At 68.2% G+C, this 83,056-nt stretch carries 69 protein-coding genes (1 of these 69 running past the window's edge); 48 read left to right on the forward strand and 21 right to left on the reverse strand.

Annotated features, from left to right (window positions below; all coding sequences use genetic code 11):
• The 5 genes from OXU32_02470 to OXU32_02490 form a co-directional block, all read left to right on the forward strand.
• Positions 1-1,420 carry the 3' portion of a PIG-L family deacetylase gene (locus OXU32_02470; GenBank protein MDE0072832.1) on the forward strand. Its footprint begins 1,331 nt before the window's first position, so the window shows 1,420 of its 2,751 coding nt (coding positions 1,332-2,751); its start codon lies beyond the left edge, outside the window; it ends in the stop codon at positions 1,418-1,420.
• Positions 1,417-1,920, forward strand: coding sequence for a hypothetical protein (locus OXU32_02475; protein ID MDE0072833.1), 504 nt, complete (start codon positions 1,417-1,419; stop codon positions 1,918-1,920). Before OXU32_02470 ends, OXU32_02475 begins: the two co-directional genes overlap by 4 nt.
• Before the next feature lie 251 nt (positions 1,921-2,171).
• A complete protein-coding gene (locus tag OXU32_02480; GenBank protein ID MDE0072834.1) occupies positions 2,172-2,528 on the forward strand; it encodes a DoxX family protein in 357 nt (118 codons plus the stop codon).
• A gap of 63 nt (positions 2,529-2,591) precedes the next feature.
• The gene (locus OXU32_02485) at positions 2,592-2,927 is read left to right on the forward strand and encodes a DoxX family protein (protein MDE0072835.1); all 336 of its coding nucleotides are present in this window, start codon (positions 2,592-2,594) and stop codon (positions 2,925-2,927) included.
• Between the two features lie 150 nt (positions 2,928-3,077).
• The gene (locus OXU32_02490) at positions 3,078-5,609 is read left to right on the forward strand and encodes an FAD-dependent oxidoreductase (protein ID MDE0072836.1); all 2,532 of its coding nucleotides are present in this window, start codon (positions 3,078-3,080) and stop codon (positions 5,607-5,609) included.
• Positions 5,610-5,664: 55 nt separating this feature from the next.
• Here OXU32_02490 and OXU32_02495 read toward each other — a convergent pair whose 3' ends face one another.
• On the reverse strand, positions 5,665-6,969 hold the full coding sequence (locus tag OXU32_02495) for an aminomethyl transferase family protein (protein ID MDE0072837.1): 1,305 nt from the start codon (positions 6,967-6,969) through the stop codon (positions 5,665-5,667).
• A gap of 66 nt (positions 6,970-7,035) precedes the next feature.
• Between OXU32_02495 and OXU32_02500 the strand changes: the two genes are divergently transcribed.
• The 3 genes from OXU32_02500 to OXU32_02510 all read left to right on the forward strand — a co-directional run bounded on the left by OXU32_02500 (position 7,036) and on the right by OXU32_02510 (position 11,189).
• Entirely contained in the window at positions 7,036-7,527 is a 492-nt protein-coding gene (locus tag OXU32_02500) for a putative toxin-antitoxin system toxin component, PIN family (protein ID MDE0072838.1), read from the forward strand.
• A gap of 12 nt (positions 7,528-7,539) precedes the next feature.
• A complete protein-coding gene (locus OXU32_02505) occupies positions 7,540-9,681 on the forward strand; it encodes an Ig-like domain-containing protein (GenBank protein MDE0072839.1) in 2,142 nt (713 codons plus the stop codon).
• 221 nt (positions 9,682-9,902) lie between these two features.
• The gene (locus OXU32_02510; GenBank protein MDE0072840.1) at positions 9,903-11,189 is read left to right on the forward strand and encodes a DUF4143 domain-containing protein; all 1,287 of its coding nucleotides are present in this window, start codon (positions 9,903-9,905) and stop codon (positions 11,187-11,189) included.
• A gap of 46 nt (positions 11,190-11,235) precedes the next feature.
• Here OXU32_02510 and OXU32_02515 read toward each other — a convergent pair whose 3' ends face one another.
• Together OXU32_02515 and OXU32_02520 are read right to left on the reverse strand one after the other, a co-directional pair.
• Positions 11,236-12,237: a TauD/TfdA family dioxygenase gene (locus tag OXU32_02515; protein ID MDE0072841.1), complete on the reverse strand. Its 1,002-nt coding sequence runs from the start codon at positions 12,235-12,237 to the stop codon at positions 11,236-11,238.
• Positions 12,238-12,384: 147 nt separating this feature from the next.
• The gene (locus OXU32_02520; protein ID MDE0072842.1) at positions 12,385-13,659 is read right to left on the reverse strand and encodes a N(4)-(beta-N-acetylglucosaminyl)-L-asparaginase; all 1,275 of its coding nucleotides are present in this window, start codon (positions 13,657-13,659) and stop codon (positions 12,385-12,387) included.
• A gap of 113 nt (positions 13,660-13,772) precedes the next feature.
• On the opposite strand from OXU32_02520, the gene OXU32_02525 reads away from it, so the two are divergent.
• The 8 genes from OXU32_02525 (at position 13,773) to OXU32_02560 (ending at position 18,274) form a co-directional block, all read left to right on the forward strand.
• Entirely contained in the window at positions 13,773-14,072 is a 300-nt protein-coding gene (locus tag OXU32_02525; protein MDE0072843.1) for a metal-sulfur cluster assembly factor, read from the forward strand.
• 89 nt (positions 14,073-14,161) lie between these two features.
• On the forward strand, positions 14,162-15,097 hold the full coding sequence (locus OXU32_02530) for a phenylacetate-CoA oxygenase subunit PaaI (GenBank protein ID MDE0072844.1): 936 nt from the start codon (positions 14,162-14,164) through the stop codon (positions 15,095-15,097).
• A 65-nt stretch (positions 15,098-15,162) separates the two neighbouring features.
• Positions 15,163-15,489 carry a metal-sulfur cluster assembly factor gene (locus tag OXU32_02535; GenBank protein MDE0072845.1) on the forward strand — a complete coding sequence of 109 codons (327 nt, stop codon included), beginning with the start codon at positions 15,163-15,165 and terminating at the stop codon, positions 15,487-15,489.
• 20 nt (positions 15,490-15,509) lie between these two features.
• Positions 15,510-15,758, forward strand: coding sequence for a hypothetical protein (locus OXU32_02540; GenBank protein MDE0072846.1), 249 nt, complete (start codon positions 15,510-15,512; stop codon positions 15,756-15,758).
• Entirely contained in the window at positions 15,755-16,534 is a 780-nt protein-coding gene (locus OXU32_02545) for a phenylacetate-CoA oxygenase subunit PaaI (GenBank protein ID MDE0072847.1), read from the forward strand. Before OXU32_02540 ends, OXU32_02545 begins: the two co-directional genes overlap by 4 nt.
• Positions 16,531-16,731, forward strand: coding sequence for a hypothetical protein (locus OXU32_02550; protein MDE0072848.1), 201 nt, complete (start codon positions 16,531-16,533; stop codon positions 16,729-16,731). The genes OXU32_02545 and OXU32_02550 overlap by 4 nt, the downstream gene beginning before the upstream one ends.
• 71 nt (positions 16,732-16,802) lie before the next feature.
• On the forward strand, positions 16,803-17,480 hold the full coding sequence (locus tag OXU32_02555) for a hypothetical protein (protein ID MDE0072849.1): 678 nt from the start codon (positions 16,803-16,805) through the stop codon (positions 17,478-17,480).
• Positions 17,480-18,274 carry an isoprenylcysteine carboxylmethyltransferase family protein gene (locus OXU32_02560; GenBank protein ID MDE0072850.1) on the forward strand — a complete coding sequence of 265 codons (795 nt, stop codon included), beginning with the start codon at positions 17,480-17,482 and terminating at the stop codon, positions 18,272-18,274. The genes OXU32_02555 and OXU32_02560 overlap by 1 nt, the downstream gene beginning before the upstream one ends.
• Before the next feature lie 40 nt (positions 18,275-18,314).
• Here OXU32_02560 and OXU32_02565 read toward each other — a convergent pair whose 3' ends face one another.
• Positions 18,315-18,593: a hypothetical protein gene (locus OXU32_02565; protein ID MDE0072851.1), complete on the reverse strand. Its 279-nt coding sequence runs from the start codon at positions 18,591-18,593 to the stop codon at positions 18,315-18,317.
• Between the two features lie 149 nt (positions 18,594-18,742).
• Here OXU32_02565 and OXU32_02570 point away from each other — a divergent pair, with 149 nt between their 5' ends.
• The 5 genes from OXU32_02570 to OXU32_02590 are packed head-to-tail and all read left to right on the forward strand — an operon-like array spanning position 18,743 to position 27,006.
• Entirely contained in the window at positions 18,743-20,203 is a 1,461-nt protein-coding gene (locus OXU32_02570; GenBank protein ID MDE0072852.1) for an aminotransferase class V-fold PLP-dependent enzyme, read from the forward strand.
• Positions 20,191-20,883 (forward strand): CPBP family intramembrane metalloprotease, encoded by a 693-nt coding sequence (locus OXU32_02575; protein ID MDE0072853.1) that lies wholly within the window; start codon positions 20,191-20,193, stop codon positions 20,881-20,883. Before OXU32_02570 ends, OXU32_02575 begins: the two co-directional genes overlap by 13 nt.
• Positions 20,874-21,293, forward strand: a complete 420-nt coding sequence (locus tag OXU32_02580) for a hypothetical protein (GenBank protein ID MDE0072854.1) — start codon at positions 20,874-20,876, stop codon at positions 21,291-21,293. Before OXU32_02575 ends, OXU32_02580 begins: the two co-directional genes overlap by 10 nt.
• Positions 21,294-21,331: 38 nt before the next feature.
• Entirely contained in the window at positions 21,332-23,827 is a 2,496-nt protein-coding gene (gene gyrA, locus OXU32_02585) for a DNA gyrase subunit A (protein MDE0072855.1), read from the forward strand.
• Positions 23,824-27,006 (forward strand): M66 family metalloprotease, encoded by a 3,183-nt coding sequence (locus OXU32_02590; GenBank protein ID MDE0072856.1) that lies wholly within the window; start codon positions 23,824-23,826, stop codon positions 27,004-27,006. The genes gyrA and OXU32_02590 overlap by 4 nt, the downstream gene beginning before the upstream one ends.
• Before the next feature lie 44 nt (positions 27,007-27,050).
• Here OXU32_02590 and OXU32_02595 read toward each other — a convergent pair whose 3' ends face one another.
• Entirely contained in the window at positions 27,051-27,512 is a 462-nt protein-coding gene (locus OXU32_02595) for a DUF1854 domain-containing protein (GenBank protein ID MDE0072857.1), read from the reverse strand.
• A gap of 3 nt (positions 27,513-27,515) precedes the next feature.
• On the reverse strand, positions 27,516-29,861 hold the full coding sequence (locus OXU32_02600) for an ABC transporter ATP-binding protein (protein ID MDE0072858.1): 2,346 nt from the start codon (positions 29,859-29,861) through the stop codon (positions 27,516-27,518).
• A 567-nt stretch (positions 29,862-30,428) separates the two neighbouring features.
• Here OXU32_02600 and OXU32_02605 point away from each other — a divergent pair.
• Both OXU32_02605 and OXU32_02610 read left to right on the forward strand, forming a co-directional pair.
• Positions 30,429-32,426, forward strand: coding sequence for a cytochrome P450 (locus tag OXU32_02605; GenBank protein ID MDE0072859.1), 1,998 nt, complete (start codon positions 30,429-30,431; stop codon positions 32,424-32,426).
• A 6-nt stretch (positions 32,427-32,432) separates the two neighbouring features.
• Positions 32,433-33,641 carry an acyltransferase family protein gene (locus OXU32_02610; protein ID MDE0072860.1) on the forward strand — a complete coding sequence of 403 codons (1,209 nt, stop codon included), beginning with the start codon at positions 32,433-32,435 and terminating at the stop codon, positions 33,639-33,641.
• A gap of 19 nt (positions 33,642-33,660) precedes the next feature.
• On the opposite strand, the gene OXU32_02615 is transcribed toward OXU32_02610, so the two are convergent.
• The 3 genes from OXU32_02615 to OXU32_02625 are packed head-to-tail and all read right to left on the reverse strand — an operon-like array spanning position 33,661 to position 35,602.
• Positions 33,661-34,338 carry a radical SAM protein gene (locus OXU32_02615; protein ID MDE0072861.1) on the reverse strand — a complete coding sequence of 226 codons (678 nt, stop codon included), beginning with the start codon at positions 34,336-34,338 and terminating at the stop codon, positions 33,661-33,663.
• Entirely contained in the window at positions 34,335-34,721 is a 387-nt protein-coding gene (locus OXU32_02620; protein ID MDE0072862.1) for a hypothetical protein, read from the reverse strand. The genes OXU32_02615 and OXU32_02620 overlap by 4 nt, the downstream gene beginning before the upstream one ends.
• Positions 34,718-35,602, reverse strand: coding sequence for a site-specific DNA-methyltransferase (locus OXU32_02625; GenBank protein MDE0072863.1), 885 nt, complete (start codon positions 35,600-35,602; stop codon positions 34,718-34,720). Before OXU32_02625 ends, OXU32_02620 begins: the two co-directional genes overlap by 4 nt.
• 454 nt (positions 35,603-36,056) lie before the next feature.
• Here OXU32_02625 and OXU32_02630 point away from each other — a divergent pair, with 454 nt between their 5' ends.
• From OXU32_02630 to queG, 4 genes are all read left to right on the forward strand, one after another.
• Positions 36,057-37,193 carry a Fic family protein gene (locus OXU32_02630; GenBank protein MDE0072864.1) on the forward strand — a complete coding sequence of 379 codons (1,137 nt, stop codon included), beginning with the start codon at positions 36,057-36,059 and terminating at the stop codon, positions 37,191-37,193.
• On the forward strand, positions 37,190-38,215 hold the full coding sequence (locus OXU32_02635) for a zinc-binding dehydrogenase (protein ID MDE0072865.1): 1,026 nt from the start codon (positions 37,190-37,192) through the stop codon (positions 38,213-38,215). Before OXU32_02630 ends, OXU32_02635 begins: the two co-directional genes overlap by 4 nt.
• 76 nt (positions 38,216-38,291) lie before the next feature.
• Entirely contained in the window at positions 38,292-38,618 is a 327-nt protein-coding gene (locus OXU32_02640) for a nucleotide pyrophosphohydrolase (GenBank protein ID MDE0072866.1), read from the forward strand.
• Positions 38,615-39,841: a tRNA epoxyqueuosine(34) reductase QueG gene (gene queG, locus OXU32_02645; protein ID MDE0072867.1), complete on the forward strand. Its 1,227-nt coding sequence runs from the start codon at positions 38,615-38,617 to the stop codon at positions 39,839-39,841. The genes OXU32_02640 and queG overlap by 4 nt, the downstream gene beginning before the upstream one ends.
• On the opposite strand, the gene OXU32_02650 is transcribed toward queG, so the two are convergent.
• The 4 genes from OXU32_02650 to OXU32_02665 form a co-directional block, all read right to left on the reverse strand.
• A complete protein-coding gene (locus tag OXU32_02650) occupies positions 39,820-40,335 on the reverse strand; it encodes a hypothetical protein (protein MDE0072868.1) in 516 nt (171 codons plus the stop codon). The two genes, queG and OXU32_02650, sit on opposite strands and share 22 nt — an antisense overlap.
• Before the next feature lie 111 nt (positions 40,336-40,446).
• The gene (locus OXU32_02655) at positions 40,447-42,216 is read right to left on the reverse strand and encodes an ankyrin repeat domain-containing protein (protein MDE0072869.1); all 1,770 of its coding nucleotides are present in this window, start codon (positions 42,214-42,216) and stop codon (positions 40,447-40,449) included.
• Positions 42,217-42,238: 22 nt separating this feature from the next.
• Positions 42,239-43,627 (reverse strand): DUF1552 domain-containing protein, encoded by a 1,389-nt coding sequence (locus OXU32_02660; GenBank protein MDE0072870.1) that lies wholly within the window; start codon positions 43,625-43,627, stop codon positions 42,239-42,241.
• Positions 43,628-43,694: 67 nt separating this feature from the next.
• The gene (locus OXU32_02665) at positions 43,695-46,148 is read right to left on the reverse strand and encodes a DUF1592 domain-containing protein (protein MDE0072871.1); all 2,454 of its coding nucleotides are present in this window, start codon (positions 46,146-46,148) and stop codon (positions 43,695-43,697) included.
• A 216-nt stretch (positions 46,149-46,364) separates the two neighbouring features.
• Between OXU32_02665 and OXU32_02670 the strand changes: the two genes are divergently transcribed.
• Entirely contained in the window at positions 46,365-46,925 is a 561-nt protein-coding gene (locus tag OXU32_02670; GenBank protein ID MDE0072872.1) for a disulfide bond formation protein B, read from the forward strand.
• Here the strand turns inward: OXU32_02670 and OXU32_02675 are convergent, their stop codons facing one another.
• Positions 46,926-48,080 (reverse strand): NAD-dependent epimerase/dehydratase family protein, encoded by a 1,155-nt coding sequence (locus tag OXU32_02675; GenBank protein ID MDE0072873.1) that lies wholly within the window; start codon positions 48,078-48,080, stop codon positions 46,926-46,928.
• A gap of 161 nt (positions 48,081-48,241) precedes the next feature.
• Here OXU32_02675 and OXU32_02680 point away from each other — a divergent pair, with 161 nt between their 5' ends.
• The 3 genes from OXU32_02680 to OXU32_02690 all read left to right on the forward strand — a co-directional run bounded on the left by OXU32_02680 (position 48,242) and on the right by OXU32_02690 (position 55,441).
• The gene (locus OXU32_02680; protein MDE0072874.1) at positions 48,242-50,023 is read left to right on the forward strand and encodes an MFS transporter; all 1,782 of its coding nucleotides are present in this window, start codon (positions 48,242-48,244) and stop codon (positions 50,021-50,023) included.
• Positions 50,020-52,560, forward strand: coding sequence for a CehA/McbA family metallohydrolase (locus tag OXU32_02685; protein ID MDE0072875.1), 2,541 nt, complete (start codon positions 50,020-50,022; stop codon positions 52,558-52,560). The genes OXU32_02680 and OXU32_02685 overlap by 4 nt, the downstream gene beginning before the upstream one ends.
• 145 nt (positions 52,561-52,705) lie before the next feature.
• Positions 52,706-55,441, forward strand: coding sequence for a TonB-dependent receptor (locus OXU32_02690; protein MDE0072876.1), 2,736 nt, complete (start codon positions 52,706-52,708; stop codon positions 55,439-55,441).
• Positions 55,442-55,456: 15 nt separating this feature from the next.
• On the opposite strand, the gene OXU32_02695 is transcribed toward OXU32_02690, so the two are convergent.
• Positions 55,457-56,113: a hypothetical protein gene (locus tag OXU32_02695; GenBank protein MDE0072877.1), complete on the reverse strand. Its 657-nt coding sequence runs from the start codon at positions 56,111-56,113 to the stop codon at positions 55,457-55,459.
• Positions 56,114-56,321: 208 nt separating this feature from the next.
• On the opposite strand from OXU32_02695, the gene OXU32_02700 reads away from it, so the two are divergent.
• Positions 56,322-56,792: a hypothetical protein gene (locus OXU32_02700; protein MDE0072878.1), complete on the forward strand. Its 471-nt coding sequence runs from the start codon at positions 56,322-56,324 to the stop codon at positions 56,790-56,792.
• 13 nt (positions 56,793-56,805) lie between these two features.
• Here the strand turns inward: OXU32_02700 and OXU32_02705 are convergent, their stop codons facing one another.
• Positions 56,806-57,366 carry a RidA family protein gene (locus tag OXU32_02705; GenBank protein ID MDE0072879.1) on the reverse strand — a complete coding sequence of 187 codons (561 nt, stop codon included), beginning with the start codon at positions 57,364-57,366 and terminating at the stop codon, positions 56,806-56,808.
• A 2-nt stretch (positions 57,367-57,368) separates the two neighbouring features.
• Positions 57,369-58,490, reverse strand: coding sequence for a serine hydrolase (locus OXU32_02710; protein MDE0072880.1), 1,122 nt, complete (start codon positions 58,488-58,490; stop codon positions 57,369-57,371).
• Between OXU32_02710 and OXU32_02715 the strand changes: the two genes are divergently transcribed.
• The gene (locus tag OXU32_02715; protein MDE0072881.1) at positions 58,489-58,749 is read left to right on the forward strand and encodes a DUF167 family protein; all 261 of its coding nucleotides are present in this window, start codon (positions 58,489-58,491) and stop codon (positions 58,747-58,749) included. The two genes, OXU32_02710 and OXU32_02715, sit on opposite strands and share 2 nt — an antisense overlap.
• Here the strand turns inward: OXU32_02715 and OXU32_02720 are convergent.
• Positions 58,742-59,992, reverse strand: a complete 1,251-nt coding sequence (locus tag OXU32_02720; GenBank protein ID MDE0072882.1) for an acetamidase/formamidase family protein — start codon at positions 59,990-59,992, stop codon at positions 58,742-58,744. The genes OXU32_02715 and OXU32_02720 overlap by 8 nt on opposite strands.
• A 154-nt stretch (positions 59,993-60,146) precedes the next feature.
• Here OXU32_02720 and OXU32_02725 point away from each other — a divergent pair, with 154 nt between their 5' ends.
• The gene (locus OXU32_02725; GenBank protein ID MDE0072883.1) at positions 60,147-61,052 is read left to right on the forward strand and encodes a sulfite exporter TauE/SafE family protein; all 906 of its coding nucleotides are present in this window, start codon (positions 60,147-60,149) and stop codon (positions 61,050-61,052) included.
• A 1-nt stretch (position 61,053) separates the two neighbouring features.
• On the opposite strand, the gene OXU32_02730 is transcribed toward OXU32_02725, so the two are convergent.
• Positions 61,054-62,151: a DUF3179 domain-containing protein gene (locus tag OXU32_02730; protein ID MDE0072884.1), complete on the reverse strand. Its 1,098-nt coding sequence runs from the start codon at positions 62,149-62,151 to the stop codon at positions 61,054-61,056.
• Positions 62,152-62,295: 144 nt separating this feature from the next.
• Between OXU32_02730 and OXU32_02735 the strand changes: the two genes are divergently transcribed.
• The 13 genes from OXU32_02735 to OXU32_02795 all read left to right on the forward strand — a co-directional run bounded on the left by OXU32_02735 (position 62,296) and on the right by OXU32_02795 (position 79,414).
• On the forward strand, positions 62,296-63,333 hold the full coding sequence (locus OXU32_02735; GenBank protein MDE0072885.1) for a nucleoside recognition protein: 1,038 nt from the start codon (positions 62,296-62,298) through the stop codon (positions 63,331-63,333).
• 1 nt (position 63,334) lies between these two features.
• On the forward strand, positions 63,335-63,877 hold the full coding sequence (locus OXU32_02740; GenBank protein ID MDE0072886.1) for a spore maturation protein: 543 nt from the start codon (positions 63,335-63,337) through the stop codon (positions 63,875-63,877).
• A 28-nt stretch (positions 63,878-63,905) separates the two neighbouring features.
• Entirely contained in the window at positions 63,906-67,301 is a 3,396-nt protein-coding gene (locus OXU32_02745; protein ID MDE0072887.1) for a CPBP family intramembrane metalloprotease, read from the forward strand.
• A 37-nt stretch (positions 67,302-67,338) separates the two neighbouring features.
• Positions 67,339-68,817: a UDP-N-acetylmuramate:L-alanyl-gamma-D-glutamyl-meso-diaminopimelate ligase gene (gene mpl / locus OXU32_02750; protein MDE0072888.1), complete on the forward strand. Its 1,479-nt coding sequence runs from the start codon at positions 67,339-67,341 to the stop codon at positions 68,815-68,817.
• Positions 68,814-69,752, forward strand: a complete 939-nt coding sequence (locus tag OXU32_02755) for an LD-carboxypeptidase (GenBank protein ID MDE0072889.1) — start codon at positions 68,814-68,816, stop codon at positions 69,750-69,752. The genes mpl and OXU32_02755 overlap by 4 nt, the downstream gene beginning before the upstream one ends.
• A gap of 104 nt (positions 69,753-69,856) precedes the next feature.
• Positions 69,857-72,454, forward strand: coding sequence for a putative Ig domain-containing protein (locus tag OXU32_02760; protein ID MDE0072890.1), 2,598 nt, complete (start codon positions 69,857-69,859; stop codon positions 72,452-72,454).
• Between the two features lie 240 nt (positions 72,455-72,694).
• Positions 72,695-73,933, forward strand: a complete 1,239-nt coding sequence (locus OXU32_02765) for a dipeptidase (GenBank protein ID MDE0072891.1) — start codon at positions 72,695-72,697, stop codon at positions 73,931-73,933.
• Between the two features lie 95 nt (positions 73,934-74,028).
• On the forward strand, positions 74,029-74,592 hold the full coding sequence (locus tag OXU32_02770; protein ID MDE0072892.1) for a hypothetical protein: 564 nt from the start codon (positions 74,029-74,031) through the stop codon (positions 74,590-74,592).
• Between the two features lie 4 nt (positions 74,593-74,596).
• Complete coding sequence (locus OXU32_02775; GenBank protein ID MDE0072893.1) at positions 74,597-75,508, forward strand: hypothetical protein; 912 nt, start codon at positions 74,597-74,599, stop codon at positions 75,506-75,508.
• A gap of 50 nt (positions 75,509-75,558) precedes the next feature.
• Positions 75,559-76,026, forward strand: coding sequence for a hypothetical protein (locus OXU32_02780; GenBank protein ID MDE0072894.1), 468 nt, complete (start codon positions 75,559-75,561; stop codon positions 76,024-76,026).
• A 44-nt stretch (positions 76,027-76,070) separates the two neighbouring features.
• Positions 76,071-77,426 carry a M20/M25/M40 family metallo-hydrolase gene (locus OXU32_02785; protein ID MDE0072895.1) on the forward strand — a complete coding sequence of 452 codons (1,356 nt, stop codon included), beginning with the start codon at positions 76,071-76,073 and terminating at the stop codon, positions 77,424-77,426.
• An 8-nt stretch (positions 77,427-77,434) separates the two neighbouring features.
• Entirely contained in the window at positions 77,435-78,025 is a 591-nt protein-coding gene (locus OXU32_02790; protein MDE0072896.1) for a VanZ family protein, read from the forward strand.
• Between the two features lie 78 nt (positions 78,026-78,103).
• Positions 78,104-79,414 carry a branched-chain amino acid ABC transporter substrate-binding protein gene (locus OXU32_02795; GenBank protein MDE0072897.1) on the forward strand — a complete coding sequence of 437 codons (1,311 nt, stop codon included), beginning with the start codon at positions 78,104-78,106 and terminating at the stop codon, positions 79,412-79,414.
• A gap of 103 nt (positions 79,415-79,517) precedes the next feature.
• Here OXU32_02795 and OXU32_02800 read toward each other — a convergent pair whose 3' ends face one another.
• On the reverse strand, positions 79,518-79,757 hold the full coding sequence (locus OXU32_02800) for a hypothetical protein (protein ID MDE0072898.1): 240 nt from the start codon (positions 79,755-79,757) through the stop codon (positions 79,518-79,520).
• A gap of 620 nt (positions 79,758-80,377) precedes the next feature.
• Here OXU32_02800 and OXU32_02805 point away from each other — a divergent pair.
• On the forward strand, positions 80,378-81,019 hold the full coding sequence (locus tag OXU32_02805; GenBank protein MDE0072899.1) for a BRCT domain-containing protein: 642 nt from the start codon (positions 80,378-80,380) through the stop codon (positions 81,017-81,019).
• 549 nt (positions 81,020-81,568) lie between these two features.
• On the opposite strand, the gene OXU32_02810 is transcribed toward OXU32_02805, so the two are convergent.
• Positions 81,569-81,778, reverse strand: coding sequence for a hypothetical protein (locus tag OXU32_02810; protein MDE0072900.1), 210 nt, complete (start codon positions 81,776-81,778; stop codon positions 81,569-81,571).
• Between the last annotated feature and the right edge of the window lie 1,278 nt (positions 81,779-83,056).

An 83,056-nucleotide genomic window follows, 5' to 3' on the forward strand; every position in this document is an offset into this window, starting at 1 on the left:
CCGCCGGACCTCGCTGACGACGGTTTCCGGAACCTCGGAAACGCTCGCGCCGGGCGAGATCCGCCGCTGGGTATTCCGCGTGGACGTGCCCGCGGACGCCGACCCCTCTCGCCGCTACTACCTGAGTGAGCCCCGGGAGGGCGACATCTACGCCTGGCCGGACGACTGGCAGTTGCGCGGCCTGCCCCACGATCCCCCCGTGGTGACCGGCGGCGCGCGCTTCGAGCTGGTCATGGACGGCGGCCCGACCGGTTCGCCCACCCGCATGGCCCTAGCCAGCGACGACGCAGCGCGCTACTACGGGGTCGACCCCGCCCAGGGCGAGTTCACCGAGCCGCTGCTGGTGGTGCCCGCCGTGTCGGTGACGGTCGCGCCCGCACAGATGGTATGGCCGCTCGGCGACACGGGCGCGCGCACCGTCAGCATCCGCGTCCGCAACGAGGCAGAGGAGGGTGTCACCGGTGAACTCGCCCTGGAGGGAGCGGGGTGGTCGGTCGCGCCCGCCTCCGTCCCGGTCGAACTCGCCTCACCCGGCACCGAGCGCACCTACACGCTCACCGTGGCCCCCGAGGCGGGCCGGGGCGTCGGCCGCGACCGGCTGACCGCCATGGTGCGCGCCGCCGACGGCCGCGCCTGGAGCGAGCGCGTCGAACTCATCGACTACCCGCACATCGAGCGGGCGGCCCAGTTCCACCCGGCGGAGCTGCGCACCTCCATCTTCCCCGTCACACTGCCCGAGGGCCGGCGTGTCGGATACATCATGGGCACGGGGGATTCCGGCCCCGAGGCCCTCGCCTCCCTCGGGTTCGAGGTGGAGCTGCTGGGGCCGGCCGATGTGCTCGCCGGCGACTTTGCGCGCTTCGACGTCCTCGTGCTGGGCGTGCGCGCCTACGAGGCCCGCGATGACCTGGCGGCCGCCAACGAGGCGGTCCTCGACTTCGCACGCGCCGGGGGCACCGTGGTGACCCAGTACAACCAGTACGCCTTTCCGGCGAGCGGCCACGCGCCCTATCCGGTAACGATCTCGCGGCCGCACGACCGCATCACCGACGAGAACGCCGCCGTCACCTTCCTGCATCCCGCGGCCCCGGTGCTGAACGCCCCCAACCAAATCAGCGATGCCGACTTCGAGGGCTGGAGGCAGGAGCGCGGCCTCTACATGCTGAACACCTGGGACCCGGCCTTCACTCCCGTGCTCTCCATGGCCGATCCAGGCGAGGCCCCCAAGGAGGGCTCTCTTTTGATCGCTCCTCTCGGAGAAGGCGTGTACATCTACACCGGACTCGCCCTCTTCCGGCAGTTCGGCGACGGCGTCCCGGGCGCGTATCGCCTGTTCGCCAACCTGGTCTCCCTCGACGGCCCGACCTGGCGACAGTACATAACGCCCGTCCCGGACGCGGACGGGGGCGGCGCCCGATGAGCGCGCCGCGTTCCGGAGGATTCGCCCTGGCGGGGTTCCTGCTGGCCACCGCCGCCATGCTGGCCTCCCCGATCCCGACGCACGCCCAGACTCCGGTCTGGTCGGCAACGCTCACCGTGGCTCGAACGAATGCCGCGGACGCGGTCGGCTATTGCCGGGGTGCCGCCAACTGCAGCGGGGAAACCGCGCACTACGGCGAGCTGAGCGAACCGGGCTTCTCGATCGGAGAGACGGGCTATACCGTCACCAGCATCCGCTGGGGAGCCGGCGGGGAGGGCTACATCCACCTCACGCTGGACCTGGCCCTGTCCGACGAGGATATGGCATCACTCGTTCTCCAGCTCGATGATACCAGCCTCAGCCTGGCAGAGGCCCGAGTAAACGAGCCTGCGGAACATGACTTCACCGCCAACTACACCTGGGACGGCAGCGGGTCTGTTCCGGATGAGGCGACCTCGGTCAGCGTGAGTCTAAGCAGGGGTCCCGCGCCCATCCGCTAGCAGGGTCCGCGCGGCTCACCGCCAAGCCTTACGTAACGTCAGGGTTCCGGGGGAGCAGCCGCTAACAGTCCCCGGATGCATCGCCGCTCGAGGACCGGGGGGTGTCCACGGGCCGCTCGATGGCGCCCACCGGCACCGTGTCCCCGACACCGCTCAGACCGTACTTTCCCAGGATCCGAAGCAGGTGACCTCAAAGGGGTTCACCGAGTCCGTTCCGGGGAAGGATGCCCTCAACCGGTCGGGAGGAACGCATGCCAACCAGGCACCCAGCGGCAAGGGACGTCCCGGAACAAGTGATTCCGACCGTGTCGGTGCTCCTGGCGCTGGTGTTTCTGATGACGGGCACCATGAAGCTCATCGGGGGGTGGTGGGACCGGTTCGAGGTGTGGGGCTACCCCGTCTGGTTCTTCTACGTCGTCGGTGTTACGGAGACGGCGGCGGGCCTCGCGCTGATGCGGAGGAGGACGCGGCTGTACGGGGCACTGGCCATCATGGCCGTCATGGCTGGCGCGCTCTTCACGCTGCTGCGGGCCGGCGACACCGACCGCATTGCCATTCCCGCTCTGGCGCTCGTGCTCGCGGTCACCGTGGCCAACTATTCGAGGTAGCCGTAGCTTCGTCGCTTACACGGACACTCCGGTCGTCCCACACTCGCAACGCAAGGAGCAGAAATGGCGGACAAGGGAAGCAGGGGGATTACGATCGTATCGGTGCTGCTGGCGTTGCTCTTCCTGCTGAACGGCGGCATGAAGCTGGCCGGGATGATGGTCGACCAGTTCGCGATGTGGGGATACTCCGGCTGGTTCCAGTACCTGATCGGCATCGCCGAGGCGGCCGCCGGCGTGGGCTTCCTGATGAAGAAGACGCGCTTCCTCGCCGCTGTGGCCATGGTCCCGGTCATGCTCGGGGCGATCTACACGCTGGTCACGAACGGTCAGACGGGGCAGGCCGTGGTCCCGCTGGTCGCACTCCTGCTCTGCCTGCTCGTGGCGAAGAATTCGCGGTAGGACCGCGATGCACCCTCGCGGAGCCGGGCTGCGGATCCCGTTTCCGGTTCTCAGCGCATTCCGGATGACCGTCGGCGAGGGAGTCGCCCGATAACCCGACGGGATGGCTCGCGCGATACGGCGGGCACCCGCGCGAGGGCGAAAACTGCCATGAGCGAACGACGCACCGGGCCGTCCCGAGCCAACGTCGCGGTCATCGGGGCCGGCATCGTCGGCAATTGCCTGGTCGAGCATCTGGCGAAGCTCGGCTGGGACGACCTCGTGCTGATCGAGAAGGGTCCGCTTCCCAACCCCGGCGGGTCCACCGGGCATGCGTCCAATTTCATCTTCCCGACCGATCACGGGCGCGAGATCGCGCTGATCACCCTCGAGAGCCAGCGCCAGTACGAGGCGCTCGGCGTCAACACGACCTGCGGGGGGATCGAGGTCGCGCGAACCGAGGAGCGCATGGAGGAGTTGCGCCGGCGCATGACCTCGGCGCGGGTGTGGGGCATCGAGAGCGAGCTGCTGTCGCCAGCCGGAGTCGTCGCCAAGGTCCCGTTCGTCAACCCGGATGTCATTCTCGGTGGCTTCTACACCCCGGGCGTCTCCGTCGTCGACTCGGTCGGGGCGGGCACGATCATGCGGGAACGGGCGCTGGCCAGGGGCGTGCTTACGGTCCTGGACGAGACCGAGGTGATCGGCCTCGAGGTTGAGCCGGTGCCGTTCGGACGCCCGCGCATTCGGGCGGTCGCGACGACTCGGGGAACGATCGAAGTCGACCACGCGATCATCGCCTGCGGCGTCTGGAGCCCGCGCATCGCCGCGATGGCCGGCGCCACGATTCCGCTGACGCCGGCGGTGCACCAGATGGCCGATTTCGGCCCGGTCGAACTCCTGCTCGGAACCGGCAACGAGATCGGCTACCCCATCGTGCGCGACATGGACTCGTTCATGTACGAGCGCCAGAGCGACGGGGCGATGGAGGTGGGCTCGTACGCGCATCGTCCCATCCTGATGCACCCGAACGACATTCCCTCCGTCGCCGAGGCGGAGCGCTCTCCCACCGAGCTGCCCTTTACGCCCGCGGACTTCGCGCCGCAGCTCGAGCACGCGCGCGAGATCATGGGCGAGCTGTTGGCGGGCACCGGGATGCAGTACGCCGTCAACGGCCTGCTCTCGCTCACCCCCGATACCCAGCAATTGCTGGGCGAGACCGCCGAGGTGGCCAACCTCTGGTCTGCGGCGGCCGTGTGGGTGCGGGAAGGCCCCGGCTCGGCGCGGCTGGTCGCGGAGTGGATGACCCACGGCTACCCGCGTCTTCTCGATCCGCACGAGTCGGACGTCACCCGCTTCCAGCCGCACGAGCGCACGGTCCATCACGTTCGAGCACGCTGCGGCGAGCACTTCCGCAAGACGTACGGGATCGTGCATCCGCGCGAGCAGTGGGAGTCGGCGCGCGGGATCAACCGGTCCCCGTTCCACCCTCGGACCGAGGCGCTGGGTGCCGAGTACTTCGAAGCGCGTGGATGGGAGCGCCCGCAGTGGTACGCTTCGAACGAAGATCTGGTGGAGCGCTACGATGTCCCGGACCGCCCACACGAGTGGGACCGGCGCTGGTGGTCTCCGATCATCAACGCGGAGCACCTGCACCTGCGCGAGAGGGTGGGCCTGATCGATCTGGGCGCGTTCCAGATCTTCGACGTGTCCGGGCCCGGCGCGCTCCGGTACCTGGAGACGATGACGGTCAACGCGTGCGACCGTCCGGTCGGCAGCTCGATCTATACGCCGCTCCTGACGCCGGACGGAGGCTTCCGCGCCGATCTCACCATCCAGCGGCTGGCTGATGACCGGTTTCGCATCGTCACCGGCGTCCTGGACGGAGCGCGCGACGCGTTCTGGTTCCGCAGGCATCTGCCCGCGGACGGGTCGGTGCAGTTCGAAGACCGGTCGTCCGCGATAACCACCCTCGGGGTGTGGGGACCGGCCGCGCAGGCCTTGCTCTCGAGCATCGCGGACCGCGGCCTGAGCCAGGACGAGCTCCCCTACGGCACGGTGCGGGACGCGCTCATCGACGGGATTCCCGCCACCTTGCTGCGCATCTCCTATGTGGGCGAGAGCGGCTGGGAGATCTACACGCGCACGGAGCACGGCCTGGCGCTCTGGGACGTGATTTGGGGCGCGGGCCGAGACTTCGATGCGAGGCCGGTGGGCATCGGCGTCTACGGCACCACGGCACGCATGGAGAAGGGCTACCAGTTGATGGGCGCTGAGCTAACGTCGGAGTACTCACCGGTCGAGGCCGGGCTGGCTCGCCGCCAGGTCAAGCAGGCGGACTTCATCGGCAAGGCGGCCTATCTGAAGGCCCGCGAACGGGGTCCGGCGGCGAAGATCTGCACGCTCACCATGGACGACCACACGAGCGCATCCGGCCTCGCGCGCTTCCCGACGGGGGGCAACGAGCCGGTTCTGACGCTCGATGGGGACCGCATCGTCGACGCGCTGGGCAGGGAGTCCCGCGTGACCTCCGCCGGAATGGGGCCGACCGTGGGGAAATACCTGCTGATGGCCTACCTGCCGGCCGAACTCGCCCGCGTCGGCGAGCGGCTGCAGGTGATGTACATGAACGAGTGTTTCCCGGTCACGGTGGCTGCGGTCGGCACGTCGTTATTCGATCCGTCCGGAAGCCGGATGAGGGCGTAGCCGCCCGCACGAATCCGCGGGCCACGAAATCGCCGCATCCTTCCCGCGTGCGCCTCTACTTCACGGCATCCTCGCCCCGCGCGTGCGCCACTTCGCGCGCACTGGGGGTGGCCGAGGGCCGGAACGGAACCTCGCACACCCGGGCTCGATCGGGCTTGCCCGCCTCGCTCGCGTACTCGTCCGGCAGCCAGACCGTGAGTTCCGTCCCGACGGCGGACATCCCGACGGGCACGTAACCCAGCGCGATGTTGCATCCCAGCTCGGGCGCGTGCCAGGGCGAGGTCAGGTATCCGATCGGGTCGCCCGCATCCGCGCCGGACACCAGCCAGAAATCGGGCGCGTAGTCGTCGATGGGCCTGCCGCCCATCCTCATCCCCACCAGCGTCATGGCAAACGGCGGCCGGCCGGCCTCGATCTCTGCCCGCATCCGCTCCAGCGCCGCCCGGCCGATGTAGTCGCCCTCCTTCTCGCGCGGCACCTGGTATCCCAGGTTGCACTGGAACGGAACGGTCTCGTGGTCCATGTCCTGTCCCCACGACAGGATGCCCGCCTGAATCCGGCGCTGATGGCCGGGGGCGATCACCATGAGCTGGTGCGCCTCGCCCGCGTCGAGCACCGCGTGCCACAGCCTCTCGGCGTGCAGCGTCGCGTCGCGCAGGTAGATCTCGTACCCCTTCTCCCCCGAGAATCCCGACTGCGAGATCACCACCGAACACCCTGCGATCTCCGCTTCCATGAGCCCGTAGTAGGGGATTTCGCGGATGCCGTCGCCCACCAGATCGGCCATGAGCGCCAACGACTTCGGCCCTTGGATCTGCAGCGGACACACGTCGATCTCGTCGATCTCGACGTCCATCCTCATCCCCACATTGGCGCCCTGGAGCCAGAACAGCAGGTCGGAGTCGGCGAGGGAGAACCAGAACTCATCGTCCGACAGGCGCAGCAGCACCGGGTCGTTGAGGATGCCGCCCCGCTCGTTGCACAGGATGACGTACTTGCCGTGCATCGGTTCGATGCGGGTGGCGTCGCGCGTGATGACGTAGTCGGTGAATCGCTCGGCGTCCGGTCCCTTCACCCGGATCTGGCGTTCCACGGCGACATTCCAGAGCGTGACGTGTTGCGTCAGCGCTTCGTGTTCGGCCGCCGCGCCGCCGTCCTCCGGCCGCACGTAGCCGCGCGGGTGGTAGATGCGGTTGTAGGTTGTTGCGCGCCAGCAGCCCGCATCGTGGGACAGGTGCCAGTACGGCGACTTCCGCACGCGGGTGGAAATGAGCAGCTCCACGGGGGTCCGGCCGCTCTGGCGAAGGTTGATGGGTACGATGCGATCGGACTGATCGACGGAAACAGGATGGCTGACCATGGGTGTCCGGGATTCCGGGTTGACGGGATGGCGTACGGTCCCCAAAAGTCCGTCATGAGCGACTTGGTGACAACCGGGGCCGGCGGCGTGAGGGTCGTCGTGGATACCAGCGTCTTCCTGCCGGGTGTGTTTTTCGGCGGCCCGCCCCGCGACGTGCTGGCGGCGTGGCGAGCCGGGCAATTCGAGGTGGTGGTGTCCCCCGAGGTCCTTCGGGAATACGTTCGGGTCGGCGAACGGTTGTCGGCGCGGTTTCCCGGCGCGGATTTCGAACGCGTCCTGGAGATGATCGCGGCCAACGCCACGCTGGTGTCGGCGCCTCCCTTGCCCGAAGCTGTGTGCGAGGACTCCGACGACGACAAGTTTCTCGCGTGTGCGGTGGCCGCCGGAGCCGGGTACGTGGTGAGCAGCGACAAGGCGCTCCTTGCAACTTCTCCCTATCGGAACGTGAAGGTCATTCGTTCGCGTGATTTCCTGGACATGCTCCGAGTCACGGCCGCTCCGGCGCAGGATGACCGCGACGCCGCGGCTCGACTGGACCACCGGCATCCCGCCGGCTGACGAGGCAACGCCATGACACGCGCATCGCTCGGCGCAGCAGTCCGTCTGGGGCTGACGGTTGCGGTGGCGGGGTGTGCGCTGGAGTTCGACCCGCCGAGCCCGGCGTCCATTGTGGTGTCGCCCGGGTCAGCCACATTCACCTTTCTCGGCGAGTCGAGGACGTTCACCGCGACCATCCTGGATGAAGACGGGAGCGCTATGGAGGGGACGGTATCCTGGACGACGGATGCCCCCGCCGTCCTCAGCGTGAACTCCTCCGGGGTGGTCACGGCCCTTGCGAACGGAGCCGGCACGGTCAGGGCCGTCTTCGAAGCAGTCAGCGGGACGGCCGCGGTTACGGTCAACCAGACGCCGACCACCTTGGAGCGGGTTGGCGGCGACGCACAGACGGGTAGTCCGGGCGGGCCCCTGGTCGAGCCGCTCGTCGGCCGCCTTCTGGACGCGGGCCAGAGGCCGGTCGCGGGCGTGGCTGTGTCCTTCTCACCCGCGCCAGGGAGCGGCTCCGTCACTCCCGCCGCAGCCACGACCGACCCGGCGGGCGAGGCGCAGACGCTCTGGACGCTGGGCGACGGTGCCGGCGTCCAATCGGTGATCGCGTCCGTGGCCGAAGGTCCCAACGCGGTGTTTACTGCCATGGCCGAGCCACCCCACGCCATGCTCATTCACTCCGGTGACGGGCAGGTGGCCCGGACGCGACGAGAAACCGAAGAACCCGTGCGGGTACGGGTGATCTCCCGGTCGGGTGCCGGGCTGAGCGGGGTCACCGTCACCTTCGAGGTCACGGCCGGGGGCGGCTCGGTGCCGTCGTCCAGTGCCGTGACCGATGCCGAGGGGATCGCCTCCGCAGGCCCATGGACGATGGGTGACCCCGGGCCGCAGGAATTGCGCGCCACCGCCCCCGGGGTGAACCGGGTCATCTTCCGCGCCACCGCCCTGGCCGCGCCGGTTGCCGAACTCGTAGCCGTGGAGGGTGACGGGCAGCGGACGGAAATCGTGCTCCCCGTGCCCGTTGCGCCCCGCGTTCGAGCGGAGGATGCCGACGGCAACCCGGTGTCGGATACCAGGGTCACCTTCTCCCCGAGCGGTGACAGCCGGGTCGTCCCGGAGGAGGCGACGACCGACTCGGCCGGGTTCGCGGCGGTCGACAGATGGTTCCTCGGCAGGACCCCCGGAACCACCTACACGCTCACCGCGAGCGTAGCCAACGCGGACGGCACGTCGGCCACGGCAACCTTCAGCGCGGAGGCGACGCCGGCGGTCTACGACATCGAACTAGAGCACGTCACCTCGTCGCTGCTCACGGCCTCGCAGCGCGCGGCCTTCGAGGAGGCCGAACGGTTCTGGGAGAGCGCGATCACCGGCAACCTCACCCGGACCAGCCCGCTGTCCAGGTCCTCCCTCGTCAACTGCCTCACGGCAAACCAAATGTCCGGAGACGTCCCCGGCGACCGGGTGGTCGACGATCTGCTGATCTACGTCGAAATCAAGGAGATCGACGGGCGCTCGGGCATCTTCGGAGGCGCCGGGCCCTGCCAGCTCCGCGAGGACAACTCGCTGCCCGCGGTCGGGGTGATGTTCTTCGACATCGCCGACCTGGACAGCATGGAGGCCAACGAGCAACTGGAGGAAACCATCGTCCATGAGATGGCGCATGTGATCGGGTTCGGAACCCTGTGGTCGCACCTGGGCCTCCTGCAGGACTCGGCCCGGGCCGACCGAAACGCGAATACGCACTTCACCGGCGCCGCGGCAAAGGCGGCCTTCGACGAGATCCGCGGCAACAACTACACGGACAGCGATCTCGTGCCGGTGCAGCACCAGGGCGGCAAGGGCGTGTGGAACGGACACTGGCGCGAGCTGGTCTTCCGTTCCGAGCTGATGACCCCCTTCCCCGACCGCGGCCCCAATCCGATGAGCGTGGTCAGCCTCGCGTCATTCGTGGACATCGGATACCCGGAGGTCGACTACAGCGTCGCGGATGAATACGTGCTGCCGCCCCCGCAGTACGCGGCGCAGGCGGCGGCGGGGGTCGAAGCGCCGCGGAGGGCTCGCCGGCACACCATCGACTTCGGCAGGGAGATCCTGGTGATGCCGCTTATGGTCGTGGACCGCGACGGCAATGTGGTGCGGTACCTGAGGTCTCCGGAGCGCTGATCGCGTTCTCCTGGCTTCAGGGGTTCAATCGCGAAAAAGCGGACAGGGAACGCCTGACCCGGAAACCCCGTCGCCCTGTTGCGATTCTGTCTCTGGTGCCGATGCATTTTTGTTTATCATGCGATTGCAATAATGTTGTGCCTGACGTTGCAAACGTGTTTATGTCCTGCTAATCTTCTTCGTCGCTGCCGGTTACAACTCGCTCTCAAGGAGCCTTCAGCATGGGACCGCGCCTGTCGGTTGGAGTTGAAGCCGAGCGGTACGCACCGCGTGTGGCCGACGAGGAGTTGGAGCAGTGCCTTGCTGCGGCAGGAGCGGTTCTCATCGAAGGCCCGCGAGCCTGCGGCAAGACGGCAACCGCTCATCAGATGGCCGCAAGCGAAGTCCTCCTCGATGTCGACCAGGCGGCGCAGGACATGATCGCGGTCAATCCGAGGCTCGTGCTCGAAGGAGCAACCCCACGCCTGATCGACGAGTGGCAAACTGCGCCCGTGATCTGGAACCATGTGCGCCGGGTTGTGGACGAGCGTCCCGGCAAGGGCCACTTCATCCTCACCGGATCGGCCGTTCCTCCCGACGAGAGCACGCGGCACACCGGTGCCGGCCGAATCGTGCGTCTGCGGCTGCGCCCCATGTCGCTCTTCGAGCTCGGAAACAGCACCGGTCTGGTGTCGCTGAAAGATGTGCTCCACGGAGACCCGGTAAGGAGCCCAAGCATCGATCTGTCCGTGCAGAACCTCGCTGAACTGATCTGCGTTGGCGGCTGGCCAGGACATCTGGGCTCCTCCCCCTTGGATGCCATCCGCGTCAACCGCAGCTACGTCAACGACATCTGCCGTGCCGATCTGCGGCGGGTCGACGGGGTGCGGCGAGATCCGGCGAGAGTTCTCCGGTTCTTTCAGTCGCTGGCTCGCAACGTGGCAACGCCGGCTTCGCTCGCAACCATCGCGCGTGACGTTGTCGGGCCCGATCCGGGCTCCATGACCGGGCACACCGCCCGTGCATACCTCACAAGCCTCGAACGCCTCATGGTTGTGGAAGACCAACCGCCCTGGGGGCCCCATCTGCGCTCTCGTTCCCGGTTGCGCGTTGCCCCGAAGCGTCACTTCGTGGATCCATCCATCGCCGTGGCCGCGCTGGATGCGGGACCGGAGTCGCTGCTCCACGATTTCGCCTGGTTCGGTCTGCTCTTCGAGTCGATGGTGATCCGCGACCTTCGGGTGTATGCCCAGGCCATGGGAGGGAGGGTGTACCACTACCGTGACAATACGGGTCTCGAGGTGGATGCCATCGTTGACGCCGGCCCCGGCCGCTGGATGGCCTTCGAGATCAAGCTCGGCCTCAGCCGGATCGACGAAGCGGCGCGGTCACTCCTGAAGTTCGCTGATCGGGTCGACACGAGCCGGTGTGGCGAGCCCGCCGCGCTGGGCGTCATCGTCGAACGCGGATACGGGTACGTGCGTCCGGACGGAGTGAGCGTAATCCCGCTGGCGGCGCTTGGGCCCTAGAGCTTCACTCCCCCGCCGATGAGCGCGGCACGATCCAGCCCTTCCCTCACCCCTCCGCCTCCAGCGGCGCGTAGGGCTTCGTCCCGGGCACCATGATCCCGCCTCGCTTCGTGCCGAGGGCGATGTTTCCGTAGCGCTCCGCGTAGGCCGGCGGAAGCTCGCGCCCGTCGCTCGCGGACAGCCAGAGCCGCAGCAGGTGCCGCCTGCGCTCGGGCTCGGGATGGTCCTCGTACCCGGTGCGGGAATGGACGATCTGGTGGTTGTGCACGAACTGCATGTCGCCGGGCCGGAGTTCCATGTCGAGGCGGATGTCCTGGCGGGCCGCCAGGTCTTCGAACAGGTCCATGGCCTCGGTCTGCGCGCGTGACACCGGCGGCACCCCCTCGTGGCGTTGGGCGCCATCGAAGAAATCGCGGGCGTAATACGTCGTAATACAGCCGGCGTGATGGTTGAAGACGGGCATCCGGTACCAGGGGCCCTTGCCTTTGGGGATTTCGCCCTTGCGGTCGATATGGATCGGGCGCGAAAGCAGCTCAGCCAGGTCGGGCCGCCGTCGGCGCATTTCGCTGTAGATGGTGGCGGAACTGGAGATGCTGCTCAGCCCGCCCTCCTTCGCCGGGCGCACGCAGAAGAGCCCGACGAGGTCGCAGGAGTCGGTGTGGAAGCGATGGCGCGCGCGCGTCGCGTAGAGGCGGTGCTCGGGGTTGTGGGGGTCGTGGCCGATGTCCTTCACATGGCCGAGCAGATGCCCCTTGGCATTCTGGGAGATGGCTTCCCCGAGGTGCGTGCCGATCCCCCAGAAGGCGGTCGCCATCTGCCGCATCGACCGGCCCTTCACCGGCAGGCCCCGCATGAGCACGAACCCGCGCCCGCGCAGCAGCTCCTCGCGGATGCGCGCAAGTTCGGGCGCCAGGCCCGGCAGGAGGAAGTCGTCCCGCGTGATGCCGGCGATGTCGAGGCCCTTGCGCTCCACTCTCCCCACGGCGAGGTGGATCTCGCGGATCTCTCCCTCCGTGAGGTGGCGGATCCAACTCCCGGATCCGCTCATCTCGGATCCATACCAGACGTCGGAGCCTCGCACCCCGGCAGCGGGCCTGCCGTGGGATGATGCCGTCGGATCTGTCATCTGTGTAATCTCGTGCGCAAAAACCAAAGGTGGATTACATACCGCGGACGGAACCGGGAACCGGACCCCTCAGTCCGCCGGCGAGCCCTCCAGCAGCCCCTCCAGCGGCAGCTCGCGCGCACCGTTCTCGTCGCATACGGCGTACGTGACTTGGCCGGATGCGTACATCGACACGCCCGCGTACTCCGCCCTTTTGTTGAGCGCGAAGAAGCGCACGTTGAAGTTGGGCTCGCCGCGCGAGTTGAGGAGACGCTCCTCCACGGTGTTCGCGCGAATCCGTTCGAGCGCCGCCATCCTCGCGTCCAGCGGATGCATGCCGTCCCTCATCCTCTCGACGATGAGGAAGGAGCACAGGTTGAACAGGTTGGCCTCGCCCCGGCCGGTCGAGCCCGCGGCGCCGATGTCGCCGTCCACGTAGAGCCCGGCGCCCAGGATGGGAGAGTCGCCCGCGCGTCCGGGAATCTTCCAGGACAGCCCGCTGGTGGTGGTCACCCCGCAGATGTCCCCGCCCGGCCCGATGCCGTCGCAGTTGATGGTGCCCCAGAAGCTGTTTTCGTCGATGAGGCCCTCGCGCACCATGTCCAGACCGGCTTGGTAGCCCGCGTAGTGGTGGTCCCGCAGGGCAGCCCGGGCGCGTGCGAGTTCCTCCGGGCCGGCTGCGCCTGCCGCTGCCTCACGGCTTCCCGCACCAGCGCCATTCATCGCGCCGGCGTCGAGACCGGCTCCGCTGCCCGTACCGCCCGGGCGCCCCCTGCGCGGATCGGGGAAGTGGCCGGGGTCGATGCGCCGCTTCCATTCCAGCCACAGCTCGCGGGAGCGGTCGGTGTTGAGGTCGTCCTCGATCTCGAAGCCCATCATGCGGGCGAATTCCTGCGCGCCCGCGCCCACCAGCAGGTGGTGGTCGGTGTATTCCATGACCGCCTTGGCCACCAGCGAGGGGGTGCGCACGCCTTCGAGCCCCGCCACGCCTCCGGCCTGCTTCTTCGGCCCGTGCATGCAGCAGGCGTCCAGTTGCACCACCCCGTTCGCGTTGGGGAGGCCGCCGTAGCCGATCCCGGTTTCGGTGGGGTCGAGTTCGGGGATGTTCACCCCCGCGACCAGGGCGTCCAGCACGTCTGCGCCCTCGACGATCATCCGGAACGCCCGTTCCACCGCGCTCTCCGGACCGCCGTTGGTGAAGCGGATGCCGCTGGTGTCGGAGATCACCACCGGGGAGACCGACTGGGGGGTGTACACCGTGGGCGCCCCATCCAGGGTGCTCGGTCCAGCGCCGTCCAGGGTGCGCGGCACGGCGCCGGCCACGCCCGCGGCGGCGGCGGTCTTGACGAAGTCGCGACGTTTCATCTTCAGGAATCCGGCGAAGGGTTCGACGGGCCGGCCACGGGCACGTTCGCGCCCGCAGCCGGCGAACTGCGAAAGTATGGACAGGCCCTCTCGGGCCAAGCAAGTTTCAGCACATGAAGATCAGCGAGAAAGCGGTTCGCAAGGCGTTGCGCACGGTGAAGGATCCCGAGCTGCACCTGGATCTGGTGGTGCTCGGGCTGGTGTATGACATCGAGATCGAGGACGCGAACGTCCAGGTGCGCATCTCACTCACCACACCGATGTGCCCCGCCGCGCCACAGATCGTGGAGGATGCGCGCGCCGCGGTAGCGGGCGTGGAGGGCGTCGAGAACGCCGAGGTGCAACTGACCTTCGATCCTCCCTGGACCCCGGAGCGCATCAGCCCCCTCATCCGCTCCTCGCTGGGGCTCTGACGAAGACCGCCCGGCGGAGGCACGGTCCGCGCGCGGGGGGTCGCGGACGGATTCGCCGACGCCGATGACCTCGGAAAGGACGGGTGGCCGTGCCCTTCACTGAAGAAGAAATCAAGGCCCGGGTGCAGAAGGGCTACATCGTGGAATCTCCCGAGGAGATGACCGAGGGCTACAGGAAGGCGCTCGCCATCCAGCTCACGGTCCAGGCCGACACCGAACTGATGAGCGCGCCTTCCTACTGGATGGCCGCGCGCCACGCGCCCTCCGCCAACACCCAGGTGAGCGCGCACGCCATCATCCAGGACGAACTGGCGCACGCCAACATCGCCTATCGCCTGCTGGAGGACATGGGCATCTCCAAGCAGAAGCTGGTCTACGAGCGGGAGCCGCACGAGTTCAAGCACCCCTACGGCTTCGACCAGCCCCTCGACAACTGGGCGGACCTGGTGGTGGCCAATGGCTTCTTCGACCGCGCCGGCATCTGCCTGCTCTCGGACGTGCACCGCAACACTTCCTACGGGCCGCTCAAGCGGGCGCTGGTGAAGGTGGACATGGAGGAGACCTTCCACCTGCGACACGGGGAGGTGTGGATGCGGCGGCTGGCCCGGGCCGGCGGCGCGGCCAAGGAGATTCTTCAGCGGTCGGTCGACTGGATGTTCCCGATGACCGTGGAGTGGTTCGGCCTGCCCGACGACCGCAAGCGCCACAGCGGCCAGCTCGAGTACAGGCTGAAGGGGCTCACCAACGACCAGTTGCGGCAGCTTTGGATGTCGTCCACGGTGCCCCTGTGCGAGCGGCTGGGCCTCGACGTCCCGGCGCATTTCGACGAGGCCTCGCAGTCGTACGTGCTCGACTATCCCTTCCCGTGCCAGTACGACGCGAGCGAGAAGCGCTGGCTCTTCGAGGAGGGGACAATCACGTGGGGCCAGGTCTTCGAGCGCTGGAAGGGGCGCGGCCCGATGAACGAGATCTACGTCGAGTCGATCCGGCGCTCGCGCGGCCAGGTGAGCTCGTGGCTGAACTGAGCGTCGGGCTGCCGCTGCATGTGGCCTCGCACATGAGCGGCGGGCGCGACCTGTGGTCCGAGCCCCTGTCGGAGCGGCCCCATGATCCGGAGGCGGCCGTATGGCGCGCGCTCGGCGAGGTGCTCGACCCGGAGCTTCCCGTGAGCGTGACCGACCTGGGGCTGATCTACGGGGTGCGGGTGGACGGCGAGCGGGTCGAGGTTCGCCTGACTTTCACCGCCACGGCGTGCCCGTGCATGGAATTCATCGAGGAGGACGTGCGCGACCGGCTGCTCGCTGAGCCCTGGATTGCGGCGGTGGAGATCGAACAGGTATGGGATCCGCCCTGGACGAGCGCCCGCATCAGCCCCGCGGGACGGCGCGCGCTCCGGGGTGCCGGGGTGAGCGCCTGAGGGCGCCGGCGGAGGGCACCATGGAGGAAGCCGTCTACGATGTATTCGCGCGCAAGCAGAGGAGCGAGCCGCTCCGCCACATAGGCTACGTGGACGCCCCCGACGATGCCCTGGCGCGCGTCTACGCCTGGAAGACCTACGACGAGGAGAACTGGTTCGAGATGTGCGTCGTGCGCCGTGCCCACATCATCCCGGTGAACCGGATCGACGGCCCGTATGCGGCGCGCGCGACAGGCCGGCTCGGGCGCCGCGCCGGGGAGCTGGGGTGAACGCCCGGGACTTTTCCCCCGAAGTCCGGGAAGCGCTCCAGAGGCTCGTCCTGTCGTTCGCCGACACAAAGCGCCTGCTCGGCATCCGCTACAGCGACTGGCTGCTGGGGGCCCCCTCCATCGAGAGCGGCATCGCGACCGCCTCCATGTCGCAGGACGAGTGGGGCCATGCGCGCCTCCTCTACGCGATGCTCAAGGACTTCGGCGTCGACCCCGTGGAGGTCGAGCATTCCCGCCCGCCCGCCGAGTATTGCTCGGCGTCCTGCCTGGACGAGCCCTTTGCCGACTGGGCCGCGGTCGTCGCCGGCATCGTGGTGGTGGATGGGACCCTTTCGCTGGCGCTGGAGGGATTTGCGAGGGGCGCCTACGACGCGGCCCGCCGGCGCATCCCCAAGATGCTCGCGGAGGAAGCGTTCCACCGCGATTTCGGACAAGCCTGGATGCGCCGCATCAGCGAGGGCTCCGAGGAAGGACGGGAGCTTCTGGCCGCCGCCGTCGAGTCGATGCTGCCCGACGCGGTCACGTGCCTCCTGCCCGGCGACGACGAAGCCGAGCTGCTCGCCGGGGCGGGAGTGACGGGCCAACCGGGCGATGCGCGCGCCAGGCTGGCGCGGAGGCTGGCGGAGCCCCTGTCGGCGCTGGGCATGGTGCCCGCCACCGATCCGCCGCTCCCCGGCGACTGGATCGCCAGCCGCCGCCGCCCGGCCGGTGAGCCTGCCGGAGACGCTGTCGAGCGCGCCCGTGGGGACCGCAACCGCGCGTTGTTCGTCGAATGAGCGCCGACGAGGTCGCGGCCGGCGCCACGACCGGCCTTCCCGCGTCCCCCAGATGCCCGTTCTGCGACCGCACCGAGACCCGGCTGGTCAATCCGTTCGGCAGCCAGCTCTCGGTGGCAACCTACTGGTGCGACCGCTGCCGCACCGCGTTCGAGCACATCAAGTGGGCGGGGGCAGATTCCCCGCTTGTCCCCTGAAGCATACCGGCGGCTCGCGGGTACGCATCCAGACAACCTTGACACCACCACTTCCCATCCAGACGAGACTCATGGTGAAGTTTTCCACATCGCATCGCGGCGCCCTCGGCGCGGCGCTCGCCATGGTCCTTTTTGCCGCTTGCTCGGCCTCGTCGGCCCTGCCTCCCTCCCGCGGCCTGATCACTCTCTCGGGCGCGCGCGTCCCTCCCGATCCCGCGCGCATGGACTCCATCGACATCTGGCTTCGCCCGCAGCTGGACAACATCCGGGAGGATCCCACCTTTCTCATTATCACCGACTTCCACGACGGACCCGTCATGCCCTGGGAGAACTTCGTCATGGAAGGTGACACTGCCCGCGGCGGCCTGGACGGAACCATCGCCGACGCGCGGCCCGTGTACCTGGTATACGCGCACCTGCACCTCATGCACCGGATGGAACGGCTGGATGAGTGGCTTCCGGATGCGGTAGGGCTCGATGGGTACGAACTCGAGCGGGCGATCGTGGCCCGCACCGCGGACGTCTGGTTCTACGGTCGATCGCTGTACGGCTGGGCTCCCTATCTGCCCCTGGATGAACTGCTCTTCTCCAGCGAGAACGGTTATCTGGACGCCTATCTGCTGACCGCGCGCGCGGAGGAGTTCGCCATGGAGCGGGACGCCTGGCTGGACGAGAGCGCCGGGGCGCAGGAGGCATACCGTACCTGGTTCCGGAGCGCCTTCGAGACCAACCCGCCCGGCTTGCGCTGATGCCGGACCGCGACCCGCCGGCTCCGCACACGGGAGCGCGGGGTCGCGAATCTCCCGATGCGGGGCTGGTCGAGGAATGGGCCCGGACCGGGAACTGGCTCTTTCGCTGGCGCAGCTATCTGCCGCTGCTCGTCCTGGCCGCTCTCGCCGCCCTGAGCTTCGCCTTCCCACCCGGCACTGCCGGCCAACTGGACGGCTGGGAGCTGACGGGAATGCTGGTGGCCGTAGCGGGGCTGGTGCTGCGCACCTGGACCGTGGGGCATGCGCCGGCCGGGACTTCAGGCCGGGGAACCCGCAAGCTCGAAGCCACCGCGCTGAGCACCGAGGGGATGTACTCGGTGGTGCGCCATCCCCTATACCTGGGGAACCTCCTGATCTGGGCGGGCGTGGCCACGACCACGGGCAGTCTCGCCGCCGTGGCGGTCACCATTCTCGTGTTCTGGAGCTACAACGGGCGCATCATGCTCGCCGAGGAGCGCTTCCTGCAGGCACGTTTCGGCTCCGACTTCACCCGCTGGGCGGCGCGCACGCCCGCGCTATTGCCGGCTCCGCGGCTCTGGCGGCCGTACCGGCTGCCGTTCTCGCTGCTGTTCGCGCTCGGGCGGGACCACGCCGCCCTGTACGCCTGGGTGGCTGCGACCACTGCGCTGGAAGTCGCGGAGACGCTGGGCGCAGGGAACGGTCTCGATCTGGCGCCCTTCTGGGGGATCTACTTCGGAGCCGGCACGGTGGTGTATGTCGTGCTCTGGCGGCTCAAGAAGGACTCGACGCTGCTCGATGTGGAGGGCAGGTAGACGGCGCCGGTCGGGGAGAGGCGATGGTCGCGATTCGTCCTCACGACGGTGTGAGCAGCCACTTGATCGACACCGGATCGGTACCCGAGGCGTCTTCCCGCACGTGGACGTCGACGCGGCCCGTATCGGCGAGGCGGCGGTTGGTGACCCTGCCTCCGAACGCTGCGAACCCTGTCACCGTGACGCTGCGCCGGGTTCCGTCGGGAGCCGTGGCGGTGAGCCGCGAACCCCGGAGGTCGCGCACCCGGGGCGGCGGGCCGTCCTGCAGCTGGAGCCGCAGAATGCGGCCGCCATGGGGCGCGTCCAAGGCGTCGATCACTCGAAAGACCGGGGTTTGCCGTACACCGCTTGCGGCCATGCTACCTTGGGAGGTTGGAGTCTGCCGCCGTGACCCGGCGAGGGTCCCGGGGCGATGGAGAAACAAACTGGAAACCCGGTATCTGCGCGTCAATGCCGGAAGGAGGAGAGGTGACCGGGCCCGGACCCGAACACGCGCGCGCCGAAGCGGGCGCGCTGCAACTGGACGCCGACCTGATGCGCCGCCTGGGATACGAGATGGTGGACCGGGTGGTGGCCCGCTGGACCGGCCTCCGCGAAGACCGCGCCTGGGGCACCGCCGACCGGGCGTACACGGAAGCCCGTCTTCGCGAGGCGGCTCCCGAGACCGGCCGCGATCCGGACGAGGTCATCGACCGGGTTCTGCGCGACGTCCTTCCCTACGCGGGGCGCATCGATCATCCCCGCTTTTTCGCCTTCATTCCCTCCTCGCCCACCTGGCCGAGCTTCCTGGCGCACATGCTCACCGGCGGCTTCAACGTCTTCCAGGGCACGTGGCTGGAATCGGCGGGTCCCAGCCAGGTGGAGCTGGTGGTGCTCGACTGGTTCCGCGAATGGCTGGGCATGCCGGAGACCGCGGGGGGTGTGTTCACCAGCGGGGGCTCGGCCGCGACCCTGAACGCCATGGTGGCCGCGCGCCACGCGGCGGGCGACGGCGAGCGGCTGATGCTGTACGAGGGCGATCAGTGCCACGCGTCCGTGGAACGGGCCGCGCGCATCTGCGGCTTCCGCGCGGACAACCTGCGCCGCGTGCCCACCGACGACCGTTACCGGCTCGATGTCGAGGTGCTGGAGCACATGATCCGCTACGACCGGGCCGAGGGAAGAACGCCCTTCATGGTGTCCGCCAACGCGGGAGCCACCAACACGGGGGCCATCGATCCGCTGGACGCCATCGCCGATCTGTGCGAGCGCGAGGGCCTCTGGTTCCACATCGACGGGGCCTACGGCGGCTTCGCGGTCCTCGACGAAGCCGCGCGGCGGAGCCTCAAGGGCATCGAACGTGCCGACAGTGTGGTTCTGGATCCGCACAAGTGGTTTTTCCAGCCCTATGAGACGGGGTGCCTGATGGTGCGCGACCCGGCGCTGCTGCGCGATGCCTTCCGGATCATGCCCGAGTACCTGCAGGACACGGACATGAGCCTGGAGCACGTGAACTTCGCCGACCGCGGACTCCAGTTGAGCCGCTCCTTCCGGGCGCTGCGGGTGTGGATGTCGGTCCAGATCCTGGGGCTGGAGGAGTTCCGAGTCGTCATCGGACGTGCGCTCGAGCTGGCGCGCAGGGCGGAGGCCTGGATCCGGGGACGCGCGCGCCTGGAGCTGCTCAGCCCGGCCAGCCTGGGCGTGGTCTGCTACCGCTTTCGACCGCCCGGCATGGATGCGCCGGCGCTGGATTCGCTCAACCGCGAGATCCAGGACGAGATCGTCGAGAGCGGTTTCGCGATGATCTCCTCGACGCGGCTTCAGGGCGCCTACTCGCTGCGCCTTTGCATCCTCAACTACCGGAGCACCTGGCAGGACGTGCGCGCCACCCTCGAGCGCGTGGAAGAGATCGGACAGCGGCGCGTGAGGGCGGCGGCGTGCACCTCGTAGACCAGATCCTGCTGGCGGTGCTGCTCGTCCTCGCTCCCATCAACGGCGTCGCGCAACTGTGGCTTGCCAGGAAGAACCAGGAGCTTGCGCGCATTCCCGTGTACGTGAGTTCCGGGATCTTCATCTTCGTCCTGGGAGCGGCCAGCGCGATCGTCGGGGTGACCGGCGTCGGACTGCCCGCCCTGGGGCTGGCGCCGCTCGACCCCTTCGCGTTCGTGGCGTGGACGGCCGCGATCGCCGCGGCGGTCCTGGGGATCATGATGCTGTTCACGTGGATCGCCCGTGCCGCCGGGCTGCGCGACTCGCCCTTCCTGGCCCGGCTGCTTCCACGCACCCGCCGCGAGAGGGCGTACTTCGCGGGCCTTTCCTTCGTTGCCGGGACGGGCGAAGAGATCGCCTACCGGGGGTACGCCATGTCGGCGCTGGGGGCGATGTCGGTGGGCCCGTGGATGGCCGCGGCGGTCACCTCGGCGGCGTTCGGGTTGTTACATTCCTACCAGGGTGCGCGGGGTATCGTGACGACCGGGGTGGCCGGGTTCGCCTTCGCCGCGTCGTTCATTCTGACCGGGAGCATCTGGCCCGCGATGGCCGCGCACATCACGATCGATCTGGTCGCCGGGCTGGTTCTCGGCGAGAGGCTGCTCACCCATCGAGACGGAGGAACCGAGGCGTGCGCGTAGACCTCGCTTTGCTGGCGGACGCCGCCACGGTGGACAGCGCCGGCAAGCTGAACATCCTGGGCATCTTCGATTCGATCACCTCCACGCGGTTTCCGGCCAAGCACGGCCTCATCTCCCTGGTGCTGCGCTTCTCGGCGGGGCTGGCGCAGGCCGGGGAACACGCCATCAGGATTCGGTTGCGCGGGCCGTCGGGGGAGGACGTCCTGCGCCTGGACGGCAAGGTCAAGTTCGGGCCCGGCCCGGCGAGTGATGGCGGACAACTGAAGATTCCCCACATCCTGAACATGGACGGGATCGTCTTCAGGACCCCGGGACGTTACGCCTTCGATGTCGACCTCGACGGCGAGCATCAGGTGTCGCTGCCGCTGCGGGTGGTTTCGTCCGCATTCGCGGCGGCCGCCGAAGCCTGAGCGCCGCACGTTTTCAGGTCCCCGGCCGAGGAGTAGTCATGATGCAGATAGCCCGGTCGAGGGAACGCATTCTTCCGCGTCCCATCGAGCAGGAGATGCGGGAGTCGTTCCTCGACTACTCGATGAGCGTCATCGTCCAGCGGGCGCTGCCGGATGTGCGCGACGGGCTCAAGCCGGTGCACCGGCGCATCCTCTTCGCCATGCACGAGCTGGGGCTGGCCCCGGAGCGGAGCTACAAGAAGAGCGCCACCGTGGTCGGGGACGTGCTGGGCAAGTACCACCCGCACGGGGACAGCGCCGTCTACGACGCCCTGGTGCGCATGGTGCAGGATTTCTCGCTGCGTTATCCGCTGGTGGACGGTCAGGGCAACTTCGGTTCCATCGACGGGGATCCGGCGGCGGCGTACCGGTACACCGAGGCGCGCCTCTCGCGGGTGGCCGCCGATCTTCTGACCGACATCGCCCGGGACACCGTCGACTGGACGCCCAACTTCGACGACCGCCTGCAGGAGCCGGTCGTGGTGCCCTCGCGGCTCCCCAACCTGCTGATGAACGGCAGCGCCGGGATCGCGGTGGGGATGAGCACGAACGTGCCGCCGCACAACCTCGGGGAGCTGGTTGCGGCGATCAGGAAGCTGACGGACGATGAGGAGCCGACGCTGGACGAGCTGATGGAGGTCATTCCCGGGCCGGATTTTCCGACCGGCGGCTTCATCGTCGGGCGCAAGGGCATCCGGGAGATGTACCGCACCGGCCGGGGACGCATCGTCATGCGGGCGCGCGTGGTGCGCGAGAAGATCCGCGGCGGAAGGGAGCAGCTGGTGATTGCCGAGCTGCCCTACGCCACCTCGAAGTCCAAGATCATCGCCCAGATCGCGGGGCTGTCGCGCAAGGGTTCGCTGTCCGAGGTGTCCAACCTGCGCGACGAATCCGACCGCGACGGCGTCCGCCTGGTCATCGAGCTGAAGCGCGGCGCCGATGCCGGCACGGTGCTGAAGCGGCTTTTCCGGCGCACCGGCCTGCAATCCACCTTCGGCGCCATTATGCTGGCGCTGGACCGGGGCGAGCCGCGCGAGTTCACCCTGAAGGAAATGCTGGAGCGCTTCCGCGATCACCGCGTGGAGGTCATCCGGCGACGGTCGCAGCATGAGCTGGCCAAGGCGGAAGACCGCGCGCACGTCGTCGAGGGCATGCTGCGCGCCCTCGATTTCATCGATGAGGTGATCGCGATCATCCGCTCATCGGAGGATCGCGCGCAGGCGGCGGAGCGGCTGCAGGACGAGCTGGATCTCTCCGAGCGGCAGGCCGGCGCCATACTGGACATGCAGTTGGCGCGCCTGACCTCGCTCGAGCGCCAGAAGCTGGAGGACGAGCTTGTCGGGCTGCGAAAGACCATCCGCCGGCTCCGCCACATCCTGTCGAGCGAGTACCGGCAGCTCCAGGTGATGCTGGAGGAGCTGGAGGAGGGGGTGCGGAAGTTCGGCGACGCGCGCCGCACGACCATTCTGGACAGAAAGGCCGCCTCGAAGGAGACCGTGGAGGCCGCGGAGGCGGACGAGGATGTGGTGGTCACCGTCAGCCACCAGGGGTTCGTGAAGCGCATGCCCGTGCACCTGTACCGCCGCCGGCTGGCGAGCGGGAAGCTGCTCGCGGGGATGGCGCGCTACCCGGACGATTACATAGAGCGCCTCTTCGTGGCGCGCACCCAGGGGTGGATCCTCGCGTTCACGGAAGGCGGCCATGTCCACTTCCTGAGCGTGGCCGACGTTCCCGAGAGCGGGCTGGCGTCGCGCGGGCAGTCCCTGTATGCCCTGACGGAGGGCAATCGGGCGGATCCGTTCACGGCGCTGCTGCAGGTCGACAGCCTGACCGCGGACGGGCACGTGGTGTTCGTGACCGAGCGGGGCACGGTGAAGCGGACGCGCCTGTCGGAGTTCTCGAACCCGCGGGCGGTCGGGCTGGCCGCCTCCCGGGTGCGGCCGGGCGACCGCATCGTCACGGTGATGCTCTCCGAGGGCGGTGCCGACGTCATGCTGGCGACGCGCAACGGGCGTGCGATCCGTTTCGCCGAGGGGCAGGTGCCGGTCGTGGGTCGGACCGCGTTCGGGGTGAAGGGCATCCGGCTGCGCGGCGACGACCTGGTGGTGTCCGCTCTCCTGATCCGCCGGGAAGGCACGGTGCTGGCCGTGTCCGACCAGGGGTGGGGCCGGCGCACGGACGTGAGCGACTACCCGCGGCAGAAGCGCGGCGGCCTGGGCGTGGTCCTGCCTCCGCCCGGCGACCGCCAGGGAAGCTTGATCGGCGCGATCGAGGTCCTCGACCAGGACGCGGTCATGCTGGTGACGGCGGCGGGTCGCATCACCCAGGTGGTGGCGGGGGACGTGCCGGTCACCGGGAAGGGCGCGCGCGGCAGGCCGCTGGCCGAGGTGGAAGTGGGCGACCGCGTGGTCCGGCTGACCCGCACCCAGGGGGGTGGGGGGTCACCGGAGAAGACGGCACGAGAGGAGACGGCGCCGCTCTTCGCCGGCTCATGACACGACGGAGATCACGCGTCTGGGTGCTGGGCTTCTGCACCGCCCTGCTGGCCGTTTGCTCGGACGACCCGGCGCCGACCGCTCCGACCTCTACTCCTCCGCCTTCTCCGCCCGAGCAGACCGATACGGCCGACCGGGCCGCGCTCATCGCCTTCTACAACGCGACGGGCGGACCGCAGTGGCATGAGCAGAGGAACTGGAACACCACCGAGAGCATCAGCAACTGGCACGGGGTATTGACCAATCCGGCCGGCTTCGTCACCGAGCTGTCGCTCCCGGGCAACAACCTGTCGGGAACGCTCCCGCCCGTCCTCGGAGACCTCGCGCACCTGAGATGGCTGGTGCTGGACGAAAACGAGTTGACGGGTCCGGTGCCGCCTGAACTCGCAGATCTGGCGCATCTGGAGTGGCTGGTCCTTAACGACAACGAGCTGACGGGTCCGGTCCCTCCTGAACTGGGGGATCTGGCCCAACTGGAATGGCTGATCCTGAGCGACAACGAGCTGACGGGTCCGGTCCCCGCCGATTTGGGAAAGCTGAGCCGGTTGACCATTCTCGATCTGACCGACAACAGCTTCGACGGGACGATTCCGGCGGGACTCGGTGCACTGTCGCGCCTCGACTCCTTGGAGCTTGGCAACAACGAGCTGTCCGGCCCGATTCCGGCCGAGTTGGGCGACCTGGATTCTCTGCGGAGGCTGCGCCTGTCGTACAATCAACTCTCGGGTGCCATGCCGCCGGAACTTGGCAAGCTGACGAGGCTCACGTACCTGAGCGTCGCCCGCAACCAACTGTCCGGCCCGATTCCGGCGGAACTGGCGAGTCTTGGTGCGATTGAATTTCTGTCGGTTTCGCGTAACAGACTTACAGGCCCGATCCCGCGCGAATTGGGAGGTCTGGCCGGGCTGGAATGGCTGCATCTCTACGACAACGAGTTCACCGGTCAAGTCCCGGTCTCGCTGGGAGACCTGTCGGAACTGGTGTTGCTCTGGATTCACGAAAACCGGCTTTCCGGTCCCCTTCCCGAGGCATTGGGCAACCTCACAGCGCTGCGTTGGCTGCGCGTTGATGAGAACCACGATGTGACCGGCTTATTGCCACGGAGCCTGCTCGACCTGGAGTTCCTGTGGGAGTTGTCGTACGGAGCGACCGACCTGTGCGCTCAGGTCGACGACAAGTTCCAGGAGTGGCTGCGCAAGATTCCGGAGGGAAACAGGACAGATTGCGATGCCGCGCAGGTCGATCGACTCGCGCTCATCAGCCTGCACGATGTGACCGGCGGCCCGTCTTGGGCGAACCGGGCGGCGTGGGGGACGGACGCTCCCCTGCAAGAATGGCACGGCGTGGCCACCGAGGACGAACGTGTCGTGGGGGTGGCGCTGCCCGCCAACGGATTGTCCGGTCCGCTGCCTTCAGAGATCGTCAACCTTACTGAACTCAGGGTGGTCGACCTGACTGAAAACGACCTGTCCGGCGCGCTTCCGAGCCCCATCGCCACGTTGCAGGGACTGACCGAGCTCCGCCTGGGCCGGAATTCGGGGCTGCAGGGCGCGCTGCCGTTCGCCCTCCGGCAGCTGGAGCGCGTGCGCGTGCTGCTCCACGATGGCACCGGCCTGTGCGCGTCTCCTTCACCAGGCTTTCAGGCATGGTACACCGCAATTGAGGAGACGGCAGGCGCCACCTGCGACAACCCGGATCAGGTCACGGTGTCCCTGCCGATGGTCTATCTCACCCAATCGGTCCAAACGCCCTCTCGGAGCGTGCGTCTGGTCGCCAACCGGGACGCGCTGTTGAGGGCATTCATCACGGCCAGGGAACCGAGAGGTTTTTTCGAGCCCGAGGTCGTGGCGGTATTCACGGCCTCGGACGGGAGCGAGGTTCATCGCGCGGCCATGACGCGCGATGGCAACCAGATCCCCGCAGAGGCGAAAGAGGGCGATCTTGAGCTGTCCTACAACGCCGTGATTCCCGCCGAGGTCATCGTCCCGGGCGTCGAGATGGTCGTCGAGGTCGATCCTGACGGAACTCTGCCCATCACCGCCGAAAGCGAAACCCGTTTCCCGGACGAGGGCTCCGAGTCGCTGAGCGTGGTGGAAGTGCCTCCGATACAGCTCACTCTGGTTCCGGTCATGGAGATCGCGGAGCCCGACACGTCGGTTCTGGATTGGGTGCGCGCCATCACCGCCGAGAGCCCCGAACTGGGCTTGCTGAGGCAAGCGTTCCCATTCTCCGACTTCACCGTCCATCGGCGCGCACCCCATTACACGTCTCTGGACCTCACCACTTCATCCGGGCAAGTCAGGCTCCTGAGCGAGCTCGACGCGCTACGAGCATTGAGAGGCAGCACGGAGTACTACTATGGGGTCGCGGCAAGCGTGAACGGTTTCGTCCGGGGTCGCGGTCAGCTACCGGGGTGGGTAGGCATGGGCGAGGCCAGCCCCTTTACCCTGGCACACGAAGTCGGACACAATCTCTCGCTCGAGCACGCACCATGCGGCGGTCCCAGCGGCGTCGATCCGGCGTTCCCCTACCCGGACGGAAGCATCGGCGTTTGGGGATACGACTTCCGCAATGGATCAACGGTGCCTCCCGACCGCGGCAAGGACGTCATGACCTACTGCCAGACGTTGCCATGGCTCAGCGACTACCATTTCGAGAAGGTGATCGACCATCGCGCAGAGTTGGCGGGGGATGCCGCCAGCGTCGCGGCGGCAGCATCGATCCGGAATTCGGGCATGCTGGTGCTGTGGGGTGGGCTCGTCGATGACGAGTTGTGGATCGATCCGGTGTTCTCGATGCATGCAGCAGCAAGGCTTCCCAAGGCGCCGGGTCCGTACCGCATTCGCGGAACCGACTCGGACGGTCAGGCACTGTTCTCACTGGACTTCACGCCCACCGAGGACGGCCACGGCGGCAGGCACTTCTTCTTCACGGTGCCGATCGAGCCCGGTTGGGAGAACTCGCTCGACCGCATCACGCTGACGGGGCCGGAAGGCGGGGCGTACCTGGACCAGACCGACGAGCGCCGTATTACCGTGGTCACCGAGCACGGGACGGGTCGCATTCGAGCAATCCTGCGGGACTGGGACGGGGCGCTGCCGGACGTGCTCAGGAACGCATCCGACCTGGAAGTGAGCATGACCCGCGGACCCAAGGAGGCGGTGCGGCTGCGGAGGTGACGGGACGGCTGGCGGCCGCGCCGCCGCCCCCGCCCCCTCATCCACTACTCCACGTACGCCCACAGCCACTCCCGGCTCTCGCGATCCAGCGCGCGGGTGTCGCGCACGTGGTAGAGGTCGCCCGAGACGTCCCGGATCAGGAAGCTCGAATCTGACAGCTGACGGGGCCAGTCGTCGCGCCTGGTCTGAAAGGAGCGCGGACCCTGGCGCGTCTCGACCCGCCAGTACCGGATCTCCACTTCGTCGTCCACCGCGTGAATGCGCGTCACCTCCAGCACGAAGCCGGCCGCCGCGAGCGCGTCTTCGAGGGCCGCGCGCGATCCCGGGTCGAGCTTGCGGAGGTCGCGCACCAGGGCAACCTCGTCCTCCTCGGCATCCCGCAGCGAGACGAACCGCCCCGGCTCCGACCAGGGAAAGCACCGGTGCACCTTCACGCGGACCTCGCGGTCTCCGGTCCGCGCCCATAGCTGTCCGTCGATGTGTCGCTCCAACCGCAGGCCTTGCATGTCTCAATCCTCCCGTCGTCGTGGACGCTGCAGTTCCAACTGCATCTCGTGCAGACGGCGATAGATGCCGTCCGGGTGCGCCAGCAGCTCCTCGTGCGTGCCGGCTTCCGCCAGCCTGCCGTCCTTCATCACGAAGAGGCGCGATGCCCGGTGCAGGGTGGACAGCCGGTGCGCGATCGCGAACACGGTGCGCCCGGCCACCAGCCGGTCCAGCGCCTCCTGAATCTTCCGCTCCGTCTCCGTGTCCACGGCACTGGTGGCCTCGTCCAGAATGAGGATGCGCGGGTCGTGCAGGATCGCCCGCGCGATCGACACCCGCTGCCTCTCTCCGCCGGAAAGCGTCTGTCCGCGTTCTCCCACCACGGTGTCGTAGCCGTGCGGCAAGCGGCAGATGAAGTCGTGCGCGTTGGCGGCCATTCCCGCTTCGATCACCCGCTCCAGATCCGCCTCCGGATGTCCGTAGCGGATGTTCTCGACGACGGTGCCGTGGAACAGGTACGGGTCCTGGAGCACCATGCCCATCTGGCGGCGGTAGTGCCCGATCTCGAGTGACCTGATGTCGACGCCGTCGATGCGGATGCTCCCGCCCGTGGTGTCGTGGAAGCGCGCGATCAGGTTGACGACCGTCGTCTTCCCGCCTCCGGACGGCCCCACCAACCCGATCATCTCGCCGAGCTCGACGTCGAAGCTCACCCCGCGCAGGACCTGCCGTACGCCGTCGTACCCGAACGTCACCGAATCGAAGGACACGCGGCCCGCGAGCGGTTCCAGGCGCACCGGCCGCGGCTGCTCAACGATCTCCGGTTCGGTGTCGAGCACCTCGAAGACGCGGTGCGCCGAGCTTGTCGCGCGGTTCATGGTGCGCGCCATCTGGCCGATGATCTCCACCGGCCCGATGAACATGGTGGTGTAGAGCAGGAACGAGACGAAGGTCCCAGCCGACAGGCCGGGGTCCGCGCCTGGCCCCTCGAGCAGCCGCGGCAGAGCGAAGGCCCACACGGCCACCGTGGTCCCGTGCACCGCAAGCATCAGCCCCGGCCAGAAGGTCGTCCACATTCGGTGGATACGGTTGTACTCCTCCGTAACGCTCGCATTGCGCCGGTCGAAGCGCCGCGTCTCGCGCGCCTCCTGGTTGAAGGTCTTCACCACGCGCATGCCGGGGATCGTGTCCGAGAGGATGTCGGTCACGCCGGACCACTTGCGCCACGCGCGCATGAACAGGCGCTGGATGCGTTCGCCGTGCAGGTAGATGGCCCAGCAGAAAACCGGAACCGGCGCCGTCATCACCAGCCCGAGCTTCCAGTCCAGGGTCAGCAGCACGATGCCGAGTCCCGTCAGCATCACCAGCGACAGCGACACGTCGACCACTCCGAAGGCCAGGAATTCCCATAGCCGGTCGGTGTCCGAACTCACGCGCGTAATGATGCTTCCGGTCTTCTTGCGCATGTAGAAGGACATGGAGAGCCGCTGGAGATGCTCGTACAACTCGGTGCGCAGGTCACGCGCGACCCACTCGCCCAGCACAGAGAGCATGCGCAGCCGCACGAGGGCGCCCACCTGGCGCACGACGTAGACCAGCGCCATCGCTCCCACCGCGACCCATGCCGCCAGCGCGCCCCGGGAGACATCCAGCGTGCCGTCCTGCACCGGCTGGATGACATCGTCCAACAGGTATCCGGCGAGGTAGGGCGGGATCAGGCTCACCAGGGTGATCAATCCCGCCGCCGCCAGCCCGGCGGTTACCTCCTTTCGGTACGGCCGCAGGTAGCCGAGCAACCTCCAGATCACGGCTACGCGAGAGCCCGCGACGATGGCCTGGGCTTCGCGGATCGGTCCCGCCACGCTCTCGGCGTAGGTTTCGTCCGGGGCCGCCGACTCGATGCGTCTGCCGCGCAACCGCTCCTCGACGACGAAGCGCAGATTCTCCATCGCGCGCCGCTGCCTGTGCGTGTAGCGCACCGTGGCGAGCGGCGGCTCGTCCGGCTCGGCCAGAAAGGACAACACGGTGCCGGAGAGGCCCGGTGATTCGCTGACCGCCTTGATCGCGGAGCGTGGAACGCTGTGTATCTCCCATTCTCCAGGCGCACTCTCGTCGGGAGTGTCGTGACCTGCGGTCCCCCGCCGCGCTACCGCCAGGTGCTCCGGTCCCAGGGCGACCCAGGTCTCCGCCAAGCGGAGCCCGGGGTCCAGGTCGGCCAGGGCGTAGAGCTGCACCGGTGCACCGCTCCACGCCGCCTCGATGGCGTCCCTCGCCCCGGCGGGCATTCTCGCTGGCTGGTTGGTGTACCGGGTGACGATTTCGCGGTCCATTCCCCCGCCGCGCCTCTTCATCTCCTCGCTCTGTCGCATTCTCTCTCACTCCGCAAAAGAAAACGGCCCATCGAGTCCGCCGTGGAAGCGGACCCGATGGGCCGGACTTTTCTGGGAAAGCCCCTGGCTCTGTTAGGGTTCAGCCTCCCTGGGCGGGTCGCCCCCGGCGACGCGCGCGACCGCGCGGCCTGCGGGCACGACGATCCGGAAACGCGCCGGAACGGGACGCACTCGCGCCCTCCGGGCCCGGATCGGATGGAACTGAAGGATTCTCATAAGCCGGTCGATGATAGGGGGAAGCCGTGCAGTGGCCCCTGTACGCACCGCCGATGCATCGGGTTTCAGGTTTCCTTCGCGGACCTGCGGCCCGTCCGGCGAGTGGAGTCCGGGCCTTCAACGCCCCCGGTCACCCTTGCAGCCGGTTTGACGATTACGGTATTCTCGTGCTCCCAAGCCGGTGGATCGCTGTCTGATTGCAGGAGCTGATCCATCCGTGACATAATCGGCGCGCTTTCGGCGCGGAAGAAGGCGCCAAGCCACGAAGCCGCGCAGAGCAGTTGACATGAAATCGAGACCTTCGGCTCCCACTGCGAGACGGAGCACACCATGCTGAGGTTCGCGGAGGAAATCCTCGTTCTCGTCCTTGACGAGGAGCGGGGGGATCTGGCCCCCAACCTGCCCGCGCGCTCCCTCGACCTGGCGCTCGCGGGCGCAGTGCTGATGGATCTCGCGCTCGAGGACCGCATCGACACGGATCTCGAGCGCCTGATGCTCGTGGACCCCACGCCTTTCGGCGACGATATCCTCGATCCGGCGCTCGCCGAGATCGCAAAGGACGGTCAATCGCGCGACACGGCCTATTGGCTCGATCGGATCGCCGGGCGCGGGGACCGGATCCGCCGCGCCGCGCTGGCCCGCCTGATCGAGCGCGGCATCCTGAGATCCGAGGCGCACGGGCTCCTGTCCCTCGTCCCGTCGGTATCGCGGTCGCGGCGCTATCCCACTGTTGACGGGCAGTCGGTCGAAGAAGCAAGACTGCGGATCATGCGCGTGCTGTTCACCGACGACGTCCCGGATCCGCGGGACATCGCCATGATCGCGCTGGCCAACGCCTGCGGCGTATTTCGCACCATTCTGACATCGGAGGAGCGGGCGCAGGTCCGGGATCGCATCGATCTGCTGAAGAATCTGGACCTGATCGGCCGGACGATGAGCCTTGCGATCGAAGGGCTCGAGGCGCCGGACGATGCGCCTCCGAAGCCCCGGCGCCCGAAGGAGATCCCGGTGGTGCCGGGCCTTCCGCTGCTGGGCAACGGCTTGGCCATGCGGAGGGGACTCGTGGCCTTCCTCGCCCGCCAGTACCGTGAGCTGGGCCCGATCTTCAGAATACGCGCTCCGGGCCGCCGGTTCGTGTGCATCGCGGGGCCGAAAGCGGCCAATTTCCTGACCTCGCACGGGAAGACCGTGTTCCGGTCGCTCGAGCCTATGGCGAACTTCCACAACCAGATGGGTTCGTCGCGCTCGATCCTGACCATGGACGGGATCGATCACGTCACCACGCGGAAGGCCCAGGCCAGGGGATACGCGGTCCGGATCCTTAAGGACCGGTCGCAGGAAGTCGTCGACATCACCCGCGACGAGATCGGCAAGTGGCCGGTGGGGGAGCCGTTCGAGGCGTTACCGGCGTTCCAGAACGTGATCGGCGAGCAAATGGGCCACATGATGGCGGACTATTCGCCGCAGGGCTACACGCACGACCTGTCCACGCTCCTGGGCGGGCTGCTGCTGAGCGCCGCGACGATTCCACACGTCATGAGACTCCCCCGATTCCGTCGTGCCCGCGAGCGAGGCCGCGAGCTGGCCCGGGCGGTGCTCGCACACAAGCGCAGGGAGGGTCCGCGCAGAACGACGCCGGATTTCCTCGACCTGATGCTCGAGCTGCGCGCCGCGGATCCCCAGCTGCTTCCGGAGACCAACCTGCCCCTGACGGTGCTCGCGCCCTACATGGTCGGGCTGGACACCACGGCGAGCACCTGTTCGTTCATGATCTACAACGTGCTGAAGCGGCCGCAGCTCATGGAGCGCATGACCGCCGAGGCGGACGCCCTGTTCGAGCAGGGCCCCGTGAGCGGTGAGGCCCTGAAGGGGCTCGATGTCTCGCGCCGGGTGGCGATGGAGACCCTGCGGCTGCATCCGGTCTCGCCCGCCGTGCTTCGCACCACCGCCAACTCATTCGAGTTCGCCGGGCACAGGGTAGCCGCGGGCACCCAGGTCATGGTCGGCACGGCGGTCGGGCACACGCTGGAAGAGTATTTCCCCGACCCGGAACGCTTCGACATCGACCGCTATACGCCGGCTCGCGGCGAACACCGGCAGCGCGGCGCCTACGCCCCCTTCGGGGCCGGCAACCACCGGTGTCTCGGCAGTGGTCTCGTCCCGGTTCAACTCGTTCTCATCATGGCCACGATACTGAGGGAGCTCGTACTGGAGCCGCTCGCGCCCGACTTTGCACTGCGCGTGAGGTCGTTCCCGACCATGCAGCCGGTGGGCTTCAAGATCCGCGTCCTCGGGCGGCGGACACACGACGTCGCGATTACGGCGTAGATCCTGGTGACTGGCGCGCGGCCACAGGTCAGCCTTCCCCGATATCACTCCCTCGACCGGCTGCGTGCATCCATGATGATGCTCGGGCTGGTCCGCCACACCGCAGTGAGCTACGTGCCCACGGTCTTCTTCGAATGGCCGTACCGGGATGCGCAGGCCGATATGCTCGCCTACTGGGTGGTCGTCTTCATCCGCGTGTTCCACCTGCCCGTTTTCTTCGCGATTGCGGGCTTCTTCGCCGCGTACCTGGTCGAGACGCGCGGAACCCGGGAGTTCCTGCGGCAGCGCTGGAGCCGGATCGGGGTGCCGTTCCTGGTGGCATGGCCCGTCGTGGCGGTCACGATGTTCGTCATCGTGCCGTTCGCGGCCCAGTTCAGTTCAACCCCGCCGAACGCCGCCTACAGCCTCTCGGAGCTGACCTCGGCCAGGGCGTTGGAACATCTGTTCATGCACCTGTGGTTCCTCTACGACCTGATGATCCTGTACGTGGCCGCGAGCGCGCTGCGTCCCGTCGCAGCCCGGATTCCCGCCGGTGTGCGTGCCCGGGCGATGGACTTCTTCGAGCGCCGGGTGCACCGGGGAGGCATCGCGGTGCTGGTTCTGGTCACGGGCCTCATCCTGTACCGGATGGAGTCGTGGGCCATCGACTACTACGCCGGCCCGTTCCCACCCCCGCGCCTGCTGGCCCTGTACGGCCTGTTCTTCGGATTCGGGTGGATGCTGCTGCGCCGGCGCGAGACCCTGGAGGGCTTCAGGCGTCCCGCGTGGGTTTTCCTGGCTGCCGGAACGCTGTGCTTCTTCGTCTACCGGCATTCCCTCGAAATCGGCTGCACCCTCGTGTCTGAAAGGACGTGCACGGGGTCGGGCGGCGGGTCGGACGTCGAGCATCATCTGCGGGCGGTCGTCTTTCTCGCGCTTTCCATGTGGCTCATGGCGTATGGACTGATCGGACTCTTCCTGCGCTACATGGACCGGCCGAGCCCGCGCTGGCGGTACATGGCGGACGCCTCGTACTGGATCTACATCGTCCACGTGCCGTTCGTCATGCTGCTGCCGCTTCTCCTGGCGAGCGTGCCCCTTCCGGGGATCGTGAAGCTCGCGCTGGTCTCGGTCGCGGCAACCGCCCTGATCCTCGTGACCTACCACTACTTCGTACGGCCGACGTTCATCGGGAAGCAGTTGAACGGGCGCCGCTATCCGCGAGGGGTGACATGACGGGATTCACCTTGCCACCTCAAACCCCCTTCGCGTCCGGCCCCCAGATGTGCTTGTGCAGTTGAGTCTGGAAGCGCACCGGCAATCCATCCTCCAGAATCCAGCCGGCGAGTGCCTCGAGATCGGTTTCTTCCCACACTGATGACACCAGCAGCGCGTTGAGCGATCCGTCCCGGACGCGGTCCGCAAGGCCCCGCTCGGAGATGACGTCCCGAGCCCACTCATAGTCGGCGCGATCCCCGACCACGAACTTCACTTCGTCCCGCGCGGTCAGGTGGTCGAGGTTCGACCACAGGTTGCGCGCAACCTCGCCCGATCCCGGGCACTTGAGGTCCATGATCTTGTGCGCGCGCGGATCGAGCGGCCCGACGTCGATGGCTCCGGACGTCTCCACCAGCACGGTGAACCCCGCTTCCAGCAGGCGGTCCACCAGGGTGTAGGCGCCCGCCTGGGCGAGCGGCTCGCCGCCCGTGAGTTCGACCAGGTCGCACCCGTGCGCGTCCACCGCAGCGAGGATTGCGTCGAACGACATGCGCTCCCCCCCGCTGAACGCATAGGCCGTGTCGCACCAGACGCAGCGCAGCGGGCAGCCGGTCAGGCGCACGAAGGTGCAGGGCATCCCGGCCCAGCTCGATTCCCCCTGGATCGAGTGGAAGATCTCGGTCACGCGGAGCGACTCTCGTCCGGAGGCGTTCATTCCGATCCGAACGAGTATGGGTCGGGCCGCGGCTCACCACCGGCCTGCTCGCCTCGGCCCTCGATCCCGTCGTCGAGCAGCGACTTCACCCGGTCCAGCGACAGCTCGCGCAGGCTTCCCTCGGCGGCGGCGCGTCCCTTCTCGCGGCACAGCACCGGCGTCTGCACGTGTCCGATCACGCCGAGCCCGGTGGCCGCCCAGCGCGGAAACACCAGGTAGCCGACGTAGGGCGCGCGCAGGTCCGGCGTCTGCTCCACCTCGAGCGACACGGTGTACGGGTGGCCATCCGCACCCTCGAAAGCCGGCGGCCGGTCGTGCGTATCCAGGTAACCGCCCAGGGTCGCGTCTGGCACGCCGTGGACGTCGTCGGGCTCGTGGCTCATGAGACCCTGCCGGTCCGCGAGCCTGGCCTCGGTCCGGGAATGCGCGGGTCGACGCCCTCCCACCGAATCCCCGGCACCTCCGCAAACCTCTTCGCCATCACCTCCATTGCCTCCGGGTTGTTGTCCACGAGGATGAACCTGCGTCCCAGTTCGTGCGCCGCCATCCCCGTGGTCCCGCTCCCCGCGAAGAAGTCGAGCACCAGGTCCCCCGGGCGGGATGAGGCCGTGACGATGCGCCTGAGGATGCCCAGCGGCTTCTGGGTGGGATACCCGGTCCGCTCGGCGCCGCTGGTGGGCACGATGGTGTGCCACCAGGTGTCGGTGGGCAGCTTTCCGCGCGCGGCCTTCTCGGGTCCCACCAGCCCCGGAGCCATGTACGGGATTCTCTCGATCGCGTCCACGTTGAAGACGTAGTCCGAAAGGTCCTTGACGTAGAACAGGATGTTGTCGTGCTTCGCCGGCCAGCGCGTTTTCGGCCGCGCGCCAAAGTCATACGCCCAGATGATCTCGTTCAGGAGATTGTCCGGCCCGAACAGCTCGTCCAGCAGGAAGCGGCAGCGGTGCACTTCCCGGTAGTCGATGTGGAAATACAGTGACCCGTGCGGGGCCAGGACGCGGTACGCCTCGACCAGTCTCGGCTCGAGAAAGGCGAGGTAGTCGTCGAAGCTGTCGCGGAACCGCCTCGTGCCAAGGGACTCGGTGCTGTAGCGTTCGCCCTTGAAGCCCGTGCGATCTCCGTTCGGGGATCGTGTCGTCCTGAGGCGCGTGTGCCGCTGGACCCTGCCGGTATTGAAGGGCGGATCGACGTAGATGAGGTCGGCCAGCCCGTCCGGCAGGCCGCGGAGCACCTCGAGGTTGTCTCCGAAGACGATCCGGTTCAAGTCTTCTTCCAGGTTTGCGGTCCCGGCTCCAGGTTCGGCGATCCCGTCCGAGAGCCCGTCATTCACACCCGCAAACTAGGACTGACCGGCAGGGGATCAAGCCATGGTGTCCATGGCGTCGGTAGAGCCGGCACCAGGCGGGCCAGCGCCGGTTCGATGCCGGGCAACCGCATTCTTCCTGCACGGCCCCGGCGTGAGCGGGCGAGCTGATGGGTCGTTGACGATCACGGATGATCGACAAAGCTCCTTGGCGATCATCTTCTCGCAGAAGTGATCGACAACAGGGCTTGACGATCACGGATGATCGACAAATCTTCTTGACGATCATATTCTCGTTCTCGTGATCGCCAAATCTTCTTGACGATCACGGATGATCGACAAACGCGCGCCTTCACCGCTGGCACCCTCCGGGTATCGTGTTGGAGATGGCCTTGGCGAAGGAGGAAGATACCCGATGGCTCCGGTTCAATACCATGAGGGGAGGTTCCCGCCCGATGGGCGACTGGACTGGCCTCGATTGGTTCCGTTGATCGGTCCGGCATCAGCTGCGGTGGCGAGATACGACGGAATGCTTTCCGGGGTTCCGAACCCGCGAATCCTTCTTGCGCCCCTGTCGAGGCGGGAAGCCGAGCGCTCGTCGCGGATCGAAGGGACCCAGGCCACGATCGGCGAGGTGCTGGAGTTCGAAGCCGGAGGCAAGGCGAGTTCTCCCGCTCGTCGTGACGACATCCTGGAGGTGATCCAGTACCGAATGGCGATGGAGCACGCCGAAGGCATGATGGATGAGCTGCCCCTCTCGCAGCGAGTCATTCGCGAGTCGCACAGCGTGCTCCTGTCCCGCGGCAGAGGAAGGTATCGATCACCCGGCGCCTACAGGCGAAACCAGAACTTCATTGGACCGGCCGGTTGCTCCATCGAGGATGCTACGTTCGTTCCCATCGGTGCGCACAAGCTTCTCGACGCCATGGCCGCCTGGGAGCGATATATGCACCAAGACCATCCAGACCGCCTGATCCAGCTCGCCATCCTGCATGCCGAGTTTGAGGCAATTCACCCATTCCATGACGGCAATGGCCGCGTGGGACGTATGCTCGTCCCGCTGTTCATGTGGCAGATGGGGTTGATTCGTCAGCCGGCGTTCTTCATCAGTCCCTACCTGGAAGCCAATCGCGAAGCCTACTACGAAGGGCTGTTGTCGGTTTCCCGCGATGACGACTGGACCGGTTGGTGCAGGTTCTTCCTGCACGCCGTGCTAATCCAGGCGGAGGACAATCTGGCCAGGGCTCAGGCCATTCTCGATCTTCATGAAGAGATGAAGAGCCGAGTGCCGGATGTAACCCGTACGCTGTATGCGGTCGAAGTTCTGGATTGGATGTTCGAGCGACCAATCTTCTCCAGCGTGCAGCTCGCCCGTGAAACCGCGCTCTCTCCGCCAACGGCACGAAGAATCCTGCAGCGCCTGTGTGACGCCGAGATACTCAAGGAAGCCATTCCAGCACGAGGCCGTCGACCTGGGATCTTCGTGTTTCCCAGCCTCATGCGTGTCGCGGAGGGTGGCGAGCCCACGAACCCTGGGGAATCGAACGCATGAAAGCCGCGCTGTTCCACGAATACGGCGGCCCCGAGGTCGTGCGCATCGAGGAGGTGCCCGATCCGGCTCCCGGCCCCGGCGAGGTACGGATCGCCGTGCGGGCGGCCGCGATGAACCACCTCGATCTGTGGGTGCGCCGCGGTCTGCCCATCGATATCGCGATGCCGCACATCGGGGGGTCGGACATCGCGGGCGTGGTGGACGCGGTCGGTCCGGGCGCCGGGCACGTTCCGGTCGGTGCGCGGGTGGTGGTTGATCCCTCGCTGGACTACGACTGGTACGACGGGAGCGCGCCCGGGCAGAGCCTGCCGTCCCGTGAACTCCGGATCATCGGTGAGCACACGCCGGGTGGCTTCGCCGAGTACGCGGTGGTTCCGGCCGCCAACGTGGTCGAGGTCCCGCCGGATGTCCCATTCGAAGCCGCTGCTGCGGCCAGCTTGGTCGGGGTGACCGCGTGGCACGCGGTGGTGGTGCGCGGCCGGGTGCGTCCCGGCGAGCGGGTGCTGGTGACCGGCGCATCGGGCGGCGTGTCCACCATGGCCGTGCAGATGGCGCGCCACGCCGGCGCGGTCGTGTACGCGGTCACCAGCGGTGCCGACAACGTCGCCCGCGTCCGCGAGCTGGGGGCCGACGTCGTCTACGACCGACTGGAGGTCGATTACGGACGCGCGCTCTGGAAGGACACCGGCAGGCAGGGCGTCGACCTCATCGTGGACTCGGTAGGTGCGGCCACCTGGAAGTCGAATCTGCGCGCCCTGCGCCAGAGCGGCCGCCTGGTCTGCTACGGAGCTACCACCGGCCCCGTCGGCGAGACCAGCCTTCCCCTCCTCTTCTGGAAGAAGGCGTCGATTCTCGGCAGCACCATGGGCACGCCCGCCGACTACCGCAGGGCGATGCAGCTTGTCTTCGACGGCGTCATCCGCGCCCCCATCGACGACATCCTCCCGCTCGAGCGGGCACGGGACGCTCATGAGCGGCTCGAGGCGGGCGAGGTCTTCGGCAAGCTGGTGCTGTGGCCATGAAGGCGTACCGGACTCAGCGACCCCGATCGAGATGGTGGCACAACGACGGGAGGCCCGAGACGGCCGGGACCATGCCATGGACCTGAAGGAAGCGCAGGCCCGGGTCGACGCCTGGATCTCGCGATTCGAGGAGGGCTACTGGCCTCCGCTCGTCAACCTCGCTCGCCTGGTCGAGGAAGTCGGTGAACTCTCGCGCGAACTGAATCACCGCTTCGGCTCCAAACTCAAGCGGGCCGACGAAGCCGAGAAGGATCTCGCGCTCGAGATCGGCGACATCCTCTTTGTTCTGATCGCGCTCTCCAACGAACGGGGAATCGATCTCGAAGATGCCCTGGAGCGGGTTCTCGAGAAGTACGAGACGCGCGACAGCGATCGCTGGACCCCGGCGACGCCGCCAGCGTGAAGTCCGCCGCCGACCTTCGCGACCGCATCCGCGCCCTCGCCCTCGCCCTGGGATTCGACCGGGTTCGCTTCACAGCCCCGCACGCCAGCGGGCACATGGAATTCTACCGGAACTGGATCGAGGAGGGAGCCCACGGCGAGATGGGCTACCTCGCCCGCGAGGACTCCATCGCGCGCAGGGGCGACCTCCGCCTCACCATGGCCGACGTGCGCTCCGTCGTGCTCGTGACCCACAACTACTACCAGCCCGATCCCCCCGGGCTGGCAGAGGACGGGCGGCGCGCGGTGATCGCCCGCTACGCGCGCGGGGACGACTACCACGACGTCATGAAACGGCGCCTGGTGAAGCTGCTCGCGGGGATCGGGGAGGATGTCGGACGCCGTGTCTCCGGGCGTGCCTATGTGGATACGGGCCCGATCCTGGAGCGCGAACTGGCGATGCGCGCGGGACTGGGATGGCTGGCGAAGAACACAATGCTGATCGACCCGGGACGCGGCTCGTATTTCTTCCTGGGAATCCTGCTCCTCGACCTCGAACTGCCGGAGGACGAGCCTTTCACCGAGGATCGCTGCGGCACCTGCCGGAGCTGTCTTGATGCCTGTCCCACCGGCGCCCTGCTGGGACGCGATGCGCAGGGGGCGCCGGTCATGGACGCCCGGCGCTGCATCTCCTACCTGACTATCGAACACCGGGGGCCGATTCCGCCCGAGCTGAGGGCTCGAATCGGCAACCGCATCTACGGCTGCGACATCTGCCAGGAAGTGTGTCCCTGGAACGTCAAGTTCCAAACGCCCGCCGCCGAGACGGCGTACCGGGCTCGGCCCGAGTTGGACGGTCCCCTGCTGGTGGAGCTGGCCGAGCGTCTGCTCGCCATGGACGACGCGGCGTTCTCGCGCGCCTTCCGCGGCTCACCGGTCAAGCGGGCCCGGCGTGACGGCCTGCTGCGCAACGTCTGCGTTGGGCTCGGAAACCTGGGTGGCGTGGATGCGGTCGCCGTGCTGGAGCGGGCGCTTCAGGACGGAGCGCCGCTGGTGCGGGGCCACGCCGCGTGGGGGCTCGGGCAAATCCCGGAGTCGACCGGCGCCTCAGCCGCCCTGCGCGCGCGCATGAAAGTGGAGGACGACGCCTGGGTGCGCGAGGAAATCGCGCGGGCCCTGGAACAAGAGCTGCGGGCGGACCCTCAACCCGGAGCGCCGTCAGCTCAGCCGTTGGTCTCCGTGTAGGCGGTGGCGAACTCCTCCACCTTGGCCGTGACCGCGGCTTCGAGAGCGGCCTGGGCATCGACGATCGCGGCGACCCCCAGCCCGGTGGCGAACCAGGTGACGGCCTCCGACAGCGTGATCTGGTTGTCGCGCGTCATCTGGGTCGACTGGTGGACGCGCACCGCCACCGACCAGGCCAGCGCCCCCGTCACCGCCACGCCATCGCCGGGCGTGCACTCCAGGATGATGCGCAGCTCGGGAAGGCCGGGGTTGCGAAGCATCTCGCCCTGGGTCAGCAGCTCCACCTCCGCGGCCGCAAGGGTCGCCTCGGCCTGGACCCGCACCGATTCGTCGGTGATCCCGGCGCCGGCGCAGGCGGCGCCCGTCTGCGCGCTCACGAAGACGCCGCCCAGATCCTCGAGGGTGTAGCGGTTCCACACCGTGTCCTGGGCGGCGCCTTCCACGGGGAGGCCGATCAGCCCGAGTATCATCGCCATCAACGCGTAACGCTTCATTCCGTGCTCCGTAGGCGGACGCTTGCCGACGTCCTCGGGTTCAGTTGGCCAAACCAAACCCCTCGCACAAGTACGAGGGGTTCGGCACCGGGCGGGAAGGGATCCCGTGCTTCAACAGGATCTGCAGTTGTGGTTGTTCTTCGATCCCAGCTTCTCCAGCAGGGCGACGGTCGGCGGATGCGGCTGAGCCCGCTGCTCCGGGCTGTTGGCCATATCGGCGACGGTATGCCCTCGCCGGCTGAGCAGGGTCACGTCGGCGCCCCGCTCCACCAGGAACAGGATGGTCTCGTTGTCGCCCCGCGCGGCCGCGTGGTGGATGGGCGCGAACCCGTCCTTGTCGCGGATGTTGGGATCGATGCCGACCTCGTCGACCAGGAAGCGCACCGCCGGCAGCCAGCCATCGGGCACGTGCCGGTGCGTCTGCGCTACGCGTGAGGTGCCGAAGCCGACGCCCGAGGCGGCGTGCAGCGGATGGACGCCGAGCCCCCCGTGCGGAACCGGCTCGAGTCCGGACGGATCCTCCTCCGGCTCGCCGGGGCGACGGAAGTTGAAGCGCCTGGGGCTGATCAGGTTGTACGTCCAGATGTTGGGGTCGGCGCCGTTGTCGAGCAGCAGCCTCATGGCCTGCACGTCGGCGGCGTAGGCGGCCCGCCAGAACGGCGTCGCGCCCGCGAAGTCCACGCCCATGCGGCCCGCGTTGTAGGCGGCGTACCAGATGTGGGTGTCGGTGCGCGCGTTAGGGTCGGCTCCGGCGTCGAGCAGCAGCTCCATGAGCTCGAGGTAGTCGGTTTCCTGCTGGCGGAAGGCCTGCGGCTGCGGATACCAGGTGCGCAGCGACCACTCGATGTTCAGCGCGGCGAACAGGGGCCCCGCGCCGTCGTCGCTCAGGAGGTTCGGGTCGGCCCCGGCCTCCAGCAGCGTCCTCGCGAGGTCGTAGTTTCCGTTGATGGTCGCGAGCAGCAGGGGCGACGACTGATCCGCGCTCGGAAGGTTGATGTCGGCACCGCCGTTCACCAGCACCTGCATGGCCTCGGCGTGCCCGTTGCGGACCGCGTAGTGCAGCGGGGAGAATCCTCCCTGAATGCCGATCTGCTCTATGGACGAGAGTACCTTGGGACCGTCCGGCGGAATCTCCGGTTCGTTCCCCTGACCGGCTCCCGGAAAACCACCGCGCCCCTGGCCGGGCTGCTGGGCACCGGGCTCTTCCTCGGGCTCCGGATCCTTTTCCGCTTCGCGGATGCGCTGCCGGCGGGTCCGCTCTTCCCGGTCCGCGGCCTCGATCTCCGCGAAGTCGCGGGTGTCGCTGACCAGGTCGGGGTCGGCGCCGGCGTCGAGAAGCGCCTGTAGCGCCGCCGCGGAATTGCGCGCTGCGGCGAACATCGCGGGCGTGCGGCTGGAGTAGCCGTCGCGGACGTTCACGTCGGCACCGTGTCCGACCAGCGCATTCACCACCTCAAGGACGTCGGCCTCGGCGGCGAAATGCAGGGACGCTGCACCGGTTCCGGTCAGAAGGTCCGGATTGGCGCCGGCGTCGAGCAGCGCCGCAACCACCCCGGCGTTCCCGGCCCGGCTCGCCAGATGGAGGGGCGTGTAGCCCCCCACGCGGGTGGCCGGCTGCAGCGTGGCTCCCGCGAAGATGAGCGTCTCGACGATATCGAGCTGGTCGTTCAGCGCCGACCAGTGCAGCGCGGTCATGCCGTCGGGCTGCGCCGCGCTCGGATCCGCTCCCTGCCGGAGCAGATTGCGAATCTCCTCCGCCTCGCCCCGCTGCGCCGCGTCGGCGACCGGAGACTCGTCGGGTGTGGCCGCGACCAGCACCAGGGCGCTCACCGCCAGCGTGCGCTTCAACCAGGGTGCGAAAGTTCGCTTTCCTGTCACCATTGTCCCACTCCTCGCAGCGTGCCTACACGGCAAAGGTGCCGGTGCTGTTGCCGAACGACTCGAGCTCGTTCAGGCCGAGCCGATGCAGCAGATCGAGCATGACGTTCGCCATCGGGGTGCCCGGAGGCGCGACCACGTGCCGTTCGCCCTCCAGCAGTCCGTTCATGCCGCCGACCATGAAGAGCGGGCAGCGGGCATGGTTGTGGATGTTGGGGTCGGCCATGGCCGATCCGTACATGATCATCGTCTTGTCGAGCAGGGTCGCGTCCCCGTCGTTGGTCGCCTGCAGCTTCTCCAGGAAGTACGGAAGCATGCCGACGTGATAGGTGTTGATCAGGGCGAAGTCGAGAATCCGCTCCTCGCGTCCGCCGTGGTGGCTGCCCGCGTGGAAGGGCGTCGAGGAACCGCTCTCCGGATAGATCCTCGGCGAAGCGTCCCGGCCCAGCTTGAACGAGAAGACCCGCGTGGTGTCGGAGGCGAAGGCCAGTAGCTGCAGGTCGAACATCACTTCCATGTGCTCGCGGAAATCATCCGGCACGCCCACGGGGGCCTCGGGGATCTCCCGCTCCTCTCCGCTCGTGTTCTGCATCTCGATGCGGGTGATCCGCTGTTCCAGGTCGCGGATGTTGTCGATGTAGCGGGAGACGCGCTGCTGGTCGGCGGGTCCCAGCTCCCGCTTCAGGCTGGTGATCTCGTCCAGCATCCAGTCGAGGATGCTGCGGTCGGTGCGCAGGCGCTGGGCCCTCTGCTCCGGAGTTCCGCCGGCTCCGAACAGCTGCTGGAAGACGGCGCGCGGATCGCGGATCATCGGCAGCGGCTCGCTGGGCGACGCCCAGCTGACGGTATCGGTGTAGGCGCAGGCGTAGCCGTACGCACAGCCGCCCGCCTGGTCCACGTTCTCGATCGTGAGCTGGATCGACGGAATCGGGGTCTCCTGGCCGTAGCGCTGGACGAAGAGCTGGTCCATGGAGGTCCCGATATGCAGGTCCGAGCCCTGGGTCTGCTTCGGGTGCGCCTGGGTGAGGAACACCGCCGTGGTGCGGAAGTGGTCGCCGCCGATCTCCTCGGGCGAGAACGCATCCGCCATGCGCGAGTCGGTGTTGGTGACGATCGTGAGATACTTCCGGAAGGGCTCAAGCGACCGCAGGCTGGTGGGGGAAAGGTCGAAGTCCTTACCCTCGGCGGCGGGGGCCCAGAGGTTCTGGGAAGCACCCCACTCGTTGCACCCGGCCGCGCCGTGCACCTGTTCGATGAAGACGAGCCGGGTGTCGTTGGCGGCCCGTCCCGCGGCGGTCGCCGACCACAATCTTCCCGCGGGAACCATGGCGTCGAGCAGCGGCAGCCCAATGACGCCGCTCATGCTCCGCAACATCGTGCGCCTGGAGATGCTCTTTCCGGTGATGAAATTCATCGTTCAGACTCCGTTCGAAGTACAACTCTGCAAGGGCACCGGCTCATGCGGTGCTCGCGTAATCAATTCAGTTTCCGGCCGGGGTGGCAACGGCCTCCGGCGCCACCAGCGACGAGCGGAAGGCCGGGCTCTCCACGACGCCCAGGACGAACGAGGAGAACCTGAAGTCGTTGTCCGCCGCCGCCGCCACGATCTTGCGCACGGTCGGCATGTCGTAGTACTCGACGCGCCGGCCGAGGCCGTACGCCATCAGGTTTTCGGTGAAGATGCGGTAGAAGACCTCCGGGCGCTTCAGGAGCGCGTTGCGAAGGTCGGCCGGTCCCGTAAGCAGCGTGCCGTCGTACAGCTCTCCGGCCGGATCCACGGGATTCCCCTCGTCACGGATCCGCCACGCACCGGTAACGTCGAAGTTCTCGAGCGCCAGGCCCACCGGGTCGATCAACTGGTGGCAGGACATGCAAACCGGGTTCGCGCGGTGGATCTCCATGCGCTCGCGCACGGTGAGGAAGCGGCCGTCGTCCGCGCCCTCGGTTTCCTCGAAGGCGGGCACGTCCGGTGGCGGCGGTGGCGGCGGGGTTCCCAGCAGGACCTCCAGCACCCACTTGCCGCGCAGCACCGGTGAGGTGCGGTCGGCGTGCGAGGTCATGGTCAGCACGCTGCCGTGGCCGAGGATGCCGCGCCGGTTCTCGTCGGGGTACTGGACCCTGCGGAACTCCGGCCCCGTCACGCCGGGGATGCCGTAGTGACGCGCCAGCCGCTCGTTGACGAAGGTGTAGTCGGCAGTCAGCAGCTCGCGCACGGGCCGATCCTCGATGGCCATGTTGGCGAACAGCAACTCGGTCTCGCGGTGCATCGCGTCCGCGAGGGTTCCGTCGAAATACGGATACGAGAGCGCGTCCGGGTCGATCTTCTCGAGATCCTGAAGCCTGAGCCACTGGGCGCCGAAGCGCCGGGCGAGCCCTTCCGCGGCGCGCGCGTCGCCCAGCATGCGCCGCGCCTGCCGCATCAACCCGTCCTCGTCGGAGAGTTCGCCCCGGGAAGCAGCGTCGATGAGCTGCTGGTCCGGCGGGGCCCCCCACAGGAAGAACGAGAGACGCGAGGCCAGGTCGGCGTCGGTGATCGTGTAGGGGGTGCCCACGGTGGCGCCCGGGGCGCGCTCCATGCGGAAGAGGAAGTGCGGGCTGGCGAGGATCGCCTGCAGCGCAAGCTGCACGCCGCCCTCGAATCCGCGCTCATCCGCGCCCTGGTCATAGAAGGCCATCAGCCCTTCCACGTCGAAGTCGTCGACCGGCCGCCGATAGGCCTTGGTGGCCAGTCGGGAAACGATGTCACGCGCGCAGGGGCGGGCTTCCTCGGGCGAGGTCGGGCGGCAGGAGAAGATGAGCTGCCGCGTGGGCGTGTCGGACACGCCGGTGACCTCGTATGGGCCAAGGACCGAGAGCCGCTGCAGGTGCGGCATGGTGGTCACGCCGTAGCCGATGCCGATCTGGCCGTCTGCCAGGGTGTGGTCGATGGGCCGGATCAGGTCGTCCAGTTCGCCCTCGAAGCGCTTCAGGAAGGCGGCGGTCACGCGGCGCGGGCCAGCGCGCACGTAGATGGAATCGGTGAGGACGTTCAGTCCGGTCGGCTCGGACTCCGACATCCAGCGGTCGATGGTCACCAGCGCCACCCGCTGGCCGTCGATCGACACCTCCATCTGCTCGTTGCCGAAGGTGCGCCCGAAGACCTCGCCCTCGACGGCGGGATACGGCTGGATGTGGAAGACGTACTTGCCATCGGCCGGGAAGTTGTGAATCACCGATACGCCGCCCCGGGTGCCGAAGGGCGCACCCTCCACGCGATCCGTCTGGGACGTGGTGCGCGGCAGCCGGTAGCGAATCGAGTTGGGTTCCGCGTCGGGATCGCCCACCGCCACCCGGCTGATGTAGTTGGCGGCCCTGAGGTAGCCCTCCATCAGGGTGGCGGACGGGGCCTGCACGTCGGCGATGTTGTCGAAGTTGGCGCTCCGGGTATCGAGGGGAAGGAACTCCCCGACGTCGACCTGGAGTCCGAGCAGGTCCTCGACGGCGCTGGCGAACTCGGCGCGGTTGAGTCGCTGGAAGGTGCGGAATCCGGGATTCGGGTTCTGCTCCCAGGCCGCGTCCACCCGGGTTTCGAGTTCCTCGGCCAGCGCCTGGAGAGTGTCTCCGGCGGGCCGCGGAAACCCCTGCGGCGGCATCATTCCGGCGCGCAGCTTCCGGATCATCCGCTCCGCGATTTCCGCCATTTCCGGAGCCGACTCCACCTCGAACGCCTGGAAGGAGATGTTGCCGGTCATGAGGGCGTCGTTGTGGCACACCTGGCAGTACATGCGGATGACGCCGGTGAGCGAGGCGGCGTGCTCGGGATTGCCGGCGGCCGTGGTCGCCGAAGCCGCAACGGACGCCGCCTCGATGGGTGCGGCCGGCACGGGCTCGACGGGTCGGTCCGCAAGCACGAAAAGCAGTCCGAGCGTGGTGAGCGCGGCGGGAAAAGGATTCATGCTGGCCTCACGCTGCTGTATACCGGAGGAGCGGCGGTGCGGGGGCCCCACAAGCCATTTGTTCGCCCCGGCTTTTGCCTCAAGCTCAAAGAATCATAAGAATAGCTTTCGCTTCTCGGACACGCTAGGGGCGATGAGCGCTGAACCCCCAGGGTTCATGGGCTCGGAAACCGGGCTCGAGACCCGGATCGTTCCCGCAACCACTTCAGGGACCCGATGACACTGTATCCCGCGATCGTGCAGATGCTCGGCGGAGCTTCCGTCGCCGGGGCGGCAGCCTCCCTGGCACTCCTGGCGGGGCTCATCATGCCGGGAGGCCGCGCCTGGCTGCGCACGTCCCTCGCGGGCTACGAACGTCATGTCGTCGGCTGGGCCTGGGGCATCGCCTCCATCGCGACCGCCGGCAGCCTCTACTTCTCCGAAATCGTCGGCTTCGTGCCGTGCCCGTTCTGCTGGTATCAGAGGTTTGCCATGTACCCGCTGGTGGTGGTGCTCGGGGTGGGGCTGCTGCGGCCCTCCGCGAGGATCTGGCGGTTCGCCATTCCACTCCCCGTAGCCGGTCTGGCCATCGCCGCCTACCACGTCGCGGTCCAGTTCCAACCCACGCTCGATCTGGTCCCCTGCGAGGGCGGGGTTCCCTGCTCCGGGCGCTACGTAGCCGTCTTCGGGTTCATCTCCATTCCCGCCATGGCGGGCGCGGCCTTCCTGATGATCACCGCGCTCCTGCTGCTGCTTTGGGGGCTGGAGAGGGATTCCGGCCCGGACGAGGAGGTCTAACTACTCCTCGCGCCCGCTCCGGTGCCACGCCGCCAGCACCTCCGCTTCCTGCTCCGGGGTGGCGCCGGCTCGCAGGTTGGCCTGGCGCTCGGGCGGACGGGAGAAGTGGTACTCGAGCGTATCGCGGGCCGTCTCGGCGAGGGGACGGAAGGTGAGCCCGGCCTCCACCTCCGGCGTCAGGTCGAAGCGCGCGAAGCCCTCGAATCCGGGGACCGGCGGCCGCCACACGGGCATCTCGCGGTAAGGGCGCATTCCCCTCTCGATGAGGAAGTCGGTGTCGACCCAGGTGAACGTCGTCTCCGCGGTGGTCACGGCCCGAATGCCGTACAGCAACTCCGTCATGGGCCGCGGCGTGGCCGGCCCGATGCCGTTGTACTCACCCGTGTGGCCGGTCTCGGCCATGCGGATCATCCACTCGGTGAGGTCGCGCACGTCGATGATCTGGACGGTGTCGGAGCCGTCGCCCGGGGCCAACACTTCGCCGCCCCGATGGATTCGCACCGGCCAGTAGGTGAAGCGGTCGGTCTCGTCCTGCGGGCCGATGATGAGACCCGGGCGCACGATGTTGGCGCGGTCGACGAAGATTCGCTGCGCCTCCCGCTCCGAGAGCGCCTTGGCGAGGCCGTAGGGAAGATTCTCCGAGCCCGGTTCGATGCCCGCGGTCTCGTAGGTGAAGGTCGGAGCATGGGACGTCATCGGCACGCTGCTCAGATCCGAGTACGCCGAACGCGACGACACGTAGAAATACCGGTCCACCGAGTCGCGCAGGAACTCGGCGGAAAGGCGCACCCAGTCGGGATTGGAGCGCGAGTTGTCGATGACCACGTCCCATGTGTGGCCGCGGAGCGCGTCCAGTTGGCCGTTGCGGTCCCCGATCAGCGTCTCCACGTCGGGGAACATCCCCGGGTTGGAGCGCCCGCGGTTGAAGAGCGTGACCGAGTGGCCGCGGGACAGGGCGTAGCGCACCTGGAAGGGCCCGATAAAGCCGGTGCCCCCGAGGATGAGGATGCGCAGCGCCCGAGGCGCTTCCTGTGGCGCGGCGGGCGCGCGAGCCGGACCGGGATGCGTCAGCCGGGCAGCGGGTACGCCACCCAGTCCCAGCGCGGCTCCCGCCGCCGCGGACATCTTCAGGAACTCTCGTCGATCGGCAGGCATGACTTGCTCCTCCATGCGGGATGGGCTCCACGGCGACGCCCCGCCGGGAACTGGCCGCTTGCACGTGGCGGCCTAACTTTGGTCCAGCCCCCGTACCCTAACCACCGCTTGTCACGCAAGCGAGCACAGGCGCGCGCGATGTCCCTCCCGAATCAGGCTTCATGAAGGCGACCGCGCCGGGGGCATCCGGGGCCGGGCCGGAGGAGGGCAGGATCTCCCATGCCGACCGGATGACCGTGTTTCTGGCCATCCTGCTCGCGCTGCTGCTCGCCGCCCTCGACCAGACCATCGTCGCCACCGCGCTCCCGAAGATCGTGGAGGACCTGGCCGGGGTGGAGCGCTATACCTGGGTGGCGACCATGTATCTGCTGGCCTCGACCTCGCTCGCGCTGGTTTACGGCAAGCTGGCCGACACCTATGCGCGCAGGCACGTGACGCTGGCGGCCGTGGGTCTCTTCCTGGGCGGCTCGGTCGCCTGCGGCCTGGCCGGGATCGCGGGCCCGCTGCCGCTGCTCGGCGACGGCATGAGCCAGCTGGTGATCTCCAGGGGAATTCAGGGGATCGGGGCGGGCGGCATTTTCGCCATGACCTTCATCGTCATCGCGGATCTCTTCACTCCCGCCGAGCGCGGCAAGTACCAGGGGTACGTGGGCGCGGTCTTCGGCGTCTCGTCCGTATTGGGACCCTTGCTGGGCGGGCTGCTCACGGACCACGCGGGCGGCTGGATGCCCGGGATCTCCGGCTGGCGCTGGGTCTTTCTGGTCAACCTGCCCATCGGCGGGGTGGCCCTGTGGCATATCCTGCGCCGGATGCCGCTGCTGGAGGCGGCTCCGGGGGCGACGCGCCCGGACTTCGTCGGGGCCGGCCTTCTGGTCGGCGGTCTGGCGCCGCTGGTCCTCGGCCTCCAGATCGACAAGCAGGCCAGCCCCTGGCTTCCGTGGCTGGCTTCGGCGTCTGCGGCGGCGGAAGGATCGGCCGCGGGCGGGGGATGGCAGTTGTGGGCGACGCCGGGGCTGCTGGCGGTGTCGGCGATTCTGCTGATGGCGTTCGTGCGACGGTCGCGCACCGCGACGGGGCCGATTCTCGAGCCTCGGCTCTTCTCGGAAGCCGTCTTTCGCCGGGCGACGCTGGCCACGTTCTTCTTCGGCGCCGCCTTCATCTCCGTCAACATCTTCGTCCCGCTCTTCCTCGTCTCGACGAGGGGGGTTTCCGCTACCGAAGCGGGCGTGGTGCTGATCCCGTTCTCGCTCGGGATCGTGATCTCGGCCACCCTTGCGGGACAGGTCGCCAGCCGCATCGGCTACCGGCGCCAGATCGTCGCCGGCACGGCGGTGTTCTTCCTTGGCGCCGCGCTGCTTGCACGCATGGATGCCGACACGGCGTACGGCCAGGTCTATCTGTACATGATCCTCTGCGGCCTGGGCGCGGGGCCCGGCATGCCCCTCTTCACCCTGGCCATCCAGAACGCCACCGACGTACGCTTCGTCGGCCAGGCGACCAGCGCCTCCCAGTTCTTCCGCCAGACCGGAGCGACGGTGGGGGCGGCGGCCATGGGCGCGGTGCTGACCTTTACGCTGGCGGCTACGTTCGGCGTGCTGGACAATGAACTGCGGGACCGGACCGGGGGCAGGGTGACGGCGCAAGCCTACGTCTCGACCGGGGGCGTCGGGCTGTCGGAGGCGATCCTCGCGGCTTTCGAGGAGCGAGCCGCGGAGGCGGGCACGGCGGATCGGGCGGACGCGCTGCGCACCGAAGGCGTGAGGGTGGCCCGGGACTCGGCGGAGCGGGTGCGGCTGGCCTTCACCGGCGCTTCCCACCGCATCTACTGGATGGCCGCGTTCCTCACGCTCGTGGCCGGGTTGCTGGCGGCCCGCATCCCGGAGATTCCGCTGCGGCGCACCCACGACCGGGCGAAGATGGAAGGAAAGGAGGCTGAAGCATGAATGGACGCAGCATGAATCGACGCAGGAATCGGGTTCGGACTGTCTCTCCGGCGGCTGCGCGGCTGGGCGCGATCGTCCTGGCCGCGGCGTTGGCACCGGCGGCGCTTTCCGCCCAATGGACCAACCGGTACCCCCGCGTTGAGGGCTACGGGCACCAGATCTATCTGGAAGGCTACGAGATGCCCACCCTCACCGGCGGTCCCATCGACCCCGCGGCTTCCCCGGACGGGACGCGCCTTGCCTTCGCATCGCACGGCTGGATCTGGGTGATGGACCTGGTGGACGGCGGCGCGCGCCGGCTGACCTCGGGCGGTGCGATGGACGCGCGTCCGGCCTGGTCGCCGGACGGGACCCGCATCGCGTTCGTGCGCGACGACACGCGCGATACCTGGATCGTGGTGGCGGATGCCGCGACGGGCGCGGAGCTGCTGAGCGAGAACACCCCGGCGATCGAGCTCGACCCGGCCTTCTCGTCCGATGGCTCCCGGCTGTATTTCGCGTCCGCTTCAGCAGGCACCATAGACCTGTGGGCGCTCGAGCTCGCGAGCGGGGAGAGGGTCCGGATCACCGACGTCCGGGGGATCGAGCTGAAACCGCAGCCCGGCGCGGGGGCCCTGGTGTACCTGGCCAAGGGCGGCGGCGGTGGCGACCGGGTGCTGGTGCGCGAACTGGACGCCGCCGGATCGCCGGCGGGTCCCGGGCCGCGCACGCTGCTCGAGGGCAGCATCGCCTCCATGGCGCGCCCGGTGCTCAGTCCCGACGGGTCGATGGTGGCGGTGAACTGGCCCACGCAGGCCGGGTGGGAGCTGCGGCTGGTGAACGTGGACAACCCGGCGGGGTCGATCCTGCTGGTCGGGCCTCCGGACACGGGGGGCGGCACCCCGCTCACCCCCGCGTGGAGCATGCCCGGCGGGGAGTGGGTGTACTTCTCGCGCGGGGACGGCAACCGGCCGATGCGGCTCTACCGGGTGCCTGCCGCGGGCGGGCCGGCCGAGGAGGTCGTGGTGCGCACCTGGGACTGGGGGGTCGAGACTGGCACGCTGCGGGTGCGCACCACCCTGGAGGAGGGAGGCCCGCCCGCAGCCGCCCGCCTGGACGTGGTGGACGCAACCGGCCACCCCGCCGTTCCGGCCGGCTCCCGGCCCTGGTTCGACGGCCAGAGCGGGCGGGTGTACGCCTACTCGACCGGGATCGCCGAGTACACCGTGCCGGCCGGGAGCGCCACCGTGGCGGCCGTGCAGGGGCTCGCGACCCCCGAGGTCGCCCGCACGGTCGAGGTGGCGGCCGGCCGGACCACCGAGGTGGAGTTGACGCTCACCCCCGTCTGGGACGCGCGCGCCGCGGGATGGGTGTCGGGGGAGCACCACTTCCACCTGAACTACGGCGGCCCCTACGACCTGGCCCCGGCCGACCTGGTGCCGATGATGCGGGGCGAGGCGCTCGACGTCGCCACCCCGCTGCTGGCCAACCTGCACAACCGCTTCGAGGACCAGGACCTGTGGGGCTGGGAGCGGGCGGGGGAGGGGCCCCTTATCCGCTTCGGCCAGGAGGTGCGCTCACACTTTCTCGGCCACGTGGGCCTGATCGGCATCGGCGACTTCTTCTGGCCGTGGGTGTGGGGCCCCGGCTACCAGGTCTACGGCACCGACGACCGCGAGAACGCGGAGGCGCTGGGCCACGCCCGCTCGCGGGGCGGCTTCGGGTACTACGTGCATCCGGTGAACGCGCGCGCCGCCGAGCGCGCCCAGCCGTGGTCGGAAGTGCCCTTCGAGGACCTTGCGGGCAGCGTGCCCGTCGAGCTGGTGGCGGACGCGGTGCTCGGCGACCTGGATGCGCTGGAGGTGGTCTGCCTGTGGAGCGACGAGACCACCACCACCCAGGTGTGGCACCGCTTCCTCAACCTGGGCATTCCGGTGGCGCCCAGCGCCGGCACCGACGTGATGAACAACTTCTTCCGCACCATGGCGGTGGGGACCACGAGGGTATACGCGATGACGGGCGGCCAGCTCAACTGGCCGGCGTACATGGCCGCCCTCAGGGAGAGCCGCACCTTCGTCACCAACGGTCCCTTCGTGGACTTCAGCCTGGAAGGGACGGGGCCGGGTGGGGTGGTGGCGTCCGGATCCGCCTCCTGGACGCTCGACCTGAGTTCCGCGGGCGCGGTCGAGCGCGTGGACGTGCTCGTCAACGGAGAAGTGGCGTGGCAATCCGAGGGTCTCGCCGGGGCCGGCGCACGCCGGTACGAGGGGACGCTCGACCTTCCGGAGGGCGGGTGGGTCGCCGTGCGCGCGGTGGGCGGAAACACGGAATGGCCGTCGATGGCCAGCTACCCGTTCGCCCACACCGCGCCGATCTGGATCGGGGAAGCCGGGAGCACGGAGCCGGGCGCCAGAATGCGCGCCGCCCGCGAACTGGCGGAGGTGCTGCGCGTCGCGCGAAACCGCCTTGTCATCGGCTACGGAGACGCCGACATCCCGAACCTGCTTGGCCGCTTCGACCGGGCCAGGGCGCAACTGGAGGAGTGGGCGCGCCCCTAGCAGCCTGGACAGGCTACAGGTTACCTTGCCCGTCCCTCGGACAGGCTCAAAACCACCTTGGAAACGCTTGCGACAATATCGGTCACAGAAACGACAAATCCGTTCTTCCGGACGCCATTTGGCTTCCGCATAAGAGGAGAGTTCGATGAAAGCGATCAGCACGAGGTTTCGGCGGTGTCTCTCTTGGATGTTCGCCCTGGGAGCTCTCTTCAGCGCCCCTCTCGCGGCGCAGCAGGGAACACTCTCGGGCCGTGTGACGGACGCCGAGGCGGGGACGCCGGTCTCGGGCGCGACGATCGAGATCGTGGGGCAGATGCTGGGCGCAACCGGGGCCGAGGGTGACTTTTCCGCATCGGTTCCCGCCGGCACCCATTCGGTGATCGTGACCCTGATCGGCTACGAAACCACCCGCCTCGACGGCATCGCTGTGGACGCGGGTTCGACCACGGAAATCGAGATCCCGATCCGCTCGCGGGCCCTGATCCTCAACCCGGTCGTGGTCACCGCGTCGCGCCGCCAGGAGAAGGCGCTCGAGGCCCCGGCGTCGGTGTCCTCGGTGTCATCGTCCGAGATCCAGCGCACCATCGCGACGACCGCCGCGGATCACGTCCAGACACAACCCGGGCTGGACATCTTCCAGGCCGGCCTGACGTCCAAGAGCGTCGTCTCGCGGGGCTTCAACAACGTCTTCTCGGGAACGCTGCTCACGATCGTCGACAATCGCTACGCGCGCATCCCCTACCAGCGCTTCAACGCCTTCGACCTGATCTCCGCCACCGACCTCGACATCGACCGCATCGAGGTGTCGCTCGGACCGGGCTCCGCCCTGTACGGTCCGAACGCCGCCGCCGGCGTGATGCACATCATCACCGCGTCCCCCATCGACCGACCCGGAACCACCGTTTCGCTGGCGGCGGGTGAGCGCTCGATCTTCACCGGGCAGTTCCGGACGGCGGTCGCACCATCCGAGCGTTTCGGGTTCAAGCTGTCGGGGCAGTACATGCGGGGGAACGACTTCGAATACCGGGATCCCGTCGAAGTGGGGGCCGCCGCGGTGCCCGGCGCGAACCCCAGGATCGCCGCTCGCGATTTCTTCTACGAGCGCTACTCCTTCGACGCCCGCGCCGACATCCGCGGCGAAGGCGGGGGCGCCTTCGTGCTGAACGGCGGCATGAGCCAGATGAACAACGCCATCGTGCTCACCGGCATCGGCGCCGCGCAGGGCAAGAACTGGGTCTATCCCTACGTTCAGGCCCGCTTCTCGAAGGACAGGTTCTTCGCCCAGGCCTTCTACAACACGAGCAACGCCGGTGACACCTACCTGCTGCGCACCGGCCAGGACATCGTGGACCAGTCGTACATCATGTCCGCGCAGATTCAGCACGGTTTCGATGTCGGGGAGCGGCAGAGTTTCACCTACGGCGTCGACCTCATCGGCACCAACCCGCGCACGGAGGGCACGGTGCTGGGCCGCAACGAGGACGACGACGACTCGCGCGAGGTCGGCGCCTACCTGCATTCCGAGACCGCGCTCTCGGACATGTTCGATCTGGTGGCCGCGGTGCGCGTCGACGATCACAGCCGCCTGACCACGACCAGCATCTCCCCGCGCGTGGCGCTGGTGCTCACGCCGACCGAGGGCCAGAACATCCGCTTCACCTACAACCGTGCCTTCTCGACGCCTTCCACCAACAACCTGTTCCTCGACATCCTCGCGGCGAATATCCCGATCCTTCCCGGCATCAGCTACGGCATCCGCTCGCAGGGGGTGCCGCTCGGCGGCTACACCTTCGGCGGCCAGTGTCAAGGCGGAGTCGAGTCCCGGTGCATGTATTCGCCCCTGATGCCGGGTCAGGCGCTGCCCGCCAACGCGGCCGTGTTCTGGAATCCGGTGATCGAGACGCTGCTTCCGCAGTTTGCGTCGCAGCTTCCGCCCGCGCTCGTGCCCCTGCTCCCCACGCTGGGAGCCATGCTCCTGAACCCCGGAGCCGGCGATCCTCAACTCGGCACCCTGTTCCGCCGCTTCGACGTCGCCGCCGCGGGCGCCGGTTCCACGGATCCGTTCGTCACGCTGGCGGGTCCGGGGGTGCTGGACGTTCCCGACCTCGTGCCCACCATTCACAACAGCTTCGAGGTGGGATACAAGGGCCTGATCAACGATCGGGTGCTACTCGCCGCCGATGTCTACCGCACGCGCATCGAGAACTTCGTGGGCTCGCTCCGGGTGGAGACGCCCAACGTCTTCTTCGATCCCGCTTCGGTTCAGGCGTTCGTGCTGCACCGGCTGGACCCGCTCATTCGGGCCGGATTGATCCCGCCCGCGCTCATCGAAGGCCCCCTTGCCGTGGCTGTCGGCGCGATCGCGAGTCTTCCGCTGGGCACCCTGGCCGCGGACCAGTCAGCCTCGCACGACCTGCTGCTGACCTACCGCAATTTCGGAGACGTGTGGTATTCGGGCGCCGACCTGGCCCTGGAGGTGCTCCTCTCCGACCAGCTCAGCCTCAACGGCAACTTCTCGTGGAAGAGCGCCGAGTGCTTCAACAGCACCGACGATGATTGCAACGACATCGAGGACGTCGCGCTTAACGCCCCGAGCCACAACGGATCTCTCGGGTTCACCTATGCCAACCAGGGGAGCGGGCTTTCGGCGCAGGGACGCGTGCGCATGACGGCGGGATTCCCGATCAACTCGGGGACCTACATCGGGGTGATCGATGGCTACCAGGTCATGGACGCGTCGTTGAGCTACCGGCTCCCCTTCCAGCCGGGCACGACGCTGTCGGTTACCGCCAACAACCTGTTCGACAGCAACCACACCGAGTTCATCGGCGCCGCGCCCCTGGGCAGGTTCGTGATGTTCCGGGTGCGGCACGACTTCTAGGAAGCCGCCAGCGTCCTAGGGGTCCAGCGGCATCGCCTCCAGCCGCGAGATGTGCAGGTTGAGCATGTGGTTGACGCGGAAGCCGTACATCCCGTCCATCGCGACTTCGGAGCGCGGCAGGGCGGCGACCTGGGCATCGTTGACGAAGAACCGCACCTCGTCCGCGTCCGCCTCGGCGGCGAGGATGTTTTTCGCCGTGGCCCCGTCGCCGCGGTCGGCCCAGCCCAGGATGGCTTCGTGGCCGGTCCAGGGGAGGATCGTGGGCGCGTCAGGGCCCTCGCGGCGCTTGACGATGAACTCGCCCCCGTCGCGGATGAGGAAGTAGGTGTATTCGATGTCGTCGCCGTCCAGGCCGAGCCCGCCGGCGAAGAATCCGAACGCCTCGCGCATCATCCCCTGCGGTTCGAAGAGAAAGACCTCCATCTCGATGCGGTATTCTCCCGAAGCCTCCATCTCCGGGCCCCAGTAGATCGCGGCGGGGCCCGAGGTCACGTGCCACCCGGGCGGCATCGAAACGAACATCTCCAGCTGTTCCTCCGAGGCGCCGGGCTCGTCGAAGCGGACCTGCCAGTCCTCCGGACGCTCGAAGTCCTGGGCGGCGAGGGAAGGGGCGGTGACGGATGCTGCGAGGAGGAGGGCGAAGAGCGGAATCAGGAAGGCGAGTCTGGTCATGGTCTCCGGCGGGTGAACGGGGTGACGCGGCCCGGGAAGATCCGGGCGCAGGAAGATCTGCGAAAGTGTCCGTGAAGGTCAATCGTTGCCGCGCCCGCCGCCGCCGGTGACGATGTCGCGGATCCCGGACGTTTCACGAGGCGAGCGCCGTGCATATGTTGTCTCAAACCCCGCTCGCCGGGGCATGACCTGCAACACGGAGGATGAGATGCGACTTCGCAACGTATGGCTCTCGGGAACGGCGATTCTGGCGGCACTCGCATTCTCTTCAGGGGCCGAAGCCCAGGGCGAGGAACGGTACGGCGCCTGGCTGATGGATTCGGACCGGCCCCCGCCGGCCTCCAACGTCATGACCTACGAGCCCTATGGGGATGGCGGCATGCGCATCACGGTCGCGAGTACGAATGCGCGCGGCGAGAGTTCCGAATGGGGGTACGTGACGCTGTTCGACGGCGTCTTCCGCGCGGTGGAGGGGCAGGAGAACGCCGAGACGGCGGTCGAGGTCGTGGACGACCGCAGCACGCGCATCCTGAACAGCCGCGGCGGCAGGGTCTACCAGGTCATCATCAACACCCTCTCAGAGGACGGCAACACGATTCAGAACGAGTACGTGCGCCTGGACGAGGAGGGAAAGATCACCGGGGTGGGGCACGCGACGTACCGGCGCATAATGAACTAGGCGGGCGCTCCCGCTACCGGCTGCCCTCCGGGGCGGCCGCGATGCATTCCACCTCGACGCGCGCGTCGAACGCCAGCCCGGCCGCGGCCAGGGCGGAGCGGGCCGGCGGGTTTTCCGGGAAGTACTCCAGGTAGACCTCGTTGAAGGTGGCGTAGTCGGCCATGTCGGCGAGGAACACGGTGCACTTGACCACGTCCTCCCACCCCGCCCCGGCGGCCTCCAGCACGGCCGCGAGGTTCTCCATGGTCTGACGGGTTTCGGGGATGATCCCCCCCTCGGCCAGGGTGGGCGGCGACACGCCCGGGAGCGCCCCGATCGCGCCCGACAGGAAGATCAGGTCGCCGCTCCGCACCGCGGACGAGAAGACCGGCAGCCGGGCCACCCCCTCGGGCTGGATGATCTCCTTGCGGGGCGCGGGTTCCGCCGCGGCCTGGCCGCCCTCAGCGTCCGGCGACCCGGCCGGCCCGCATCCGACCGCAAGCGCGCCCAGCATGCATGTGGCGCCCCGCCACGACCGCCGCGTTCGGACCGCGCTTACCACGCCCGCGACCTCGGCCCCAGCGTCCACTCGCATCCTCATCCGCTCCACGGCCACTCCTCCATCTCGATTCCCCTCGCCGCGAAGAGCAGCTCGAGCGCCCGCTCCCACGACTCCCAGCTGGTGGTGCGGCCGTACACCGAGTTGGTCTTGTGCGCCACCACCAGGTCGAGGGCGGGGAACACCGTGATCCACTGCCCGACCGCGCCGCGCCCGCTGTACGCGCCCTCGAACGGTCCGGTGGCGCGCGGGCCGTCCCACACCCACCACATGTAGCCGTAGCCGAAGTAGCCGTCCCGGCGCCAGTCCGGGTTCATCTCCTCGAGCGGGGTCACGACGCTCACGATGCGCCGCGCCCAGTCCCGCGAGATGATCTGCTCCCCGTCCCAGGAGCCCTCGTTGAGCATCAGGTGCCCGATGCGCGCCATGTCTCGCGTGGACAGCCAGAAGTGGTACGCCGGATTACGCGAGATGGAGAGATTGCCGGACTTCCGGTGCATGGAGCGGTCCCAGTCCTGGAACCGGAGCGGAATCGCCAGTTGCGCCTGGGCTTCGTCGTAGAGATCGCGGCCCGTGAGCTGCTCGAAGACGGCCCCCGCGGCGTTGAAGTCCCAGTTGCTGTAAAGCATGTAGGTGCCCGGCTCCTGCGACCCGCGCGGCGGCGCCTCGGAGAGATTGTCGCCGCCGTTGGAGGCCGGGTGGTAGACGCCCGAGCGCGCGGTGACCAGGTGGTCCACCGTGGCGCCCAGCTCGATGGGGAGCAGCCCGCCGATGTCGTCCACGCCCAGATCGGCCATGGAGGCGTCCAAGTCGATGGTGCCGTTCTCGACCCAGTAGCCGTACAGCATCGCCAGGATGCTCTTGCGCACCGAGGCCAGATACGACAACTCCTCGATGTCGCCGTACTGGAACACGATGCGGCCCCGGTCGGCCACCACGATGCCGGTGGAGTTGGCGCTGTCGCGCACGAAGTCGCGCACCAGCCCGAGTGCGTCGGCGTCCCAGCCGAAACCGGCCAGTCCGTCCCGGGGAACGATCTCCCACTCCTCCCCCGGGAAGACGCAGGTGGGGCAATCGGTGCGCGACTCGAGCGCGAAGAGCAGTCCTGCGGGGGCCATCAGGACCCACGCAACGAAAAACGGTGCGAGGAAGCGTCTCATGGCGGTTCTCACGGTGAAGGTGGCTCCCGGGGCCCGGAAGGACGAAATCACGGGCTGGATGGGGGATACGCTGAAGCTGCGCGTCGCGGCGCCGCCGGAGAAAGGCAAGGCCAACGCGGCCGTGGTGGCGTTGCTGGCGCGCACGCTTTCGACCGGCAGGGACCGGATCGTCATCGTGGCGGGGGCCGGGGCACGGCGCAAGCGGGTCCGGATCGAGGGCCTGTCGCCGGAAGAGGTGCGCGAGCGGATTCCTATCTGAGGAAGATGTTCTTCGGGATGTACCCCGTGACGACCTGCGTCAGGTCGACCACCTCGCTGACCCGGAAGTCCACCGCGATGCTCGCCAGGGAGAGGGCCTCGGCGGGCGACAGCCCCTTCTCCTCGCCCAGGAAGTTCACGACCTCCCTGGTGGCGTGGCGGGCGGCGCGGTCGAGATCCAGGTCGATGCCCATGATCATGTAGTACTCGTCGTCCTCGGCGCGCGGCGCGGAGATGCTGCGGTCCTTGTGCACGGCGAAGCGGAACACGCCGGAGAGCGATTGCTCGATCGCGGTGCCGCTCACCTCACCGTCGCCCTGCGCGCCGTGGGGATCGCCGGTGTAGAAGAGCGCGCCCTCGTGGAAGACGGGCAGGTACAGGGTGGTGCCGGCCTTGAGGTCCTTGACGTCCAGGTTGCCGCCGAAGGCGCCGGGGGGCCGGGAGCCCTGAACCCCGGGCACGGTCACGCCCGGCTGGCCCACCACCGGATCGGGCGCGACCGCAAGGATCCCCATGAAGGGCGCCAGCGGCACGTGGATGTCGTCGGAGATGAGGGCCACCTCACGCCCGTCCACCTCCCCGGTGCGGATGACGTGACGGGTTCCGGGCGGAATGTCGAGCGCCGGATCGTCGGGACGGGCGCCGGGATAGTCCATCGAGAACACGCCGCCCCGGGCGGAGGTGTTGTTGATGCCCCACGACACCCGGGTCTCGATGGAGAGGATCTCGACCTCTAGCACGTCTCCCGGCTCGGCGCCTTCGACGTAGACGGGACCGGTGATGACGTGGCCGCTCCGTCCCTCGCGAGGGCGACCCTCGCGCGACGCCCAGAAGTCGAGCACGTCCTGAAGGATTTCGTCGCGCGGCAGGCCGAGACCGGTGAGGTAGGCCACCGGTTCTTCGCTCTGGGTGGCGCCGGCGTGGGTGAGGGTGTTGATGCGCACGGTCTCGCCCGGCTGGACCCGCAACACGGGCGCCTTGTCGATGGGGAACCAGCCCCAGGCGACGTTCTCGGGGGTGGAGGGCACGAAGTGATCGGCCTCGCCCGCCGGCTCGGCGCTGCGCATTTCCGGTGCGGACGGGTTCGCCTCCGGGCTGCCGCTCTCACCATCCGGGGCGGCGCACGCGGCCGCCAGCACGATGGCCACCGCCGGGCCCAGGCGCGGATCCGCCAACCGGCGGAGGAACGATCCGGATCCTCCATGACTGCTCTGACTCCCGACGCGGATTCGTGTGGCGCGCATCTCCGACTCTCCTCTTGCTGGCACATGGCGAACTGCTCACGTACCGTTAGCGACCGATCGGCCTCGAATCAAACGAGTTGCCGCGCGGCGAGCGGACTTCCCCGGGATTTCCACCGGCGCGCACAACCCTGGTTTCCTCCAGCGGAGAACGGACGTGTTCGACACCAGCGACCCCCGGCTGTACCTGTTCACGGCCCTGGCCATCATTGCCCTGATGTTCGTCTACCACTGGGTAACCTCCGCGCGCGCGACGGCGGGCGATGGCTCGGGAAGGGGCGGAACCCGCGGCAAGCCCAATCTGTTCGAGCTGGTGGTGGGCTTCGGCACCAACTTCTTCGACACCCTGGGGATCGGCTCCTTCGCGCCCACGACATCGCTCTACAAGCTGGCGAAGACCGTCCCCGACGACGAAATCCCGGGCACCATGATGACCGGCCACACCCCGCCCGTCATCATCCAGGCCTTCATCTTCATGACCATCATCCTGGTGGAGCCGCTCACCCTGTTTACCCTGATTGCCGCGGCGGTGCTGGGGGCGTGGCTGGGTGCGGGGGTCGTGACCCGCCTTCCGCGCCACTGGATCCAGATCGGCATGGGGGTCGCGCTGCTGATCGCGGCCGCGACCTTTCTGCGGTCCATCTTCGGCACCGACCCGGTGGGCGGTGAGGCAACCGGAGTAGCCGGCGCCGACCTTGTGATCTCCGCCGTCTGCCTGTTCGTGCTGGGGGCGCTCATGACCATCGGGATCGGCATGTACGCGCCCACCATGATCGTGGTCAGCGCCATCGGCATGACCCCCGCGGTGGCCTTCCCGATCATGATGGGATCCGCCGCCTTCCTCATGGCGGTCGCGGGCATCCGCTTCGCGCGGGCGGGCCGCTACGGGCTGAAGGCGGCGCTGGGGCTGACCATCGGGGGCATCCCCGCCGTGCTTGCGGCGGCGTTCATCGTCCGCTCGCTGCCGCTCGACGTGATGCGCTGGCTGGTCGTGGTGGTGGTGCTTTACGCCGCCGTGGCCATGCTCCGGTCGGCCGCGCAGGAGCTGCGGGGGGGCAACTGACTCAGTTCGCCTCCCAGAGTTCGGTTCTGGGCTGGAAGGCCTTCCACGCGAACCAGAACGCGATGTAGGCGCCTTCGACCGGCTCCAGGCGGGTGCCTTCCATGGGCCCCGCGATGGCTACCCCGTCCGTCCGCCAGCGCGAACCCGTCCCGGCGTCCACCATGTCGCCTCCGGTGAACTCGAAGGTGAGGGTCTGTCCGTCCACCACGGGGTTGAGCGCGAACGCCGCCTCCCCGGCACTGTCCCACACCACCAGGACCGGCCTCCCGCCCACCATGTCGTTTACCACGGTCACGGGCGACCCGTCCCCCTGGAGTTCACCGAAGGGGTACGCCTTGCCGCCGTCCGCATCGTCGAGGATCCCGAGCACGCGCTCCTTGACCGGCCGGCGGGCGTCGGTGACGGGCTGGCGATAGAACAGCTGGGTGTTCTCCAGGCTCTCGTAGTCGCCGTATGGATAGCGGTCGTAGGTCGTGCTCAGGCCGCCGTCGGGGCGCACCACCACCAGGCCGTCCTGATAGAGACCGCGCCAGCGGTCCCAGGTGACCTCCGAGGAGGCGATCAGCGGCAGCGGCTGCCCCAGTTTGGAGCCGCAGCCGGCTTCGCGCAGCATCTGGGGCCAGAGCGAGCGCTCCCCGTCCGTGCGGTCGTACATGATCAGGTTGTTCTGAAAGAGGAGCCCGGATACTCCGAACTCGGCCCCCGCGACCTCGCTGCGGTCGAACACGATGCTCGATCCGGTGAGGGGACAATAGGTGACGGCGACCCGGTGCTGGCCCAGCGTCAGGTTCACGATCTCGTGCCACCAGAGGATGCGATGGGGCACCGCGAACATCTGTCCGTCCAGCTCGAAGCTGATCACGCGGTCGCTTTCCCACAGAAAGCCGGTCTGCTGGTCGAAGATCCCCACCATGGGTGGATTGGTGAGGGCCGGAATGCCATCGACCCCCACGCCACCGTCAAAGACCAGGTCGGTGTTGATCGAGCAGTTGGGACCGACGTCGACGGGCGTCGTGGGTTCTGGGCCCGTGGGGGCGTCGGAACAGGAGAGCAGCAGCGACACGCACGCGGCGGCGAGCGTCAGGGGCTTGGAGCGCATGGTGTGTTCGGCCTGGGTCGGCGAGCGAGGGCCCGGAATCGTGCCGGGCCGGAAAATGACTGCTATCATAACCCCGCGCGCCGGTAAGGTGTCCGCCGGCCCGTCGAGCGTCCATCCAGCCACTCGATCACGGGAAACGACGGCTTGCTCAACTACATCTGGGCGGCTCTGCTGATTTCGGCCTTCGTCTTCGCGGGGGTTTCCGACATCGGCGATCTCAGCCGGGACACCTACCGCAACGGCCAGCCGCTCCCGGTGGTGCTGGAGTTTCCCGAGGGCACCGCCGCCAGCGGTGGGCGCACACCGGTGCGGATTCGCATCAACGCCGGGGTCTACCAGGACTTCTACGGCACGGACGAGAGCCCAGCGGAAAGCTACGACGGCGTCCTGCTGCGCACCGGCGAGGGAATGGTGCTGCGCTTCGATGCGGGAGCCGCGCTTCCCGAGCCGCTGGAGACGATCCGGGGCGTGTCGCGCTCGAACGACGACGAGCTTCAGGGGATCGTCGAGGGGTTCCTGTCGCCCGTGCTGGGGCTGGGCGACGACCCCACGGCCGCTCAGGCGACCGTGCAGTTCGAGCCCGTCCGCTTCGTGAAGATGACCGCCATCGGCGCGGCGGCGCTCGACTTCGCGGAGACCGCAGCCGGGATCGCGATCGGGCTGATCGGGGTGCTCGCGCTCTTCCTCGGGGTCATGAAGATCGCGGAGGAGGCGGGCATCATCTACGCCATCGTGCGCGTGGTGCGTCCGGTGCTGCGGCCGCTCTTTCCGGACGTGCCCGACGACCATCCCGCCCTCGGCATGATCGCGCTCAACCTCACCGCCAACATGTTCGGGCTGGGCAATGCGGCGACGCCCTTCGGGATCAAGGCCATGGAGGAGCTGCAGAAGCTCAACCCGAGCGAGGACACCGCCACCAACCCCATGGTGATGCTCCTCGCGGTCAACACGGCGAGCGTCCAGCTGGTGCCCCCGGTGCTGCTGCTCGCGCTCCTCGGCCTCCAGATCAACCGGCTCATCTTCGCCATCATCATCACCACCGGGCTGTCGCTGGTCGTGGCGGTCGTGGCCGCCCGGCTCTACGGGAGGCTGCCGGGCTCGCGCGCATCGGATCCCAACCAGGGGCAGCGGCCGGCCAGCCGGGCGCCGGGCGGGGACGCGTCCCGCCGCGGGGAGGGCTGACATGGAACTCGCGCGCGAGCTGATCGGGCTCTTCTCCGCCTTCGTCATCCCGGTGATTCTGGTCGGTTTCCCGCTGTACGGGCTGTACAAGCGGGTGCCGGTTTACGAGACCTTCGTCGAGGGGGCGAAGGAGGGGTTCGGGGTGGCGGTGCGCATCATCCCCTACCTCGTGGCCATCCTGTTCGCTATCGGCATGTTCCGCGCCAGCGGGGCGATGGACGCGCTCATCGCGCTGCTGAACCCGGTGCTGGAGCCGATCGGATTCCCGGCCGAGGTGCTGCCCATGGCGATCATCCGCCCGCTTACCGGCTCGGGCTCGGCGGGGCTGGTCGCGGACATGGTCGCCCGGTACGGCGAGGACTCGCTGTTCGTCAAGATGGCCGCGGTGATGTTCGGCTCCACCGAGACGACCTTCTACGTCGTGGCCGTGTACTTCGGCGCCGTCAACATCAAGCGCACCCGGCACGCCATTCCCGCCGGGCTGACGGCCGACATCGCGGCGATGCTGTTCGCTGTTTGGGTCGTGCGGCTGCTGTTCGGCTAGGCGTCGCCGCGTTTGCCGGGAGGATGACATGATGCGTCGGCCGGGCCCCTGGATCCTCTTCGGACTCCTCGGAGTCGCCGGCGTCGTCGTCGCGATCCGGTTCTTCCCCGCCGCCTTCCCCATCGTCACGCTGGATCTCGCCATGGACCGCGAGGCCGCCGTCGCCCGCGCGGACACTCTGGCGCGGCAGTACGGATGGGACCCGCCAGACGCTCGGACGGCCGCCACGTTCGGCCAGACGGACCCCGAAGTACAGTCCTACGTCGAACTGGAAGCGGGAGGAAGGGACGCGTTTGTCGAGTTCGCCGAGCGCGGGATCCATCAGCCGTACGTGTGGACGGTGCGACGCTTCCAGGAAGGGGCGGTCGAGGAAAGTCAGGTTCGGTTTACGCCGGCGGGCGAGCCGTACGGGTTCCGTCTGCGCCTCTCCGAAGACGATCCGGGTAGCGGCAATCTCGCCGAGCCCGAAGCTCGAGCCGTCGCCGACGGGACGGCGGGGGAGTGGGGGGTGGATCTTTCCTTGTTCGAGCTCCTCGAATCGTCCCAGGAAACGCAGCCCGGCGGACGCGTGGACCACACGTTCGTGTTCGAGCGGATGGACGCGACGGTGGAGGAGGGCCGCTTTCGGCTGCGGCTCCGCGTAGCAGGGGAGCGTGCCTCCGAGCTTGCGCACTTCGTCTTCGTGCCGGAGGCCTTCTCCCAGCGCTACCGGGACATGCGGTCGAGGAACGATGCGATCGCGTTCGCATCGCAATCGGTTTTCGTCGTCCTCTTCCTGCTTGTGGGTGGCGTAGGCGGCACGGCCTTCCTCATGAGGAAGCGTCTGATCGTCTGGCGTCCGGCCCTCGTCTGGGGCGCCGTCACCGCCGTGCTGCTCGGCCTCGGGATCGTGAACACCCTCCCGCTGAGCTGGATGGGCTACGACCCCGCCGTCTCGGTCCAGACGTTCCTGGCCCAGCAACTGGTACTGGCAGGGGCGACCGCCGCGCTCGGCGCTCCGCTTCTGGCGTTCATCTACCTCGCCGGGGAATCGCTCGGCCGGCAAGCGTTCCCCGGGCACCTCCAGCAGTGGCGCTTCTGGTCGCCCCAGGTCGCGGCGTCCATGCCTGCGCTCGGCCGAACCGCCGGCGCGTACCTGCTCCTGGGAACGCAACTCGGCTACGTGGTGCTCTTCTACCTGGCCACGTCCCGGCTCGAAGGCTGGTGGTCTCCCGCCGAGGCAGTCGTCCAGCCGGACCTGCTTGCGACCGCGCAGCCCTGGCTTGTGGCGGTCTCGACCTCGCTCTTCGCGGCCTTCTGGGAGGAGAGCGCGTTCCGTGCCATCCCCATCGCGTGCGCGACCCTGCTGGCGGCGCGGTACGGACGGAAGAGCCTCTGGATCTGGGGCGCCGTGGCGCTGCAGGCCGTGGTCTTCGCCGCCGGTCACGCCAACTACCCTCAGCAGCCGGCCTACGCCCGGGTGGTGGAGCTCACGGTTCCCGCCCTGCTCTGGGGCGTGATCTACCTGTATTTCGGTCTCGTGCCGACCATCCTCTCGCACTTCACCTACAACCTCTCGCTGCTGTCGATTCCCCTCTTCGCGTCATCCGCGCCCGGCATTCTCCTGGACAGGGTGGTCGTGGTGGCGGCCGGGCTGGCTCCGCTCCTGATTGTGGTCGGCGCGCGGCTGAAGGTCGGCGCGCGCGCAAAGGCGCCGAAATGGGCATACAACCGTGCCTGGAAACCGCCCGCCGCGGAGGAACCGGACGCCGAGGCGGAGTCGGGCGCGGAGGCCGGTGGCGAGTCGCCCACTCCAGAGGTATCCTCGGCCGCCCGGGGTTTCCTCTCGCGGCGCAAGCTGGTGTACGCGTTGGGTGCGATCGGTGTCTCCGCCTGGGGTGCCGGTGCGTTCAGCGACGCCGGCGGCGCGCCACGGCTGACCGCGACCAGGGGCGAGGCGATCGCCGTCGCCCTGGACACGCTGGAGCGGCGCGGGCACGCCGTGGAGTCGTGGACAGCGCTGGCCCAGGTGGTGTCCGGTCGAGGAGATGCCGACCAGTACGTCTTTGACGAAGCCGGCCCGGACGTGTACGAAGGCCTCCTCGGGACCTATCTGTCCGGACTCCGCTGGATCGTCCGTTTCGTGGACTTCAGCGCCGACCCCGAGCAGCGCGTCGAGGAACTGCACGTCCACCTCGACGCGGCGGGCGAACCTCTGCGGCTCCGCCACATTCTCCCCGAGGCACGTCCGGGCGCTCGGCTGGAGGAGGAGGATGCGCGAGTGGCCGCGCTCGCCGCCATCCAGGCGAGGTACGGGATGGCCGCGGAGTCCATGGACGAAGTCGGCGCCGTCCAGACGGCGCGGCCGGAGCGCACCGACTGGCGATTCACCTTCGAGGACCGGGCGGTCCTCTCGGAGTTCTCCGGGGAAGCGCGGTTGACGGTGTTGCTCGCCGGCGACGAGATCGTGGACGTGACTCGCTTCGTGAACGTGCCCGAGGAGTGGGAACTCGCCCGCAGGGACGGCGAGGCGCTCCGCAACCTGGTGAACCTGTCCGCTGCACTGGTGCTCGTGCTCGGTTTCGCCGGGGCATGCGTCCTGTCGGTGGTCACCTGGGCCAGACGCGGACTGGACACGCGCTTGTTCGTCCGGGCTGCCCTGCTCGCCGCGGTGGCGCTGGGTCTCGGACAGGCGAACTCCTGGCCGGCCACCGAGGCGATCTTCTCGCCGGCGCAGCCGTGGGGCCTTCAGGCGGGGATTGCCGCCTTCGCGGGCTTTCTCGGGCTCCTCTTCGGAGCGGGAGCGATCGGTCTGGGCGCCACGCTCGCGCACAGATGGCTCGGAGAGGGGCGGGATGGGCAGGCCGAGAGGCCGGCATCGCGCTCACTCGCCCTGGCCATGGCCCTGGGTGCTGCCCTGCTGGGTGTCGTGACGCTCGCCGAGTGGATCGCCGGGGGGCTGCCCGCGTGGCCCGACGTGACGGGGGCCAACTCCTTCATCCCAACCCTGGCCGGGCCGCTCGGGGCGACTGCAGGGTTTCTCTTTGGAACGACCGGGCTGCTCCTGATGAGCGGCCTGGCGCGGAGGTCGGGCGCCGGCCTCCGCTGGCGCATCGCGCTGTGGGTCTGCATGCTGGCGGCCGGAGTCTTCTTCGTTCCCGGGCCGCTCGAGGAGTCGGTTCTCACGTGGGTGCCGACGGCCCTCCTGGGTGGTGCAGTCTTCTTCGCGCTTGCGCGACTCGGTGCAGCGGCGCCGGCGCTGATGCCCGGCATCGTCGGGACCCTGACATGCGCCGGCCTCCTCGCGCAGGTCGCAACCGGACCGTATCCGGGGGCGCGGCTGGGTGGCGTGCTGGCGGTCATCGCAGTGGGCACGCTTGTCGCGGGATGGATGCGCGAGATGGACACCGCGCGACGGATATCGCCGCAGCGGCAAGCAGGGTGATGCGCCAAGGGGACACATCCGGGTTTCCCGGGAAGTCATGCACTATCACCTGATCGGGATTGCGGGCACCGCGATGGCCTCGCTCGCCGGGCTCCTGCGCGCGAGCGGCGACCGGGTGACCGGATCCGATCAGGGCGTCTATCCTCCCATGTCGCTGATGCTCGACGATTTGGGCATCGAGTACGCGGACCGGTACGATCCCGCCAACCTGGCCGGTGATCCGGACATGGTCGTGGTGGGCAACGCGATCGGCCGGGGCAACCCCGAGCTCGAGGAGGTGCTGGATCGGCGGCTCCGCTACACCTCGGCGGCCGCCGTGATCAAGGAGCGGTTTCTGGCCGGCCGCCATGTGGTCGCGGTGGCGGGAACGCACGGCAAGACCACCACCGCAAGCCTGGTCGCATGGCTGCTGGAGGCGGCGGGGCTCGATCCTTCGTTTCTCATCGGAGGCATCCCGGAGAACTTCGGCATCTCGTTCCGGCTAACGGACTCCGAGTTCTTCGTCATCGAGGCGGACGAGTACGACACCGCGTATTTCGACAAGGGCCCCAAGATGTGGCACTACCTGCCCTGGACGGCGGTGGTGAACAACGTCGAGTTCGACCACGCGGACATCTTTCGCGACGACGTCGCTTACCGCTTCGCCTTCGAGCGCTTCATCAACCTGGTGCCTCGGGCGGGCACGCTGGTGGCGGGCTGGGATTCGGCGGCGCTGCGCGCGATGTGCGGTGTGTCGCGCGCGCCCGTCCAGTCCTTCGGCATCGGTGCGCCCGACACCGGGACGGCGACTGCGGAGGGTGCCCCCGCGCATCCCCTATGGCGGGCCGAGCGAATACGCGGCGGGGAGGCGGGCACCCGCTTCGCGGTGCGGCGGGACGGGACGATGCTGGGGGAGGTGGAGATGCGGCTAGCGGGCGACTTCAACGTGCTGAACGCCCTGGCGGCGATGTCGGCAGCGGCCGCGGCCGGCGCGCCCTGGGACGCGATCCGTGAGGGTCTAGGCACCTTCAGGGGCGTCCGGCGCCGCATGGAGGTTCACGGGGAGGCGGGGGGCGTCACAGTGGTCGACGACTTCGCGCACCACCCCACCGCGGTCGCCGCCACCCTGAAGGCGGCGCGGCAGCGGTTCCGCGGCCGGCGGCTGATCGCCGTCTTCGAGCCCCGCAGCTACACCGCTCAGCGGCGGGAATTCCAGGAAGCCTACGGGGAGGCGCTGGCCGAGGCCGACCACGCCGTTGTGGCCGGGCTCTTCCGACCCGAGCGCTACGATGACGCGATCCGGCTGGACCCTGCGCAGTTGATCGCGTCGCTGCGCGCCCAGGGCGTCGTAGCCGACTACGAACCGGAAGTCGACGGCATTGTGAAGCGCATCGTCCGCGGGGCGCGCCCCGGCGACGTGGTGCTGATCATGTCCAACGGGGGATTCGGAGGCATCCACGAGCGGCTGCTGGCCGGGCTGGGCTCGGAGCGTGCTGCGCTTGGTGCGAAGTCGCACGGGAGCGCGGCGGTCGGATGACACTCCGGGTTTCCGCCCAGCCGCCGCTCCGGCCGCGAGCGCTTCGTCCCGGCGCGCGCGTGGCGCTCGTAGCCCCGGCGGGGCCGCTCGGGGCCGGTGTGCTCGACAAGGCCGTCGATCGCTGCCGGAAGCTCGAGCTGGGACCCGTCGTGTACCCGGCGGCGACCCGGCGGCGGGGCTATCTGGCCGGAAGCGACGAGGAGCGGCTCGCGGACCTCCAGGCCGCCTTCGACGACCCGGCGACCGACGCGGTATGGGCGCTCCGGGGCGGGTACGGGACCCTGCGAATCCTCGACGGGCTGGATCTCGCGCGCCAGCGCCGCGACCCCATCCCCTTCATCGGCTTCAGCGACAACACCAACATCCACGCCCTCCACGCTAGAGAAGGCATAGCCTCCTTCCATGGGCCGCACCCCGGGGCCGACTTCCCCCCGGAAACCGAGGCGTCGTTCCGTACCGCGCTCTTCCCCGGCGAAGCTCCGGGACCGCTGTCGCCCCGGCCCGAAGATCCCGCTCCCCACGCGCTCTCGGGAGGGAGCGCGGAAGGCAGGCTCATCGGCGGGAATCTCGCGATCCTGGCGTCACTTTGCGGGTCGCGGGATGCCATCTCCGCGCGCGGCCGCATCCTGTGCCTCGAAGATGTGGGGGAGCCCGCCTACAGGGTGGACCGGATGCTGCACCAGCTGCTGCGCGCCGGCGTCCTGGACGGCGTCGCGGGACTCGCCTTCGGACGGTTCACCGGAGTGCGCGAGGGCTCCGGCGACATCACCGCCGTGCTCGCGGAATTCGCCGGCCGGCTCGGCGTCCCCTCGGTCACCGACCTGCCCTTCGGTCACACGGAACACAACTGCATCATCCCGGTGTTGACCAGGGCGCGCCTGGACGCCGACGCGGCGACCCTCACGGTGACGGAGCCGGCTACCCAGCCCCCATGACCTGTCGGGGAACGAACGACTAGCTTTCAGGCAATACTGATGAGGCAAATGCTCCTCGGTCGCATCTTTCCGACGCTGCGGCCAGGTTGCCATGGAGATCCACAATGAGACTGCGAGTATTGCCGGCGGGGGTGCTGGCCGGGCTGTTCGCCGCCAGCTGCGGCGGAGAGGGCGGCACGGTCGATCCGGGCCCGCCGCCACCCGCTCCGACGGGCACGGTCATCGGGCAGGTCACGGTCGAGGGCGCGCCGTTGCCGGGCGTGCTGGTGTCGCTGAGCGGGGCAGCCGCCCAGTCGACCGCGACGGGCGCCGACGGTGGCTTCCAGTTCGTCTCGGTGCCTGCGGGATCGCACACCGTGACGCTCGCGAGCGGGATCCCCAACGACGTGACCTTCTCGCGGACCACCGCATCGGTCACCATCACTTCCGCCGGCCAGCAGGTGCGCGCGGACTTTCCCGGCGAGTACCTGCGCACCTCTTCCATCAGGGGCAGGGTGCTTGCGGTGACCCAGGGGAGTCAGCCGCAACCGGTGGAGGGCATCGCGCTGGGCATGACCGGCCTGCAGCAGGCGGCGGACACGACGGACGCCAGCGGCCGCTACGAGTTCGTGGCGCTGCGTCCGGGCGAGTACACGGTATCCCTGCTGACCACCGCCGGTTTCGCCTTCGACGCAACCAGCTTTACCCGGACTCTGACGACGGGACAGAACCTCGAGCACGACTTCGTCGGTGCCGCGGACCTGTTCATCGCCACCGAGTCACTGGACGTCGGCCGCATCGGAATCCCCTACTCCCAGCAGCTGACCGCGCGCGGCGGCACGACCGAGGGCCTCGTGTGGAGCCTCGAAGGGGGGACGCGCCTCCCGGAGGGCCTTGCCTTCACGAGCAACGGGCTGATCGCCGGCACGCCGCGTTCCGTGGGGTTCACGGAATTCCGCGTCAGCGTGACCAACGCCCAGGGGCGACGGGCGAGTGCGGCGCTGTCGTTGCGCGTGTGCGAGGGCGCGCTGGGCCTCGATGTAGGCGACTACCAGGTCTTCCGGGAGGGCGAGCGCGGGGAGTGCGGCTTCTTCGTCCGGGCTCCGCAGGCCGGCGCCTACTATCGCGTCACCATGGTGGGAACCGAGACGCCGGAGAATCCGCGGGTCTACGATGTCGGACTCAGCGTTGCCGGAAGCTTCACGGCGGCTGCCGCGCCGATGGTGGCGAGTTCGGAACGCGCGGGCGGCGCCCCGCGCCAGGAGGCGACCTCCATCGGGGGCCCCTGGCTGGACGAACTGCTCGAACGGGAACGCGCCTACGCCCGGAGCCACGAGCGCTTGCGCCGCAGCGAGGCCGAACTGATGGAGCGCCTATCGGCGGAAGGACCTCTGCCGATCCTTCCGGATCTCTCGCAACAGGTGGCACAGGCGACCCGCGGCGGGGCCGGGAGGGGCCGTGCGCCCGAGGAACTGGCCATCCGTCTCAGCGACGCGTTCGCCGGCGCCTGCACGGTCGACACCACGGTAACCGCCAGGCTGGTTGCCGAAAACGAACATCTGGCCTTCTACGAATACCAGACAACCTCTTCGCCCGACAATGTCCGACAGATCCTCGACTACTATGCCGACTACGGGGACGAGGTGATCCGGCGCTATTTCGGCGGCGTAAGCGACGTGAACGGGGACGGCATAGTGAACGTGCTCATCCGTCCCGACCTGCCGGGCGCCACCCTGGCCTACGTCTGGTCCGCCGACATGACGCTCTCGCGCAACTCCTGTCCGGCATCGAACGAAATGGAGCTGATCCACTTCGACGCCGAGTCCATCGACGACATCAGCGGCAACGACTTCTGGGCGCTGGGCACTATCGTGCACGAGATGAAGCACGTGAGCTCGCTGTACAAGGGCTACCGCAGAAGAAGTGCCAGCCGATTTCATCCGTTCTGGATCGAGGAAGGGACCGCCGACATCGCCAAGGAAGTGTCCTCGCGCCTGGCGTGGCAGCGCGCGGGCGGTCCCGCCATGAGGGATCGCGTTACGGGAGATGACCTGCGTGATGCGTTCCGGTCCACCGGTGGCAACGCCCGGGCCGAGGCCTACGGCACCTTTACCGCGATGGCCCGCACCGTCTTTGCGATCTCCCCGGATTCGAGCGCGGTAACCTTCCAATACGGAGACGGAGAGATCGGGGACGTGTACGGGTCGGGCTGGCATTTCCACCGCTTCCTGCGGGACTGGGTGGTGGGGAGCGGCAGCGCGACGGCGGATGAGCGCTTCATGCGCGTGCTGAACGACTCGCTCACCACGGCCGGAATCGCGGGCATCGAAGCCGTCACCGGCAGGCCGATTGAGCAGTTGCTGATCGACCACGCCATCGCCATGACGTTCGCCGGAAGCGAGAGCGCGGCGGGCGCCGATGTGCCCCACTTCACCACCTACGATTTCCCGACCACCACGGAGGTTTTCGAGCGGCCCGACCCGCCGGGCTTCTACCCCTGGCCGGTAACCACCGTCGGCGAAGACACCGCCAACGACTTCGCGCCGGTCGCCGTGCCGCTGGCCACCTCGGGAACACGCACCTTCGACGGCCGGCTGGCTGCCAGCGGCGTCCGCATCCACGACTTCCGGGCGCGCGGGGCGGGCAACGGCGCCGCCTTCTACTACGACATTCCGAGTTCCGCGCGGGTCATCGTGGCGCGCATTTCCGAGCCGGATCCGTAGCAGCCCGCGGGCGAACTCCCACGGCATACGAGCGGTGCCTGCGAGCGAGTCGCTGCGTCGCGTGCTAACTTGGCTGGCATCCGTGATCCGGCCGGCCAAGGGGAGGCACCGATGCATGCAGGGCACACATCGAAAGGCGACGTTTACTCCGCGCACTACGTGATTTGCGCCGGCCTGCTGCTGGCCCTGACCGCGTGCGGCAACGCCGACGCGCCCCCCGCGGGAGACGATGCGGAGCTGATGGAGCGCGCCCGAGGCATCCACGAGCGGGTTATCACGCTCGACACCCACGCCGACATCAACCCGGGCAACTTCACCGCCGAGCTCAACTACACCATGGACCTGCCCACCCAGGTCAACCTGCCCAAGATGGAGGCGGGCGGGCTGGACGTTGCGTGGTTCATCGTGTACGTGGGGCAGGGCGACCTGACCCCGGAGGGGTACGCGGAAGCCTACGACCAGGCCATCGCCAAGTTCGACGCCATCCATCGCCTGACCGGGGAGATCGCGCCCGAGCGCATCGGGCTGGCCCTCACCTCCGACGACGTGCGCCGCATCGCGGGGGAGGGACGCAGCGTGGCCATGATCGGGGTCGAGAACGGATACCCGGTCGGGGAGGATATCGGCCGCATCCAGGAGTTCCAGGAGCGGGGCGCGCGCTACCTGTCGCTCGCCCACAACGGCCACAGCCAGCTCGCCGACTCCAATACCGGGGAGGCACTCGACGACTGGCTGCACGACGGGCTCAGCGAACTGGGCCGGCAGGCCGTGGCCGAGCTCAACCGGGTCGGCATCATGATCGACATCTCGCATCCCTCGAAGCCGGCCAACATGGAGGTGTTCGAGCTGAGCCGGGCACCGGTGATGGCCTCGCATTCCTCGGCGCGGGCGCTCAACGATCACAGCCGCAACCTGGACGACGAGCAGCTGATGGCGCTCCGGGAGAACGGCGGCGTGGTCCAGACCGTGGCCTTCCGCGGCTACGTCGACGGCCCCAAGAACCAGGCGTACCAGCAGGCTTCGCAGATGGTCATCGCCGAAGTCGCCGAGGAAATGGACTTCGAGATCATCGGCGGCGGCCGCGGCCGCGCTTTCTTCATGGCGCTGCAGGCGATGAGCCCCGATGAGCGCGAGGCCTACCAGACCGGGCTGCGCATGGTCCAGGACGCGGCGGCCGAGCGCATCGCGATGGAAGTGGCGCCGGTCACCCCGCCGGTCGACGTGGCCGACTTCGTGGACCATATCGACTACATGGTCGAACTGATCGGGCTCGAGCACGTGGGCATCAGCTCCGACTTCGATGGCGGTGGGGGCGTAACGGGATGGGACGACGCCTCGGAGACCTTCAACGTCACCCTGGAGCTGGTGCGGCGCGGCTACAGCGAGGAGGAGATCGGCATGCTCTGGAGCGGCAACCTCCTGCGCGTGCTGGACGACGTGCAGGCGGTCGCGGAGGAGATTCGGGCGGAGACCAACTGAGCAGGCTCAGGCGCGCGGATCGCGCTTTTGATCGACGCGCCGGGCGAGGTTAGCTTTGCTGCCCGTCCCCCCGCAGTTCCTCCCCGGGAGGTGAGATGGTCCCGATTCTCGCGCTCTGGCTGCCGATTCTGATCGCCGCCGTCCTGGTCTTCATCGGCAGTTCGATCATCCACATGGTGCTGGGCTACCACAGGAACGATTTCCAGGGGATCGAGGATGAAGACGCCGTGATGGATGCCCTGCGGCCCGCCAACCTGGCGCCGGGCGACTACTTCTTCCCCCACGCGGGCAGCCCCGAGGTCATGAGATCCGAGGCCTTCCAGGCGAAGCTCGCGAAGGGGCCCATTGCGTTCTTCACAGTTGGAGATCCGAGCGCGTTCACGAGCATGGCCAGGAACCTGGCGCAGTGGTTCGTCTACTGTGTGGTGGTGGGGGTGATCGTGGCCTACGTCGCGGGACGCACGCTGGCGCCGGGGACGGAGTATCTCACGGTCTTCCGTCTCGCGGGCACGGTGGCCTTCTGCTGTTATGCGCTCGCCCTGCCGCTCAACTCGATCTGGTATCATCGGCAGTGGTCGACGACGCTCAAGTCGATGTTCGACGGGCTGATTTACGGAATACTGACCGCGGGCACGTTCGGCTGGCTTTGGCCCGAGTGAGGTGATGATGGAAAAGACCCGACATTCACGCTGGCGCGGCGCCCTGCTCTGGGTGGGCGCGGTTCTGATCATGGCCGGGGCGGCGATCTACCAGCGCCGGACCGGTCCCACCTACCCCCTGCGCGGCGAGATCGCCGTCGGCGCCGACGCGTACCGCTACGAACTGGTGCGCAGCCAGGAGACCATCGAGCGCGCCCGGGTCGCGCTTCCCAGGCCGGGCGCGGGCGCCAGCGGCACCATGACCTACCGGCGCTACCCCACGGGCGACGACTTCACCACGGTGGAGATGGTGGTGGAGGACGGGGAGGATGGCCCCGAGCTGGCGGCCTACCTGCCCATACAGCCGGCCGCCGGCAAGATGGAATACTACCTGGAGGTGGAGACGGCCGGCGGTGGGGTGCGCATCCCGGCCGAGCAGGGCGAGGACGCCAACATCATCCTGCGCTACAAGGATCCGGTTCCGGCCCCGCTCCTGGTCTCGCATGTCATCGCGATGTTCTTCACCGTGCTGATCGGGATGCGGACCGGCCTGGGCGCGCTCTTCGCTCCGGGCAACGTCCGGACGCTCGTCTGGGTGACGCTCATCGGGATGACGGTGGGCGGCCTGGTGCTCGGCCCCTTCGTCCAGAAGTACGCGTTCGGCGAGTACTGGACGGGCTTCCCCTGGGGCTATGACCTGACCGACAACAAGCTGCTGATCATGTGGGTGGTGTGGGTCGCGGCGGCCTTCGCTCTGGGGATGAAGCCGAAGCGGAAGGCCGGGCCGGGCCGGGCGACGGTGGGCGTTGCGGCGCTGGTCATGACCGTGGTGTACCTCATTCCGCACAGCATGCGCGGGAGCGAACTGGATTTCGCGGCGGTGGACGCGGGCGTGCCTGCCGCCGAGGCCGTCGGGACCGGCCGCAACCAGGAATAGGTGCGCGACGGAACCCTCCGAACCTCGCTCCGCCGCGCCCGGATGCCCTCGTGAGCGCCGCGCATCTCCACCTGCTCACCGTGCACCTCCCGGTCATCCTGTGCCCGCTCGCCCTGGTGCTCTTCGTCTGCGCGCGCCTGCGCCACGACACCCCCGCGGCCCGCATCGGCCGCTGGCTGCTGGTGGCCTCCGCGGCCGTGGGCGTGCCCGCGTACTTCTCCGGGCCGACCGCGTTCGAGGCGATGGAGAGCGAGCTGGCCCCGATGCGCGATCTGGTCGAGCTGCACGCGGTGCTGGGCAGGGCGGCCTTCTTCGGACTCGTACTCCTTGCGCTGACCGCGCTCCAGGCGACGCTCCGAGAGATGCAGGAGGAGCCCGTGCCCCGCTGGCTGCACGGAATCGTGGTGGTTGGCACCCTGCTCCTCAGCTACGTTCTGGCCTGGAGCGGCCACCTCGGGGGCGCGATCCGGCACCCCGAGATCGGGGACGCGCTTTCCTGGCTGTTCCCGCGCTGGTGAGGGCGTTTACGCACTTTACACAGATTACCGTTACCGAGAGACCCATGAGCTGTCCCGCTTTCAGATCCGGCAGGTCCCCGCTGGCTCCGCCGTCGCCGCCCGTCGCGTCGTTTCCCGGCGCCGCCTTCGTCGCGGTCGCCGTCCTCGCCGGCGTGCCGTCTCCCGCGTCCGCGCAGGCGCCGGGGTTCGACGCCGAAGCCGAGGTGCGCGCCCTGATGGAACATCCCTCCGTCCAGGAGGCGTTCCGTCACATCGAGGAGAACGACCCCTGGACCATCGCGACCCTGCGCGAACTCACTCAGATCCCCGCGCCGCCCTTCATGGAAGAGGTGCGCGGACAACGGTTCCTGGAGCTGCTTCAGGAATCGGGGGTCGATTCCACCTGGGTCGACGAGGAGGGCAACGTCATCGGCCTGCGCCGCGGCAGCGGCGCCGGAACGATGATCTTCTCCGGGCACCTGGACACGGTCTTTCCCGAGGGAACCGACGTGACCATCCGGGAGAACGGCGACACGCTGTTCGCGCCCGGCATCGCCGACGACACCCGCGGCCTGGTGGCCGTGCTCGCGGTGCTGCGCGCCATGAATGCCGCCGAGATCCAGACCGATCAGGACATCTGGTTCGTGGGCACGGTGGGCGAGGAAGGCACCGGCGACCTGCGCGGCGTCAAGCACCTCTTCCGTGAGGGCTCGCCGGATTTCAGCGCGTTCATCTCGATCGACGGGCTGGGGCACAGCGGGGTGACCAACGCAGGCCTGGGGTCGCACCGTTACCGGGTGGCCTTCAAGGGGCCGGGCGGCCACTCCTGGGGAGCGTTCGGGCTCGGCAACCCCATCCACGCCCTGGGACGCGCGGTGGCGGCCTTTGACGCCGAAGCCAAGCGCTACACGGACAACGCGGCCCAGCGCACCAGCTACAACGTCGGCACGGTGGGGGGCGGCACCTCGGTGAACTCGATTCCCTTCGAGGCCTGGATGGAGATCGACATGCGCTCGGAGAGCCCCGAGGCCTTGCTTGAGATCGACGCGGTCTTCCAGGCAGCGATGCGGCGTGGGCTCGAGGAGGCCAACGCGGTACGCGCCCGGGGCGAGGAACTGACGCTCGAGGTCACCATGATCGGCAACCGGCCCAGCGGCGAGATCCCGGAGGATCACCCCTTTATCCAGCGCGCGCTGGCGGCCACGGAGCTCATGGGCGGCATCACCTCGCTGCGGCGCTCCTCAACCGACTCCAACACGCCGATTTCGCTCGGCATCCCCTCCGTCACCATCGGCGGCGGCGGCGCGGGCGGAAACTCGCACTCGCTCGCCGAGTTCTTCATGAACCACAACGGTCCCATCGGCATCCAGCGCGCCCTGCTGATCCTGGTGTCGCAGGCGGGGATGGTGCCGGTGATGTAGGGCTTCGCGTGCCCTCCCTTTTCTCTTCCACCCGCGAACGCCGCCTTTGGATGTGGACGGCGGTTGTCGTTGCGGCGATCTACTCGACCCTTGGGCTGGCGCGCACCCTCGTCGACTACCTGGGCAACGACTTCTTCTCCGTCTGGCTCTTCCTGGCCGGGTGCCTTCTCGTCCTGCTGACCGTCGTGACGCAGGGGCTGAGGGTCCGCCCCGGGGGCGCCGAGATCGCGGTCGCGCTGGGCGTTGCGGCCGCCTATCTGCTGATCGTCGTGCGCATGTCGGTCCCGACGGAGCGCTCTCACCTGGTGGAGTACGGCGTGGTCGCGGTCTTCATTCACGAGGCGCTGACGGAACGGGCCAGCCGGGGGCGCCGGGTTCCAGAGCCCGCGCTGCTCGCGATCGTAGCGGCTTCCCTGGTCGGCCTGATCGACGAGGGAATCCAGAGGCTCATTCCCAACCGCGTTTTCGACCCCGTCGACATCCTGTTCAACGTGCTGGCCGCCGTGATGGCCGTCACCGCAAGCGTGGCGCTACGTTGGGCCCGGCGTTGGGGCTCATCAGTCGTCAGGCGCGCCATGGGGGAACCTGGCCCCGAGTAGCGCGGGTACCAGCGCGGGTCGTCCGCTCCGGTGGACAACCGTCACGTCACGCCGGATGACCGGGGAGGAGTCGTTCTCATGCGCAGACACACCATGCTGTTCGGTTCGGTGCTGGCCACGGTTCTCATCCTGGCGGGATGCCGCGATGCGACGGAGCCGCCGGTCGAACCGCCGGTCGAACCGCCCGTTGAGCCGCCGGTCGAGCCACCGGTTGAGTTCGAGCCGGGGCCGCTGGGCGCGGTCACGCTGGAATCGGGCGAGGCCGTGCGGCTGCGCATGATGCTCTCGGTGACGGTCGCGCCGACGCTGGGCGCCGTGTCCCGGCAGGCGGCCCAGATCGCCGTCGGGGACTTCGGTTCAGTCCGCGGACGCGACGTCGACCTCGGCGACCCGGTCGACACGAGCTGTTCGCCGGAAGGCGGCCGTGCGGGTGCGTCCGGAATCGTCGGCGACCCGCAGGTGGTGGGAATCATCGGCACGAACTGCTCCGCCGCAGCCGTGGCAGCGTCGCCCATCGCCAGCCATGCGGGCCTGGTCATGATCTCGCCCAGCAACACCTCGCCGCGCCTCACGTCGGACCTGGCCGGCAACGCGGACGCCGACTATCACGCCGGATACTTCCGCGTGTCGTCCAACGACCTGCACCAGGCCCGAGCTCTGTCGGACTTCGTGTACAACCAGCTGGAACTGCGGAGCGTGGCCACCCTTCACGACGGCGACCCGTACACGTCCGCCCTGGTGGCGGCGTTCGCCGACGCGTTTGCGGCGCTCGGGGGCGAGGTACCGGCCCAGGCCAAAGTCGAGAAGGGCGAAACCGACATGACGGACGTTCTCGTGGAGTTCGCGACAGCCGGCCCGGACGCCATCTTCTTCCCCCTGTTCGTGACGGAGGGATCGGCCTTCGCCGCGCAGGCGCGCGCCTTCGACGGGCTTGAAGGAACGACCCTGATTTCCGCGGCCGCGCTGCTGGTCTCCGCGTTTCTGGAGACGCCGCAGTCGGAGGGGATCTACTTCGCCGGCCCGGAATCGGACTTCGGATCGAACGTGAACGAGCGGACCGGAAGGAGCGGACAGCAGGTACTGGCCGCCTTCGACGCCAGGCACGGCGGTTTTCCCGGATCACCCTATTGGGCGCACACCTACGACGCGACCACCATCCTCCTCTCGGCCATCGAGTCCGTTGGCGTGGAGGATGGCGACAGGCTGCACATTGACCGCGCGACGTTGCGCGAGCAGGTGGGATCAACAGCCATGAGCGGCATTGTCGGGACGATATCCTGTGACGCCTTCGGCGACTGCGGCACCGGACGGATGAACATCTACCACCACACCGACAACAGCGTCACCGATGTCGCCCAGCTGCCGGTCGTCTACGTGTACAGCCCCTGACCCGGCGGGCGCGCGCGTCCACGCAGTCGCCGCGTCGTCACGACCAGTCACCGCGTCGTCACGACCAGTCACCGCGTCGTCGCTACCAATCACCGCGTCGTCGCTACAGAGATTCCTCCACGGCTTCCCGAGCAGCGGCCTCGATCTCCCAAGGGATCTCCGAATCGCGATAGAGCGCGGCCCCGTTCGAGAGCGTGAGACCGTCGCCTTTCCCCGGGGCGGCAGGATGCACCGATGGGACCGGGGCCAAATCCCTCAAGACCTGTTTCGGCGCGTCGGCCAGCATCTTCCCGCCGCGCGTGAAGAACACCACCGTCCCGTCCGTGGCCACCGACAACTTCACCCGCCCCTCGTGAACCGCGCGATGATGCCGCCGGCAGAGCGGAGTGTGAATCGCCAGAATCCCGGCAGGGAATCGGCTAACTACTTACAGGGCTGCACGATCTGCGTTTCCTGCCGCTGTACTGGACCTTGCTGGACCGAGCCGCCAAAGCGGGAAAACCGGATCCGAATGGCGAGACTCCCGCACACGCTGCCACCTCTTCTTTGAGGTCCCGGAAACCGACCTCTCGTTGAGCTTTGAAAGCCGAAGTGGACCCTGCCCCGCCTTCACGGACAGTTGAAGCCTTGGAAACTGGCCGTCCTGTTGCTGGCGACCGAGTGTTCGGGCGACGCGACAGCCCCTGAATCGACAACTTGGGATGCTTCCGGAACATGGCGGGAAGCTCTAGGGATCAACCCCCGGACCCGCTTTTGCCTTTCTGGAATCCTCGAAACATAGCTCACACAATCAGCGTCCGGTACTCCACCAGATCGGTGTGCATGACCCGCCGTAGCGCGTCCCAGAGGCGGGTGGCGTGGCCTTTCGGGCGTTTGCGTTTTGCCGCAACCCCTATGAACTTGACGCAAGGGTCCGCCCATCTTGATTGGAGGCGGCCGACCGGACTGCGCCGTGGAGGACTCATGATCCCTGCCGCCCACCGCCACCGCATTCTTCAAGATGGAGAAGAAGGGCTTCCCGCCGACTTCGGTGCAGACGTGCGGCTCGATCGGGACATCCAGCACTTCCTCGGAATCGCCAAGGGCATCCTGCTCGATAAGCATGTGGATGACGCCGAGGCCGAAAGCCTCCTTGAATGGTGCGAGGCGCACCCGGAAGTTGTTGTCCGGTGGCCTGCCAACAAGGTATACGGATGCCTTCACAGCATCTTCGATGATGGGGTGGTGGACGAACGAGAACGCAAGGAACTCACCGCTCTGCTCGAAAACGTGACCGGGGGCGCCATCGGCCCCAAGGAGACCCCGACATCCCTGCCTTTCGACGATCCCCTCCCAGAGCTCCATTTCGCGGACCGGGTGTTCGTCTTCACGGGACGCTTCGCCTTCGGGCCGCGCACCACCTGCTGGAGCGAGACCGAGAAAATGGGCGGCATCCCCCAGAAACGGATCACCTTCAAGACCGATTACCTGGTGATCGGCACTTTGGCAAGCCAGAATTGGAAGCATGGCGCTTTCGGAAGGAAGATTCAGAAGGCCGTCCACTACCGAGCTCAGAGCGGAAGGCCAGCAATCATTACCGAAGATCATTGGGCCGCCCCTCTCTAGTCATGGCGGCATGACCGATCCACCGCCGGAGGATTCGGGCATTCACTTCGAGCATCCCGGACGAGTTAATCCGGGTGGCATGGCGGAACTCCTCCTCAAAACGAGCGGCTAGTTCCACAATCTTGGCGCGGTCAAGCCGTGTAACGTCTTCCCTCCTCTTGCCGATGAAGTGCGATGAGCGGAGGATGTCGAACACATAGGCTTCGGCTACGATCCACGGGTCTCCCTGTTGGACAACCTGCCATTTCACGCGACGGAAGCCTCTGGTTTGCCACGCTGACAAAGCCGCCATGACAACGCAAAACGCGGGGATTGCCCATGTCCAGTCAAGCATGTGCTGGACCCCCCACCACACTCCTCCCCCAGAAAGCCACCCCGGCCAGCGGAGCATCCGCAACCGCTCGGTGATGGATATGGCATGATCCATAGCCTCGTATCCTCGCCATGCCGTTCTGACGTAGCGCTTGAGCTTGCCCCATGCCCTATCGTCACTACCGCCCGGTGATTGCATCACAAGTGCATAATCGCCATCCGAACGGGCGTCAGCTCTCACCGCCGGAAGGGTGAGGTGCCTTTCCGCGCTCGCGGGGCGAGAGCCCTGCCGGCCTGCCGGGCGTTTGCGAGGTCCACTTTGAGTTCGCGTACTTCGTCCGTGAGGCTGGTGGCTTGGTCGTCGAGCGTCCGGATGTCTTCGGCCAAGACGTCAATTGCCTTGACCAGTTCGAGGATGGCCTTCTCGAGGCTGCTTGAGCAGTCCATGAGCTACTCCCTTGGGGTAATCCTTCCGTGTCCGTGGAGACAGGTTGCCGCAACTTCTCAAAGCGTATCCGCATGGCGCCACAGGTTTCAATCCCCCCAACCCACCGAGGCCAACCGCAAAGGTCTGGCGGGAGTCGTTTTCCAACCCGGCGATAAGGCGGAACGCCGGGAATGGAGTGAGATGCGGGGCGTCAAACGCGATCTGCGGGTGAGCGGGTCACCTCAGGGGTTCGTCAGCCTCTGCCGGCCACAAAGTGAGTCGAGAGTATCCATTCCATGTCAAGTGGATGCACACTTTTCTCGAAGCAACCTGCCCCGAAGTGTCTCTCGCGACGCCTCGGGTTTCAGGGCCCGGTGTTGCCCGCCTCAATCATCCGTGAACGCTCTCTGCCTGCCTTGGGGGCCGGGAACGCTGGACAGGTGCAGTTGCCTGCGGCACCCCGCCATCGGCGCCTCGTTGCCCTACTGGTGCTGGGCGCGTGCCCGGAGTCTGTCGCTGAGGTTGGCGACGGCCAACCGGATTCTCGTGTTCACTTTTAGCACTACACAGAGCGATGACGCGCCGCGGTGCTCTTCCAACGCATCTGCGGCTGCGGTTGGCGGGTCTCGGACGCGGCCCCCACGGGGGTTTCTGGCGCGGCTAAGGTCCGGGAGCCAGCACACGCGATGTTGAACATCGCGACTGGCGAGGGGTGCTCCGCCCCCCTCGACCCCCCATTAGGTTCCGCTCCGGCAACGTGCGCGGTTTGGGGGTTCCGCCACCTCCGTGGGGTCCGAGAGTCCCCGGACCGGTCGCCCACCGTCGGCTTTGCGGCTGAGTCTGCGGAGTTGACCGGCGAGGCAGCGGCGGCGGCGTTGCCACCGCTTCGGCGCCGGTCCCCCCGGCCTCCGGCACGGACTCCGTCCGTTCCTTCAGCCGGGGTCGAGTCCCTTCCCACCCCGGACGGAAGGAATCCCGTCCAAACGTCCCGGTCGGAGGGACGGGCTCCCGCCCGCCCCGGAGACGGGGAGGACCGGCGGGCGCAGAGCCCGAGCCGACGGGGAGGCCAGTCCGCCGGTCTGGTCCCGCGAGCACCCCGATGGCGCGGCTTACGAAGGTTGGGCCTCGGGCTTCCGGGGACCGGCCATGTCGGGCAGCCTCCTCTAGCGGCGCGCGAAAGTGTCGTCCGGGGGTCTGGGGGGCATCCCCCAGCCAGAGTTTTTGTGAAACAAAATAACATCTAGCTCCTCCGAAACCCCGCAAACCGCGGGGACCCCCTGCGCAAAGCCCGGCACGAC

Source organism: Gammaproteobacteria bacterium, assembly GCA_028819075.1.
Classification (GTDB): Bacteria; Gemmatimonadota; Gemmatimonadetes; order Longimicrobiales; family Gaopeijiaceae; genus BD2-11.

Coding starts and splice junctions, on each gene's coding strand:
- OXU32_02720 (MDE0072882.1), bottom strand. CDS start 59,992: ATGCGCGCCACACGAATCCGCGTCGGGAGTCAGAGCAGTCATGGAGGA.
- OXU32_02650 (MDE0072868.1), bottom strand. CDS start 40,335: ATGAAGCGTTACGCGTTGATGGCGATGATACTCGGGCTGATCGGCCTC.
- OXU32_02660 (MDE0072870.1), bottom strand. CDS start 43,627: ATGAATTTCATCACCGGAAAGAGCATCTCCAGGCGCACGATGTTGCGG.
- OXU32_02755 (MDE0072889.1), top strand. CDS start 68,814: ATGACACTCCGGGTTTCCGCCCAGCCGCCGCTCCGGCCGCGAGCGCTT.
- OXU32_02715 (MDE0072881.1), top strand. CDS start 58,489: ATGGCGGTTCTCACGGTGAAGGTGGCTCCCGGGGCCCGGAAGGACGAA.
- OXU32_02690 (MDE0072876.1), top strand. CDS start 52,706: ATGAAAGCGATCAGCACGAGGTTTCGGCGGTGTCTCTCTTGGATGTTC.
- OXU32_02540 (MDE0072846.1), top strand. CDS start 15,510: ATGGAGGAAGCCGTCTACGATGTATTCGCGCGCAAGCAGAGGAGCGAG.
- OXU32_02775 (MDE0072893.1), top strand. CDS start 74,597: ATGATGGAAAAGACCCGACATTCACGCTGGCGCGGCGCCCTGCTCTGG.
- OXU32_02550 (MDE0072848.1), top strand. CDS start 16,531: ATGAGCGCCGACGAGGTCGCGGCCGGCGCCACGACCGGCCTTCCCGCG.
- OXU32_02515 (MDE0072841.1), bottom strand. CDS start 12,237: ATGAGCGGATCCGGGAGTTGGATCCGCCACCTCACGGAGGGAGAGATC.
- OXU32_02590 (MDE0072856.1), top strand. CDS start 23,824: ATGACACGACGGAGATCACGCGTCTGGGTGCTGGGCTTCTGCACCGCC.
- OXU32_02630 (MDE0072864.1), top strand. CDS start 36,057: ATGGCTCCGGTTCAATACCATGAGGGGAGGTTCCCGCCCGATGGGCGA.
- OXU32_02740 (MDE0072886.1), top strand. CDS start 63,335: ATGGAACTCGCGCGCGAGCTGATCGGGCTCTTCTCCGCCTTCGTCATC.
- OXU32_02595 (MDE0072857.1), bottom strand. CDS start 27,512: ATGCAAGGCCTGCGGTTGGAGCGACACATCGACGGACAGCTATGGGCG.
- OXU32_02680 (MDE0072874.1), top strand. CDS start 48,242: ATGAAGGCGACCGCGCCGGGGGCATCCGGGGCCGGGCCGGAGGAGGGC.
- OXU32_02620 (MDE0072862.1), bottom strand. CDS start 34,721: ATGAGCCACGAGCCCGACGACGTCCACGGCGTGCCAGACGCGACCCTG.
- OXU32_02745 (MDE0072887.1), top strand. CDS start 63,906: ATGATGCGTCGGCCGGGCCCCTGGATCCTCTTCGGACTCCTCGGAGTC.
- OXU32_02700 (MDE0072878.1), top strand. CDS start 56,322: ATGCGACTTCGCAACGTATGGCTCTCGGGAACGGCGATTCTGGCGGCA.
- OXU32_02525 (MDE0072843.1), top strand. CDS start 13,773: ATGAAGATCAGCGAGAAAGCGGTTCGCAAGGCGTTGCGCACGGTGAAG.
- OXU32_02730 (MDE0072884.1), bottom strand. CDS start 62,151: ATGCGCTCCAAGCCCCTGACGCTCGCCGCCGCGTGCGTGTCGCTGCTG.
- OXU32_02675 (MDE0072873.1), bottom strand. CDS start 48,080: ATGCCTGCCGATCGACGAGAGTTCCTGAAGATGTCCGCGGCGGCGGGA.
- OXU32_02670 (MDE0072872.1), top strand. CDS start 46,365: ATGACACTGTATCCCGCGATCGTGCAGATGCTCGGCGGAGCTTCCGTC.
- OXU32_02555 (MDE0072849.1), top strand. CDS start 16,803: ATGGTGAAGTTTTCCACATCGCATCGCGGCGCCCTCGGCGCGGCGCTC.
- OXU32_02705 (MDE0072879.1), bottom strand. CDS start 57,366: ATGCGAGTGGACGCTGGGGCCGAGGTCGCGGGCGTGGTAAGCGCGGTC.
- OXU32_02490 (MDE0072836.1), top strand. CDS start 3,078: ATGAGCGAACGACGCACCGGGCCGTCCCGAGCCAACGTCGCGGTCATC.
- OXU32_02560 (MDE0072850.1), top strand. CDS start 17,480: ATGCCGGACCGCGACCCGCCGGCTCCGCACACGGGAGCGCGGGGTCGC.
- OXU32_02605 (MDE0072859.1), top strand. CDS start 30,429: ATGCTGAGGTTCGCGGAGGAAATCCTCGTTCTCGTCCTTGACGAGGAG.
- OXU32_02765 (MDE0072891.1), top strand. CDS start 72,695: ATGGAGCGCGCCCGAGGCATCCACGAGCGGGTTATCACGCTCGACACC.
- OXU32_02600 (MDE0072858.1), bottom strand. CDS start 29,861: ATGCGACAGAGCGAGGAGATGAAGAGGCGCGGCGGGGGAATGGACCGC.
- OXU32_02770 (MDE0072892.1), top strand. CDS start 74,029: ATGGTCCCGATTCTCGCGCTCTGGCTGCCGATTCTGATCGCCGCCGTC.
- OXU32_02710 (MDE0072880.1), bottom strand. CDS start 58,490: ATGAGACGCTTCCTCGCACCGTTTTTCGTTGCGTGGGTCCTGATGGCC.
- OXU32_02785 (MDE0072895.1), top strand. CDS start 76,071: ATGAGCTGTCCCGCTTTCAGATCCGGCAGGTCCCCGCTGGCTCCGCCG.
- OXU32_02685 (MDE0072875.1), top strand. CDS start 50,020: ATGAATGGACGCAGCATGAATCGACGCAGGAATCGGGTTCGGACTGTC.
- gyrA (MDE0072855.1), top strand. CDS start 21,332: ATGATGCAGATAGCCCGGTCGAGGGAACGCATTCTTCCGCGTCCCATC.
- OXU32_02695 (MDE0072877.1), bottom strand. CDS start 56,113: ATGACCAGACTCGCCTTCCTGATTCCGCTCTTCGCCCTCCTCCTCGCA.
- OXU32_02615 (MDE0072861.1), bottom strand. CDS start 34,338: ATGAACGCCTCCGGACGAGAGTCGCTCCGCGTGACCGAGATCTTCCAC.
- OXU32_02655 (MDE0072869.1), bottom strand. CDS start 42,216: ATGGTGACAGGAAAGCGAACTTTCGCACCCTGGTTGAAGCGCACGCTG.
- OXU32_02475 (MDE0072833.1), top strand. CDS start 1,417: ATGAGCGCGCCGCGTTCCGGAGGATTCGCCCTGGCGGGGTTCCTGCTG.
- OXU32_02760 (MDE0072890.1), top strand. CDS start 69,857: ATGAGACTGCGAGTATTGCCGGCGGGGGTGCTGGCCGGGCTGTTCGCC.
- OXU32_02520 (MDE0072842.1), bottom strand. CDS start 13,659: ATGAAACGTCGCGACTTCGTCAAGACCGCCGCCGCCGCGGGCGTGGCC.
- OXU32_02665 (MDE0072871.1), bottom strand. CDS start 46,148: ATGAATCCTTTTCCCGCCGCGCTCACCACGCTCGGACTGCTTTTCGTG.
- OXU32_02480 (MDE0072834.1), top strand. CDS start 2,172: ATGCCAACCAGGCACCCAGCGGCAAGGGACGTCCCGGAACAAGTGATT.
- OXU32_02795 (MDE0072897.1), top strand. CDS start 78,104: ATGCGCAGACACACCATGCTGTTCGGTTCGGTGCTGGCCACGGTTCTC.
- OXU32_02640 (MDE0072866.1), top strand. CDS start 38,292: ATGGACCTGAAGGAAGCGCAGGCCCGGGTCGACGCCTGGATCTCGCGA.
- OXU32_02805 (MDE0072899.1), top strand. CDS start 80,378: ATGATCCCTGCCGCCCACCGCCACCGCATTCTTCAAGATGGAGAAGAA.
- OXU32_02505 (MDE0072839.1), top strand. CDS start 7,540: ATGACACGCGCATCGCTCGGCGCAGCAGTCCGTCTGGGGCTGACGGTT.
- OXU32_02635 (MDE0072865.1), top strand. CDS start 37,190: ATGAAAGCCGCGCTGTTCCACGAATACGGCGGCCCCGAGGTCGTGCGC.
- OXU32_02510 (MDE0072840.1), top strand. CDS start 9,903: ATGGGACCGCGCCTGTCGGTTGGAGTTGAAGCCGAGCGGTACGCACCG.
- OXU32_02810 (MDE0072900.1), bottom strand. CDS start 81,778: ATGGACTGCTCAAGCAGCCTCGAGAAGGCCATCCTCGAACTGGTCAAG.
- OXU32_02485 (MDE0072835.1), top strand. CDS start 2,592: ATGGCGGACAAGGGAAGCAGGGGGATTACGATCGTATCGGTGCTGCTG.
- OXU32_02495 (MDE0072837.1), bottom strand. CDS start 6,969: ATGGTCAGCCATCCTGTTTCCGTCGATCAGTCCGATCGCATCGTACCC.
- mpl (MDE0072888.1), top strand. CDS start 67,339: ATGCACTATCACCTGATCGGGATTGCGGGCACCGCGATGGCCTCGCTC.